Source organism: Corticimicrobacter sp. (assembly GCF_040137905.1).
Taxonomy (GTDB): domain Bacteria; phylum Pseudomonadota; class Gammaproteobacteria; order Burkholderiales; family Burkholderiaceae_B; genus Corticimicrobacter.
Map to the genome: position 1 here is coordinate 1 of NZ_JBEFDG010000044.1, position 115,343 is coordinate 115,343.

Genomic DNA, 115,343 nt, shown 5'->3' on the forward strand with positions numbered 1-115,343 from the left:
CGAGGCTGGAGCTGCCGGCATCCCCACCCACTTGCTGAGCTGGCACTATCGCAGCCGGGATGAAGCGCTGATCGCATTCTCGAATTACCACTACTATGATGGCAGCCTGGTCACTTTCCCATCGCCCAACGCTGACGGCAGCGCGGTACGCCTGCACAAAATCAAGGGTGCCTACATGCGCGGCCAAGGGCGCACAAACCCCGACGAAGCTCGCGCCGTCGTCGCCATGATTCGTGCACGACTCACTTCATGGCTGACCTTACCCGTAACTGAACGTCCTACGCTGGGAGTCATCACCTTCAACGTACAGCAACAGGGTCTGATCCTGGATTTGCTGGATGCCGAGCGACAAGCGAATCCTGAATTCGAATGGTTTTTCTCGGATGACAGGGAAGAAGCACTCATCGTCAAGAATCTGGAAAACATCCAGGGAGATGAACGCGATGTCATGCTATTTTCGATTACCTTCGGTCCGGATCACGCAGGCAAGCTTTCCATGAATTTTGGTGCTCTGAATAACGATGGTGGCGAAAAGCGGCTCAATGTTGCCGTGACACGTGCGCGCGCTGAATTGCATGTTTTCAGCTCCCTATCTGCCGACCAGATCGACCTTAACCGCACTGCTGCCCGAGGCGTCAAAGATCTCAAGGCTTTTCTTGATTTTGCCAACCGGGGTGCGATTGCACTGGCAGCACAAGACGCAGGATCGGTGGGCGGCATAGACTCTCCCTTCGAACAGGCTGTTTATAACGCACTGACGCACAGGGGATGGGAGGTGCATACCCAGATCGGTGTATCCGGTTTTCGTATCGATCTGGGTATCCGCCATCCGGACCATGCCGGCGCATGGCTTGCTGGCGTTGAATGTGATGGTGCCACTTACCACCGCTCAGCGACCGCTCGTGATCGAGATCGGATTCGACAGGCAGTACTTGAAGGACTAGGCTGGCGCATACTGCGCATTTGGTCTACCGATTGGTTCCGGCACCCCTCCGCCACAGCAGAGCGTATTGATGCAGCGCTGCAAGCAGCATTGGCAGAAGACCGCGCCCGCCGAGAAGCAGAAGCAGCCAATGCGCAAATAGCATCTCCTATCCTATCCGCAAATGACATCCAGGAAGCACCAGACACACAATCACAGCCGCAACAAAGCGATCCGATTACTCCCGATACGGCAGAGTCTGACACGACGATAAGTACCAACACAGCAGACGTCACTTCCCCACCCCTCCAGAAATACGCATCAGCACTCGGCCTGACCTCACCCTCCTCCACTACCAGAGGCAGCCTGGATCCTGAACGTTTCTTCGATCACGATTACACCCCAGTGCTGGCAACCCTGGTCCAGGAAATTGTCGCCCGCGAAGCACCGATTTCCGCCCCGGCACTGGCTCGACGTATTGCCCAGGAGCATGGCTGGCAACGCACTGGCAGTCGAATTCAGAAACGCCTTGCCGAACAGCACCCTTTACTGGACAACACAACTGAAAACATGACCCTTTTCCTGTGGAGTGCAGGTCAAGCCGCAAATCGTATCGCCTTCAGAGGATTGAAAGGCCGAACGATACGTGAAATATCACGCACAGAAATCGCATCAGTCGAAGATCAGCATGCAGTACAGATAGCAGATGCGGCAGACCCCGTACTCGAACTGTCACGCCTGCTGGGGATTGCGCGCCTGACTCAGGATACTCGTCACTATCTTGAAGCATGCCGTGCATGGCGTAGCCTGAACTCATAAAGTGATGCTCTAGGCATGTTGATCACCAGCCTCAGCCAGATGAATATCAGTCAACCCGATTGTCTGGCCGCCTGTGCGGTCGATGTCCTGACCACCGCAGACCCTGCACAGAAGACAGCCCGCTCACGTGCCTACGCCCGCGCCTGGCTAAACGCCCGCGCCAGTGGCACTCCCATGCCAATCGGTCAAGCTGCCGCCCCGGACCACCCGGCCCGCCCCGCGGATCCGGAACTCCTGTCGCCAACCCAGGTACCGCGCCGCAATCCCGGCAGCCCACGCGGGCGTATCGCCCTGCTGCACGCCGTGGCCCACATTGAGTTCAACGCCATCGACCTGCACTGGGACATCATCGCCCGCTTTACCGATACCCCCATGCCCCTGGGTTTCTACGACGACTGGGTTCGAGCCGCCGATGACGAATCACGACACTTCCATCTGGTCAACGACTGCCTGATCGCACAGGACAGTGGCTATGGCATGCTTCCTGCCCATGCCGGCATGTGGCGATCTGCCGAGAACACGGCCCATGACCTGATGGGTCGGCTGGCCATCGTGCCCATGGTGCTGGAGGCACGCGGGCTGGACGTGACACCCGCCATGATCGAGATTTTCCGCAAGGCTGGGCAGACCGACGCGCTTGCCGCACTGGAAACCATCTACGCCGAAGAGGTTGCACACGTTGCCTATGGTTCGAAGTGGTTCCATTTTCTGTGCGGACGATATGACCGGGATCCCAAGGAAGCCTTCCATGACAAGGTGCGGCAGTACTTCCGGGGCTCACTCAAGCCGCCTTTCAACGACGAAAAACGGGCGGAGGCCGGATTGCCGCCAGACTTCTATTGGCCGCTGGCCTAAACTGATGCTGTACAAGCATCCACGGTATTCCGTACAAGGGCAACAACATGACAGTCTTCAATCATCGGGACGGCGAGCATCTTCAAATCAACGACGCGCGCATCTACTACGAACAGCAGGGCCATCAGGACGGCCCTGCACTGATCTTCCTGCATGGTGGCCTCGGCGATGTGGAAAGCTTCAACACGCTTGCAGCACACCTGGGCAAGACCTATCGATTGGTAGGCATCGACAGTCGAGGGCAGGGAAAATCTACGCTCGGCTCTTCATCTCTAACCTATAAGCGCATTCAAGAGGATGTAGAAGCCGTGGTCCGGCATCTGGCATTGGCCAATGCCAGCATCATCGGCCACAGCGATGGCGGCATCGCAGCCCTGCGCTTGGCCGCAAGCGGCACTCCATGGATCGACAAGCTCATTACGATTGGCGCGCACTGGGCGTTGTCGGCAAACGACCCGACCCGCGAGATGTACGCGGGCATCACCGCCGCAGATTGGCGCGAGATGTTTCCTGAAGAGGTCGATCGCTACCTGGCATTGAACCCGGAACCTGATTTCGAAAGGCTGATGACGGCGGTGCGCACACTTTGGCTGGACGACAGCGAAGAGAGCTACCCCGGCGAAACCGTGCGTACCATCAGCGCCAGCCTGCTGGTCGTGCGGGGCGATGACGACCCGCTCGTCTCCCGCACCAATGCCGTCGAACTGGCAGACCGTGTGGCAGGGGCCAAGCTTCTGAATCTGCCATTCGCTGATCACTCTGCGCAGGAAAGCCAGTCACAGTGGCTACTGCCGGTGCTGAATGCGTTTCTACAGGCGCAGTAGCAGGTGCGGAACCGCTTCGGCCAGCGATACCGAGACGATACTGATCCAGACGACAATAAGCCCTGCAAACTGCTGGTACTGGCGTCATCGCAAAACAAAAAACCCGGCACCTTTCCAGGCACCGGGTTTTGGATGGCATCCACACCATACCAGGCCTCAAAGGCCCGGCACAGCCTGGAGAACGATCAGTTCTTGGTCTGGTCAACCATCTTGTTGGCAGCGATCCACGGCATCATTGCACGCAGCTTGGCACCGACCTGTTCGATCTGCGAGTCGGCGTTGATGCGACGACGCGAAGTCAGCGTGGGCGCACCGGCAGCGTGTTCGAGGATGAATTTCTTGGCGTATTCGCCAGTCTGGATATCCTTGAGCGCCTGGCGCATGGCCTTGCGGGTTTCTTCGGTCACGACCTTGGGGCCGGTCTCGTACTCGCCGAATTCGGCGTTGTTCGAGATCGAGTAGTTCATGTTGGCGATACCGCCTTCATAGATCAGGTCGACGATCAGCTTGAGTTCGTGCAGGCACTCGAAATAGGCCATTTCGGGTGCGTAGCCGGCTTCCACCAGCGTGTCGAAACCGGCCTTGATCAGTTCGACGGTACCGCCGCACAGCACGGCCTGTTCGCCGAACAGATCGGTTTCAGTCTCTTCACGGAAGTTGGTCTCGATGATGCCGGCACGGCCACCGCCGTTGGCGCTGGCATACGACAGGGCGATATCACGGGCCGCGCCGGACTTGTCCTGGTAGACGGCGATCAGGTGAGGCACGCCGCCGCCCTGGGTATAGGTGGCACGCACGGTGTGGCCGGGGGCCTTGGGCGCAACCATGATCACGTCGATGTCATCGCGCGGCACGACCTGACCATAATGCACGTTGAAACCGTGGGCGAAGGCCAGTGCGGCACCTGCCTTGATGTTGGGAGCTACCTGGTCGCGATACACGGCGGCGATGTTCTCGTCGGGCAGCAGCATCATGACGATGTCGGCAGCCTTGACGGCCTCGGCCACTTCCTTGACTTCCAGGCCGGCGTTGGCGGCCTTGTTCCACGATGCACCGCCCTGGCGCAGGCCAACGATGACCTTGACACCCGAATTGTGCAGGTTCAGCGCATGGGCGTGGCCCTGCGAACCATAACCGATGATGGCGACGGTGCGGCCCTTGATGAGGGACAGATCGCAATCCTTGTCGTAGAAAACCTTCATGTGTGCTCTCCTGTGTATTCAGTCAGATTCAGAAATGGAATATGCATTGCTGCAGAACCGGCCATACAGGGCAACCCACCCTGCATACCGGCGCTGCGTCAGACTTTCAGTACCCGTTCACCCCGGCCGATGCCGGATGCGCCCGTACGGACCGTTTCGAGAATGGCGCTGCGGTCAAGTGCATCGATGAACGCCTGCAGCTTGTCCTGCGCGCCGGTCAGCTCGATGGTATAGGACTTGTCGGTCACGTCGATGATGCTGCCGCGGAAGATATCGGCCATGCGCTTGACCTCTTCACGCTCCTTGCCCACGGCACGGACCTTGATCAGCATCAGCTCACGCTCGATATGCGGACCTTCGGTCAGATCCACCACCTTGACCACGTCGATCAGGCGGTTGAGATGCTTGGTGATCTGCTCGATCACGGCATCCGAACCGGTCGTCACCACCGTCAGGCGCGACAGCGTGGCATCCTCGGTCGGTGCCACGGTCAAGGTCTCGATGTTGTAGCCACGGGCTGAAAACAGCCCCACCACCCGCGACAGCGCGCCGGGTTCGTTCTCCATGAGAACAGAAATCACGTGTCTCATGTCGTCTCCTCAAAGCTCTTGCGAGCCCATCATCATCTCGGTCAGGCCGCGGCCTGCCTTGACCATGGGCCAGACGTTCTCGGTGCGGTCGGTCAGGAAGTCCAGGAACACCAGCCTGTCCTTCAGGGCGAAGGCCTCGCGCAACGCGCCCTCGACATCACCCGGCTTCTCGACGCGCACACCGACATGCCCGAAGCTCTCGACCAGCTTGACGAAATCGGGCAGTGAATCCATGTACGACTCGGAATAGCGCGAACCGTATTCAATTTGCTGCCACTGGCGCACCATGCCCAGGAAACGATTGTTGAGACAGATAATCTTGGGATGAATCCGATACTGCCGGCAGGTTGCCAGTTCCTGGATGTTCATCTGGATCGAGGCCTCGCCGGTGATCACGGCCACCTCGGCATCGGGGTGTGCCATCTTCACGCCCATGGCGTACGGCAGGCCCACGCCCATGGTGCCCAGGCCACCCGAATTGATCCAGCGGCGCGGCTTGTCAAAGCCATAGTATTGCGCCGCCCACATCTGGTGCTGGCCCACGTCGGAAGTGACATAGGCATCGCCACCGGTCACTTCCCAGAGCTTTTGCACCACGAACTGCGGCTTGATGACTTCATCTGAGGATTCGTAGGCCAGGCACTGCTTGCCGCGCCAGGTTTCGATCTGCTGCCACCACTTCTCGAAGCGGCCAGCCTTGGGTGCCTCGGGTGCCGTGCGCATCTGCTCGATCATCTCCTGCAGCACGTCACGGACGTTGCCGACGATGGGCACGTCGACCTTGACGCGCTTGGAGATCGACGACGGATCAACATCGATATGGATGATCTTGCGTGGATTCTGCGCAAAATGACGCGGGTTGCCGATCACACGATCATCGAAGCGCGCGCCGATGGCCAGCAGCACGTCGCAGTGCTGCATCGCCATGTTGGCCTCGTAGGTGCCATGCATGCCGGGCATGCCCACAAAATGCCGATCACTGGCCGGGAACGCACCCAGACCCATCAGGGTATTGGTGCAGGGTGCACCCATCAGGTCAACCAGTTGTCGCAGCTCTTCGGAAGCATTGGACAGGATCACGCCACCACCGGTATAGATCACCGGCCGCTCGGCCTGGCGCAGCATCTGCACGGCCTTCTTGATCTGTCCCTGGTGACCCTTGGTGACAGGCATGTAGGAGCGCAGGTGGATTTCCTCGCGCGACGGCGAGTACTTGCACTGCGCCACCGTGATGTCTTTGGGGATGTCCACCAGCACAGGACCGGGACGGCCGGTACGGGCAATATAGAATGCCTTGCGCATTACATCGGCCAGGTCCTTGACGTCGCGCACCAGGAAATTGTGCTTGACGCAGGGGCGGGTGATACCAACGGTATCGCACTCCTGGAAGGCATCCTCGCCAATCGCTGCCGTGGGAACCTGACCACTGATGATGACCATCGGGATCGAGTCCATGTAGGCCGTAGCAATACCGGTCACGGCATTGGTCAGGCCCGGGCCGCTGGTGACCAGCGCCACGCCGACCTTTTCGGTCGAGCGCGAATAGGCATCGGCCGCGTGCACGGCAGCCTGCTCGTGTCGCACCAGGATGTGTTCGAATTGCTCTTGCTTGTAAATCGCGTCGTAGATGTAGAGCACCGCGCCGCCAGGGTATCCGAAGACGTGCGTCACGCCCTCTTCGGCCAGACAGCGCACGACGATTTCGGCGCCATTGATTTCCATGTTGTATTCCTTTCAAAACCGGCTTTGCGACATCGAGTCTTGCCTGCCAGGGTAAGGCGGCAACATGGTTTGCGCTGATCGGAACAGCACATCAAGGCTTGACGGTTCACGGAACCGGGCTACCTGGATGCCCTGCCGACCCGGCGCGCACCACCCGGGGCGCATCGCAACATTCCGGAGAATGCCTGAGGTCGAAACGGAAGCTGTGGCATCACACGCTTGTGGCGCGGCTCGCAGCAGGTTGTATTAGCGCGTCGTTCCCGGATGATGGCCGGGTTCTTGTCTGCCAATGCATGTGCGACTGATGAATAAGCACATACAAGAAAACGAATTTACCGCGTTGCAGGGGAATGCGCAAACGCTACGCACCCGATCGGTGCGCAAAGTCCCCCGTCAGTAGCGGTACAGCAACGATCAGCCGGTCAGTTGCGACGCCACCATGCGCTTGAAAGGTGCCAGTGCATCGGCCACGCGCAGCACGGCGCTGCGCAACACGCGCGCCGGTGCACGGTCATTGGTGTACAGCGACACCACCAGGTTGGTGGCCGTGTACAGCGGCAGGCTGGTGCGACGATGTGCCCAGGTATAGCTCTCGAGCAGCGAGGCCGCCGCCATGTCCTGGCCGGCACGATGTGCCGCAAGCATCCGCTCGGACAGCAGCTTGACGCTGGTCAGTCCCAGGTTGAAACCATGCGCGGTCACCGGATGCATGCCGACGGCCGCATCACCGATCAGCGCAAAGCGCCTTGCGTGGAACCGCGAGGAATACACGCCGACCAGCGGGTACACCGTACTGACGCTGATGCGTTTCATCGTACCCAGGCGGTGTTCGAAACGGCGCTGGATATCGATATTGAAAGCATCTTCGTCGAGCGCCTGCAACTGCTGCATCTGGCTGTGCGGCAGGGTCAGCACCACCGACGCCTGGTTGCCGTTGAGCGGCAGCAGCGCGCGGGTCTGGCCATAGCCGAACCATTCCCAGGCCACGTGTCCGTGCGGCACATCGTGCTGGGCACGGAACACCATCATGCTCTTGCCATAATCTTTCATGTGGGCAGGAATGCCAAGCGCCCGCCGTGTTTCGGAAAAACGGCTGTCGGCGGCGATCAGCAGCTTGCCGCCGATCACGCGGCCATCCGCCAGGCTGACCGTGCAGCCTTGCTCGTCGGTCGATACGCGCTCGACCTTGACCTCGTCGAGCAACTGGATGCGCTCATTGCCCAGGATATTGGCATACGCCGCCTGGCGAATCAGGTGATTGGGCACCAGCCAGCCCAGTTGGGCCTCGCTGCCTGCCTCTGCCTGGACATGCATGCCATGGCGCGAAGACCCGTCCATCACCTGGGCGTGCTTGAGATCCGAAATTTCTTCGGCTGGAATGCGGTCCCACATCCCCCAGGCCTGCATCAAGCGACGCGACTCGTGTGTCAGGGCGATCTCGCGCCCGTCGAAGGCGGCATCGGCCAGCGCTGCGCGCGACTGACGCTCAAGGAGCGCCACCGAAATGCCTGCCTGCGCAAGTACATGGGCCATGCTCAGGCCGGTCGGGCCGGCCCCGACGATGACTACGTCCACATTCATTTCGCACACGCTCCAGTGTCATGTCAATGGGCTGAATTCTACCGCTTTGTTTCTGCAGGCGGTTTTGATTTCAGACAATGCCATCTTCCATATCCGTCTAAAATAAGCGCCAATCAAAATACGGATACGCTGGCGGCACATGCCGTCCTCCCCAACCCCGACCCGGACTGCCACGACGCCATGACCGATACCCCCGAGCCCGATACCTACTCAGCCCTCGATGCGCCCGAATTCGCGCCGGCTCAGTTCGTTCGATGGTTTCGAGAGGTGGCCCCCTACGTCCACGCCTTTCGCGGCAAGACCTTCGTGGTCGCCTTCGGCGGCGAACTGGTGCAGGCCGGTGCCCTCAATGCGCTGGTACAGGATATCTCGCTGCTATCGTCGCTGGGCATCCGCCTGCTGCTGATTCACGGCTCGGAGCCCCAGGTCAACGAGCAATTGCGCCTCAAGGGCTATTCGCAGCAACTCACGCGCGGCCTCAATATCGTCGATGCCGCCATGCTCGAATGCGCCAAGGAAGCTGCTGGCGAAATCCGCCTCGATATCGAGGCCGCCTTCAGCCAGGGCCTGCCCAATACCCCCATGTCGCATTCCCATGTGCGCGTCGTCTCCGGCAATTTCGTCACCGCACGCCCGCTTGGCGTGATCGGTGGCGTCGACTACCGGCACGCCGGCGTCGCCCGCAAGCTCGACCAGGACGCACTCAAGTTTGCACTGTCGCATGACTCCATCGTGCTCATGTCACCGCTGGGCTTCTCGCCTACCGGCGAGGCCTTCACGCTCGACATGGCCGACCTGGCGACGGCCGCCGCCATCGCGCTGCGCGCAGAGAAGCTCATTTTCCTGACGGGTTCCAGTGGCGTACAGGAAGAAGGCGGTGGCATCGACACCGAGCTGGCGCGCGCCGATGCCGACGCCCTGCTGGCAGGCAGCACGCTTGATGAGGAAACCGCTTTCTACCTGGGGTTTGCCTCGAAGGCGGTCAAGCGCGGCGTGGCACGCGCCCACCTGCTGCCCTACGATCTCGACGGCAGCGTGCTGCTGGAAGTCTTCACCCACGACGGCGTGGGCACCATGGTCGTCGAAGATACGCTTGATGACCTGCGCCCCGCCACCATGGACGACGTCGGTGCCATCATCCGCCTGATCGAACCCCTGGAGGCAGACGGCACGCTGGTCCCTCGCGCCCGCGGCGAAATCGAGCGCGACGTCGAGAAATACACAGTCCTGGAACACGACAGCGTCATTTACGGCTGCGCGGCGCTGTATTTGCATCCCGACGAGAAAATGGCCGAAATGGCCTGCCTGATCGTGCATCCCGACTGGCAGGGCGAAGGCGAAGGCGAGATCCTGCTGCGCCACATCGAGGGCCGTGCCCGTGCGGCAGGCGTCAAGCGCCTGTTCGTGCTGACCACGCGCACCTCGCACTGGTTCATCAAGCGCGGCTTCACTCCCGGCGGCATCAGTGACCTGCCCAGGAGCAAGCAGACCACCTACAATCCGTCGCGCAACAGCTTGATTTTCATCAAACGGCTCTGACAGGCCCGCTTGGGTACAATCAGGCATCGACACCGATTCAATTTTCACATGGGAGCCTGTACGCCATGGCACGTATGATTCAATGCGTCAAACTCAAACGCGAAGCCGAAGGGCTGGACTACCCCCCCTATCCCGGCGAACTGGGCAAACGCATCTGGCAAGAGATTTCCAAGGAAGCCTGGATAGAGTGGACCGGCATCCAGACCCGGCTGGTCAACGAAAACCGCCTCAATCTGGCCGATGCCCGTGCCCGCAAATACATTGCCGAGCAAATGGTGCGCTTCCTGTTCGAAGATCACGACGTCGAGGCGCAGGGTTTCGTACCACCGTCGGCCTGACAAGGGCCTGATGCACGCCCGGCTGATTTTCGCAATTAGACTTAAGGCCATGAAAATCAGCCAAAATCACGCATCTTCACACAAAACCGTACTTACGGCGTAGAATAAGAAAACTTACAAAATCCTATGCCTGCTGGCGCCCAGACATCCTGGCATGCCCGAACGCCTGCGACATGATTTCCGTTGTGCAACCGACTGACTGCAAGCGCAGTCAGTCGTTTTCGTTATCGGCTTCATCATGCGTACATCCTCTTCTCCCCGGAAAGCTTCTGCCTTCCACCTGGCTCGCTTCCGGCCAGAACTGCTCAAGATCATCGGCCATTACAGCCGTGACCGGCTGGGACGCGATATCGGTGCCGGCATCACGGTCGGCGTCGTCGCCCTGCCGCTGGCCATGGCCTTTGCGATTGCCAGCGGCGTCAATCCGGAAGCCGGCCTGTTCACCGCCGTGCTGGGTGGACTGCTGGTCTCGCTGCTGGGGGGCTCGCGGGTGCAGATTGGCGGCCCGGCCGGTGCCTTCATCGTGGTCGTATACGGCATCATCGAGCAATACGGCCTGGCCAACCTGCTGATCAGCACCATACTGGCCGGTATCCTGCTGTTCCTGCTGGGCCTGTTCAAGCTCGGCACACTGGTGCGTTTCGTGCCGTTGCCCATCGTAGTCGGCTTCACCAACGGCATCGCCATCCTGATCGGACTGACCCAGGTCAAGGATTTTCTCGGGCTGAATATCGCCAAGGTGCCAGCGGATTTCTTTTCCCAATTGCATGCCATCGGTACACACATCCAGACCGTATCGCTCTTTTCGGTCGGACTGGGAGCCGCCTGCCTGCTGTTGCTGGCCCTCTGGCCGCGTCCCGGCAACCCATTGCGACCAGGCCGCCTGGCGCAGGCCACGCGCCGCATGCTGCCAAAGGCATTTCCGGCACAGGGGCTGCACAATACGCTCCAGCGCATTCCTGGCACCGTCGTGGTGCTGGTGCTGGCCACGCTCGCCACCTGGCTGTTCACACTGCCCGTCGATACCATAGGCAACCGTTTCGGCGGCATTCCGCAGAGCCTGCCGCCCTTCGAACTGCCCGAGTTTTCCTGGCTCACGGTCAAGCAGTTGTTCGGGCCCACCATTACCATTGCCGTGCTGTGCGCCATCGAATCCCTGCTGTGCGCACGCGTGGCCGACGTCATGACAGGCGACCGTCACGACCCCAACCAGGAACTGATGGCTCAGGGCGTCGCCAATGCCGTCGTGCCCTTCTTCGGCGGCATCCCGGTCACCGGCACCATTGCCCGTACCGTCACCAACATTCGCGCCGGCGCAACAAGCCCGGTTGCCGGCTGCGTGCACGCCCTGACACTGCTGGTCATCATGCTGGTCGCAGCACCACTCGCCGTGCATGTGCCGATGGCAGCGCTGGCCGCCATCCTGATGATGGTCGCCTGGAACATGGGTGAATGGCGTGCCTTTGCCAGTCTGAAACGCTTCCCGCTGTCGCATCGCATCATCATGCTGGGGACGTTCCTGCTGACGGTGGTCTTTGATCTGACCGTCGCCATACAGGTCGGCCTCGGACTGGCATGCGTATTCTTTATCGTACACATGGCGGCGACCACACACGTACGACGCATCGCTCTGGATCAGGAGGCTCCGGACCTCGCCGAGCAGGTGCACGTCTGGGCGCTGTACGGCACATTATTCTTTGGTTCGACCGACAAGATCGAGCCGCTCGAAGCCGCCACACAGCCACCGCCAGCCATCACGATCCTGGACCTGACTTCATTGGTCAAGCTGGACTCCAGCGGACTGGATGCGCTCGATCACCTGCGTCAGCACCTGCAGCAGAAAGGCAGCCAACTGATGGTATGCGGACTGGCAGCGCAGCCCGAAATAGAAATGAAGCGTTATGGCTTTCTGGACAAGCTGGGTGCCAGCCACGTTGCCTGGGACCTGAAGGACGCGCTCGAACGCAGCCGCCATCTGCTCCAGTCCGCACCGACTGCCTGACAACAGACAGCCCGCGGCGGGCCAGCATCGCTACCGAAGGCGGGAACGGCTTCTGATCCCGCCGTCCACCTTCCTTGGCACCCTTCCTGTGCCTACTTGAGCAGACCGGACAAGGCCCCCAGCAAACCGCCGGAATTCAGGGCCTGTTCGTCAGGCTGCCCAGCCGGTGTGGCCTTGTCCACCACTTGCGGCAACAGCGATGTGAGCAGGCTCAGCACCGAACCATTGTCCTGGCCCGAGGCCTGACTCAGTGCGCCAATCATGCTGTCGGGCAACACAGCGCGCAACTGATCGGCACTGACCGGCAGATTCTGGCCGGAACCGATCCACGACGTCACGATTTCGCCCAGTCCCCCTTTACGGAAACTCTCGATCAGACCAGTCAGACCGCCGGGATATTTCTTGATCTGTTCGATCAGAGCAGGCAGCAGGCTCGCCGCCGACAGAGGGGACTGGCCACCGCCCAGAGCCGAAGCAAGGGATCCGAGGATATTCATGAGACGCTCCTGTATGCGTAGATAAGAAGCGCCAGTCTAGCGCAGGCGGTTCAGCCCTGGTACTCGAATGCCACCCGCTTGACATTGCATAGCAATTCATAGGAGATTGTGCCCACGGCTGCGGCAATCTCACCAACGGGAATGTGCGGCCCCCAGAACTCGGCCCAATCGCCCGAACCCGCCTCCGGCAGATCAGTCAGATCGACCATCAGCATGTCCATGCAGACACGCCCGACCAATCGTGTACGCTGCCCCCGGACCCAGACTGCCGTGCCTGTGGGCGCACTGCGCGGATAGCCATCTGCATAGCCCAGCGCCACCAATCCGATACGCGTACGACGCTCGGCCACAAAAGTAGCGCCATAACTGAGCGCATCCCCCGGCTCCAGCCAGCGTTCGGCAAAGATGCCGGCCTCCAGCGTCATCACGGCACGCAAGTCAGGATGCGACCGGGTCTGTTCGACCGGATCCACCCCATACAGCGAAATTCCCTGCCGTCCCCAATCGCCATAAGCCGTCGGCCAGGCCTGTATGGCAGCAGAGTTGCTCAGGCTGCGCCCGCCTTCGAGCCCGGCCGTGGCCTGGTTGAATCGTTCGATCTGGCGCTGGGTGGCCTCGATGGCAAGGTCATCGGCCTGCGCAAAGTGGGTCATGAAAGTGATATGCCCGACCTTGCCGCTCTCGAGCAGGCGTCGATGGATGGCAGCCACCGCGTCGGGCGCAAAGCCCACGCGGTGCATGCCGGTATCGATTTTCAGCCAGACATGCAGTGACCGGTCCGCAGGTAGGTCGAGACGTTCGATCTGCTCGACCTGCGCCAGTTGGTGCACGACAGGCCAGATATCCAGGACAACGCATTGCTGCAGTTCATCCATGTCGAAACAGCCCTCAAGGCTGAGCAAGGGCCCCTGGATGCCGGCCTCGCGCAAGGCCACGCCTTCGGCCACGAAAGCCACGGCAAAACCATCGGCCGTCTGCTGCAAGGCCTGTGCACAGGGAATGGCACCGTGCCCGTAGCCATTGGCCTTGAGTACCGCCATGACCTGGCCGCCATGCGTCTGCCGGGCCACGCCGTAATTGTGTCTGAGAGCCGATAGATCAATCCGGGCGCGTGCGGGTCGCATGAAAAATCCTGATTAACGGGAAAATCGAAAGTCTAGCCCATTCAGGGCAGTGCCAATCACTGTTTTTTTGACTGGATACAGACAGTTCCACTACCATAACGCTACCCTCATCCTGGATACAAGTGAAATGCGCCAACTCGACCGCACCGACCGCAAGATCCTCGATATCCTGCAGCGCCAGGGTCGCATTTCCATCACCGAACTGGCCGACAAGGTCAATCTTTCTGCCACACCCTGCGCAGAACGGGTCAAGCGCCTGGAGCGGGAAAACGTGATCACCGGCTACCATGCCCGGGTCAATCCGCTCGCTCTGGAAAAATCCCTGCTGGTCTTCCTGGAGATCAAGCTTTCCGCCAAGTCCGGCAACGTCTTCGACAAGGTCCGCGAGGCACTGCGCGACGTGCCTGAAGTCATGGAGTGCCATCTGGTATCGGGAGACTTCGACTATCTGGTCAAGGCACGGCTGCACGCCATGAGCGACTATCGCCAGTTGCTGGGCGACATCCTCAAGCGCCTGCCCGCAGCGGCCGAATCCCGCAGCAGCATCGTGATGGAAGAAATCAAGGAAAGTACGTATCTGTCGACGGCGGATTGAATATGATGCAGCAAAGGCTGCCTAAACCATCCCCTATAGCAGGCAGGATCTCATCATGAAAGGCAACATCGGCGCAGTGCAGGAACACGATTTCGATACGCTCACAGGGCTATGGGAGGCCTCCGTCAGAGCAACCCATACCTTCCTCAAAGAAACTGACATCGTCTGGCTCCGCCCCCGCATCCGCAACCACTATCTCATTCATGTCGAACTACACGCCTTCAGGGACGAGCATCACGCGATTCTCGGTTTCGTAGGAGTTGCCAACGCGAAGATTGAAATGCTGTTCATCGCGCCACAGGCACAGGGCAAAGGCATCGGCAAGCAGTTGCTGCAATATGCGATCCATCACATGAAAGCTGTAGAGCTGGATGTCAATGAACAGAACCCTGATGCCGTGGGGTTTTATCAGCATCAGGGGTTTGAAATCGTGGGGCGATCACCTCGCGATGGACAGGGACAACCATTTCCGCTGTTGCATATGCGACTGAAATAAAAACCGCCGCAAATGCGGCGGTTCATCCTTCAACTCACGACAAACCCAGCACTCAGCGGCGCTGCATCACCGAGTTGGCCTGCGAGGCTGCCTGGCTCAATGCCAGCGAAGGCGGGACGCCATCCTGCAACGCAGCGTTGAGTTCACGATCCAGCAACACCCGGGCCTGCGCATAGTGCGGCAGGCGGAAGCTGCGGCTGACCTGGGCACCACGCCCGCTCAGGCTGTTCACAACGCTTTGCGCACCCGGGATGCGATCGTAGTACGACACATCGGAGGCCCGGAAAGCAGCTTCGGTCAGCGGCAGGAAACCGGTTTGCTGATGCCAGCGTGCCGCGTTGACCGGCTTGGCCAGCCAGCCCAGGAAATCGACGACGGCGCGTTCCTGGTCGCGACCATGGCCGGCCACGGCCCAGAATGCCGAACCGCTGACGAAAGGTGCGCCGGGATTGCTGGTTGCCTGCGGATAATATGGCAGCGGTGCCACGCCAAATGACAACCCAGGCGCAGCAAGAAATGCGCCAACCGCACCGGAGCCACTGGTCAGGACGCCGCACTGGCCGCTGGCGAACAGGTCATCCGGTTGCTGGTCATTGCTGTGCATGGTCAGCAGCATCGACTTGGTCCAGCTCGACATCAGGGCAAGGTGGCGGGCGTACAGTACGTTGAACTGCAGCGCAGGCACACCGTTGCCAAAACCATTGTTGTTGGCCGAATAAAGCTGATTGTTGACCGGCGCAAGATTCTCGAGGTGAACCGATACCTGCTTGCTGGTGGCATACGGACACATCACGCCGCTGTCGCGCAGGGCCAGCAACTGGGCCTGCAATTCAGACCAGGTACGGGCCGGAACGTTGGGATCCAGGCCGGCCTTGACGAACAGGTCGCGGTTGTAGAACATGAGCGGCACTTCGGCCATCCAGGGAAAGGCCAGCAGGCGGCCCTGACGGTCACGGGTAAAACCGGCCGTCTGCGACAGGAACCAGTCGCTGTCAGGCAGCGGATTGCGCGACAACAGCGTATGCAACGGCAGGATGGCGCGATGCTGGGCAGTCACCTCGGGCGAATGTTCGTCATCGAGCTGGATCAGGTTGGGCGTCTGCTTGGCCGCCACCGCCGCCCCGGCCTCGCCCTGCAATGCAGCCTGCGTCTCAAAGCCCTTGAGGCTGACGTGAACGCTGTCCTGTTCCTTGTTGTACTGCTTGACCAGTTCCTCGAACTCGGCACGATTGGCACTGGAAAGTGAATGCCAGACCTGGATATCCACGGGTGCAGCCTGTACGACCGCGCAGCTGAACAGCCCGGCGCAGGCCACGCTGATCTGCCGCCACAGGCGAACCGCGTGCGGCAGACGATGGAGTTTGGAATGATTATTCATGTATGACGCCAGAGAGACGTTGATGACGCGAGAACGGATGGCTGGAACTCAGCCACCCAGGAAAGGAAACTCGGGTTCGGGCTGCCGGCCGCTGAGCAAATCGGCCAGGGCACGCCCCGATCCGACCCCCATGGTCCAGCCCAGTGTACCGTGGCCGGTATTCAGGTAGAGATTATTGATGCGCGTACGCCCGATGAGCGGGATGTTGGACGGTGTGGACGGACGCAGGCCGCTCCAGAAACTGACATCGTCGAAATCCAGGGCATGCGGGAAATACTCGCGGGCCAGTTGCTTCATGGCCTCGCAACGCGCCGTGTTGAGCGTGCGGCTGTAGCCCGCAAGCTCGGCGGTACCCGCCATGCGCAAGCGATCACCCAGCCGCGAATAGACGATCTTGTGGGCACTGTCGGTCAGGCTGACCGTGGGAGCCTGCTCGGGATTGACGACACGGAAGGTCGCCGAATAGCCCTTGGTCGGGTAGACCATGCAGGACACCCCCAGCGGGCGTACCAGGGCTGGCGTATGGCTGCCCAATGCCGCCACGAAGGCATCTGCCCGCAGCGTGCGGTAGGCCCCCTCGGCGTCGATCAATTCGGCCCCGGCGATACGACCGGCTTCGGGCAGCAGGCGCGTGACCTGCGTGTCGTACAGGAACTGCACGCCTGCCTGCTCGGCCTTGCGGGCCAATGCCACGGTAAACAGGTGCACATCGCCGCTTTCATCCTCGGCAGTGTAGTCGCCACCGACGATGCGGCTGCGATTGGGTGCCAGCGCCGGCTCGATCGAGATAACCTCGTCAGCGGACACAATGCGCCTGTCGACGCCGAAATCGCGCATCACGCTGGCCGATTTCTGCGAGGCATCGAATTCTTCGTGGGAAGTATAGAAATTGAGAATGCCACGCTCCAGGTGATCGTATTCGATCCCCAGCGCCGAGCGCATCTGCTGCAGCGTGCCGCGACTGTACTCTGCCATCCTTACCATGGCACGGATATTGCGATTCAGACGCCCGGGCAGGCACTCGCGCATGAAAGCCAGCCCCCATTGCCATTGCCGCCAGTCGAGCTGTGGGCGGAACAGCAGGGGAGCATCATCGCGCAGCATCCACTTGAGCAGTTTGAGAGGTGCCTGTGGATTGGCCCAGGGCTCGGCGTAGGACACCGAGATCTGCGATCCATTGGCAAAGCTGGTTTCCTGTGCCGGGCCATGGCTGCGATCCACGACCACCACTTCATGTCCGGCCTGACGGAGCCACCAGGCGGTCGATACGCCGATGATCCCGCTACCCAATACTGCGACTTTCATGTGTGCGATTCCTCTCGAACAAGACGCGCTGGCAAAGTTTAACCTGCCTGCACGGCGGTGTCTGCCAAAGAGGTAAAAGCATCAGCATAAAATGCATCGGCAGGCAACCCGCACTGGGTCATGAAGTCGCGGCGGGCCGCCTCCACCATGGCCGGCGCGCCACAGGCGTAAACCTCGCTGCCGGACAGATCGGGCATATCCTGCATGACCGCCTGGTGCACGAAGCCGGTACGCCCCTGCCAACCGTCGTCGGGCTGCGCATTGGAGATCACCGGGACATAGCGGAAACCCGGCAGCGCCTGCGCCCACTCACGGGCCAGCGCATCCAGGTACAGGTCGGACGGACGACGTCCGCCCCAATAGAGAACGACCGGGCGCGATATGCCGACATGGATCATGTGCTCTACCATGGCCTTGACCGGCGCGAATCCGGTGCCGCTGGCCAGCAGCACGACGGGCCGCCGGCTGTCCTCGCGCAGGTGGAAGGATCCGAAAGGCCCTTCCAGGCGCAGGATCTCGCGATCCTTCATCTGGGTGGCCCCGGCACCGAACACATGATCTGTGAACAGGCCACCCGGCATGTGCCGGATATGCAGTTCGAGCGGCCCATCGACATGAGGCGCACGTGCCATGGAGTAGCTGCGGCGACTGCCATCTCGCAGGATCACGTCGACATATTGGCCGGCATGGAAGCGGAATGGATCACCTGCCGGCAATTGCAATGTCAGACGCATGACATCGGCGGCCAGCGGTTCCCGCTGGATCACCCGTACCGGCAATTTGCGGATCTGGATATCTGTCGCCAGCCTGACCTCGCTCACCTCGATCTGCATGTCGGACAGGGGTCTGGCCTGGCAGAACAGGGTGTAGCCCGCCCCCAGCTCATCGATCGTCAGCGTCTGGGCAGGCGCAGGACCGGCATCATATTCACCGGCCAGCACGCGTCCCTTGCAGCTCGAACAGCCGCCGGTACGACAACCATAGGGAATCACCAGGCCGGCAGCCAGGGCCCCATCAAGAACCGTCTGGCCTGCGGCAACGGCAAAGACATGCCCGGAAGGCTGCACTGCTACTTGAAAACTCATATATCTCACATGACCCAGCACAATATTGCGGGCATTATAAATCCGTCCCGGTAGCTGCGCCGGAACGGAAACACGACCGCATGACCCTGCCTGGACAGGACATGTGGTCGTGTTGTCGGGCCGGGCTTACAGTGGTTCGAATGCCTCGCGCGTGGCAACGTGCTCGGGACGCGGGGCCAGCCCGTAGCGGGGTGCGGCCAGCCGGTTCTCGACGCTGTTGTAGACCGTGAACAGGTTGGCACGAGGCCAGGGAGAGAGGTTGCCTGCCGAGGCATGCATGGTATTGCAATCGAAAAATACCACCGTGCCCGGCCGACCGGTCACGGCCCTGATGCCCCCCTGCTCTGCCAGCAGTTGCAGGCTGATCGGATCCGGTACGCCGTACTCCTGACGCCGCAGGGAATCCTTGTAGTGCGCATCGGGCGTACGTCCCACGCATGACACGAATTGCCGGTGCGAGCCGGGAATCAGCATCAGCGGACCATTGCAGACCGTGTTTTCAGTCAGCAGGATGGAGCAACTGACGGCACGCATGGCCGGCATGCCGTCTTCGATATGCCAGGTCTCGAAGTCCGAATGCCAGTAGAACTCCTTGCCCTTGAAGCCCGGCTTGAGATTGGCTCGCGACTGGTGGATATAGACTTCGGATCCCAGCAGTTGCCGGGCAATATCGGCGATGCGCGGGTCACGCATCACCCTGCCCAGCATGGGGCTGAGGTCATGCACACGAAAGATCGAGCGCACGGCATCACTGCCTTTCTCACGGATGGCCTCTTCGCGCACCCGGATATCCGGCGCATGCATCAGGCGTTCGATTTCGCCCAGCCAGCGCTCCGCTTCGCGGTTCTCGAACAGCCCATCCAGCACCAGGAAACCATCCTGCTCATAGGTTTGCAATTGCGCCTGGGCCAGTGCATCGACGTAGTGTCCGTCGCCATGGACGACCGGCTCCTGGCGCATGACAATGGCCGAATCGCGTTGAGTGCGAGAGGCATAGGGGTCTGTGGCAGCAAGGATCATGATGGTGTCTCCTCCGTCAGCAACGGATAGACCCCCTGCGCGTCATGCGTTTCGCGCCCGGTCAGCGGCGGATTGAAGACGCAGATCACCCGCAGCGGCTGGGTTCCCCCGCGCAGCCAATGCTCATCGTGCTGATCAAGTGCGTAGACCACACCCGGCCCCAGCGCATACTTGCGGCCATCGGCAATGGTTTCGATCTCGCCATCCCCTTCTATGCACCAGACCGCCTCAAGGTGGTTCTGATAGTGAATGTGCGTTTCGGTACCCGGGAAGATTGTGGTTTCGTGAAACGAGAACCCCATACCATCCTTGCCCAGCAACACGCGCTTGCTGACCCAGTTGTCTGCCCGGATCTCGTCGGCGGTACCGGTAATGTCATCGATATGCTTGACGATCATCGCTTGCCTCCCGCAAATTTGAGCACCTTGCCGGACACCTGTTGTTCGGCAAGCGCCTCGGCCACGCTGCGCTCGATGATTTCAAGCCCGCGAGTCAGCAGTTCGGACTCGATGGTGAGGGCAGGCAGCAACTTGAGCACCTCGTCTTCCGCTCCGGAGGTCTCGATCACCACGCCATGGCTGAATGCCTTTGCAGCGATGCGATTGGCCAAACCCGGCTGTCCCTGGCAGACCAGCCCCTGGATCAGCCCGCGGCCACGAGCCACCAGTCCGACTTCGGGGTAGCTGTGCACGACATTTTCCAGCCAGTCGCGCACATGGCGTTCCTTGACCTGGATTTCTGCCGTGAACAGATCGTCTGCCCAATATTGGCGCAGTGCTTCGGTCGCCGTGACGAATGCCAGATTGTTGCCCCGGAAAGTGCCACTGTGCGCACCGGGCTTCCAGACATCGAGTTCCGGCTTGAAGAGCACCAGCGACATCGGCAGGCCAAACCCCGACAGCGACTTGGACAGGGTAATGATGTCGGGCCGGATCCCGGCCGCCTCGAAGCTGAAGAAGCTGCCTGTCCGTCCGCAACCGACCTGGATATCGTCGACAATGAGCAACATGTCATGGCGTCGGCAGACCCGCTCCAGTTCCTTGAGCCAGCGCAGTGTCGCCACGTTGACGCCGCCTTCGCCCTGTACGGTCTCGACGATCACGGCAGCCGGATGGTCCAGCCCGCTGGAGGGATCTTCCAGCATGCGCTCCAGATAGCTGATGGTATCGACATCAGGGCCGAAATAGCCGTCATAGGGCATGAATACGGTGTTGTCGAGCGCGACACCGGCAGCCCGCCGGAACTTGGCATTGGCCGTTGCCGCCAGCGAACCGGCGCTGACGCCATGGAAGCCGTGTGTGAAGGACACGATGCCGGGACGGCCCTTGACTTGCCGGGCCAGCTTGAGCGCCGCCTCGACCGCATTGGTGCCGGTGGGTCCGGTGAACTGCAGGGTATAGCGCCAGTTGCGTGGCTTGAGCAGTACCCTGTCTACCGTTTCAAGGAAATGCTTCTTGGCGCTGGTTGCCATGTCCAGCCCGTGTACCACCCCGTCCGAAGCGAGGTATTCAAGAAGTTTTTCCTTGAAAATGGGATTGTTGTGTCCATAATTCAGGGTCCCCGCCCCACTGAAAAAATCGATGTATTCATTTTTTTCTTCATCGATCAGCAGGGAACCCCGCGCCTGACTGAAAATGACCGGAAAGGACCGGATGTAGCCCCTGACCTCCGACTCCATCCGGTCGAATATTTTCAAGTCCATGATTTCCTCCTTGCGTCTATCTGGAACTGGTACGCATCAGAACGGACCGATGCGCAATAAGCACTCCTCTTCATGAAAGTCACCACCGAAGTCGGCGGCACGAAACAACACTTGTTCATTCAACGCAGCGCCCTGTGCTGCGGCCAGTTTTTCAAACATGCGGCGCGACGCCCGGTTGTCGGGCGACACGGTGGTCTCCAATGCCTGCACCTGCAGGTCGGGACGCTCCAGCAAAGACTGCAACATGCGCCCGCCCAGGCCTGTGCCACGCGCGCGTTCATGCACGGCTACCTGCCAGATGAACAGCGTATCGGGTTGGGCGGGTGGCACATAGGCCGAGATGAAACCCGCCAGGCCGTGCGCATCTTCCGCCACCACACAGGTGGCAGAAAAATGCTCGCACAGCAGCAGATAGGCGTAGGTCGAATTGAGATCCAGCGGCGGACAATCAGCCACCAGGCGCTGAATGGCCGCGCCATCGGCGCGCCCAGGAGAACGAAGGATAGGGTCGTCCCCCGTCATACCACCAGTCCGGACTCGGGTGCCGTCCCATCGGTCGGCACCTCGAGAATGGGCGAGCCGGCAGCATGGCCGGCATCACCGCTGGCCACCGACTCGGGATCCATCAGATCGACGATCTTCTCCAGTGACAGCGTGATGGTGGCCTGCTCCAGTTCCGGCAACGCATTGAGCGCATCGGCCAGCTTTTTCTGCAATGGCGACGGTGCCTCTGCCGCCAGCGTGCGACCAGCCTCTGTCACGCTGACAAAGACGATGCGGCGATCTTCGCGACCACGTTCACGCCGGACCAGCCCCTTGTCCTCAAGGCGATCGAGGATGCCGACCACCGTGCTGGGGCTGACGTGGATTTCCTTGCTGATGGCAGTGGCCGTGAGCGGATGCCCGGCTGCAACCAGTGCACGCAGGCAGACCAGTTGCGGTGCCGTGATATGGCTGCAAGCCGACAGTTGGCGCGAATACAGCGCCACCGACCGCGTGATGCGGCGCAAGGCACGCAGGATGCGAACGTCATAGCTTTGCAGGGGCATACCAATGGTTTCGGGCATGGCGGCAGGTTTCGTTTGAGGTGGCTGCATAATTAATTTCAGTTCAAATGATATTGGCACTAAAAATTCGTGTCAACCCTATCTCATCGATCAACCTGATGTTCTGCCTGGCTGCATAGGCTGCCGCACTCTCGCTGGGCTGGCCCAGGGCGATATACCAGCGTTCATTGGCCTCGAGCTGTTCGCCAGCCTGCAACAGGCGAGTCAGCGGTTCGAGGCCGGTATGCGCCGATTTCCAGCGTCGGGCAGACACGGCGATGCGTCGATTTTCAATCCGCAGCAGCCAGTCTGCGCCTTCCTGGCGCGAAACCTCCACCTGATAGCCGGCCGCACGCCAGGACTGTTCAAGACGAGCGGAAAAGGCTTTCCAGTTCATGGCGGCGACTTCGTCGCGCACGGCCACGAGCTGCGCCGGACGAGGCGCACGCATCTGCTTCCAACCGGCAATCGCGGCGATCACGACAAATGGAAAAGCACCGATCGCGCCCACCGGGGCATATTCCGGCGGCAGCACGGCAAAGGCGACGCCCACGAAGACCAGTGCCACACAGGCACTGATCCACCAGGGGTTGCGCAACAGGATCGCAAACAGCGAATTCTTGGCCATTTTCAGTTTCATGCCACACCCTCCTGGCCTGCCTCGGCCTCATCCGGCCACAGGGCCACCAACTCAGGTTGCTTGGGACGCACCTCCAGCAACCTGCCCTTGCGTGCCCGTTTGCCGATATAGGGCTCCAGCGCCTCACCAGCAAGGACATCCTCGGTGGCCCGATTGCGGTACAGACCACTGGCACGCAGGCCAGCCGCACCGATGGCGATGATGCGACCAAGCTTCTCTCCGGCATCCAGTCCCATCAGGATGGTGCCGCGTCCACCGCCGGCCAGCGCCTTGATCTCGTCCAGCGCCACCACCAGCAGGCGATTCTTGGCCGAGACCAGCGCCAGGTGCGTGGCATCGTCCGGCACCGATTCCGGACGCATCAGCTTCTCACCCTTTTCGAGGTTGAAAAACTGCTTGCCGGCCTTCATGCGGCCACTCATGTCGCCCAGCCGCGCCAGGAAACCCAGCCCCTGTTCGACAGCCAGCAGCCAGCGCGATGCCGGATCGCCGGCAAACATATGCAGGATCCGCGAGCCCGCTTCGACATCCGCCAGCGTGGTGATCGGCGCTCCGTCGCCACGCGCGGAAGGCAGTGCCGATACCGGCACCGAATAGGCCCGGCCATTGTCTCCCAGGGCGATCAGCGTATCCGTGGTACGGCACTCGAAGGCACCATACAGCGCATCTCCCGCCTTGAAGCCGAATTGCGCAGCATCGTGGCCATGCCCGTGGCGGGCACGCAGCCAGCCTTTCTGGGACACGATCACGGTCACCGGCTCGTCCACCACCTTGACCTCGACCACGGCACGCTCGGCCACTTCGATCAGGGTTCGCCGCTCGTCGCCAAACTGCTTGGCATCGGCCTCGATTTCCTTGATCATCAGGCGTCGCATGGCTGCCGGGCTGTCGAGCAGATCACGCAGCTTCTGCGCCTCATCACGACGCTCGGACAATTCCTGCTCGATCTTGAAACCCTCGAGCCGTGCCAGCTGGCGCAGGCGCATTTCGAGAATGTCCTCGGCCTGCCGCTCGCTCAGGTTGAAACGCTGTATCAATGCTGCCTTCGGCTCGTCAGACTCGCGAATGGTAGCGATCACCTCATCGACATTGAGGTAGACCACCATGCGCCCTTCCAGCACATGAATACGGTCGGTAACCTTGTCCAGACGGTACTGTGAGCGCCGCGTCACGGTCTGGTTGCGGAATGCCAGCCATTCCTGGAGGATGTCGCGCAGGCTTTTCTGGCAAGGCCGGCCATCATTGCCGACCATCACCAGGTTGATCGGCGCGCTCGATTCCATACTGGTCTGGGCCAGCAATACATTGACGAACTCGTCGCGGTCGATACGCGAACTCTTGGGTTCGAACACCAGCCGCACGGCCGCATCCTTGCCCGACTCATCGCGTACCGTATCAAGCAGCGACAGCAGCTTGGCCTTGGTCTGCTGCTGATCCTGGCTCAGGCTTTTCTTGCCGGCCTTGATCTTGGGATTGGTGAGATCCTCGATTTCTTCCAGTACTTTCTGGCAGGAAGCACCCGGCGGCAGTTCCTGCACCACCAGTTGCCACTGGCCGCGCGCCAGTTCTTCGAAGGTCCAGCGCGCCCGTACCTTGAGGGAGCCGCGACCGGTGCGGTAAATGTGGGCAATGTCTTCAGGTGATGTGATGATTTGCCCACCACCGGCAAAATCCGGGCCCGGCACCAGCGTCTGCAAGGCGACATCATCCAGATCGGGCGTCTTGAGCAGGGCCACGCAGGCCGTGGCCACTTCACGCAGGTTGTGCGACGGTACCTCGGTCGCCATGCCGACTGCGATCCCCGAAGCTCCGTTGAGCAGTACCATGGGCAGGCGCGCCGGCAATTGCACCGGCTCTTTCTGACTGCCATCGTAATTGGGCGTGAAATCGACCGTACCCTCGCCCAGTTCTTCAAGCAGCAGGCGCGCCACCGGCGTGAGGCGGGCTTCGGTATAGCGCATGGCAGCGGCGTTGTCACCGTCGCGCGAGCCAAAATTGCCCTGCCCGTCAATCAGCGGATAGCGCAGTACGAAATCCTGCGCCATGCGCACCAGTGCATCATAGGCAGCCTGGTCACCGTGCGGATGGTATTTGCCCAGAACGTCGCCGACCACGCGGGCCGACTTGACGGGCTTGCTGCCCGCCGACAGGCCCATCAGTTCCATCGCATACAGAATGCGCCGTTGTACGGGCTTCTGGCCGTCTCCCACATCGGGCAGGGCACGGCCCTTGACCACCGACACGGCGTAATCGAGGTAGGCACGTTCAGCGTAGTGGCCCAGCGTAATGCTGTCGTTCGGCCCGGTAGCCGGCTCGAACAGCTCGGGTTGCAAGGTATCAGTCATGCATGCGTCTCTTGTGTGTCTTTATGGGGTCAGATATCGACTTCGGCCAGGTTGCCCTTGCTTTCGAGCCAGGCACGGCGCGAGGCCGACTCGCCCTTGCCCATCAGCATGGTGAACATGCCATGGGTCTGACTGCGGTCGAGCGCGCCGTAGCCAACCGGCTGCAGGCGGCGCGTATCGGGATTCATGGTGGTTTCCCAGAGTTGCTCGGCGCTCATTTCACCCAGCCCCTTGAAGCGGCTGATGCTCCAGCTGCCATCGCGCACGTTTTCCTTGCGCAGCTTATCTTCGACAATCTGCAACTCACGCGCGTCCAGACAGTACAGCTTGCGCGACGGACGCTTGCCCTGGGCCGGCACGTCCACGCGAAACAGCGGCGGGCGGGCAATATGGATATGGCCGAGTTCGACCAGCCGCGGGAAATGCCGACAGAACAAGGTCAGCAACAACACCTGGATGTGCGAGCCATCAACATCGGCATCGGACAGGATACAGATCTTGCCGTAGCGCAGGCCGCTCAGATCGGGCGTATCGTCGGGGCCATGCGGATCGACGCCGACGGCCACCGAGATATCGTGAATCTCGTTATTGGCGAACAGCCGATCACGGTCGACCTCCCAGGCGTTGAGCACCTTGCCGCGCAACGGCAATACCGCCTGGAAATTCTTGTCGCGGCCCATTTTGGCCGAACCGCCGGCCGAGTCGCCTTCGACCAGGAAGATCTCGGTACGGGACGGATCGCTGGACTCGCAATCAGTCAACTTGCCGGGCAGCACGGCCACGCCCGAACTCTTGCGCTTTTCGACCTTCTGGCTGGAACGGGTGCGTGCCTGGGCCTGGCGGATCGCCAGTTCGGCCAGCTTCTTGCCATATTCGACATTACTGTGCAGCCAGAGGTCCAACGCCGAGCGCACGAACCCGCCGACCAGCCGCACTGCGTCTCGGCTGGTCAGGCGCTCCTTGATCTGCCCCTGGAATTGCGGATCGAGCACCTTGGCCGACAGCACGAAACTGGCACGGGCAAATACATCTTCGGGCAACAGCTTGACCCCTTTGGGCAACAGACTGTGCAATTCGACGAACCCCTTGACTGCACCGAACAACCCTTCGCGCAGACCTGCCTCGTGCGTACCGCCTGCCGGCGTCGGGATGAGGTTGACATAGGACTCGCGTACAGCCGCCCCTTCTTCCGACCAGGCCACGATCCATTGCGCGCCTTCGCCCTGGGCAAACTGTTCGTCGTGCTTGCCGGCAAACTGGGCCCCCTCGAACAGCGGAATCAGCAATTCAGTACCGGCCAAGGCCTCTTCGAGATAGCCGCGCAGGCCATTTTCGTAGTGCCAGCGATGGGTTTCGCCGGTTTTCTCGACACTCAGCGAGACCTTGACGCCAGGCAGCAGCACGGCCTTGCTGCGCAGCAGGTGGATCAGTTCGCCCAGCGGGATATTGGGGCTGTCGAAATAACGCGGATCGGGGCGAGCCACCACGCGGGTACCGGATTTCTTGCGCTTGGCCCCCTCGACCGGTGCCAGCGGCTGCACCACCTCGCCACCGGCAAAGGCCATGCAATGCACACCGCCATCACGCCAGACCGTCACTTCCAGCCGAGTCGACAGCGCATTGGTCACGGAGACGCCCACGCCGTGCAGACCGCCCGAGAAGGCATAGGCACCTTCGCCGGCATGCTTGTCGAACTTGCCGCCGGCATGCAGGCGAGTAAACACCAGTTCGACTACCGGCGCGCCTTCCTCGGGATGCAGGCCGACCGGAATGCCGCGACCATCGTCCTCGACCGCGACCGCGCCATCGGCCTGCAGGGTGACCTGGATATGCTTGCCATGGCCGGCCAGCGCCTCGTCGGCAGCATTGTCGATGATTTCCTGGATGATATGCAGCGGATTCTCGGTGCGGGTATACATACCGGGGCGCTGCCGCACGGGCTCCAGCCCCTTGAGCACCTGGATCGACTCTTCGGTATAGCGCGATGGACTCGTCAAACTGATCCCCAAAACTGTGGACGGAAACGCCCTATTTTAAGGACAGTTGCCAAGGCTACGCGGCATGGTGGCAAAAATGCGCACCGGGCCGGCCACATTTTGTGGCACAATGCAGTTCGTACAGCCGATTCTGATTGCCGTACGGGTTCCGTGCACCGCATGCGATGCGGTCTTTTCGGACACACATTCCTTGCTCCAGACGCCGCCAGACAGGCGGGCCCGACAGGGCAGGCGTATTTTCCGCCTGCTGCTCATGGGGCAGCATACGTATCTGACTCAACAAACAGAACATTATGAGCACATTGATCAAACACGTCAGCGATGCCAGCTTCGAGGCAGACGTCCTGCAGGCCCAAGGTCCCGTCCTGGTCGATTTCTGGGCTGCCTGGTGTGGTCCCTGCAAGATGATCGCCCCGATCCTCGACGAAGTGTCCGAGGAATACAAGGATCGCCTGACCATCGCCAAGCTCAACGTCGACGAAAACCCCGAAGCCCCCGTCAAGTACGGTGTGCGCGGCATCCCGACGCTGCTGCTGTTCAAGAACGGCGAACTGGCCGCCACCAAGGTCGGAGCCCTGTCCAAGTCGCAGCTCAAGGCGTTTCTCGACGGCGCCCTGTAAGGCTCACGACCACAGTCTGCGCAGGCCCGCTCGCGGCCTGCCGGCACTTTCCCGCACTGATCACTCTCTCTTTTCTCTTCTTCTCTCATGCACCTGAATGAATTGAAGGCGCTGCACGTTTCGCAGTTGCTGGAAATGGCCGCTGGCCTGGAAATCGAAAACGCCAACCGCCTGCGCAAGCAGGAACTGATGTTCGCCATCATGCGTCGCCGCGCCAAGCAGGGCGAGCAGATCTTCGGCGACGGCGTACTCGAAGTGCTGCCCGATGGCTTTGGTTTCCTGCGCTCGCCCGAAACCTCCTATCTGGCCAGCACCGACGACATCTACATCTCACCGTCGCAGATCCGCCGCTTCAACCTGCATACCGGCGACTCGATCGAAGGTGAAGTCCGCACGCCCAAGGATGGCGAGCGCTATTTCGCCCTGGTCAAGGTGGACAAGGTCAACGGCGCAGCCCCCGAGGCCATCAAGCACCGGATCATGTTCGAGAACCTGACGCCGCTGCATCCCAACCGCCCGATGCGGCTGGAGCGCGACATCAAGAGCGAGGAAAACTTCACCGGTCGCATCCTCGACATCTTCGCGCCGCTGGGCCACGGCCAGCGTGCCCTGATCGTCGCCAGCCCCAAGTCGGGCAAGACGGTGATGATGCAGCACATCGCACACGCCATCAGCACCAACAATCCGGATGCCTACCTGATCGTGCTTCTGGTCGACGAGCGTCCCGAGGAAGTCACGGAAATGCAGCGCACGGTGCGCGGCGAAGTGGTGGCATCGACCTTTGACGAACCGGCCACCCGCCACGTGCAAGTCGCCGAAATGGTGATCGAGAAGGCCAAGCGCCTGGTCGAACTCAAGAAAGACGTGGTCATCCTGCTGGATTCGATCACCCGCCTGGCACGCGCCTACAACACCGTGGTACCGGCCTCCGGCAAGGTGCTGACCGGCGGCGTGGATGCCAACGCCCTGCAACGTCCCAAGCGCTTCTTCGGCGCAGCGCGCAATATCGAGGAAGGCGGCTCGCTGACCATCATCGGTACAGCCCTGATCGAGACCGGCAGCCGCATGGACGAAGTGATCTACGAAGAATTCAAGGGCACCGGCAACTCCGAAGTCCACCTCGAGCGTCGCCTGGCCGAGAAGCGTGTCTACCCGGCCATCAACCTCAACAAGTCCGGTACCCGCCGCGAAGAGCTGCTGATCGCACCGGACCTGCTGCAGAAAGTCTGGGTGCTGCGCAAGTTCATCCACGACATGGACGAGATCGAATCCATGGAATTCATCATGGACAAGATGCGCTCCACCAAGACCAATGCCGAATTCTTCGACATGATGAAGAAGAAATAAAGCATGTCTTCCGGCGCATGCATGCCCTGCATGCGCCAATGCATCGCAGTCTCAGCCGGGGGCAGTTCAGCCCCCGGCCCCATCCTCCTCGCTCCCCTTCATTCTGCCTCGGTCACCCGGCCTGATTCGTGCAGCCATTCGCACGCAGCGCGCATCACGCACCGCGTCAGCCTCTCGAGACTGGCCTGTGCCGTACGAGGATACGCCCAGTACAGCGGCACATGCAACGGCATGTCCGGGGCCATCTGCACCAGGGTCCCTTCCGCCAGTTGTCGTCCTATCAGTACGGTCGGATGCATCCCCCAGCCCATGCCCGCCTCGCATGCGCGCTCGTAGCCCGACACCGTAGGGATGAAATGCCGTGGCGGCTGACGCCGCGAGGCCAATCCGTAATGCGCCAGCCAGCCATCCTGCAGGCGATCCTTGCGACTGAATACGAGCACCGGTGCCCGCGACATGGCTTCCTGGGTCACGCCGTCAGCGCAATAACGCGCCATATAGGCCGGGCTGGCCGCCGCCACATATCGCATCTCACCCAGCGGCATGACGTTGCAGCCGGCAATGCTGCCGCTGCTGGCCGTCACGGCAGCCAGTACCTCGCCTTCGCGCAGGCGCTGCGCAGTATGGTTTTCGTCATCGATGCTGATGTCCAGCAGTTCGTTGCCTGCACCACTGAATGCCTCCATGGCTGTCATGAACCATGTCGCCAGCGAATCTGCATTGACCGCCAGCTTGAGCGACGGTGCGGGAGCTTCCGTATCCGGCATGAGTGCGGGGTTGCTGCGACGCAATTCGTTTTCCAGCAGGGCCACCTGCTCCAGGTGCAGGCAGAGGCGTCTGCCTGCCTCGGTTCCCGCGCATGGCTTGCCGCGCTGTACCAGCACCTGCCCTGTGGCCTCTTCCAGTTGCTTGACGCGCTGCGACACGGCAGAAGGGGTGATGTGCAGCCGGCGAGCTGCACGCTCGAAACTTCCCTCCCTCACGACAGCGGCAAGGGCTTCCAGTCCGTGGTAGTCCAACATTCAGATTTTCTTAATATTACTTAGGATAATTAATTTTACTTAAATATCGACAATATCCATAATGCCGGCCATGTGGACCTCTGCCCTTACCCTTTCCTCTACCTGGCTGGCCGGCTTTACGGTCTGCTTTACCCTCATCGCCACACTGGGCGCACAGAACCTGTATGTGCTGCGCCAGGTGGTCAAAGGCAGCCATGTGCGTGCCTGTGTACTGTGGTGCGTGGTGAGCGATATCCTGCTCATCGGCCTGGGCGTAGCCGGCATGGCAAAGTTGTTGAGCCACGCCCCTGAACTGACCTGGTACATGGCCGTAGGCGGTGCCAGTTTCCTGGTGGCATATGGCCTGTTTGCCTGGCGACGGGCGCTCTATGGCGGTGATGCCGCGCTGGTCACAGCCGGCCGCAGCGAACACAGTCTGCTGCGTGTACTGGGCACCCTGGCTGCCCTGACCCTGCTCAACCCGCACGTCTATCTCGATACAGTCATCCTGATCGGCTCGATCGGTGCCCGCCAGGAAGGCGGTTTGAAATGGATCTTCGTGACGGGTGCGGCCAGCGCCAGTCTGGTCTGGTTCCTGCTGCTGGCACTGGCAGGGAAGCGGCTGCAGGGGGTATTCGCACATCCCCGGGCGTGGCGACTGCTGGATGCCGTCACCGGTGGCATCATGCTGCTGCTGGCCTGGTGGATATGGCGTGACATGATCGCGGGCTGAAACACGCAGCACAAGGCGCGCACCCAACCCATAAGACTTTCATGAAGATGCCAGGACAAGCATGACTACTTGGCCTCTTCGATCTGCGGATCATCCCAACTGCCATCCACACGGTATTCCGTGGTCATGGCCCGTGCCAGAGGATCCTTGAAGAGCCACTGTGTCAGCAAGGCACCGATGCCGACCACTGGATTGACCGCCAGTGCCGTCGCCACCGCCGCACCACTGACGTCCAGCACCGGAGCCACCACGGCCTGCAGGTTCCATTGCTGTTCGACCAGATTGGCACTGCCTGCCAGCAGAATCGTAGCGGCCGGCCCGGCCACGCGCAAATCATCGGTGAGCCCCAGACCGTTGGCAAAAGTGACCTGGCCCTTGATCGTATCCCACGGAAATCCGGACTGCAGCACCCCCAGCGAGGGGGTTTCGCCCTTGCCCAGGCGGGTGATCGACTGGACCGACAGCAGCGCCAGCAAACGGGCGCTGCGCGAATTGACGCCGATGAAACGTCCTTGCTCCAGGGCAATCGAAAGCTTGCCGTCGATTTTGTCGAGATCATAGTGCCAAGGCAAGTCACGCCACTGCAACCGCCCTTCGACCACACCCCTGCCACTGCCGACCAGATCCGGCCAGCCCATGTGGTCCAGCCAGCCGCCCAGGTCGCTGGTCGCCAGCTTCAGATCCACGGTCAGGCCACGTGCATCTTCGCCCTCGGCATCCTGCGCCAGATGCCAGACACCGCTGGCATCCAGGCTGCCTGACTCATTCCAGACACGCAATTCATCGAGCTGCCACACGGCCCGCCGTTGCAGGCTACGCCCCTTGAGCCGCAGCGCCCCCAGTTCGCGCCCCCACAACGCGAAGGACTCTACCTGCAGATCGATACCCGGCAGGTCCGAAAACTCGGTGCTCAGGCTCTCCTTGTCGTCATCTTCCATGGGCTCCAGCGACAACCGTTGCAAGCGCGCCACCACCTCACCCGAGACCGCGCCGGCAGATTCCTTCCAGTGGGCCGTACCGGTCATCTGGCGCGACGCGATCTGGGCCTCCCAGACACCTTGCTGCGGCATGCGAGCCCTGGCCTGGACATCCTGCAGATTCAGGCCGCTGAGATGCATGCTGGGTGTCTCGACGCTCACCGCATCCAGCACGGGCCACAAGGGCTGCCGGGTTGATCCTTTCACTGGCGGCAGCGTGGTTTCATCCAGCCATTGCTCCCAGGCATCCACATCCACATGAGTGGCCTTGACGGCCAGTGCCAGGCCACTGCCCGGCAGATCGGCCGGACGCGCAAAGCTGATGATGCCGCGTCGGAAATAGGTCGGCCCCGGTGTGCGCACATTGCGCTCCAGAACCAGACGAAGATCGTCGCCTGCCTGCACGGTCAGCCAGCGCAGATCCGGATTGGCTGTTGCCGCTTTCTGGGCAGTGGCATCCGGTGTAGACCAGCGCACCTCCAGCGGCCATGCTTCCTGTGCCGTCTTCGCAAGCGGTGCGGGCATGTCGGCTTCCAGTCCCTGCAGACTGCTCGACAATGACAGCGTCCAGTCATCACCACGCTGCAGGATACGGCCCTGCCAATCGAACCCGCCTTTCAACCGCTTGAGCGCGGGCATGGGCATGAAATCGCGCAGGCCCGCAGCGCTTGCCTGCCCCTCGAACAGAAGTCCGGGATCGCGAGGCCCAAGCTTGCCGCTGATTCTTACAGGCCCGCCCAGCGTCTGGCCAGCCACCTGTTCCATGGCAATGCCCGTTTCGGTAAACAGCACGCGTCCCGAGAGTGCCGTCATCTCGGGCGTATCATCCATATAGCGGAAGCTGCCCCCTTGCGGATCGATTTCACCCTTGACCGTGGTATCGACCGAATGCAGCAACGGCATGTCGAAGGCCAGCCCCAGCTTCCAGCGCCCCGCACCCACCGCTTCCGAGAGCGCTTCGCCCGTCATGTGATTGAGCGGGGAACTACGTACCAGTGCCAGATAGGTCGCAGCGGCCCCTTCGGTCTGACCATCGAGCAGCAGCGTGGCGTGATGCTCCATGTTCGGAATACGGGCCGAGACTGGCCCCAGGACAATCTCATCGCCAGCCAGTGGCATGCGTCCGGCTTCCACCTGCAACGACAGGGCCGCACGCGCCAGACCGAATGTCCCGCGCAAATCGTGCAATGCCGGCCAGCGGGTACCGTCCTGAGGCTCCGGCATGTAGTCGATCACAGCATCCTGGAATTGCCCTTTCAAATTGAAATCGCCGGCATCGGCGCGCTCCTGGAAGGGGAAATAGGCCAGGTCACCACGCACATCGAAATCCGCTTCGCGAATCTCACCCTGCAGCAGGCCCTCCCGCAGCCACAGTCTGGCATCGGCATTGACGGTCAGTGGCAGATAACGGTGAATGGCCGGCATCGATGCGCGCAAGATACGCCCCTGCAGAGCGGCCATGCCTGCCTCGCCCGAGCCGGAACGCCAGTTGCCGCGCAGGGTAATGTGCGCATCAGCGTTCTGAAACGCAGCCTCTTCGACCGTCAGTGTCCAGCCTTCGCCGGTGCGCTGCAACGCCAGCGCTGCCTGAGCATGATTGAGGTGCAAATCGGGATGTTCGAAAACTTCGGGCAGATGCAGGTCGGCCTGACTGGCACGCACCCTGGCCTGCCAGTCATATCCAGACAGGCGGGCCTCGATGGCCCGCATCAAGGTCAGCCCATCCTTGCCGCTCTGTGCTACGGTGTCTTGCTTCGTCCCCTGGCGGCCATCCAGTTCGAATTGCAGCAAGCCTGCCGCAAAACGGTCGGACTCCACCTCGCCGGCCAGGTTCTGAAACGCAGCCCCCAGTGTCAGGCGCGTCGGCAGACTGCCGTCGAAATCCAGCCAGACCTGCGCCTGCCCACGACCCTGGCTCACCGGCAATGTCAGCCAGGGCTGCCATGAGGCCAGATCCATATCGTTCAGGCTCGCGTAGAGCGTCCCTTTCCAGCTATCCGGGTCATGTTCGTCGAAGGCAAACAGCCTGCGTGTAAAGTCGCCCCGGATATCCAGCAGGCTTCCCATGCCCTGCGGCGGTTGTGCACGCAAGGCAAAACGGTGCCTCAAACCCCGGTTGTAGACCTGAAAGGTCGCCTGCGATATACGCAGGGCAGGCAGCTTGCCCTGTGCATCAGTCCATTCGATGCTGGCCTGCTCGACCACCATGGCACGCTGTGCCAGCAACCATTGCAAACCCGCAGGCAGGCCCGAATGCCCCGTATCCTGACTGCCAGCCTCCAGCGTGAAGCCTGCCACCCTCAGACGCCCATCCGCCAGGCGTCGGATCTGGATATCCGGCCGCTCGATACGCAGACTCAACAGGCGTGGCGACAGAGCCAGGACACTGCGCCAGGCGAAAACGGCATCAGCCTGCGGGATATCCAGCATCGTGGCGTTATCTGCCCCGGCAATCCGGACACCGCTCAAGGACAATTGAGGATGCAGCCCCCGCCAGTCAGCCTCGATCTTCTCGATGGTCAGCGGCACGCCCAGTACCCGACTGCTCATCTGCTCGATCTGCGGCTTCCAGCGTCCGATATCGGGCAGTACCCAATAGCGCAGCACCAGGATGGCCGCGGCCAGGGCCAGGTAAACGGCAAGCACGGCCACAAGCAGCCAGCGAAGGGATTTAAGCAGGATCGGCACAAAAAAACGGGGCAGAATGGAAACGATTCCGAGGTGTCTCCTTATACCCTGAAAACATCGCCAGACCCGGAAAATTCACACAAATTTCCATATACGAACAACCGTATGCGACTGCACCATGCTGGGATATGATGTTCTCCTTTCAGCCTCTTTTTTCCCTAAACGCCATGCCCCACTGCATCGTTCATTATTCCCGCCCGCTTGCCAGCCGGATTCCACCCGCACAACTGATCCAGACTGTCTACGCAAGCGCACTGGCCTCCGGCCTTTTCCAGGGAAAGGACATCAAGACGCGGGCCCTGGCCTTCGAGGATTATCAGACAGGCGAGCAACAGCAGGATTTCATTCATGTGGAAGTCCGCCTGTTGTCCGGTCGCACCCTGGAACAACGTACGGCTCTGTCCCGCCATGTCATGGATGCCTTGCTGGCACTTGGTCAGCAGGATATCTCGCTGACCGTCCAGATCAGCGAGATGGAACGCGATAGCTACTCAAAGCATGTGAGCTGACACAGCATGTCCGCTCTGCCTGATCGTATGCGCGTATGGCTGCCGGTCATCGCGCTGGCCTTTGCCGCCTTCATTTTCAACACCACCGAATTCGTCCCGGTTGCCCTGCTGACCGATATCGCCACCAGTTTCGACATGCCTGTCGCCCAGGTCGGCTGGATGCTGACGATCTATGCCTGGGTCGTGGCCCTGGCCTCCCTGCCGTTCATGCTGCTGACCGGCAAGATGGAACGCAGAAAACTGCTGGTCGGCATTTTCCTTCTGTTCATTGCCAGCCATATCGTCTCCGGCATCGCCAACAGCTTTGCCATGCTGGTCGCCAGCCGCATCGGCATTGCGCTGGCACACGCCGTATTCTGGTCGATCACAGCCTCGCTGGCGGTGCGGCTGGCTCCTGAGGGCAAGCGCACTCAGGCCCTGAGCATCCTGGCGACCGGTACCGTGCTGGCCATGGTGCTGGGCATCCCGCTCGGACGGATGCTGGGTGAGGCACTGGGCTGGCGCATGACCTTCCTGGGCATCGCGGTGCTGGCCCTGATCGTCCTGATCGCACTGGTACGGCTGCTGCCCATCCTGCCAAGCCTGCGGGCCGGCACACTGCAGAGCCTGCCCGAACTGATGCGACGCCCGGCACTGATGAGTCTCTATCTGCTGACTGCCGTCGTGGTCACTGCGCACTTCACGGCCTACAGCTATATCGAACCGTTTGCCCAGCGTGTCGCCGCCCTCGACAGCCAGACCACCACGCTGTTGCTGTTGCTGTTCGGCGGTGCCGGCATCATCGGCAGCGTCCTGTTCGGCCGCTACAGCAGCAGGCATCCGGCCGTGTTCACCCAGGTATCCGTCGCCCTGCTGGCCACCTGCCTGCTGCTGCTCTACCCGCTGGCACACCATCCTCTGCAATTGCTGGCGCTATGCGCGATCTGGGGCATGGTCATCCTCTGCGTCACCCTGAGCATGCAGGTCAAGGTACTGGCACTGGCACCGGACGCCACCGACGTGGCCATGTCGATTTTTTCCGGCATTTTCAACGTCGGCATCGGTGCGGGTGCCCTGCTGGGTGGCCAGGTCAGCCAGCACAGCGGGCTGGCCGATATCGGCATTGCCGGCGGCATACTGGCATTGGCCGCACTGCTGTGGTGCGCGATGATGTTCCGCCGCTACGGAGCACAGTTGAAAGCATAGCCACGGCTGCCACCCATCTGCCGGAACTGCTACAGTCAGCGAACATCCTTTTCCTTTCATAGCGCCTCATGAGCAGCCTGCCCGCCGAACTCACTCCCGCCCTCGCCTGGTCCGGGTACTTCAATCGTCGCCTGCAGGCGCGCCCGGAACTGGCTGACTGGCTGACCACGCATCTGCATGTACCCATCGATGGGGCATGCCTGACAAACTGGTACGACACCCTGCGCCAGCAGCAGCCACATGAAAACGCCGCCGTCTGGCTGCGGCGATTGCGTGAGCAGACCTTCCTCGCCATCATGGCACGCGACCTGGGAGGACAGGCCTCTCTCGAGGAAGTCACCGGTGCCATGACGGCACTGGCGGATCTTGCCGTGAATGCCGCCTACCGGCAGGTGGTCGAGGAAATGCGACCGACCCACGGCATGCCACGCGCGCCGGGCAGCAACCTGCCCCAGGAAATGATGATCGTCGGCATGGGCAAGCTGGGCGGCTGCGAGCTGAATGTTTCGTCCGACATCGACCTGATCATGCTTTACGACGAAGAAGGCGAAACGGACGGACCACGCCGCATCAGCCATCATGAATATTATGGTCGGCTGACGCGGCGCATGATGCCCATTCTCTCCGAAAACACAGCTTGGGGCCATGTGTTCCGGACCGACCTGCGGCTACGGCCGGATGGCGATTCGGGGCCACTGGCCTGGAGCCTGGGCGCGCTCGAGCGCTATCTCGTCACCCAGGGCCGTGAATGGGAACGCTATGCCTGGCTCAAGGCCCGGCTGATGCCCTGCAAGGCGTTTGACGACAGTCAGCCCCAGGTACAGGAGCAACAGCTCGAAAGCCTGCGTCGCCCCTTCGTGTATCGCAAGTACTTCGATTTTGATGCTCTGTCGGCATTGCGCGACCTGCGCGAGCGCATCCGCCAGGACTGGCAACTGCGTGCCCTGCGCCGCAGCGGTCTGGAAACCGGCGACAACGTCAAGCTGGGTGCCGGCGGTATCCGGGAGATCGAATTCATCGCCCAGCTTTTCCAGCTGGTGCGCGGCGGACGCATGCCCACCTTGCAGACCCGCAATCTGCTGCAGTCGCTGCACGCCGAACGCGAGGCCGGCCTGCTGCAACACGACACGGCGGATGCGCTGGAACAGGCCTACCGCTTTCTGCGACGCACCGAACATGCCCTGCAATACCGCGAAGACGAACAGACCCACCTGCTGCCGGCCGAAGCCGCCCAGCGGGCACGCCTGGCCGAGGCGCTGGGCCTGTCGCACGATGACTTCGAACACACACTGCGACAGCATCGCACGGTGGTCGAGACCGCCTTTCGCGATGTCTTCAGACTGGCTGGCATGGAATCCGGCGAGCCGGCACCTTGCCTGAGCCTGCCGACACACAGCAGCCTGCCTGCTGACAAGGCACGTACCGACAACGATCTGGCCAGCCTGATACAGACACATTTTCCTGACCAGACAGAAGCCGTCATCGAACGCACCGAAGCGCTGCTGGGCAGTTCCCGCATCCGCCGCCTGCCGGAAACCAGCCGCCGCCGCCTGGAAGCCCTGCTGCCGGAGCTGGTCCAGGCAGCCGCCCAGACCGATGCACCCTGGGAGGCGCTCACGCGTCTGTTCGACCTGGTGGAACACATCGCCCAGCGCAGCGTCTACCTGACCCTGATGACCGAATATCCGGGTACGCTGGTACGCATTGCCCGCCTGATGTCGGCCAGCCCCTGGGCCGCCAAGAGCCTGATGCAATACCCCCTGCTGCTCGACGGCCTGCTCGACTGGCACTCCCTGATGGCACCGATCGACATGACGCAGGTCGGCCAGCAACTGCGGGCCGGACTCGATGCCTGCCGGCTGCCCGACGGACAGCCGGATGTCGAGCACCAGATGGATCTGCTGCGTGACAGCAAACACCAGATCAGCTTCCAGTTGCTGGCCCAGGACCTGGAAAACCTGCTCAGCGTCGAGGCACTGGCCGACCAGCTTTCGGCGCTGGCCGACATGCTGCTGGCGGAAATCCTCTATCGCAACTGGCCCTACCCCGAAACGCCCCATTTCGCCGTGATTGCCTATGGTCGCCTGGGCGGCAAGGAGCTGGGCTACGCCTCCGACCTGGACCTGGTCTTTCTCTACGACGACGCGCATGAACTGGCCGGCCAGCGCTACGCCAAGCTCGGCCAGCGCCTCAGCCTGTGGCTCTCGACCATGACCCCTTCCGGCCGGCTCTACGAAATCGATCTGCGCCTGCGTCCCGACGGCAATGCCGGCCTGCTGGCGCTGCCGCTGGACGCTTTCGAGCAGTACCAGCGCAACCATGCCTGGGTCTGGGAACACCAGGCACTCAGCCGGGCACGCTTCGCAGCCGGCGACGCCGACGTGGGAGCCCGCTTCGAGCAGATCCGACGCGAGATCCTGCTGCTGCCACGCGACCCCGCCAATCTGGCCGACGAAATCCGCGCCATGCGGGTCAAGATCGACGAAGGCCATCCCAATCGCAGCGAACTGTTCGACCTCAAGCACGACAGCGGTGGCATGGTCGATATCGAATTCATCGTGCAATACCTGGTCCTGCTGCACAGCCGGGTGCACCCGGAACTATTGGACAACCTGGGCAACATTACGCTCCTGCGGCTGGCGGGCGAAGCCGATCTGATCCCGCTCGAATTGGCACAGCGTGTGGCCGATGCCTACCGGGCCTATCGTGCCATGCAACACCGGATGCGCCTGCAGGGTGCCGAGAAGGCGCGCATCGATCCGGGCCGCTTCGATACGGAACGACAACAGGTCAGGACGCTCTGGCAACATGTGCTGGGCTGAGAATGCGATAATGGAGGATTGTCCATCAGCCCAGGCCGGCCCGTTGCGCCGGACAGAGCCATGACCGATTTCAAACGTACCAAACTCGAGCTGCCCGAAGGCCGCAGCAAAGTGCTGATGCACTCCTGTTGCGCGCCCTGTTCCGGCGAAGTCATGGAAGCCATGACGGCCTCGGGCATCGACTACAGCATTTTCTTCTACAACCCCAACATCCATCCGGTGCGCGAATACGAAATCCGCAAGGAAGAAAACATCCGATTCGCGCAGAAGCACAACATTCCCTTCATCGATGCCGACTACGACATGGACAACTGGTTCGACCGTGTCAAGGGCCTTGAAGACGCCCCCGAGCGTGGCGAACGCTGCACCGTCTGCTTCGACATGCGTTTCGAGCGTGCTGCGCTCTATGCACACGAGCATGGATTCGATACCCTGACCAGCGCCCTCGGCATCTCGCGCTGGAAAGACATGAACCAGATCAACGGCTGCGGCGAACGTGCCGCTGCCCGCTACCCCGACCTGGTCTACTGGGCCTACAACTGGCGCAAGGGCGGCGGTTCTCAGCGCATGATCCAGATCAGCAAGCGCGAAGAGTTCTACCAGCAGGAATACTGCGGCTGCGTGTACTCGCTGCGCGACACCAACCGCTGGCGTCGCGAGCATGGCCGCGAGCGCATCAAGATCGGCGTCAAGTACTACGGGCAAGAAGAAACGCTGGGCGAGGACACGCCGCGATAGACTGTTCGGCAGGGATCAAGGCATGCTCCCCTGCCAGTAACGCCGCCGCCGTTGCCGCTCGGCCTGCACCGCCAGACCGGTCGCATCGGAGCGTACCATCACGGCCCCCTCCAGATCCGTACGCCAGAATCTCGCGCCAGCCTGCTGCCAGCGCTGCTCGACATCGGGATGCGGATGTCCGAACCGATTGAAGCGTCCGCTTTGGGCTATAACGTGGCGCGCCGCCGTCGCACGGACGAACAGATTGCCGGACGATGTCCGCGCCCCATGATGGCCTGCCAGCACCACCTCGCTGCGCAGTTGTTGCCCCTCGGTTTCAACCAGCAGACGTTCTTCCTGCACACCGATATCGCCCGTCAGCAATGCACGGTGATACTGCCCCTCGACCTGCAGCACGCAACTCTGGGCATTGCCTGAGCGAATGGGCAGCGCGTCCGTGCCCTGCGGATGCAGAAAGCGAAATCGGACACCATCCAGTTCCCAGTGCATCCCTGCCCGACAAGGCAATCTGTGCGATGGCAACCCGGCATCCGCCGGCAAGCGCTGTGCGGCCAGATCAAACGAGGCAAAACCGTAGCGCACGGGGACATGCCGCAGCAGCCCTGGCAAGCCGCCCGAATGATCGCTGTCGGCATGGGAAACCACCAGCACATCCAGACCCGTGATACCACTTGCCCGCAAATAGGGATACACCACCCGTTCACCTGCATCACTCCCTGGGCCATAGGGCAGCCCCGTATCGAACAGCAGCGCATGCCGCGCTGTTGCCACGACAATGGCCGATCCCTGCCCCACGTCCAGCGCCGTCAGGCTCCAGCTCCCAGGGGTCATCGTTTCCGGCCGCCAGAACAGGGCCGGCATCAGCAGGGTCACTCCGCACAGTTTTCCGAACACCCCCGCAGGCAGCAGCAGGATGATGGCTCCCATCACCCCCAGCAAAGTCAGCCACCACGGGGCTGCAGCCGTATCCAGCAGCCCCGTCTCGAAGCTCGACAACCAGTCTATCCACAACATCAACGCCACGAAGATAGCCTGCCCCAGATCCAGCGCATGCGCCGCCATTCCCTGTCCCCACGCGGGCAACATGCCCAGGGCCGCCCCGATCAATGCCAGCGGTGTCACGAGAAAACTGACCAGCGGAATCGCCAACGCATTGGCCAGTGGCGACAGCAGAGGCACCTGCTGGAACATGGCCGCCAACACAGGCACCAGCGCCATGCTGATGGCCAGTTGCAGCCGGGTACCCTGCCACAAGCTGCTGACCTGCTGCCGGGCGACATGGCGGCATGCCACATTCCAGCGCTCGGCACGGGATACGGCAATCGCTGGCGGGCTGAACAACTCAACGTATTCCTGCCAGGCCCGGTCCGCTTCCGTACCGGGTACCTCGCCTGAAGCATCTCGTCCGGAGTGTAGTGTTCGTTGGCTGACCTGCGCGGCATCACGAGACAGCCAGCGCCCCTGGGACGCCAGCATCAGCACGCCAACGGCACCGAAAGACAGCCAGAACCCTTGCGCCAGCACCGCCCACGGATCAAACAGCAGCACGATGACTGCAGCCAGGGCCAATACCCGCGACAGGCTGAGTGGCAGTTGCAGCAAGGCGCACACAGCCACCACCGCCAGCATGAAAAATGTCCGCTGGGCCGGCACGCCCCAGCCTGCCAGCAGGCAATACAGCCAGGCTACCCACAAGGCGCAGCAGGCTGCCGGTATCTGCGCAGGGCAGCGTGCAGCCAGCGGCACCCCACGCCAGGACAGCCTTTTCCAGAGATAAAGCGCCAGCCCGCCACCCAGCGCGGCCACCATGGTGACATGCAGTCCACTGATGGAGACCAGATGGGTAATACCGCTGCGATTGAAGGTCGCCCAATCTTGTGCCGACACGCCGGCCTGATCCCCCAGTGCCAGGGCAACCAGCACTGCGCCGTAGCGTGACCCGGCCAGATGATGCTGCATGCCCGCACGCACCGCATGCCGCACCTGCTGCACCCGGATCGACCACGAAGGCACCACATGACTATCCTGCATAACCGGGGTACCACGCACCGTGCCCACCGCACGGATCGCCTTCTGGAACATCCAGCCTTCGTAATCGAACCCATGTGGATTGCGGCTGCCATACGGGCTGCGCATGTTCAACGCCATGCTCCAGACCTGCCCAGGCACCACCTCTGGCAACGACGACTCGGCCCCAGCCTGCCCATCCCTGTCGGTTGCCCCCCCGCCCTCAGGAGCACCTCGTTCGACCGACCGGTATCCAGGCGCATACCAGACAACCTGGATACGTCCAGGCAAGCCCGCAGGCCGGCTGTCCAGCACCTCGGCCTCGAACCGGACCTGCCCTGCATCGGCATCGGGCAGGCTGACCACGCGCAGTGCCACCCGAAAGACCTGATCCTGTTCACTGGCAGGCAGGGACTGCGCCATGCGATCAAGTGCCTGCAGATGCGCCAGCCCGATTGCCAGCCCCCATGCTGCGCCCCACAGTCCGGCAACTTGCCAGAGTCGCCGCCGGTGGCAGCCAGCGCGGTCGCGACGCTGGAGACAGGCAGCCCGGCACCAGCAACCCAGGCTCCAGAGCCCGGCAAGCAACAGGCATCCCCAGGCCAGCGGTCGAGGCGGCAAGGCCGACCAATGCTGTACCCAGGCCGTGCCCAGCACGAACACGACTGCCGCTCCTCGACCTGTCATTGGATCTCCCACCGTCTGCCGGCATGCTAGCCGGGAAGATGGGAGATGAAGTGTTCAGTGCGTCATTTGGGCGCGGCTGTTCTTGCGGCTACAGGAAGCCAGTACCCATGACTTCGCATACCCTTTCAACATAGTGCGCCATGTTGGTCCGATATGACCCGCTCCTGCGAGACAGACTGCGTCACTGCCCCAGCCAATCTCGGCAACACCCTGCAAGCAGCTGCAGTCGTCGCCACCCGGATCGTCTCCACCGGCACCTGCCGCAGCGCTGCCAGCGCTTGGGCAATGCCGGCCAGCTCGGCTGGCGTATTGCGCTGCAATCCAGCGGTCACAGCACCCGCCTGATCCCGCCCCAGCCAGGCTGGCGGGATATCCGGTGCATCGGTTTCCAGCACCAGGTGTGCCAGATCGATCTGGGCGGCATGACGGCGGATGCGCAAAGCCCGCTCAAAAGTCATCGCCCCGCCTATCCCCAGAGCACAGCCCTGTTCGATAAAGGCACGGGCCTGCTGCTCGCTGCCGTTGAAGGCATGGGCAATGCCGCCACGCAGCCCCGTCGTCTGCCGCAGGTACTTGAGCACACTGTCCTGGGAACGGCGTACATGCAACAGGACCGGCAGGCCGAACTCGGCGGCCATTTTCAATTGGGCTTTCAGGAAATGTTCCTGACGCGCGCGTGCCGCCCCAACAGCAATGTCCGCCACGAAAAAATCCAGCCCGATTTCGCCAATCGCCACGAAGCGGGGATCGTCCATGGCCTGCATGATGGCCTGACGCAATACTATCAGGTCGGCATCTTCGCTGCGATGCACATATAGCGGGTGAATGCCCAGCGCATAGGCACCACCGGGCCACGCATGGGCCACATTGCGCACTGTCTCGAAATTGAAGCGGGCCACGGCAGGAATCACGATGCGATCAACACCTGCCTGCAGGCTCTGCTGGATCAGCACCGCACGGTCCGTATCGAACTCCGGTGCATCGAGGTGGCAGTGCGTATCTATCAGCATCCGTACAGTCCAGTCATGGCGGGGCAGAGCGCCTGTGCAAGCGAATCCACCCCTTTGCCAGGTCTGTATTTCAGACCTGCTCTGCCTCGAGACGCCCCTCGCTCATGACCAGGCGACGACCGGCACGCGACGCCAGCTCCGGGTCGTGGGTCACGATGATGAACGCCGTGCCCGATTCCCGGTTGAGGCGTTCCAGCAGATCGAACATGGCATGGGCCGTATGACGGTCCAGATTGCCGGTCGGCTCGTCGGCCAGCACACAGGCGGGTCGCGTCACCAGCGCCCGTGCCAGCGCCACACGCTGACGTTCCCCCCCCGACAACTGGCCCGGATAGTGTTCGGCACGCGCTGCCAGCCCGACCTGCTCCAGTACCGCCAGCGCCTGTGCCCGCGCCTCATGGCGCGGCATGCGGCGCACGATCAGCGGCATCGCAACGTTCTCGACGGCAGAGAATTCATTGAGCAGGTGATGGAACTGGTAGACGAAACCCAGGCTGCGGTTGCGCAAGGCGCTGCGCTGCGACTCGGACAGCCCCATGCCCGCCACCCCGGCAACCTCGACACGGCCACTGTCGGCCGCATCAAGCAACCCCAGGATATGCAGCAGCGTGCTCTTGCCGGACCCGGAGGCACCGATGATCGCAACCATTTCACCGGCAGCGACACTGAGATTAACGTGATCCAGCACCTGGATGCGGACCGGCCCCTCATCGTAGGCCTTGCAGACATCGACGGCACGCAGGGCCACGGGTAACTGTCCGCCCGCCTGGCTGGACGCGGCAATGGAAACGGAACGATCAGTCATGGCGCAGCACGCTCGCAGGTTGCAGACGCGAGGCGCGCCAGCTCGGATACAGGGTTGCCACGAAAGACAGCAGCAGAGACACGCCACCGATCATCAGGATATCGGGCGCTCTCGGATCGGACGGCAACTGATTGATGAAATAGATCTGCTGCGGAATGAAATGCACACCCAGCAGCCGCTCTATGGCAGGCACGATAACATCGACATTGAGAGCCACCAGCGTACCGCCGGCCACGCCCAGCACGGTACCGACAATGCCGATCAGCGCCCCCTGCACCAGGAAGATGCGCGCCACCGATGCCGGGCTGGCACCCAGGGTACGCAGGATGGCAATATCCGAACGCTTGTCCTTGACCGTCATGACCAGCGAGGAAAGCAGATTGAAGGCAGCCACGGCCACAATCAGCGCCAGGATCAGGAACATCATGCGCTTTTCGGTCTGGACTGCTGCGAACCAGGCCCGGTTGTTCTGCGACCAGTCCAGCGCAAGCACGTCCGGCGGCAGGACAGCCGGCAGTTGCGCCGCCACGCGTGGTGCCTGCTGCATGTCCGAGATGCGCAGCCGCGCCCCGGCCACCGCCCCCTGGCGAAACACCCGCGCCGCATCCTCAACCTGCACGAAGGCAAAGGTCGAGTCGTATTCGTAATGTCCACTGGCGAACAGGCCCACCACGGTGAATTGACGCATGCGCGGCGTCATGCCGGCCGGACTGATGCTGCCTTCCGGTGCCATCAGCAGCAGCGTGTCGCCCACACCGACGCCGATGGAACCTGCCAGTTCTTGCCCCAGCACAATCCCGAAGCCACCCGGCTTGAGGTTGGACAACTGTCCCTGCACCATCTGGCCGGGCAGATCGGATACGCCGCCCTCATACTCTGCATCCACGCCGCGCACCTGCACGCCGCGCAGCGCCTGGCCCCGGGCCAGCATGGCCTGCGCAGCCACGAAGGGAGCCCCCTCCAGCACGGCAGGGTTGCGTTCGGCATCAGTCACCAACTCACGCCAGCGCGGCAGCGTCACGGCAGGACTGGCACCCGGCACGAACAGTTCGATATGGGGCAGCACCGACAGCATCCGGTCGCGCACTTCTTTCTGGAAGCCATTCATCACCGACAGCACCACGATCAGCGCCGCCACGCCCAGGCCGATGCCTGCCATGGAGCTGACCGCGATGAACGACACAAAACGGTCGCGGCCGGCTGAACCGCGCCGTTTGAAGCGGCGCAGCCAGGCCATGCCCGAGTAGCGCGCACCTATCCAGAATTCATACATCGTCGATTCCAACCGTGTCCATGAACGTGTTTGACAATTGGTAGCGGGTCTAGCCGCCTGATTGCCTGCATCATAATCTACAATCCCCCCATGCTGATCGTTCTGCCCGGCGCTTTGCCGTCCTCCCCTGTCTCCGCCTCCCTGGCTGCGCGACTGCCTTCCATCGCGCCCACGCTGGTTGCCTGGATGGCGCAATCGCGTCGCGAAATCCGGCCCTTCGATATCCGCCGCAATGGCTGCACGCCCTACGAGGGCTGGCTGCTCGAGCAGGCCGGCTATGCTGCGCAGCCTGGGCAGCCCCTGGGCGCAGCCCTCGGCCCCTGGCGTCTGTCGCAAGCCCTGTCAGCCCTGCCCGAGAACCCGCCCGCCGACCGTCCGGTTTGGCTGGTCGATCTGGTGCATCTGGCGCTGGGCAGCGAAGGTGCCTCCCTGCTGCCGCCCTCTGCCCTTGATCCCGGCCGCGAAGAAAGCGCTGCGTTGTTCGATGCCATCCACCCTCTGCTGGAGGGCGACGGTATCGAAGCACACATGCTGACACCGCAGACATGGCAGATCCAGGTGCCCAAGGCCTGGAACTGCCAGCACCTGGGCACGCCCGACATGCTGGCAGGTCAGCGCATGGACATTCTGTGTCCCCCGCGCCAATTGCCTCAGCCCTGGCGACGCCTGCTCAATGAAATCCAGATGACCTGGCACGAGCATCCCGTTAACCTGGCACGTGCCGAACGTGGCCAGACCGCACTCAACAGCCTGTGGCTGTATGGCGGCACCCGTTACCAGGCAGGCAATACGCCGCCCCAGTCCGTACCGACCCTGCTCGAGGATCTGCTGCCCGCCTATACCCAGGGCGACTGGAATACCTGGATCGGGCAGTTGGAACAACTCGACCACCGACTGGCCCCCTTGAGCCAGGAGCTGGATGCCGCACCCGGCCAGCCGCTGACCCTGATCCTGACCGGCAGTGACCGTATCGTCACCCTGAACCGCCCGGCCCGCCATGGCTGGCGCCGCTGGCTTCCCAAACCGAAACACGACTGGATTACCTGGTGGTCTCTCCCCGCTTGACGCTTCGCCCCGGCGATGACACTGCCTCCCGACAACTCGAAGCCGAAGGTATTCACCCCCTGCTGGCCCGCCTGTGGGCCGCGCGCGGCATCACCCGTGCGGAACAGGCGCGACTCGGCTGGGACCGGCTGCACCCACCCGCCCAACTGACCCACAACCAGCAGGCAGCCAGCCTGCTGGCCGACGCACTGGCGGCCGGCCAACGCATCCTGATCGTCGCCGACTACGACTGCGACGGAGCCACGGCCTGTGCAGTTGCCCTGCGGGCACTGCGCGCCATGGGTGGGCAGGTTGATTTTCTGGTACCAAACCGTTTCGAAACCGGCTATGGGCTATCCCCTGCAGTCGTCGAACTGGCCTGCCGACACCATGCCGGCAAACCGGACCTGATCCTGACCGTAGACAACGGCATCGCCAGCATCGATGGCGTCGAGGCGGCGCGTGTGGCCGGTATCGAGGTCATCGTCAGCGACCACCACCTGCCTGGCGACACGCTGCCGGACGCACTGGCCATCGTCAATCCCAACCAGCCAGGCTGCGGCTTTCCGTCCAAGAATCTGGCAGGGGTCGGCGTCGCCTTCTACCTGATGCTGGCCTTGCGCGCAGAATTGCGCCAGCGTGGTGTCTATCCCGCCAACGGCGGCCCACGGCTCGATGAACTGGCCGATCTGGTCGCGCTCGGTACCGTGGCCGATGTCGTCCGCCTCGACGACAACAATCGCCTGCTCGTTTCACAGGGGCTGGCACGCATCCGCAAGGGCCGCATGCAACCCGGCGTGCGTGCGCTCTTTGCCGTGGCGGCGCGCGATCCACGCAGCGCCAGCGCCTTCGATATGGGCTTTGCCGTAGGTCCGCGCCTCAACGCAGCGGGTCGTCTGGCCGACATGAGTCTGGGTATCACCTGTCTGATCACCGACGACGACGCCCTGGCCGAAAAAATCGCCCATGAGCTCGATGCCATCAATCGCGAGCGACGCAGCATCGAAACCGTCATGCGCGACGAAGCCATGCAGGCCATGGAAAATACCGAGGCCAGCCAGAGCGCCTGTGTCTGCGTCTTCAATCCCAACTGGCACCAGGGTGTGGTCGGGCTGGTCGCCGCCCGCCTGAAAGAACGCTTCTGGAAGCCTACGCTGGCCTTCGCGCCGGCCGACGACGACGAAATCAGGGGCTCGGGCCGCTCCATTCCCGATGTGCACCTGCGCGATGCCCTTGACCTCGTCTCCAAGCGCCATCCGCAGTTGATCCGCAAATTCGGCGGCCATGCCATGGCTGCCGGCCTGACACTGGGCCGCGAGGACCTGCCTTTTTTCCGCGATGCGTTCGACCAAGCCGTCCAGACCCTGACCGGTCGCAGCCAGTTCGATCCCCAGATCGAAACCGATGGCTCGCTCGAAAGTGCCTTTGCCAACGCAGATGTGGCATTGATGCTGCAGGCCCAGGTTTGGGGGGCAGGCTTCCCAGCCCCCTCCTTCCTAGATCGCTTCGTGGTACGCGATCAGCGATTGCTCAAGGGCAAGCACCTCAAGCTGTCGCTGGAACGAGACCATCAGCGCTTCGATGCCATCTGGTTCGGCCAGTCCGAACTGCTGCCCGAATACATCGAGGCTGCCTACCGGCTGGAACCCAATACCTGGCGAGGCGTCGTTTCGGCACAGTTGGTCATCGAGCACGCCCAGGCCGCGCACTGAGCCGCTTGCTGCATTTTTTCTCGTTTTGCATCAACGTATTGCAGCGTGGCTGCAGGCCCACCTGTGCCCGTTACAATCCTGCCGGCCCTACATTTCAAAAAGTTGTCACACACAGGAGAAGAAGCATGAAGTTCAAATTGATTGCCAGCGCCGTACTGGTGGCAGGCCTGTCTGCAGGCTGCATGGAGACCGCCAACATGGGCGGCCTGATGGACTCCGGCAGCAAGCTGATGCAGGCCTACAACCTGAGCGACCAGGAAGTCATCGACCTGTCCAACCAGGCATGCGCCCAGATGGACCAGGAAAACCGCGTCGCCGGCAAGAACTCCAAGTACAACCAGCGCCTGCAGCGCATCGTGCGCCCGCTCGCCAAGGACCTCAACGGCCAGACGCCTGAATTCAAGGTCTACCTGACCGACGACGTCAACGCCTGGGCCATGGCCAATGGCTGCATCCGCGTATACACCGGCCTGATGGACAAGATGAACGACGACGAACTGCGTGGCGTGATCGGCCACGAGATGGGTCACGTTGAACTGGGTCACAGCAAGCGTGCCATGCAGACGGCCTACACCCTGTCGGCCGCACGCGATGCCGTAGGTGCATCGGGCAGTGCCGCCGCCGTGGCGCTGAGCAGTTCGCAACTGGGTGATCTGACTGAAGCCCTGCTCAATGCACAGTTCTCGCAATCGCAGGAAACCGCTGCCGATGATTATTCGTTCGAACTGCTGACCGAACGCAAGCTCAACACTCAGGGACTGGTCACGGCCTTCCAGAAGCTGGCCGAACTGGGTGGCGGCGAAAGCAGCATCATGAGTTCGCACCCCGGCTCCAACGAGCGTGCCGCCCGCATGCAGGCGAAGATCGACGCCGCCAAGTAAACATCCCCCGGAGGCAGTCGGCAATCAGTTGCCGATGCCTCCCTGCAGGCGTCCACGCGCCTGCGCATATTCTGCGGCCAGGCGCTCGACCAGGCTGGCAGCCGGCACCACGCCGTGTACTGCAGCAATCCCCTGACCACTCCCCCAGATGTCTCGCCATGCCTTGGCAGCATGATCGCCACCGAAGTCCATGCTGGTCAGGTCGCCTGCCGGCAGATTGGCCGGATCCAATCCGGCCGCCACGACACTGGCCTTCAGATAGTTGCCCGCCACGCCCGTGAAAAAACTGCTGTAGACAATATCGTCCGACGAGCCGTCCACCACGGCCTGTTTGTAGGCCTCACTGGCACGCGCCTCATCGGTGGCGATGAAAGCCGAACCGATATAGGCAAAATCCGCCCCCATGGCCTGCGCAGCCAGTATGGCCCCACCGTTGGCAATCGCCCCCGACAGGGCCAGTGGCCCATCGAACCACTGCCGGATCTCCTGGACCAGCGCAAAGGGGCTCTTCACCCCGGCATGGCCCCCGGCACCGGCTGCCACGGCAATCAGCCCATCAGCTCCTTTTTCGATGGCTTTGCGGGCATGGATATTGTTGATCACATCGTGCAGCACGTGTCCCCCGTAGGCATGCACGGCCTGATTGACCTCGGGCCGCGCGCCCAGGGAAGTGATCACCAGCGGCACACGATATTTTTCGAGCAATGCCATGTCCTGCTCCAGGCGGGCATTGCTTGGATGCACGATCTGGTTGATGGCGAATGCAGCTGCCGGGCGCTCGGGATGCCGTGCATCATGCGCAGCCAAACCTTCGCAGATTTCGGCCAGCCATTCGTCGAGCTGCGAAGCCGGACGGGCATTGAGTGCCGGCATGCTGCCGACGATGCCGGCCTTGCACTGCGCCAGCACCAGTTGTGGCGTGCTGACGATGAACATGGGGGCAGCAATGACAGGGATACGCAACGCAGACAACGTACTGGGCAGCCTGGACATGACATGTCTCCTTATCGGTTTGTTGTCTGCCTACTATAACCGTGTCTCGTCATGCACAAAACATGCTAAGATAAAAAGCTATTTGATTTTCAAATCAAGCAGCTAAGAACACGAAAGCAACAAAAAATCAAATCAAAAAAAACCGGTCGCCCTTTCTGGGTCGATACTGCCTTCATACAGCGCAGCTTTTCATCGGACCGGCCTTTCTCGCCGTAGTTAAATGGATATAACTTCCCCCTCCTAAGGGGAGATTACAGGTTCGATTCCTGTCGGCGAGGCCATGAACAGCCTCCTCACTACGTCTGCGACTGCCCGGGGCACTACAAGACGGCTCAGTCGACCAGCGCCACCTGAACGGGACGGGCGTCCAGCAATCGACCCAGCACAGCAGGGTCCAGCCCCAGAAGATAACCCCGGCGACCACCATTGATATAGATGCCGGGCAAATCCAGGATCGTGGACTCCACCCAGACCGGCATGCGCTTGCGGGTTGCAAACGGCGACGTCCCCCCCACCTGGTAACCAGAATGCCGCTGTGCAGTCTCAGGGGCACAGGGTTCGATGCGCTTGACGCCCACCTGCCTTGCCAGGTTGCGCGTGGACACTTCGCAATCACCATGCATCAGGATGATCAGTGGCTGCTTGCGCTCGTCTTCCATCACCAGCGTCTTGACGACGCTATGCGGGTCCAGGCCCAGTTGGCGCGACGCTTCGGAGGTCCCGCCATGATCGACATATTCGTAGACATATTCCTCGAAAGCCACCTTCTGCTGCTTCAACAGACGTGTGGCAGGTGTTTCGGAGACATGTGCGGACTTGCTCATTGGAGAATTCAACCTCTTGGATGATGAGCGGCATGCAAGGTCTTCAGCCGCTCCCGGGCCACGTGAGTATAGATCTGCGTCGTAGAGATGTCGGCATGACCCAGCAGCATCTGTACCACGCGCAGATCGGCACCATGATTGAGCAGATGCGTGGCGAAGGCATGCCTGAGCACATGCGGCGACAGCGGGGCATGAATATCGGCCAGCACCGCATACTTGCGCACCAGCACCCAGAACATCTGCCGCGTCATGCCGGCACTGCGGTTGGTCAGGAACAGCGCATCGCTGCGCGCCTGGCCCAGCATGAATGGCCGGCCATGCGCCAGATACTGTGTCAGCCAGTGGCAGGCCTCCGCCCCCAGCGGCACCAGCCGGTCCTTGCCCCCCTTGCCCATGCGTACCCGCAGCACGCCTTCATCCAGGCTGACATCCAGCACATTCAGCCCCACCAGTTCGGAGACCCGCAAGCCGGTGGCATACAGCGTCTCCAGCATGGCACGATCACGCAGCCCCATCGGGTTTTCCGTCACGGGCGCGGCCAGCAACGCCTCGACCTGCCGCTCCGACAGCGTCTTGGGCAGGCGGGCCGGCTGCCGGGCACTCTGGATAGTCTGGCAGGGATCAAGCGCGGCCCGTCCGGTTCGCAACGCCCAGGCATAGTAGCGCCGCAAGGTCGCCAGACGGCGGTTGGCCGTGCTGGCGCGTGTCTGCGCATGACAGGCTGCAAACCAGCCCTGGATATCGTGTGGCTGCACTGCATTCAGGTCAGGCGAGGCCTTTCCTGCCTGCGCCAGCCAGCCCGAGAATGCCCGCAGGTCACGGCGGTACGCCTGCAACGTGTTGTTCGACAGGCCATCTTCCAGCCATAGCGCATCGATGAATGCATCCACGTCCGACATCAGGACGACTCCATAAATATGACGCTCCGGCAACAAAAAACACTCCGGGGCGATCTTAAGACGTTTGCCGGATCAGGTCGAGCCGGCGAACCAAACAATCAGGCGTCCAGGCTTCTGGCATATGCTTATGCGATACAGTCATCATCCATACAGATCTCACGACTCCATACGACCGCTGCACCATGTCTACCTTCCTGCTCGTCCTGCCTGATTTCATGCTGATCCTGCTCGGCTGGCTGCTGCGGCACCGCCTGGGCTTCGAACGCAGTTTCTTCATGCCGCTGGAGCGGTTGATCTATTACGTCCTGTTTCCTGCCCTGCTGTTCCAGGCCACGCTGCGCGCGCCCATCGTGCTGAGCGATGCCATCAACCTGATCGGTGCCACCCTGGCGCTGCTGGCAACCGGCATCCTGCTGGCGCAACTGGCCCGGCCACTGCTGCGTCTGCCGGCTTTCGAACATGCCTGCGTGGCGCAATGCGGATACCGTTTCAACACCTATCTGGGACTGGCCATCGCGTTCAGTCTGGCCGGCACGCGTGGTCAGAGCATCATGGCCATCATCATCGGCCTGGCCGTGCCGGTCGTCAATGCGGCCGCCGTCTTCGGACTGGCACGCACCAACGGCGGCAGTGTCGGCCGTGAACTGCTGCGCAATCCCCTGCTGCTGGCAACCGTGCTCGGGCTGGCAGGCAATATGCTGGGGCTGCACCTGCCCGGACCTATCGAGATTTTTGCCAGCAAGCTCGGGGCGGCGGCCATTGCACTGGGTATTGTCTGCGTGGGGGCCAACCTGTCCTGGGAAGGCGGCAAGGGACAGGTCGGCACCATGACCTGGATGCTGGCGGTCAAGCTGATCGCCATGCCTGCCCTGGCCTGGCCAATCGGTCTGGCATTCGGCCTGCCTGCAGTGGAACAGGCCATGCTGCTGCTGTTCGCCACACTACCCACCGCATCGAGCGCCTACATTCTGGCCATTCGCATGGGAGGCGATGGACGCGCCGTTGCACTGCTGATTTCAACAGGCACACTGCTGTCGGCGCTGACCATCCCGCTTTGGCTGCTGATGCTGCCGGCCGCTATCCAGGTGCAATGAGCGCGCATGGGATGCACCGTCAAAAAGTACTGCCGGTACGGGGCCGGCAGTACCTTGCACCTCAACGCGAGTTGGTCATGTCCTGGGGCACGACCCACTGCACAAACTGCGCCTCGGTCACATAGCCCAGCGCCAGGGCCGACTCCTTGAGGGAGAGGTTTTCCTTGTGTGCCTTCTTGGCGATCTGGGCGGCCTTGTCGTAGCCGATATGCGGATTGAGGGCCGTGACCAGCATCAGCGAACGATTCACCAGTTCCTCGATGCGCTCGCGGTTGGGCTCGATACCCCGTGCGCAGTGCTCGTCGAAACTATGCATGCCATCGGCCAGCAGGCGCACCGACTGCAGGAAATTGTGGATCAGCAGCGGCTTGAATACGTTCAACTCGAAATTGCCGCTGGCCCCGCCCATATTGATCGCCACATCGTTGCCCAGCACCTGCGCCGCCAGCATGGTCAGCGCCTCGCACTGCGTGGGATTGACCTTGCCCGGCATGATGGAACTGCCCGGCTCATTCTCGGGAATGCTGATTTCACCCAGCCCCGAACGCGGGCCGCTGGCCAGCCAGCGCACATCATTGGCGATCTTGATCAGGCCGGCCGCCAGCGTCTTGAGGGCACCATGCGTGAACAGCAGCGCCTCATGCGAGGCCAGGGCCTGGAATTTGTTGGGGGCCGATACAAAGGGCACGCCCGTGTCGCGCGCCAGTTCGGCCGACACGCGGACGCTGAACTCCGGATGTGCGTTCAGGCCGGTTCCGACAGCCGTGCCGCCGATCGCCAGTTGATGCAGGCCGGGCAACGTCGCCCGGATCTGCTGTTCGGCCAGTTCGAGCTGGGCCACATGGCCCGACAGCTCCTGGCCCAGCGTCAGCGGCGTGGCATCCTGCAGGTGCGTACGGCCGATCTTGACGATATCGGCAAAAGCCTCGCTTTTGGCCTGCAGCGTCTTGCGCAACGCCACCAGGGCCGGCAAGAGGACCTGCTCGACCTGCACCGCTGCCGCCACATGCATGGCCGTCGGGAAGACGTCATTGGAAGACTGGCCACGATTGACGTGATCATTGGGGTGTACCTTGCGCCCCTCGCCGCGTTCGCCACCCAGGATTTCCGAAGCCCGGTTGGCCAGGACCTCGTTCATGTTCATGTTGCTCTGCGTACCAGACCCTGTCTGCCAGACCGACAGCGGGAATTCATTCGGCCACTTGCCGGCCACGACCTCGTCGGCAGCGGCGATGACGGCCTTGGCAATGCCGCCATCGATCTGGCCCAGTTCTGCATTGACATGCGCGGCGGCGCGCTTGAGCCTGGCCAGCGCGTCGATCAGTTGCGCCGGCATTTTCTCGGTCGAGATGGCGAAGTGATGCAGGGAACGCTGCGTCTGTGCGCCCCACAGATGATCGGACGGCACCTCGATCGGGCCGAAGGTGTCTTTTTCGATACGAATGCTCATACTGCGCTCCACCACAAATGAAAACGGTTATGGATAGTAAAATCGTTAGCTTAGCAGATGCGGGAACTCTGCTGCCCAGGTCCCAGCCTGCGCGGGATCGGAAGACATTTATACGGTATTCTTTCGGCTTGCCGCCATTGCCACCGCATATCCTCTGCCGACGATACGCCCGATTGCCCAATCTCGCCACCCCAGCCACCACCATCATGCCCGCCCATGCCCCCCTGCCCGCGCCCGAGCAGCGCGAACTGACTCTGCCCGACAGCGAGGCAACCGAACAGTTGGCCCAGAAGCTGGCCACCTTCATCCTGGCCGATGCAGTTCCCCAGGCGACCGCAGCCGGGCATGGCCGGCCTGCCTATCCAGTGGCACATATCCACCTGCAGGGCGACCTGGGTGCGGGCAAGACGTGCTTTGCCCGTGCGCTGTTGCGCGCATGCGGCGTTCAGGGCCGGATCAAGAGCCCAAGCTATGCTTTGCTTGAATCTTATAAAATTTCTAGCTTATACTTGCATCATCTTGATTTCTATAGATTTAGCAATTCTGACGAATGGCTGGATGCAGGATTCGACGAACTGCTGCTCGAACCGGCCCTGGTTTTGATCGAATGGCCGGAGCGCGCAGCAGGACGGTTGCCCCGCCCCGACCTGCTGATTGGGCTGGATTATGCAACCGATCCTGACCCCGCTGCCGGACGTATCGCCAGACTGACTGCCTACACGATGCGAGGGCGAACATGGCTGACTCATCTCTGATTCCCCGCAGCGGCACCCGCCGCCGCCTGCTCGGCGCAGCAGCCACACTGGCTCTGCTGCCCGTCTGGCCGCGCACGGCCCAGGCTGCCAGCATCCTGGCCGTGCGTACCTGGCCGGCCGACGACTACACCCGCGTCACCCTGGAGATCGACACCGAACTCAAGGCCGAGCACTTCACCCTGGACAATCCCCATCGACTGGTCGTCGATATCGAAGGGCTGACCATGGCGCAGGCGCTCAACGAACTGGTTTCCAAGGTCAAGCCCGACGATCCCTATATTGCCGGTTTGCGTGTCGCGCAGAACCGCCCCAATGTCGTGCGCCTGGTGTTCGACCTGAAGCAGGCCATCGCACCGCAGGTCTTCACGCTCAAGCCGGTGGCCGACTACCAATACCGTCTGGTGCTCGACCTCTATCCGCACGCGACCCAGGATTCGCTCACCGCCCTGCTCAAGGATATCTCCCAGCAGGACGACGATCCACTGGCCCGCATCCTGGAAGACATTTCCCGCAGCCCGGCCGGATCGCAGCCGGCTCCCGCCGAAACCCCGGTGCGCCCGACCACGCCGCCGGCCGTGGCGACAGCCCCGCCCCAGCCGGCGCGATCCACCCAGCAGCCGGTACGGCCACCCGCAACCAGCGGTGGCCGCACCCGCACACTTATCGTGGCCATCGATCCGGGCCATGGGGGCGAGGATCCTGGCGCAGTTGGCCCGGGCGGCACCCACGAGAAAACCGTGGTGCTTCAGATCGCCAAGCGTCTGCAGCGCCTCATCGACGCCACACCCGGCATGCGTGCCTACATGACCCGCGACAGCGACTTCTTCGTGCCGCTGAACGTACGCGTCCTGAAGGCGCGCCGGGTCAAGGCCGATCTGTTCATTTCCATCCATGCCGATGCCTGGACCCGGCCCAGTGCCAACGGCTCGTCGGTTTTCGCGCTGTCGCAACGCGGAGCCAGCAGTACCGCCGCACGCATGATGGCCGCCCGCGAAAATGCGGCCGACCTGATCGGTGGCGTCAACCTAGGCAGCCAGGACCGCCAGGTCGCCAGCGTCCTGCTGGACCTGTCCACGACGGCACAGATCAGCAATTCGCTGCAAGTGGGCGGCAACGTCCTCGACCAGATCGGACAGTTTCACCGCCTGCACAAGCCTCGCGTCGAACAGGCCGGATTTGCCGTGCTGCGTGCCCCGGACATCCCCTCCATCCTGGTGGAGACCGCTTTCATCAGCAACCCTCGCGAAGAACAGCTGCTGAAAACGGCAGCCCACCAGGACAAGCTGGCCAATGCCATCCTGGGTGGCGTGCGCAGCTATTTTGCGGCCAATCCGCATATTGCGCAGGCCACTGGCTGATCCGGGGCTGAGAATATAATGGCGGGATGACCCAACCCGCTCAGACTCCGCGCCGTTCCATCACGGCGCTGCCCGATTTGCTCGTCAGCCAGATTGCCGCTGGCGAAGTCATTGAACGCCCCGCTTCCGTACTCAAGGAACTGGTCGAGAACGCCCTCGACGCGGGCGCGCGCACCATTGACATCCGCCTGGAAGGCGGCGGCATTCGCCGCCTTGCCATCACCGACGATGGCTTTGGCATCCCCCCCGAAGAGCTGGCGCTGGCGCTGACGCGCCACGCCACCAGCAAGATACGCTCCCTGGCCGAACTCGAATCGGTAAACTCCATGGGCTTTCGCGGCGAGGCCCTGGCCTCAATCGCTTCGGTCGCCCAGGTCACCCTGATCTCGCGCACCCGCGACGGCGCCCATGCCTGGCAGTTGCAACCGCCTTCCCTCGAACCGGAGCCGGCATCCGGCCCGCCCGGCACGACCGTGGATGTCAGGCAGTTGTTCGACCGCGTGCCGGCACGCCGCAAGTTCCTGCGCTCGGAGACCACGGAGCAGTCGCACTGTGTTGCCGCCGCCGAGCGGATCGCACTGGCGCATCCTGGTATCGCGTTTCGCATCTTCGTCAATGACAAGGCCTATCGACAGTGGCTGCCCGCCACGCCACTGCAGCGCATCCGCGATGTGCTGGGCCTCGAATTCGGGCAGGAATGCCTGGAAGTCGAGGCTGCCAATGGCCTGATCAGCCTGGGCGGCATGGTGATACGACCCACTGCGGCACGGGCCCGCACCGACCGCCAGTACCTGTACGTCAATGGCCGTTTCGTGCGTGACCGTACCGTCTCGCATGCACTGCGCAGTGCCTATGCCGACGTGCTGCATGGCGACCGTCAGCCCGCCTTCGTCCTGTTTCTGGACATCGATCCGGCCACGGTCGATGTCAACGTCCACCCGGCCAAGCATGAGGTCCGGTTCCGCGACAGCGGTGCCGTACACCGTTTTGTCGCCCATACGGTGGGGCAGACGCTGGCCTCGGCCACTTCGGCACAGGGACAGCAGGATGCCGCCGCACAGGCCACCATTGCCGTGGATGATGCGCAGGCTGAACGTGTCGCCAGCCATCCGACACCGGCGCAACGTGCACCGCATGTCCAGATGCCATTGAGCGCACGCCCTGTGCCGTTCAACGCCAGCCAGGCGCAAGAATGGAGCCGCTTTTACCAGCCCCTGTCGAATGCCGGTACAGCCTCTGTGAGCAGCCAGCCATCCGGCGCGCCTCAGCCGGCCCCCGCGCCCCTTTCCCAGACAGCCGCTCCCTCGCCCTTCCTGCGCGAACCAGCACCAGCCTATGCACCGCTTCCAGCCTCGTCCATGCCGGCAACACCCTCCCTGTCACCGCCCGCGACGCAGGCTGCGCTCGACACCTTGCCACTGGGATTGGCGCTGGGTCAATTGCATGGCATCTATATCCTTGCGCAGAACGCTCGAGGACTGGTTCTGGTGGACATGCATGCGGCACACGAGCGCATTGTGTACGAGCGCCTCAAGCAGGCACACGACGCCCAGGACATGCCTGTCCAGGCTCTGCTGGTGCCGGTCGTGTTCCATGCGCCGGAATCCGATATCGCCCTGGTCGAAGAACACCAGGAAGCCTTGTCCGGTCTGGGCTTCGAGATGCGTCCGGCGGGACCCGGCAGCATCGCGGTACGTGCCGTTCCGGCCCCGCTGACCCAGGCCGACATCGAAACACTGGCCCGTGCCGTCCTGCGCGATCTTGCCGATGTCGGCGTTTCTCGCAAGTTGACCGAACAACGCAATGAACTGCTCTCGACCATGGCCTGCCATGGTTCGGTGCGTGCCAATCGCCAGCTGACACTGCCGGAGATGAATGCACTGCTGCGCCAGATGGAGGCCACCGAGCGTTCGGATCAGTGCAACCATGGCCGCCCGACCTGGATACAGTGGTCCCTCGGCGAGCTGGACAAGCTGTTTCTTCGCGGCCAGTAGACACCATGCCAGCCTGTTCACGCCCCCAGACCTTTACAGCATGCGCATGACCCACTCCCAGGATGCCCACGGTCCCTTACCCATACTCTGCCTTGCCGGCCCCACGGCTGCCGGCAAGAGCGCCTCGGTGCGTGCGCTGGCATCACGCTGGCCCATCGACATCATCAACGTCGATTCCGCGACGATCTATACCGGCATGGATATCGGCACGGCCAAGCCGGACCAGGAAGAACGCAGCCAGCTCCGGCATCACCTGCTCGATATACGCGACCCGGCCCAGGCCTATTCGGCAGCCGAATTTCGCCAGGATGCCCTGACGCTGGTCGAACGCACCCGGGCAGCCGGCCGCATTCCCGTACTGGCAGGTGGCACCATGCTGTATTTCAAGGCATTGCGCGAAGGCCTCGACGATCTGCCTCAGGCGGATCCGGCGTTGCGCGCAGACCTGGATCGCCAGGCCGCCGAACGCGGCTGGCCGGCCCTGCATGCAGACCTGCGCCAGCTTGACCCGACCACCGCCGAACGGCTCGCGCCGAACGACAGCCAGCGCATCCAGCGCGCCCTCGAAATCTGCCTGCTGGCCGGTCGCCCCATGTCCGATCTACTCACCGACCCGGCACAGCGCCCTGCGGCAGATACCCGCTGGCAATTCGTGACCATCAGCCTGGAGCCATCCGACCGTCTGGTACTGCACCGACGCATCGCACAACGCTTCGGCAGCATGCTGACCAACGGGCTGATAGACGAGGTAGCCCAACTCAGGCAGCGGCCGGACCTCCACCCGGGCCTGCCCTCCATCCGCTGCGTGGGCTATCGGCAAATCTGGTCATACCTGGCAGGCGAGGTCAGCCTGCATACTGCCGAGGAACAGGCCGTGGCAGCCACCCGACAGCTCGCCAAGCGCCAGATTACCTGGCTGCGGGCACTGCCCGACCGCACGATCATTGACTGCCTGGATCCCCAGGCAGTCGCCAGACTGATCGATGCCGCGGCACCCATACTGGACAGCAGCGCGTAGTATCCTCGCGAGAGAGAGAGCAACCCGCACGCCAAGGAGCGGAAAACCGCATGATCGATCACCTGGACCATCTCGTACTCACCACCACCGATGAGCCAGCCTGCGTGCACTTCTACGTCGATATGCTCGGCATGCAGCTCGAAACATTCGGTCAGGGCCGCAAGGCATTCCGCTTCGGCAACCAGAAAATCAATCTGCACGTCAGGGGCCATGAGTTCGAGCCCAAGGCGCATTTGCCTGTCCCCGGCGCGCTGGATCTCTGCTTTATCGCAGCGATTCCCCTGGATGACGTTATTGCCAGGCTTGGCGGACGCGGTGCACACATCACTGAAGGCCCCGTCAACCGGACCGGAGCCACTGGCCCCATCCGCTCGATCTACCTGCGTGATCCGGACCTGAACCTGATCGAAATATCAGAACGGCTGCCCCTGCCCTGAGTCACAGTCATGCATGATCTGGCGATACGCGTACGGCCTTCCTGCAAATAAACGTACAAGCCGCGGCAGCCACACATCCGGGTACACCAAAGATGATGAGTACCCACATCCCCTCCGAGCCAGCCCAAACCACTTTACCGAACATGGCGGATGACATCAGCCCCACCAGTCCCATGCAGACATAGGGCAGCCAGCCCGCAGCGTGAGGTTTAAAAAAACCAGCCACCAGTCCCGTCAGGAAGGCTGGAACGATTCCAACAACATAGGCAAATATCGTTGTCAGCATCCAGCCGGAAATCACGGAGTCAAAACTGAAACCATGCTCTACGGCATCGCTAAGGATGAGAAACGGCGTCATGAGCAATGCGCCAATCGCCGGTGCCATCAGGGCGAACAAGGCCCCACAAACGATGGTTTGCCTGAACTTCGATTGAGTGTTCAGTGCCATCAGATATGGGCAGCCTTATGGCGTTCGCAGCTTTTATGATGATCCGCGCACAGTTCCAGAACAATCTTACTCGACCGTGGTCTGCGCAACACCGTCTGCGCGCTCGACGATCTCGCCCAGCGCCCAGACCGTTTCACCCTGCTCGCGCAGCGTGGCGGCAATGGCGTCGGCCTGTTGTGCATCCACCACAACGACCATGCCGATACCGCAGTTGAATACACGGTGCATTTCCTGGTCGGCAATGCCACCTTCGCGCTGCATCCAGTCAAACAACACCGGACGCGTCCAGGCGTCGCGATGCAGGCGGGCGCTGAGCGAAGACTCAAGGATACGCGGTACGTTTTCGAGCAGACCGCCGCCGGTAATGTGGGCCAGGCCCTTGATGGCCGTGCCATGCTGCGCCAGCGCCTGCAGCACCGACTTGACGTAGATGCGGGTGGGTGCCATGACCACGTCGGACAGACGCTGCCCGTGGAAGTCCTGGTCCGGTTTGGCCTGGGTGCGTTCAACCACCTTGCGCAGCAGCGAATAGCCGTTGGAGTGTGCACCACTGGAGGCCAGGCCGAGCACGACATCGCCCGGACGGATGGACTTGCCATTGATCATGGCCGATTTTTCGACCGCGCCGACGGCAAAGCCGGCCAGATCGTACTCGCCCTCGGGATACATGCCGGGCATTTCGGCCGTTTCACCACCGATCAGGGCGCAGCCTGCCAGCTCGCAACCCTTGGCGATGCCGCCCACCACACGGGCGGCCGTATCTACCGACAGCTTGCCGCAGGCGAAATAATCGAGGAAGAACAGCGGCTCGGCACCCTGCACCAGAATATCGTTGACGCTCATGGCCACCAGATCGATACCCACGGTGTCATGGCAGTTCCAGTCAAAGGCCAGGCGCAGCTTGGTGCCGACACCGTCGGTGCCCGACACCAGCACCGGTTCGCGGTATTTCTGCGGCACTTCGAACAGGGCACCGAACCCACCGATGCCGGCCAGCACGCCCGGACGCATCGTCCGCGCAGCCAGGGGCTTGATACGGTCGACCAGCGCGTCGCCCGCATCGATGTCAACACCGGCATCGCGGTAGGTCAGGGGAGCATTGTTTTGAGATGTCATGAGAAAAGTCGCCAAGTATGTGACAATTGCGTATTTACACGCACAGTCTTCTATTTTACCCGGATGCGCGAAACTGTAATGCCCTGTCGCCGCACATGAACCGTCAACTCGTCCTGGATGTCCTGCCGGCACCCGGTGCCACCCTCGAAAACTACATCGCTGGCGACAATGCCGAAGCGCTGTCTGCCCTGCAGAACCTGCTGACCGGCCGGGCCGTCTATCTCTGGGGTGCCGACGGCTGTGGTCGTACGCACTTGCTGACCGCACTGTGCCAGCAGGAAGCCGGCCTGCTGCTGACGCTGGACGCTTCTGCCGAACACATCCGCACCATCGCCGACACCGATGCAACGACCCACCTGCCAAGACTGCTGGCCGTGGACGACCTGCACCGCATGGATGCAGACCAGCAGGCCGCCGTGTTCGCGCTCTACAACCGCTGGCGTGCCTCGGCCGCCTCGCCGCAGGGTTTTGCCCTGGCCGTGGCCGGCAACCAGGCACCGATGGCCATGCCATTGCGCGAAGACCTGCGCACCCGCCTCGGCTGGGACCTGGTCTTCCGGCTGACGCCGCTGTCCGACGCCGACAAGCGCCATGCCCTCGAAACCCAGGCAGCAGCACGCGGCCTGCAACTCTCGCCCGAAGTGCTGAACTGGATCCTGACCCACTACGAACGCGACATGCGCCGCCTGAGCGCCCTGCTTGATGCGCTTGATCGTTACTCCCTGGCCACCCGGCGCGCCATTACTGTGCCTTTGCTGCGCGCCATGCTGGCCGACCCCAATACCACCGTCGCATGAACACTACGCTCTCCCTCTCGCCCGGCACCCGGCTGGCGCTGTTCGACCTGGACCATACGCTGCTGCCGCTCGACAGTGATTACCAGTGGGCCGATTTCCTGGCCGGCAGCGGCCATGCCGGCGACCCTGCCACAGCGCGTCGCCGCAACGATGAGCTGATGGACCGCTACAACCAGGGCAACCTGACGGCAGCCGAATCCGCCGAGTTCATGCTTGGCCTGCTGGCCGGGCATCGCCCCAGCGACCTGGCGGCATGGCATGAAACCTTCATGCGCGACATCATCCGCCCGGCCATTCAGCCGCAGGCACTGGCACTGGTGGAGTCACACCTTGCCGCCGGAGACCTGTGCCTGATCGTGACAGCCACCAACACCTTTGTCACCGAGCCCATCGCCCGTGCGTTCGGTATTCCTCACCTGATCGGTGCCACGCCCGAATATCGCAACGGCCGCTATACCGGCCGCCTGCTCGGCACCCCCAGTTTCCGCGAAGGCAAAATCGTGCGCGTAGAGCAATGGCTGACTGCCCACGACCTGTCCTTCGACCAGTTCGAAAAGACTTTCTTCTACAGCGATTCGATCAACGACCTGCCACTGCTGGAGCGCGTCAGCGATCCCGTGGCAGCCAACCCCAGCCCGGCACTGCGCGCCATCGCGCAGGAACATGGCTGGCGCATCCTGGATCTGTTCGATCATCACGAAGACCAAAAATCATGAGCACCCTGAAACGCATCGTCCGCAAGATCCTCACCCTGGGCAAGGCAGACAAGCCACGCATCATTTCGCGCCAGGAGCACGGCATCGACCGGCGGCTGGTGTCGCGTCATGCCATCAAGGTCTGCGAAGTGCTGCAGCAGGCCGGTTACGAAGCCTATGTCGTCGGTGGTGCGGTACGCGACCTGATCTCGGGACTGGAACCCAAGGATTTCGACGTGGCCACCAATGCCACGCCGGAGCAGGTTCGCCCGCTGTTTCGCCGCGCTCTGATCATTGGTCGCCGCTTCAAGCTGGTACACGTCGTGTTTGGCCGTGAAATCATCGAGACATCGACATTCCGCGCACCGGCTGCGCAGGAAGGCGAGAATACGGACGAGCATGGCCGCATTCTGCGCGACAACGTCTTCGGCACCAAGGAAGAGGACGCCGCCCGGCGCGATTTCACCCTCAATGCGCTGTTCTACGACCCGCTCACCGAGAACGTGATCGACTATCACGATGGCGTGGCCGACCTCAAGAGCAAGGTCGTGCGCATCATCGGTGATGCCGCCACGCGCTATCGCGAGGACCCCGTTCGGATGCTGCGTGCCGTGCGCTTCTCGGCCAAGCTCAACGCCACGATCGATCCGGCCACCCGTGCACCCATCAGCGAACTGGCGCACCTGATCGGCAATGTGCCGTCATCGCGCCTGTTCGATGAAATGCTCAAGCTGCTGACCTGCGGCCATGCCCTGGACTGCCTCAAGCAATTGCGCGATGAAGGTCTGCACCAGGGTCTGCTGCCGTTGCTCGATGTCGTTCTGGAGCAGCCGGGGGGGGCCCGTTTCGTACAGATCGCCCTGGAACGCACCGATGCCCGCGTGCGCAGCGGCAAGACAATCAGTCCCAGTTTCCTGTTTGCCGCCCTGCTCTGGCAGCAGGTCGAGACACGCTGGCATCGCCTGCGCGCATTGGGCGAGCACAGCATTCCTGCACTGTCGCAGGCAGCCGACTCGGTGCTGGAAGAACAGACCAGCAAGCTCGCCATCCAGAAACGCTATATTTCCGATATGCGCGAAATCTGGTTCATGCAGCCTCGCTTCGAACGGCGGGGCGGCAAGGGTATGGGCCGCATGCTGGAACAGCCGCGCTTCCGGGCCGCCTGCGACTTCCTGCAACTGCGTGCCGCCAGCGGCGAATTCGACAGCGTGCAGGCGCAATGGTGGATGGACCTGGCCAATGGCGATGACATCACGCGTGGCGAAATGATCGAGGCACTGGCCAGCCTGCCCGACGCTGAACAGGCACCTGTCAGCAGTCGCAAGCGCCGTCGTCGGCCACGCCGCCAGCCGGCAGCCGCCGGTGCGGCCACGCCCCAGACCCCTGACGCATAACACCTGCAACCATGTCAGCGGAACGCACCACGGGTTCTAGGCCTGTCGCCACGCCCTCCACCGGAACCCGGACACGCTCAGTTGCCTCGGTTCCCGACGAACATCCTGTCGGACATATCCAAGCCTGGATCGGCCTGGGTGCCAACCTCGGCAATCCGCTGGTCACCCTGCAGATGGCGCTGCGTGAACTCGCGCAGGCCGGTGATGTGATCGTGCAGGCCACATCACCGTTCTACCGCACCGCTCCCGTCGATTCCTCCGGCCCGGACTACGTCAATGCCGTGACGCGCATTGTCACGTCCCTGGCACCCCATGTGCTGCTGGCACTGTTGCAGCGCATCGAACAGCAGCATGGCCGCCAGCGCCCCTACCAGAATGCCCCGCGCACGCTGGACCTGGATCTGCTGCTTTACGGAAAGCTCAGGATTGATGACGATACGCTGGTCGTGCCCCATCCTCGCATGCACCTGCGCGCCTTCGTGCTGCGGCCGCTGCTGGATATCGAGGAGACAGACATGATGATTGAAGGCCAGCCACTGCAGCAATGGCTGGCACGCCTCGGCGACACCCAGCCACTGCAGAAGCTTCCTGCCTGACACCCTGAGTCAGGACACGTACCTGAGCCGCTTGCGTCGTTGCTTGACCTGATACATCTGGTGATCTGCCAGGCGGACGGCCTCTTCCGGTGAAACCGTATCCGCAGCCAAGGCCACCACACCGACACTGGCCCCTGCATACTGCACTTCGCCATAGCCAGAACCCAGTTCATACAGACCTACACCTGACTCGGCAAGCCGCAGTTGCAGCGCCAGGACGGCCTGCTGCCGTTCCCCGATCATTTCATCACCGGAAGACAGGTTGCCCAGCGAGAGCACCACGAACTCATCTCCGCCCGTACGTGCCAGGAAATCCCCTGCCCGCAGGCTGCTCTTCATGCGTCCCGCAATCTGGGACAGGAAAAGGTCCCCCGCCTCATGCCCCAGCGAATCGTTGATCGCCTTGAAATCATCCAGGTCGACCACGCCCACGATCACGCAGGCCTTTTCCCGTCGGGCCAGCGCTATCATGCGTGATAGCGCATCGAACATGGCACGGAGATTGGGCAGGCCGGTCAATGCATCCGTCATCGCCTGACTGGAGAGTTCATCGTTGGCACTCTGCAATTGCGCCAGCAGTTGCTCGCGTTCCATCGAGAAAGCCAACAAGCCGGAGAGCAGCAGCAAAATCGGTTCGGCCTCGCTCGACCAGCCCATGCGAGAAGCACTGGCACCGCATACAGTCCCCAGCACCCGCCCGTCATGAGCCTTGATGGGCGCGCTGACGTAGGTCTGGATCCCCAGGGCCTTCGCTGCATCGGAGTCGCCCCAGCATTCCGCCACATTGTCGGTATAGGGCCGATCTTCTTCCAGCGCCCGCTTGCATAGCGTATCTGCCCAAGGCACTGCCAGCCCCTCGGGAATGGTCATCTCTCCGGCATTCCGGGCAAACTCAACCCTCTGGATATCTTTATCCGTATCGATCACCGTCAGGTAGGTCGACTCCAGTCCCGTCACACGTCCCAGCAGCGCCAGCAAGGGTCGCGCCAGTTGCTCCAGGGACTGGGCCCTGTGCACGGTATCAGTCAGAACAGAAAGGACGGGATCCATGACATGCCCTTGAAAACAGGCAGCAGGAGAAAGCGATCTGCGCTGCTGCCCTGGCCACTCAATCCATGTTTTTCTTGGTGGCAACAATATCGCGTTCTTCAACATTCACGCCATAGAACGTATAGCTCTTGTCGTTTTCGTCCACCAGCTTGATGTCGAATATGGGGTTATCGTAATTGGTCAGGGTAATTCGGATCTCCTCACCGCTTTCGAGAATGTCCTCTTCCATGACATCTTCTTCCCAATCGGTGGTCGATTGCGGACTGACGTAGACAAAATAGATATCGACACCGGTCTTGTTCTTGATGTCGACGTAATATTCCGCGGCAGTGGCGACAGCCGACAGACAGAACATCATGCAGGCGACCGACAGTTGCTTCAAACGCATAAGGTTTTCCTCGTTCCCATTTCAAAAAAAGAAATAGTATTACGATTCAACGCAGAATGGGCGACAAAAAGCATCAGATCACGTGTATTGACAGTCTGAAGCGAGCCGCCCACTCCCACGCGGACTGATCCTGCTGCCGCGCATGGGAGTGAGCAGGCCAGTGCTTCGATGTCAGGCCGGAGCCGTCTCCGCAGGTGCCTGTGCAATCAGCGCCTGCCATTTTTTCGGGCCGGTCGTATGCACGGACTCGCCCTTGGCATCGACCGCCACCGTCACCGGCATATCCTTGACGTCGAACTCGTAGATGGCTTCCATGCCGAGATCTGCGAAGGCCAGTACCCTGGCGTGCTTGATTGCCTTGGAAACCAGATAGGCCGCTCCCCCGACTGCCATCAGGTAAGCAGACTGGTGCTTGCGAATGGCCTCGATGGCAACCGGGCCGCGCTCGGACTTGCCGATCATCGAGATCAGGCCGGTGTTGGCCAGCATCATCTCGGTGAACTTGTCCATGCGGGTCGCCGTCGTCGGGCCGGCCGGACCAACCACCTCGTCACGCACCGGATCAACCGGACCGACGTAATAGATCACACGGTTGGTGAAGTCCACCGGCAGTTTCTCGCCCTTGGCCAGCATGTCCTGGATGCGTTTGTGGGCAGCGTCGCGCCCCGTCAGCATCTTGCCTGACAGCAACAGGGTCTCGCCCGGCTGCCAGCTTGCGACCTCTTCGCGGGTCAGCGTGTCGAGGTTGACCTGGCGCGACTTGTTGTAGTCGGGTGCCCAGTGCACATCGGGCCACTCCGAGAGCGAGGGCGGCGTCAGTGCTGCCGGGCCGGAACCATCGAGCACGAAATGGGCGTGGCGGGTCGCAGCACAGTTCGGAATCATGGCGACCGGCTTGGAAGCCGCATGCGTCGGGAAGGTATGGATCTTGACGTCGAGCACTGTGGTCAGGCCACCCAGGCCCTGTGCACCGATCCCCAGAGCATTGACCTTTTCGTACAGTTCGATGCGCAGTTCTTCCAGCTTGTTCTGCGGTCCGCGCTCCAGCAGTTCGAACATGTCGATATCGTCCATCAGCGACTGCTTGGCCATGAGCATGGCACGCTCGGCCGTACCGCCCACGCCAATGCCGAGAATGCCTGGTGGGCACCAGCCGGCCCCCATGGTCGGTACGGTCTTGAGCACCCAATCGACCACTGAGTCACTGGGATTGAGCATCACGAACTTGGACTTGTTTTCGGAGCCGCCGCCCTTGGCAGCCAGTTGCACGTCGACGGTGTTACCAGGCACCAGCTCGACGTGCAGGATACAGGGCGTATTGTCGCGGGTATTGCGACGCGCAAACAGCGGATCGTCCAGCACCGAGGCGCGCAAGGGGTTGTCCGGATGCGTATAGCCACGCCGCACGCCTTCGTCGCACAGTTCCTGCAAGCTCCGACAGGATTCGAAGCGCACGTCCATGCCGACCTTCAGGAAGACATTGACGATACCCGTATCCTGGCACAGCGGACGGCGACCTTCGGCACACATACGCGAATTGGTCAGGATCTGGGCCATGGCGTCGCGCGCCGCCGGGCTCTGCTCGCGCTCGTAGGCACGCGCCAGGTGGCGAATGTAGTCTACCGGATGGTAGTAGCTCATGAACTGGATGCCATCCGCGATTGACTGGATGAAATCCTCTTCTTTGATGATGACGGACATTAGGTTCTCCACACCCGTTTATAAAGACTGCCAGTTTACTGTAGTGCCTCGCTGCGGATGCGCCAGTCCCGCAATGCCAGCCCGGCACGCTCGCGCTGCCAGAGCAGCACCAGTTCAGGCGAAGGCTGTATGGTGGGTTTCAGTTGCCCAGTCGCATCCCATTCGTAATAAGTCGGCCGCACGAAACCGGTCACGGCCCCTTGAGCGCTGATCAGGATACCCATGCCGCCCTGCCCGTCCTCGCTGATAAAAGACACAGCGGCGGGATCGGTACTGTCTGCATAGATATCGCGACCGATGCGCGGCACCCGCACGCCGGACAGGGAATGCGCCCACAGCGTGGGAAAGATATCCTGGTGGCTGACCCATTCGCCGGTATGCGCAGTCCCGCCCAGCCGATAGGCTTCGGGGATCCGCATCACGATGGGAACGCCATATTTGTAGAACAGTTGGCGGCTGTCCGGATAGGCAAAGATCGTGCGCGTATTGTGATCCCCTGTCGCGGCAAACAGCGTGTGCTCCAGCAGACCATCGCCTTCCAGGCCATCCAGGAATTCACCCAGCGCATCGCTGCTGTACTGGTAGGTTTCGAGAATCGAACGTCCGGTATCCGCATCGGTTGCCAGGGCTGCACCGAGACGCCCGGTATCGAGCCGGCCCGCCTTGTAGTGTTCCGGAATCCGGTAGGGTGGATGATTGGTCACCGACAGCATCACCAGCATGACAGGCTGCCCCTGTGCATCGGCCTGCGCCAGCAGTTCGCGACCGTAGCGGAACATCCACTCATCATCCAGTCCCCAGGTATTGGCCGTCGCCTCGGGAAAGCGCTCGCGGATTGCGCTCTCGCCCAGCACCTCGTCAAAGCCCTGCTGACGCAGCGCCACATCCAGCCGACGCCAGCTTGCCGAACCCGCAGTCAAGAAAACCGTACGGTAGCCCGCCTGACGGTATGGCAACGCCACTGCAGTGGAATAGGCATGGTAGCCATAACGGCTCTGTGTCAGCGGGGTAATCGGCGTATCCAGCAACAGCCCTTCAAGACTCGGATGGGTGCCATGCTGATACGACAGCGCCTTGCCGAAATAATCAAGCCGACCACTGTTGATCCAGGGACGCAAATGCCCCAGAACATCATTGCTTTCAGGATCGTCAAAGGTCTGCATATGCCGGCCCCAGCTTTCCATCACGGCCACCACAACATGCGGTTTGCGTGCCTGCTGCAAGGCAGCTTGCTGTGGCAGATTACGCCACAGCAAAGAGTCCGGCGAGATCCCCCTCACGGCTGCTGCACCCCCACCAGCAACATCCTCATTCTGCCCAGCAGCCAGGCCTGGCTGGCTGGCCAGCACCTGGAACACCTCATCAATGCTGCCGAAACCGTATTGCCTGAGTCCTGCGGCAGGGTCATCACCCAGGTCGGAGATCTGTCGCTCTTTCCAGGCTTGCTGCAAAGCCAATACACCACTGGGTACCAGATTGTTGGTAAACGTATCGCTGGACACTGCCATATGCATGGTCCGCAACGGAAACTTGCCCAGGCTGCCCCGGGCCAGACCAACTGTCAGTATCAGACTGCCCAGTACGATCACTGTAATCTTCCAGCCAGCCACCGGAGAGGCAGACCTCCTGCGCGCCCACCAGTACGAAACCTTCAACTGAGCAACCGTCAGCAGGATCACCCCCAGTAGCACCCGTACAACCGGAAAATCGCTCCACAGCGTCTTCAGCACTGCGCCGGTATCATCCTCAGCAAAACCGAACACCAGGCTGTTGATCGGTCCCTGATAGAACTGGAAATAGTAATAATTGACGACCATCAGCAGATTGACCAACAGCATGCTCAGCCACAGCCAGCCTTGCAACACACCATGCCAGGTGCGCTGGATACGTGTCGGCAACACGCACGCCACCATCCCCAGCAGCACGGGTATCCCCAGGAGTATGGCTAGATTCTTCAGGTCGAAACGCGCCCCTATCCAGAATGCCTGTCTCAATTCTGCAGCATCGGCCTGCCAATCCGTCGGTGCCTGCCACCACATCAGGCAGGCCCGCCCCAAGGTCAGCACCAGCGCACCAAGCACCATCAGCATCCAGTATTGCCGATTGTCCCGCAACCAGGCAGCCCAACCTGTCACGGCATCGCGCAAGGGCATGTTATTTCGTGTCATCGCTCGGTCATCAATATCCAGTCAACAGCGCGTGATTCTACCCCTTCCCATGCCGGGGCAACCCGCCCAAAGCCAACACACCCGTATAATCGCGGCGTTTCCCTATTCACTCCCTCCTGCCCATGAAAGACCCCACCAACACCGGCCTGATTCGCATCTGGCGCGCCTGCGGCAACTCCCTCAAGGGCATGCGTGCGGCCATACGGTACGAGTCCGCATTCCGGCAGGAAGCCGCCCTGTGCCTGGTCCTGATCCCCGTGGCCTGCTGGCTGGGGCGCAACGTGGTCGAGATCATCCTGCTCGTCGGCTCCTGTCTGCTGGTGCTCGCCACCGAACTGATGAACTCGGCCGTGGAAGCCGCCATCGATCGCATCGGGCTGGAACGCCACGAACTCTCCGGACGTGCCAAGGATCTGGGCTCGGCAGCGGTATTCGTCATGCTCGGCCTGGCATTGCTGACCTGGGGGCTGATTGCCTGGAGCCGCTTCGTGGGCTGAGCGGTCCCTGCTATGGCATAATCAAAGGTTCACCCTACCCTGTAGTTTCCGGCATTTGTGCCGCGAGTGATACCGCCATGGCAAGAACCCTGTACGACAAGCTCTGGGACGCCCACGTCGTCCACCAGGAACCCGATGGTACCTGTCTCCTTTATATCGACCGCCAGCTGCTGCATGAAGTGACCAGCCCGCAGGCGTTCGAGGGGCTATCCATCGCCGGCCGCAAGCCGTGGCGACTGAGCGCCAACCTGGCGGTGGCCGATCACAATGTACCCACCCAGGGCCGTGCCGAAGGCATCAGTGATCCGGTTTCGCGCCTGCAGGTCGATACGCTCGATGCCAACTGCCGCAAGTTCGGCATCACCGAATTCGACATGAGCGACCTGCGCCAGGGTATCGTCCACGTGATCGGCCCCGAACAGGGTGCGACCCTGCCTGGCATGACCGTGGTCTGCGGCGACTCGCACACCAGCACCCACGGTGCCGTCGGCGCACTGGCCTTTGGCATCGGTACTTCCGAGGTGGAGCACGTGCTGGCCACCCAGACGCTGCTCATGAAAAAGGCCCGCAACATGCTGGTCAAGGTCGAGGGCGAACTGCCCTTCGGCTGCTCGGCCAAGGACCTGATCCTGCATGTCATCGGCATCATCGGCACAGCCGGTGGTACCGGCCATGCCATCGAGTTTGCCGGCAGCACCATCCGCGCCCTGTCGGTGGAAGGTCGCATGACCGTCTGTAACATGGCCATCGAAGCCGGCGCACGCTCCGGCATGGTGGCCGTCGACGACACGACCATCGACTACTTCCGCGGCCGTCCCTTTGCACCCAGCGGTGCCATGTGGGATGCTGCCGCCGTCGAGTGGCGTACCCTGCACAGCGATCCCGGCGCGCATTTCGACCGGGTGGTGGAAGTCAACGCCCGCGACATCAAACCGCAGGTCAGCTGGGGCACCTCACCCGAAATGGTCCTGCCGGTCGATGCGCGCGTACCCGATCCCGAGCAGGAAAAAGACGACGTCAAGCGCAGCGGCATCGAACGTGCCCTCGAATACATGGGCCTCACGCCCAACACGCCACTGACCGACATCCGCATCGACAAGGTATTCATCGGCTCCTGCACCAACTCGCGCATCGAGGATCTGCGGGCCGCCGCAGCCGTGGCACGCGGCCGCAAGGTCGCGGCCAATGTCCGCCAGGCCATGGTGGTGCCGGGCTCCGGTCTGGTCAAACTGCAGGCAGAGCGTGAAGGACTGGACAAGATTTTCCTGGCAGCCGGCTTCGAGTGGCGCGAACCGGGCTGTTCGATGTGCCTGGCCATGAATGCCGACCGGCTGGAGCCGGGCGAGCGCTGTGCCTCCACCTCGAACCGCAATTTCGAAGGCCGCCAGGGCCAGGGTGGCCGCACCCACCTGGTCAGCCCCGCCATGGCGGCAGCCGCTGCCATTGCCGGTCATTTCGTCGATATCCGCACCCTGCGCTGAGGTTCAACATGGAAGCATTCACCACGCACGAAGGACTGGTCGCCCCGCTGGATCGCGAGAACGTCGATACCGATCTGATCATTCCCAAGCAGTTCCTCAAGTCGATCCAGCGCACCGGCTTCGGCCCCAACCTGTTCGACGAACTGCGCTACCTGGATCATGGCGAACCGGGCATGGACAACAGCAAGCGTCCGCTCAACCCCGAGTTCGTCCTCAACCAGCCGCGCTACCAGGGTGCAACCGTTCTCCTGGCACGCCAGAACTTCGGCTGCGGCTCCAGCCGCGAACACGCGCCCTGGGCGCTGACGCAATACGGTTTCCGGGCCATCATCGCGCCGTCCTTCGCAGACATTTTCTTCAACAACAGCTTCAAGAACGGTCTGCTGCCCATCATCCTGTCCGAGCTGGAGGTGGCCCGGCTGTTCGATGAGGTCCGGGCGTTCAACGGCTACAAGCTGCGCATCGACCTGGGCGAGCAACGCATCATCACCCCCGAGGGCCGCGCCATCGGCTTCGACGTGGATGAGTTCCGGAAATACTGCCTGCTCAACGGCTTCGACGACATCGGCCTGACCCTGCGCCAGTCCGACAAGATCCGCGCCTACGAAGCCGAGCGCCTGGCCCGCCAGCCCTGGCTCGACGCCCAGCCCATCAACATCGCGCCACAGCGCGGCTGACCCCGACCCGATCGCCGCCTGCGCAAGGATTTCTTTTTCATACCCAGGAAACACCATGAGTCATAGAATCGCAGTCCTGCCTGGTGACGGTATCGGCCCCGAAATCGTCGCCCAGGCCGTGCGCGTGCTGCAGGCACTGGACCTGCCACTGCAACTGGAAGAAGCCCCCGTGGGCGGTGCCGCCTACGAGGCGGCCGGCCATCCGTTGCCCCCCGCCACGCTGGCGCTGGCCAAAGGGGCCGATGCCGTGCTGTTCGGTGCCGTCGGCGACTGGAAATACGACTCCCTGCCCCGCGAACTGCGTCCTGAGCAGGCCATTCTTGGCCTGCGCAAGTCGCTGGGCCTGTTTGCCAACCTGCGACCGGCCGTGCTCTATCCCGAACTGGCACATGCCTCCACGCTCAAGCCCGAAGTGGTCTCGGGCCTGGACATCCTGATCCTGCGCGAACTGACCGGCGACATCTACTTCGGCACACCCCGCGGTGTGCGCGAGGCTCCCGATGGCGCATTCGCCGGCCAGCGCGAAGGCTTCGACACCATGCGCTACGCAGAGCCCGAGATCCGCCGCATCGCCCACATCGGCTTTCAGTCCGCCCGCAAGCGCAACAAGCGCCTGTGCAGCGTGGACAAGGCCAATGTGCTCGAGACCTCGCAACTGTGGCGCGATATCGTCATCGACGTGGCACGCGAATACCCCGATGTCGAGTTGTCGCACATGTACGTCGACAATGCCGCCATGCAACTGGTGCGGGCACCGCGTGAATTCGACGTGATTGTCACCGGCAACCTGTTCGGCGACATCCTGTCGGATGAGGCCGCGATGCTCACCGGCTCGATCGGCATGCTGCCCTCGGCCTCGCTCAACGAGCAAGGCCAGGGCCTGTACGAACCCAGCCACGGCTCGGCACCCGATATCGCCAACCAGGACAAGGCCAACCCGCTGGCTACCATCCTGTCGGCCGCCATGCTGCTGCGCTATTCGCTGAACCTGCCGGCCCAGGCCGACCGGATCGAGCAGGCCGTGCGCACCGTACTGGCTCAGGGATTGCGAACCGCTGATATTTATCAACCCGGTGACACCCTGGTCGGTACCCGCGCCATAGGCGATGCAGTGATTCAGGCCCTAAAATAGGCAGATCCGGCAACGACGAAGGCAACGGCTGCCCAGGGTGCCGTTGCCTGCGCCGCTAGGCGCAGCGACACACAGGTTTCTCAACTTCGACAAGCGATATTGATTATGACGCAAGCAGTGGGTCTGGTCGGCTGGCGTGGCATGGTGGGTTCTGTCCTCATGCAGCGCATGCGCGACGAAAATGATTTCTCCCTGATCGAACCGGTCTTTTTCTCCACCAGCAATGTGGGCGGTGCTGCCCCCTCCTGGGCCGATGGCGCTCCTGCCCTGCAGGATGCCTACGATATCGAGGCACTCAAGAAGCTGCCCATCATCGTGACGGCCCAGGGTGGCGACTACACCACTGCCGTATATGGCAAGCTGCGCGCAGCAGGCTGGACCGGTATCTGGATCGATGCGGCCAGCACACTGCGCATGAAAGACGATGCCATCATCGTGCTCGACCCTGTCAACCGTCCCGTGATCGACGCTGCGCTCGCGCGTGGCGTGCGCGATTTTGTCGGCGGCAACTGCACGGTCAGCTGCATGCTGATGGGCCTGGGCGGCCTGTTCCGCAACGGTCTGGTCGAATGGGGCACCAGCATGACCTACCAGGCCGCATCGGGCGGCGGTGCGCAACACATGCGCGAACTGCTCACCCAGTTCGGCCTGCTGTCGGGCGAAGTGGCCGGTGAACTGGCCGATCCCGCTGCTGCCATCCTCGACATTGATCGCAAGGTCCTGGCCAGGCAGAAGGATGCCGCCCTGCCCCACGAGCATTTTGGCGTACCGCTGGCCGGCAGCCTGATCCCCTGGATCGACAAGGATCTTGACAACGGCATGTCCCGCGAAGAATGGAAGGGCGGAGCCGAAACCAACAAGATCCTCGGGCGTGGTCCGGGCTTTGACGCCCCGGCCATTCCGTTCGATGGCCTGTGCGTGCGTATCGGTGCGATGCGCTGCCACAGCCAGGCACTCACGCTGAAGCTGACCCGCGACATTCCGCTCGACGAGATCGAAGACCTGCTGCGCAACGACAACCCCTGGGCCAAGGTCGTTCCCAATACGCGCGAGGCCACCATGCAGGACCTCACACCTGTTGCCGTAACCGGTACGCTGACCATTCCGGTCGGTCGCCTGCGCAAGCTGGCCATGGGCCCGCAATACCTGTCCGCCTTCACCGTCGGCGACCAACTGCTGTGGGGTGCAGCCGAGCCGCTGCGCCGCATGCTGCGCATCGCCCTCGGCCAGGCCTGACCCGGAGACTATCGTGACGACATCATCGACCCGCAGCACCCGCCGTTTCGTTCCCACCCTGCTGGCCCTGGCGCTGGCCTCCGCCGCGCTGGTCCAGGCCACGACTGCCGAGGCGGCGCGCATCGGCCACTCGCGGGTGGTATCGCCGCAGGGCGCGCCACTGCAGGTCGATGTGTCCGTCAACGATATCCTGCCCGGCGAAGCGGCAGGCCTGCGCATCGGCATCGCGCCCGAAAGTGCCTGGCACCAGGCTGGACTGACGCCGCCGGTGGCGCTCGACAGCCTGACCCTTGCGGCAGAGCCGGGACGCAATGCCGAAAGCCGCACTGTCCATATCCGCTCGACCCAGGCACCCACCACGCAGGCGCTGGATCTGCTGCTGGAACTCGACGCCGAGAACAACCGCCAGTATGTGCAGGTCAGTGTCCTGGTACCCGATGGTGCCCCCGTGGCACCCCGTCTCGCGACACCCGCACCGGCCACCACACCGGCCAGCCAGAATGGCCAGGGCACGGCAGGCAGCGTGCAGGTCAGGCAGGGTGATACGCTGTTCGCCATGGCTCGCCGCTACGGCCAGCCAGGTGCCAGTGAACTGCAGATGCTGGCCGCCTTCTGGCGGGCCAACCCGGATGCCTTCATCCAGAACAACATGAACCTGCTGCGCGCAGGTTCCACGCTCCGCATTCCCGATGCGGCCGAGGCACAGGCCATTTCGGCTGCCGAAGCCACCCGTCTCTACCGCGAGCAGGCCCAGGCCTTTGCGCAATATCGCGGCGACGTCGCCCGGGGCGTACGCGGCGGACAGGCCGCACTTGGTGGTCAGGCGGGCCAGGGCGCACTGTCGGGTGCCTCGGTGCGCGGTGCACAATCCGCGCCCGTCGACCAGGACCGCCTGCAACTCTCGGCCGACACGGTCACGCCGCAATCGCTGGCCGCCGCACGACAGGCACTTGAGGATGCCCGTGCCGACGCCCGCTCTGCCACCGGCGAAGCCACCCGTCAGGCGCAGGACAAGGTTGCGGAACTGGAGCGCAACATTCTCGAAATGCAGTCCCTGCTGGCCAGTCGTGGCACTGCCGATGGCAACGCCAATGCATCCGGCCAGTCTGGCAACAGCCAGACAGAATCGGCACAGGATACGGCTGCAGCCAACAACCAGACTGCCGACACAACCAGCAGCGCATCCAGCGCCATAGGCTCGACAGCCGCCAGCACCTCGCAGGCGCTGACCGGCACGGTGGCCCCCACGCCTGCTACTCCAGGTATGCTCGGCTGGCTGCTGGACAATGTCTGGCTGGCCATCGGCATCCTGCTGGCGCTGATCGCTGCCGTGGTCCTGTGGCTGATCCGTCTCGACAGCCGTAGCCGCACGCCGGCATCGCCGTATGCGTCCGAGCAGGTTCAGAGCCAGCTCAACGACATCAATCTGGATCTCGATCCCGTACCCGGCCAGAACCGTCACGATCCATCGGCGCGCTAAGGTCTGCACACAGCATGCGCATCGCATTGGGTATCGCCTATGACGGCAGGCCGTGGCAAGGCTGGCAGACACAGCCTCACGGCCGCACAGTCCAGGATACCCTGCTGAGCGCACTGCAGGCTTTCGCGCACCATCCTGTCGAACTGATCTGCGCCGGCCGGACCGATACCGGCGTACATGCCGTCGGTCAGGTCGTGCACCTGGATACACCACTCGACAGGCGCATGGAATCCTGGGTACGCGGCCTCAATGCCCATCTGCCCGACAGTGTGGCCGTGCTATGGGCACAGGTTGTTGCGCCCGATTTCCATGCCCGCTTCTCGGCCCAGTCGCGTACCTATCATTATGTACTGCACCAGTCCCGGGTGCGTTCGCCGCTCTGGGCCGGCCGGGCCGGCTGGGCCTTCCGCCCGCTCGATATCGAGGCCATGCGCACAGCGGCCCAGGTGCTGCTGGGCACACACGACTTCAGCAGCTTTCGCTCATCCCAATGCCAGGCGGCACACCCGGTGCGCACCATGCATCAGCTCGACATCGAGTCGCGCGGCGAGCGCGACCAGTGGGTCGTGCTGACGTTCCGGGCCAATGCCTTCCTGCATCACATGGTGCGCAATATCGTCGGTGCCCTGGTCCTGATCGGCCAGGGACGCCAGCAGATGGACATGGCTGAATTACTGGCCGCCCGCGACCGGACCCGCGCCGCCCCCACCTTCGCAGCCGACGGACTGTACCTGGCTGCCGCAGAATACCCCCGTGAATTCGGCCTGCCCGAACAAGACGCAGATGCCTCGCTGCTGCCCCTGATTGGCTGCTGAAAAATACTGCAGAGCGTATCTGACTGGCGTTTTCTAGGGAAAACGATAGCGCTGAATTTTCTCATTTTCTCCGTAGAATTACGTACGAGGCTTGCAAACACCTCGATAACAATACTTACTATTCGCGGAGATATTCCATGCAACGACGCTCGTTCCTCAAGCAGGCGGTCATCGGTGGGGCCGCCGCCGGCAGCGCCACACTCGCAGCTCCCGTATTTGCACAGGACAGTCCGGCCCTCAACTGGCGCCTGGCCTCCAGCTTTCCCCGCAGTGCCGATGCCATCTACAACGGCAGCGTCAACTTCGCCAAATACGTGGCCGAAGCCACCGATGGCAAATTCAATATCCGCGTCTTCCCTGCCGGCGAGATCCTGCCGGCCCTGCAGGTCCTGGACGGCGTCCAGAATGGCACCATCGAGTGCGGCCATACCGCCTCCTATTATTACTACGGCAAGGATCCCATTCTGTGCTTCGACGGTGCCGTGCCATTCGGGCTGAACACCCGCCAGATGAATGCCTGGATGCGCCACGGCGATGGCCTGAAACTGCTGCGCGCCGTCTTCGACAAGTACAACATCGTCAACTTCCCCTGCGGTGCCACGGGTGCGCAGATGGGCGGCTGGTTTCGCAAGGAAATCAATTCCGTCGCTGACCTGCAGGGGCTCAAGTTCCGCTCCAGCGCATTCGCCGGCGCGGTGCTCTCACGGCTCGGCGTCGTCCCGCAGCAGATCGCCGGCGGCGATATCTACCCCGCGCTGGAAAAAGGCACCATCGATGCGGCCGAATGGATCGGTCCCTACGACGATGAAAAACTCGGCTTCAACCGGGTGGCCCCCTACTACTACTTTCCGGGCTGGTGGGAAGGCACGCTGCAAGTCTCGCTGTACGTCAACAAGGATGCCTACGCCACGCTGCCCAAGCGCTACCAGGACATCATCAACCAGGCCACGGCCACGGCCACGCTCGACATGCTGGCCACCTACGACGCCGAGAACCCGGCCGCCCTGCGCCGCCTGATTGCCCAGGGTGCCAAGCTCAAGTCATTCCCGCGCGACGTGATGGACGCCTGCTATCGCGAAGCGAATGCACTCTATGCGGAACTGGCGGCCAAGGACCCCGCCTTCAAGGAAATCCTCGATAACTACACCACCTTCCGCGACGAACTGGTGCCCTGGTTCCGCGTATCGGAAGGCAGCTTCGACCAGTTCATGGCCGCCGTCACACGGCGTTGAGCACATCAGCTAAAATAACGCCCCTGCCTGCTGGCCGCACTGCGGCAGGCCTGGGCGCCTGAAGCTGTGGCCGCCCCGCCATCCTTCCATCCGAACGGACCCTCGCCATGCAAGCCTTACTTGCCCTTTCCCGGCTGATCGACGGAATCAACCTGCGTGTCGGCCGTGCCGTCATCTGGCTGACCCTGCTCATGGCCATCGTCAGCGCATCCAATGCCGTCGTGCGCAAGACACTGCACATCAGCTCCAACGCCTGGCTGGAGCTGCAATGGTATATGTTCGGTGCCATCTTCCTGCTGGCAGCCGGCTACACCCTGCTCAAGAATGAACACGTGCGCGTGGATGTCCTGGCCCAGCGGCTGAGCCGCCGCACCCAGATCAAGATCGAGATCTTCGGCGTCCTGTTCTTCCTGCTGCCAGCCTGCCTGCTGGTACTGTGGCTGTCGTGGCCCATGTTCATCGAATCCTTAATCAAACACGAGCAGTCATCCAACACGGGAGGCCTGATCCGCTGGCCAGTCAAACTGCTGATCCCGGTCGGTTTCCTGCTGCTGGTCCTGGCAGGCATCTCACACCTGATCAAGTGCATAGGCTACCTGCAAGGCCTGTGCGCTGATCCGTTGGCGCGCGAACAGGCCAAAACGGCAGAAGAAGCGCTGGCCGATGAAATCGCCCGCGAGGCGCTCGAGCGCGACGGCACCCCGGCCTCTTCGGCAGTCGAAGCCCAGTCGGGCCGCCCCCAGCAGTAACATCACGGGACAACGACCATCATGGAATTCCTGATCGCCAATCTCGCACCCGTCATGTTCCTGACGCTGGTGTTTTTCCTGCTGCTCGGCTTTCCAGTCGCTTTTGCGCTGGCGGCCAACGGTATCCTCTACGGCCTGGTCGGCATCGAACTGGGCCTGCTGACCCCGGCCCTGTTCCAGGCCTTGCCACAACGCATTTTCGGCATCGTTGCCAACGACACCCTGCTGGCCGTGCCCTTCTTTACACTGATGGGCCTGATCCTCGAACGCTCGGGCATGGCCGAAGACCTGCTCGAAACCATCGGCCAACTGTTCGGCTCGATCCGGGGCGGCCTGGCCGTGGCCGTGGTCGTGGTCGGCACCATGCTGGCCGCCACCACGGGCGTGGTATCGGCCTCGGTGATTTCGATGGGTCTGATCTCGCTGCCCATCATGTTGCGATACGGCTATGACCGCAAGCTGGCAACCGGTGTCATTGCCGCATCCGGCACGCTGTCGCAGATCATCCCGCCGTCGCTGGTCCTGATCATCCTGGCTGACCAGCTCGGCCGCTCGGTGGGCGACATGTACCGAGGCGCGATCATTCCGGGCTTCCTGCTGGCAGGCAGCTACATCGTCTACGTCCTCATCGTCGCCTGGCTGCGTCCACAGAACGCACCGGCCATGCCACCTGAAGCACGAGATTTCCACGAACCCAACGGTCACAGCGGCATCCGTTCACTGGTCGTGCTGATGCTGTTTTCGGTCGCCGTCTCCTGGTTCATCAGCGGTCATCTCAACGACGAAACCTCGCCCATCGACGAAAAAATCGTGATCGGCATCCTGATCTGGGGCGTCACGGCACTCATCGTCGCAGTACTCAACAAGATCCTGCGCCTGGGCATGCTCTCCAAAATCGCCGAACGGGTCACTTTCGTGATGATCCCGCCCCTGGCGCTGATCTTCCTCGTGCTGGGCACCATCTTCATCGGCGTGGCGACCCCCACCGAAGGTGGAGCCATGGGCGCGGTCGGTGCGCTGATCATGGCACTGCTGCGTCGACGCATGAGTCTGTCGCTGCTCAAGCAGGCCATGGACACCACGACCAAGCTGTCGTGCTTCGTGCTCTTCATCCTGATCGGTTCCACAATTTTCGGCCTGACCTTCCGCGCCGTGGATGGCGACCTGTGGGTCGAACATCTGCTGATCGATCTGCCGGGCGGCGAATGGGGCTTCCTGATCGTGGTCAGCATCATGGTGTTCCTGCTGGCCTTCTTCCTGGACTTCTTCGAACTGGCCTTCATCATCGTCCCCCTGCTGGGCCCGGTGGCCGACAAGATGGGGATCGACCTGATCTGGTTTGGCGTACTGATCGCGGTCAACATGCAGACTTCGTTCATGCATCCGCCATTCGGATTCGCACTGTTCTACCTGCGCTCGGTGGCACCACGTGACGACTATCGGGACAGGGTCACGGGACAGATGATTCCCAAGGTCACCACAGGCCAGATCTACTGGGGCTCCGTACCTTTCATCGGCATCCAGTTGCTGATGGTCATCGCCGTCATGGTCTTCCCCGGCATGGTCATGCACTACAAGGCCGAACTGACGGACGTAGATCCCTCGACGGTGCAGATCGATGTAGGCACGGCCTATGGCGACGACGACATCTACGGCTACGGCAGCGATGACAATGCCGATCCCGGCGCAGGTTTCCAGTAATGTCACCAGGCTCGCCGTCCGCCACGCAACCCGCCCTCTCTGCGACCGCAGGAGGGCAACGCACCCGCATCAAAATATGCGGGCTGACACGCGAAGCGGATATCGACACCGCAGTACAGGCGGGTGCCGATGCCCTCGGCTTCGTCTTCTTCGCAGCCAGCCAGCGCTACGTTTCGCCGGATCGGGCCGCACAATTGCGACGCCGGATACCGGCCTTCGTGGATGTCGTGGCCCTGTTCGTCAACGCCGACACGGCACTGGTACGCGAAGTGCAGGACAAGGTAGCGCCCGAACTGCTGCAATTTCATGGCGACGAAACGCCCGAGGCATGCCAGCGCCATAACCAGCGTTTCCTGCGAGCCTTTCGCATTGGCGGGCCGGCCCTGCCGGATGCGGCTGCCGTAGTAGCCACCTGCCAGCATTGGGAAGCAGCCAGCGCCTGGCTGTTCGACAGCGACAGCAGGGGGTACGGTGGCAGCGGCCATGGCTTTGATCACAGTCTGCTGGATACTGTCATCACCCTGCCTGCTGCACGCCCCATCATTCTGGCGGGTGGCCTGAACCCGGGCAACGTCAGCCAGGCCATCGCACGCACGCGGCCCTGGGCCGTGGATGTCAGCAGTGGTGTGGAATCCGCACCGGGCGAGAAATCAGCAGCCAGTATTCAGGCATTCTGCCAGGCAGTCCGGGCTGCAGACAGCCTGACTGACTGATCCTCAGGGCGCACCGACCCTCATTTTTCAGTGAACGAGCCGCAGAGCCAGGCAATGCCTGGCTCCCTGAGAATCAACGCCTGGCCGCGTCGTACAGCGGCATCACCTGGGCGGCAGCCTGCTGCAGGTCTGCCGAACGGCTGGCCGGCGACGGATGGGTGGAGAGGAACTCGGGCTGCCCACCGCCCCCGGCCTGGGCCATTTTCTGCCACAGCGTGACGGCCGCACGCGGATCATAGCCGGCACGTGCAGCCAACTCCACCCCCATGCGATCGGCCTCGGTCTCATGCTCCCGGCTGTTGGGCAGGGCAAACATCACGTTGGTCAGCGAACTGCCGAGATCGGCCGTCGCCTTTGAGCCCGTCACGGCCGCCAGGATGGTCAGGCCGACGTTGGTGACCATCTGCTGCGAGACCCGCTCGCGCGCATGCTCGCGCAGCGCATGGGCAATCTCATGACCCAGCACGGCCGCCAATTCGGCATCGGTCGGCTTGATCTTGTCCAGCAACCCTGTATAGACGGCAATCTTGCCGCCCGGCATGCACCAGGCATTGATTTCGTCCGAGGAAATGACATGCACCTCCCAGGGCCAGTTGACAGACTCCGGACGGAAAACACCGGCCTGCGCCACCAGCTTGTTGGTGATGGCCTGGACCCGCTTTAGCTGGCTGGCATTGCGATCAAGCTTGCCCTGCGTACGGGCCTGAGCGATCACCTGCTCGTATTGCGTCTCCGCCTCCTGCCGCAACTGTGACTCGGGCACCATGCTCGACATGTATTGCGTGCGATTGATGCCGATGGCACCCGATTGGGTCGTCTGCACACCCGCGCACGCCGTCAGGGCCAGCACGCCTACAACCCCGGCCCCGCGCAACAGCATGGCAAGCCGGCTACGCATCTTCGCGCTCCCCGCACTGCCCGCGATGCAGCAGGGCATGGTCGGCCAGCACCAGCGCCAGCAGGGATTCTGCAATGGGTGCCGCACGGATGCCCACGCAGGGATCATGGCGCCCCAGCGTCTGCACCACGGCAGGTTCGCCGGCCCGATTGACCGAACGTCGCTCGACCCGGATGCTGGACGTCGGCTTGATGGCCAGCGACACGGTGATCGGCTGCCCACTCGAAATGCCGCCCAGGATGCCGCCTGCATGATTGCTCAGGAAGCCTTCCGGCGTGATCTCGTCGCCATGCTCGCTGCCGCGCTGGGCAATGCTCTCGAAGCCGGCCCCGATCGACACGCCCTTGACCGCATTCAGGCCCATCATGGCATAGGCGATATCGGCATCCAGGCGATCATAGATGGGCTCGCCCAGTCCTACCGGGATCTGCTCGGCCACGACCTCGATGCGCGCCCCGATGGAATCACCATCCCTGCGCAAGGCATCCATGTAGTCTTCCAGTTCGGGGATCACATCGGCATTGGGCGCATAGAACGGATTCTGCTCGACAAAATCCCACGACTGGAAAGGAATGCGGATCGGTCCGAGCTGGCTCATGTAGGCACGGATCACCGTGCCGTACCGCAGGGCCAGCCACTTGCGGGCAATCGCGCCAGCGGCGACCGTCGGTGCCGTCAGGCGTGCCGAAGAACGGCCACCACCGCGCGGATCGCGCACACCGAACTTGTGCCAGTAGGTGTAGTCGGCGTGCCCGGGGCGAAAACTATCGGCAATCGAGGCATAGTCCTTGCTGCGCGCATCGGTATTGCGGATCAGCAGGCCAATCGGCGTACCCGTGGTCACGCCTTCGAACACGCCGGAGAGAATTTCGACCTGATCCGCTTCCTGGCGCTGCGTAACGTGGCGGGAAGTACCCGGACGACGGCGGTCGAGCTGTGCCTGGATATCCTCGACCGTCAGCGGCATGCCCGGAGGACAGCCGTCCACCACGCAGCCAATGGCCGGGCCATGGGATTCGCCAAAGTTGCTTACACGGAACAAGGTACCGAACGTACTGCCAGCCATACGGGAACACCCCAGCAAGAAGCGGCCTGAGGCCGAGAGTCAGATCAATCGAAAAAGGATGGAGAGATTATATCTACTCATGACGAACAACTGACCGACAGTCCCCCTGCCCAGTCCGGTGGCGGCCCGGCATACTGTTCATGGCCAGGCAGGGCGTCAAACGGATGGGCCAGCAGTCGCATCAGCCGGTCGATTTCACTCGTATCTCCGGCCTGGGCCTGTCGGATCGCCTGCTCTGCCATGTAGTTGCGCAGCACATAGAGCGGATTGACCCGATTCATGGCCACAGCCCGCTCGGCATCCGGCCTGCCGTCCCGGGCCAGGCGCTGGCGGTAGCGTGCCAGCCAGTGCCGGGCGGGCTCACGGTCGGCAAAATGGTCATCCCAGGGCTGCCCAGCATCACTGGTCAGAAGCGGTTTGTTGCCCGGTTCGCCTGCCGCGACATCGGCCAGCCGCCGGAAGGTCAGTGTAAAGTCGGCCTGCTGGCGGTGCATCAGCTTCCACAGATCATCGAGCAGCGCATCGTCGCCAGCCTCGCCATCCCAGTCCTGCAGGCCGAGCTTGGCTGCCATGCGCTGCTGGAATGCCGACATGAAGGCGGTTTCGTATGTGCCCAACGCGTCGCGCAGCGCGGCCTCGTCTTCCACCAGCGGAAACAGTGCATTGGCCAGCCGCAGCAGGTTCCATTGCGCCACTGCAGGCTGGGCATGCCAGGCATAGCGTCCCTGAGTATCTGAATGATTGCAGACATGCCGGATATCGAAGCCATCCATGAAGCCATAGGGACCATAGTCCAGCGTCAGGCCCAGGATGGACATGTTGTCCGTGTTCATCACACCATGACAGAACCCGACTGATTGCCAGGCAGCCATCAGTTCACCGGTGCGTCGTGATACCTGTCGCAGCAGGGCCAGTACAGGCCCGGCCCGACCCGCCTCGTCGCGGCATGATGGATAGAAGCGATCGATCACATAATCCGTCAGCGTCGCCAGCAGATCGGGACGCCGTTGTGCAGCCCAGTGTTCGAACGATCCAAAGCGGATGAAACTGGGTGCCAACCGCAACACGATCGCCGCCGTCTCGGGCGTTTCCCGCTGCACAGTATTGCTGCCACCCACCAGTGCCAGCGCACGCGTCGTCGGAATACCCAGCCCGTGCATGGCCTCGGACGCCAGATACTCGCGCACCGACGAACGCAACACGGCACGGCCATCGCCCATGCGGGAATACGGCGTGCGCCCGGCCCCCTTGAGCTGCAATTCGCAGCCCCCGTCAGGACCATCGACCTCACCCAGAAGATGGGCCCGACCATCCCCCAGTTGCCCGGCCCAGACACCGAACTGATGGCCGCTGTAGACTGCCGCCAGGCAATCGCCGCCCGGCCAGGGCGCTGCGCCCGACACGGCATCCAGGAAAGCCGGCGTCTGCAATGCCGCAGGAGACAGCCCCAGGCAGCTCCGGGCCGCAGCGGCATTGGCATGCAGCAGGACGGGATCGGTCAGCGGCTGTGGCGGCAGACGTGTATAGAACGCATCCGGCAGACCCGCAAAGCTGTTGACCATGTGCAGGTCCTGCAACGAAGTCGCCAGGGAAACAGCGCTCATACGCCCTCCTCTTTCTGCATCCGCTGTCGTGCCCGCGCCGCCTTCTTGGCTGGCCGGACGTAGAAAATCGCGCAGAAGAAAAATCCGACCGACAGTGCCAGTTCGATCCAGGCCAGTGCAATCGACGGTCCTGGCGGATCGCTCATGACCCGCACCACGGCCTCCATGACATACAACAGAATCAGCATCGACGCCCACTGATAGGTATAGAGGTTGCCACGCGCCACGCCGCGCAGCGGGAAAGCCAGCGGCAGGGCCTTGAGGAACAGCCACGAGCCGCCCGGCCGAATCGGGGCCAGCACGGTTTCCCAGAGCACGCACAGCACGATCAGCGCCAGCAGGCAGAAGGTCGCGCCCTGGCGCAGACGGGGATTGAGACGAGGGTTGAGTTCATGATCCATAGTCTCTATTATCGCCTGCATGACGACCACAAAAACAGACGCCCCTGCTTCGCACCGCACGGCCCACCGATTGGCGCACCTGCGCCAGGGGTTGCGGTTCGCCCTGGCGCGCATCGACGAAGCCCGCCTGACCCAGGTGGCCTCCAGCCTGACCTTCACGACCGTGCTGGCGATCGTGCCGCTGCTGGCCGTGGTGCTGTCGCTGTTTACGGCCTTTCCGCTGTTCCAGCAGTTCCAGGTGGCGCTAGAGGAATTCCTGACGCACAACCTGATGCCCGAGATCGTCTCGGGCAATATCATGGCCTACCTCAACCAGTTCGCCCAGCAGGCTTCGCGCCTGACGGCGATCGGGGGTATTTTCCTGATGGTCACGTCCGTGATGCTGATGATGACCATCGATACGGTCCTCAACGATATCTGGCACGTGCGTCGGCAGCGGCCCTTGACCCAGCGGATACTGGTCTACTGGGCCATCCTGTCGCTGGGCCCGGTACTGCTCGGTGCCAGCCTGTGGGTCACGGCGGTACTGGCACGCGAATCGCTCGGTCTGGTCGGCGAACTGCCGTTCGGCACCGAGATCGCCCTCAAGGCCATTCCTCTGCTGCTGGCCGGCTTTGCCTTTGCGGCGCTGTTCGTGGTCGTGCCCAACCGTACCGTCAGCTGGCGCGACGGCCTGATGGGCGGCTTCGGCACCGCCATCGTGCTCGAACTGATGAAAACCGGCTTTGCCGCCTACCTGACGCGCTTCCCCTCCTATACCGTCATCTACGGTGCCTTCGCCATCGTGCCGATCTTCCTGCTGTGGATCTATCTTTCCTGGCTGACGGTCCTGTTCGGTGCGCTGATCACCGCCAACATTCCCGCCGTGCGCACCGGCCGCTGGCGTCACCAGCACCAGATCGGCGCAGCCATGGTGCAATCGGTTGCCGTTCTGCGGGCGCTGATGCAGGCCCGCCAGGCCCCCGAAGTCGGCCTGACCCTGGCCTCGCTGAGCCAGTCCCTGCAACTGTATCCGGTCGATGTGCAGGAGCGGCTGGAACAGTTGGCAGCGCTGAACTACGTGACGCATATCCAGGAAGATGGCAAGGATCGCTGGGCGCTGGTCTGCGACCCGGGCACGACCACGCTGGGACCGCTGTTCGACCGCCTGCTGCTGGCACGTCACCAGCCGGCGCTCGCCCGCGACCCGGCACTCCGAAACGCCCTGGCCGGCTATCTTGCAGATCCGCCACACGAGCCGCCACTGGACGAGATTATGCGGTCCGGCACACACACGGTCACGTAAAAACTGACATAATGTAAGCTGGTTCGTCGTACGCAGTCTTGCCGGAAGGGCATCATCATGTTGAAAGTCAGCGAAATTCTCAGAGTCAAGGGTGACATCCTCTTCACCGCCCACCCGGATGCGCCGGTGCAGCAGGCCGTCATCACCATGAGCGAAAACGACGTCGGCTCCCTGGTCATCATGGAGTCGGGCCAACTGGTGGGTCTGCTGACATTCCGCGAAGTCATCCGCTACCTGCATACCAGCGGCGGCGAGATCGGCAGCACGACCATCCGCAGCATCATGGACGACGCGCCGGTCAGCGTCACGCCCAATACCTCGGTAGAAGAAGTACAGCGGATCATGCTCGAAATGCGGGCCCGCTACGTTCCCGTGCTCGACGGCCCCACGCTGCTGGGCGTCATCTCGTTCTACGACATGGCACAGGCGCTGGCCAAGGCCGACAAGTTCGAAAACAAGATGCTCAAGGCCTATATCCGCGCCTGGCCCAACGACAGCGCCCCGAACGCCTGACGCAGCAATTCCGGCTCATTGCGCGACAGCAGAGCTGCATCCGACAGCATCTGGCGCCAGCGGCGTGCACCCGGCACGCCCGACATCATATCCAGCATCGGCCGGGCCACGAAGCGCAAGGGCACGCCCCGCGCAACCTGGCGACCGGCATAGGCCATCATGGCCTCGATCACGGCTTCATCATCCGGCACCGGCACGGACGGATCCAATACCTGCTGCAATGCCGACAGGATGCGCGGCTGGTGCCAGGCGGCCCGCCCCAGCATGATGCCATCGAAAGCCGCCAAGTGTGCCGTGGCTGCGTCGACCTCCACAATCCCGCCATTGAGCACAATGGTGCAATCGGGAAAGTCGGCCTTGAGCTGCAGCGCCACGTCATAGCGCAATGGCGGGATGTCGCGGTTTTCCTTGGGTGACAATCCTTTCAGAACGGCATTGCGCGCATGCACGATGAACACCCGGCAGCCGACATCATGCAGCGTCCCGACGAAGTCGCGGACAAAGCCATACGCCACGCCATCGTCCAGGCCGATCCGGTGCTTGACCGTGACCGGCACCGAGACGGCGTCCTGCATGGCCCGCACACAGTCGGCCACCAGTTTCGGCTCTGCCATGAGGCAGGCCCCGAATGCCCCCTTCTGCACACGCTCCGATGGGCAGCCGCAGTTCAGGTTGATTTCATCGTACCCCCAGCGCTCGCCCAGCTTCGCTGCCTTGGCCAGGTCCGCCGGCTCACTGCCCCCCAGTTGCAGGGCCACGGGATGCTCTTCTTCGCTGAAATCGAGATGACGGGCCGCATCGCCGTACAGCAGCGCCCCCGTGGTCACCATTTCGGTATAGACCCGCGCCGCAGGAGCCAGCAGGCGATGAAAAAAGCGGCAATGCCGGTCGGTCACATCCAGCAAGGGTGCTACGCACAGCGCCCAGGGACGCATGGCGGGCAACGGGGAATGTCCGTGATGCGAGCCGACGGTTTCCAGGGAAGCCGGCACGCTGGCGGCAGATGTTTCAGGGTGGGAATCTTGCATGGTCATGACGTGCAAATGGTTCAGCCAACGAGGCTGGAACCGAAAAACAGAAGTCGCCGGCAAACCGACACTGCGCATTATGGCGTATTTGACTGCCATCCGCCCGCTTGCCATTCCCCCAAACCGGCTAGAATGTGAAGTTTCCCAGCCACGGGCCATGCCTGTCCGCACGGCTGCCACTCCGACAGTCTCACGATTCACCACGACCTGAGCCATGGCCGTATTCACCACCATTACCGACGACGATGCCCGCCAGTTGCTGGCCGATTACGACATCGGGAGTCTGGTCTCCCTGCGCGGCATTACCGCCGGCATCGAAAACACCAACTATTTCCTGAATACGACGCGCGGTGAATACGTCCTGACCATTTTCGAGGTCCTGACGCACCAGCAGTTGCCTTTCTACATCGAACTGATGCATCACCTGGCACAACGCGGCATTCCGGTGCCCTCGCCCCAGACCCGCCTCGATGGTGCCCGCATCGGTACGCTGCACGGCAAGCCCAGCGCCATCGTCTCGCGCCTGCCCGGTGGCTACGAACCCGAGCCTGGCATCGACCATTGCCGACTGATCGGTGCCACGCTCGCTCGGGCACACATGGCCTCAGCCGATTTCGAGCTGAGCCAGCCCAACCTGCGTGGTCTGGCGTGGTGGACACACACGGTACCCAGCGTCCTGCTCTTTCTGACACCGGATCAGTCCGCCATGCTGCAGGATGAACTGGCCCATCAGCAACAGCTTGATGCCAGCCCGGCATGGCAGTCACTGCCACTGGGGCCAGCCCATTGCGACCTGTTCCGGGACAATGTACTGTTCGCCGGCACGAACGAAGACCCGCACATGGGCGGCATCATCGATTTCTATTTTGCCGGCTGTGATCGCTGGCTGTTTGATGTCGCCGTCGCCGTCAACGACTGGTGCATTCATCGCAACAATGGCCAGCTCAAACCCGAACTGGTCCAGGCCTGGCTGCAGGCCTATGCCAGCGTACGGCCCTTCACGGCCGCCGAGCGCGAAGCCTGGCCGCACATGCTGCGCGCCGCTGCCCTGCGTTTCTGGATCTCGCGGCTGTACGATTTTTACTTGCCGCGTCCCGCGCAGACGCTCAAGCCCCACGACCCGCGCCACTTCGAACGCGTGCTGCAACTGCGGCGCAGCGAAGTCGTCCCGGCCCTGCCCTGAACCTGTGTGAACAGACCCTAGCCCATCATATGCAAGCTGCTTCTCTTCCCGCACGCTACGGCTGGCACTGGATCCGTACCGGTTACGCACTGGTCATGCGCCAGCCCATGCCCATGCTCAGTCTGTCGGTGCTGATCAGCCTGATGCTGCTGCTCGCCCAGCTCACGCCACCGTTCGGGCCGGCCATCTTCATTATCCTGATTCCCGCCATCACCGCCGTCACGCTCGGTGCCTGCCGGCGCATTGCCCAGGGCGAGGGCATGGCGCTCTCCGATTGGAATCTACCTCTCAAGGAACCCGGTGTCCTCAAGCGACTGCTGATGATGGGCATCCTCTACATTGCACTGGGCCTGGCGGGTGGTGTGCTGATTTTCCTGCCTTTCATGGATAACCTGGCGACAGTGGTCGATTCGCTGGCACCCGATTCCGACATCACGCCCTTGCTGCAGGCGCTGCGTACCCCCGTCCTGCTGTTTGCCGGCTATTACCTGCTGTTATCGGCACTGTTCTGGCAGGCCCCTGCACTGGTGCTCTGGCACAGGGTTGCCCTGCTGCAGTCGCTCTTCTTTTCGTGGATCGCCTGCTGGCGCAACAAGCTGCCGCTGTTCCTGTATGGCCTGTGCTGGGCCGCCCTGTTCCTGGGCGTGGACCTGCTGCTGTCGCTGCTGCTGGGAGCGGGCATTCCGGTCCAGATCCTCGGCATGCTGCAGGCGCCGCTGATGGTATTCCTGAGCGCTGTGCTGTACTGCAGTTTTTATGCGATCTATACGGACATCTTTGAACGGCCCGTCAGCGAGGACGCCGCCGCGTAACTCCAGCACGCCATATGCGCCCCGGCATCCGCGTATCCGCCCAGGCAGAACGCGGATGTCGATCCGCAATATCCGACCATCACGGTCCAGGAAAACCAGATCAAGCCGATAACGCATACCCCAGGTGTGCACGGCCTGACAAGGCTGCAGCCAGAGCATTTCATCTCGCCTCAGCGGCTTGCGCCCCAACAGGCCGCATAGCCGCTCATGCCAGCGCCATGCCTTGCGTATCTGCCATGGTCGCTCCAATTGCCCAGCCTGCTCAACCATACGCCTGCATCAAACGCACCGCCACCGGAAACCCCAGTACCAGAAAGGTACATGGAAAAATGCACAGCACCAGCGGCAACAGCATCTTGACCGGCGCTTCAAGAGCCTGCTGCTCGGCAGCCAGAAAACGCTCCTGCCTGCGCTGGGTGGCCTGCGCCTCCAGGACGGGCCCCAGTCCCGACCCCATGGTTTCTGCCTGCAACAGTGCCGCCACCAGCGCCTGTATCCCCGGTGTGCCCGTGCGATCGGCCATGGCCTGCAAGGCCTGCTGGCGTGACATGCCGGCCCGCATGTCCCCCAGGGCGTGCTTGAGTTCCTCCTTCAAAGGTCCCGCCAGCCCACGTTGAGCCGCCTGCTGCAACGCACCCGCCAGATTCAATCCGGCCGTGACGCACAGCACCGTCATATCCAGCATGAACGGCAACTGCCTCGCCATCAGGCGCTGCCGCCGCACCACCTGATCCCGCAACCATAGCCAGGGATAGGCCGCAGCCAACAACATGGCCAGTACTGCCAGAACGACGTGCATTGCCGTCTCCAATCCCGGCCACAGGAGACAGGCCAGCCACACATAGCCTGCGCCCCCGAGAACCCCGACCATGCATTGCACACCCACCAGCCACTCGGCATCAATCCGGTCCTGCAGTCCGGCCCGCAGCAACAGCCGAGCCAGGCGACGTCGTGTCTGCCAGGACAGCAGCGGGTAGACGACACGGCTGCAGGTGTGTATCCAGGGCAGCAACCAGCGACCCCTTCTGTGGCCCCCCGAGCCTTGGGAAAAACGCTTTCCTGTCGCACCCGTCTCCGGCTGCCTGTGCCATACCGGCCCCAGCAACAGGCGGACAATGGCGCAGACCGAGACCAGCGCCGCCCCCGTTCCAATGACAGCCCACATCACCATCCTCCCATGTCAAACTCGTCTTTCTTCACCACACACGTCATTCGCACGCTTGTACAGAGGCTGGACGACTCAGACATCAATCCGGACAATCCTGAGCACCAGGAGCATCCCGACCGTCTCCAGTACGGCCAGCACCCCCAGCACCAGCCACCCCATGGGGGTGTGCCAGAGCACCGCCATGATATCCGGCTCCATGTGGTCCAGGACCCAGAGCAGCAAGAGCGGCAGGCTACCGACGATCCACGCCTGCATCCGTCCCTGAGCCGTCAGCGCACGAATACGTCCTTGCAGATACAGGCGGGCCCGCAAGGTCGCCGCCATCTGCTCCAGGATGCCTGCCAGATTGCCGCCTGTCTGTCCCGCCACACGCAGGGCGGCCACCACCAGTCCGGTCGATTCGGTGGGCATGCGCTGTTCCAGTTGCGCCAGGGCCTCGTCAAACCCTGTGCCCAGACGCTGCTGACGCAGCAGCAAGCCCAGTTCCTGAGCCAAAGGTACAGGTGCCTGCATGGCAATATGACGCAGTGCCAGCGGCACACTGGCCCCGGCACGCAAGGCACCCGCCAATGACAGCAGCGCATCGGGCCACTGCGCATCGAACCGCAGCAGGCGGCGCTGACGCATTTTGTGCAGCAGCAGCGTCGGCAGTGCCAGCCCGACCGCGCCCGACAGGCACAGCAACCACAGAGATCCACTCAGCAACCATGCGGCCACGCAAAGCAGGCCGGTCACCGCCAATGTCAGATGCCATAGTTGCGCAGGCTCCAGGAAAAGGAAAAAATCAGTCAGTCGTGTCTGGCTATAACGGGCCAGCATCGCCTGATAGCGCCAGGCCGCCTGCCGGACCAGATACGCCAGCAACCAGGCCATCAGCGCCACCGCGCAGACCGTCAACACCATGGCGCTCAGCATGCGTGTCCCGCCTCCGGACTGGCTGACTGCTGTGTGAACCATTCAGGCTGTACCTCAATGCCGCGCTGCCGCCAGGACTCCATGAAAACAGGCATCAGACCGCACCCCTGAAATACACCACCCCGTACGGCAGGACGATAGGCAAACAGCTCCTGCAACTGCACGGTGCCACTCTCCAGCCCGCAGACTTCAACAATCGACGTAATGCAGCGCTGTCCGCCCGGCAAACGACTCTGCTGGATGATCAGATCGATACTGGCGGCGATGTGCTCCCGGATGGCCTGCAGGGGCAGGTCCATGCCGGCCATCAGGATCATCGTCTCCAGCCGGGCCAATGCATCGCGTGGCGTATTCGCATGCAGGGTGGTCATCGATCCTTCGTGACCGGTATTCATGGCCGCCAGCATATCGAAGGCCTCTGCGCCCCGACATTCCCCGACGACAATGCGATCCGGGCGCATCCGCAGCGCATTGCGCACCAGTTCGCGGATGGAAATCTGCCCGTTGCCCTCCTGGTTGGGAGGACGCGCCTCCAGGGACACCAGATGGCTGTGAGCCAGCCGCAGTTCTGCCGCATCCTCGATGGTCACGATCCGTTCCGCTTCGGGAATGGCCCCCGCCAGTACATTGAGCAGGGTGGTCTTGCCCGACCCGGTGCCACCGGCAATGAGAATATTGGTGCGCTGACACACACAACTCTCAAGAAAGCGCGCCATCCAGCCATCCAGAGAGCCCCCCGCGACCAGATCGGCCATGGCGGGACGGCGCAGCGGAAACTTCCGTATTGTCAGGCAGGCACCACGCAATGCCACCGGAGCCACGATGGCATGCACACGCGAACCATCCGGCAAGCGGGCATCGACCATCGGAGAACTCTCATCGATACGCCTGCCCAACGGCGACACGATACGCTCGATCACTCCCAGCACCGCCTGCTCGCTGCTGAAGCAGGCCGCATCGCGCATGAGACGCCCCTGTCTTTCGACATAGATTTCATCATGCCGGTTGACCATGATTTCACTGACGCCTGGATCCTGCAGCAATGCCTCCAGCACGCCCAGACCCACGGCTTCATCCACGACCGCACGACAAAGCCCTTCCCGGTCGAGCCCCGGCGGCAGATCGTCCACTGCCGCCACGATATCGTGCATCAGCAGCAGCGCCTCGGCGCGCAACCGCTCATCGCTCATCCCGGTCACATCACGTCGCCTGGGATCCAGGCCGTCCAGCAATGCGGCATGCAGACGCCTGCGCAAGGCCGCATCAGGTCTGATTTGCAACGCAGAAGAAGATGCTGATGCTGATGGTGAAAATGATGATGCAGTGTCTGCAGTCGTTGCAAAGCCCGCTGTGGGCTGCACCTGTGACACGCACGCAGGCATTTCAGGACGGCCAGACACACCCTCTGCATGCACACCTCCAGCCCCTCGCCCTGCAACCTTTGTTGTCGGTACAGCACTGGAGGTCGAATCGACTTCATGCCCATCCACCACATGCCCGGACTCATGCACCTTGGCCGACATATCGCCGGGCAGATCAACGCCGAGATTGTCCAGGTCAGCCCCACGAGCACGACGCACCGTCATCAGGCATGGTCCAACAATGATTTCATCATCGGGTTCTAGGGGCCCATAGCGCACCATGCGCTGGCCATTGACCTGCGTTCCGGCCAGCGAACCGAGATCCTCCAGCACGATCTCGCCGTCATCCAGCACCAGCCGGGCATGCTGCCGGGCCATGCGCCAGTGGCGAATCCGGACATGGCACGCCTGGCTGCGCCCGATCAACAACGGTGGCCGCAGCCGCATCACCTGGCGGTGGCCATTCTCGAACTGCATTTGGAGTTCCAGTTCTTCAGCCATGCTCAGCTCCTTCCTGTTGCCATTGCGAGCCTCGACCCTCATAGGGCTGCCAGCGCAAAGGGTCGGCCCCTTCCTGTGTCGCATCTGATTCCCGATGCCGTACCGGTGTGTTCAGGCGCAAAGGAGCCGGAAAGGCGCTATCCAGAATTTCACGCCCCTGCCGCACTCTGGCCTGCATGTCGGGATGCGCCTGATCCACCACCACCGGCGTGACAAAGATCGCCAGCTCGGTTTCGCGGCGTTGCACACGATTGGCGCGGAACAGGTTGCCCAACAGAGGGACATTGCCCAGACCCGGCACCTGATCCCGATCAGAAGCATGTTCCCTGGACACGAATCCACCCAGTACCAGGGTCTGCCCGGAACGGACATTGAACTCGGTCGCGGCACGTCGCATTTTCATGGCAGGCCCTCCTGCCAGCGTCAGGCTGGCATCGACGGAACTGACTTCGACCTCGATCTGTGACCGTACTGCGCCGTTGCGATCCACACGCGGCGTAATGGCCAGCGATACGCCATATGGCTTGAAAATCGTCGTCGTATTGCCATTGGAATCGACCGAGGCATAAGGCACTTCACCGCCAGCCAGGAAGCTGGCAGTCGTGCCACTACGGGCCAGCAGTTGCGGCTGAGCCAGCACCACTGCTTCGCCTTGCTGTGCCAGCGCATGCAATCTGGCCGAGAGCAGCGCATTCATGCCGAAATAACCTGCCACGCCGCGCACCGGATAAGGTGCCTGGACAACCGCCTCACCCGGTCGCTCATGCAGTTGGCCGGATGCCAGTGGATCCCACGCCATGCCGGCCTGCAGGCCGCCCTCGGTATTGGCATCCCAGCGTACACCCAGATCCCTGAGTGCCGAGCGCGGCACCTCGATGACCTGGACATCCAGCAGGACCATCTGATCCCAGCCGACTGTCGCCGTCAGATCGAGAATCTGCGGATAGCGCCGTCCGAGCAGATCGATACGCGCCTGGTCGGCATCGGACAGGTTGTCTCCTTCGACGACCAGCTTGTCACCCACGGAACGTGTCCGGACATTCGGCATACCCTCCAGCAAGGCGGCCAGCTCATGCTGGATCTCGCGGGTATCGGCTGGCAATACCCGGATCCGATAGCCTTGCAATGTACCGCCCTCCGTCCAGAGATGCAGGGAAGAACTGCCGGGTCGCTTGCCGAACAGCAGGACTTCCCTGCGATCGGCGGCCATGGCATGCACGACTTCGCCATCGCCGACCGCGACACGACCAATATCGGTCGCCGGCAAGACTCGCGTCTCACCTACCTGGATCACGATTTCCGTCCCCTGCTGACCAGACGTTGCAGCCTGTGCCACGGCAGCAGGCAGCACCGCCCCCCCAAGACTGCACAGCATCAATTGCGCGAGCCAGCGCATCCACCGTCCCGCCACCTGCTGATCCACCCGAGCTCTTGTTCGGTCCGCACTATTGCTGATTGCTTTCATCGTCTTGCTGCTCCTCATCGTTCCATGCCGGTTCTGCCGCTGCATCGAGCAAGGCATCGCGTACTTCCTGCCAGGCACTGGCCACCTGATCGGGCAGCGGTGCCTCGAAAGCCCCACTGCGCTGGGATACGCCGTTTTCCACGGATTGCACGGCCCCTGCTGCGGTAGTGCTCTGTCGCCTGCTGCTGTTGCCATAGATCACATCCACCTGCCGACTGCGCTGCGGCACGGGTGCCTGTATCCCCAGAAGTGCGGCCAGGCTGCCCCGTGCTGCAGCGGGCGATAACGTCCGATCAGACGGATGGCGCAACACGGCTGTCAGGCGTCCTGCCTGGCGCGCCGCCACCAGCCTGACCGCATCCTCGGGCGCGACATCCAGCGTGACGGTCGAATAGGCTGACTCGTGCCCATCCGCTCCTGCCTCGACAGCAGAAGCGCTCCCGGCCTCCTGACGCCCGGTCGCCATGATCGACACGCCCTGCAGCAAAGGGGCGGTGACTGGCCGACGCTGATACTCGAAGGACACATACAGGTCGATCAGATCCCCGGCAGCCAGCATGCCAGACATGGAATTGAGCTGATCAACCGCCATCGTGATCGCCCGCCGACCGGTCGCCACCCGTCCGGACAGCGACACAGCCGATACCGGCTTCACATGCAATGCCATGACGGGATCGCCCCGGCGCACAGGATGTGCCAATAGCTGGCCTTCTAGACGGCCAAAGTCCTGCGCAGCCAGTGCCTCGGTCGTTCGCCATGCTGCAGGCACCTGACGCACGGCCAGATGATCCGCCGCCAGCCGCAGACCCGGCGCAAGATCGTGTGCCGCCACGATGATGCCGACATGTGGCACCTGTGCCGCGGCTTCCAATTGCATGACCCGCTCGCCGATATGCTCGCGCACCGCCCAGGCTGCCCCCAGGCCGCACAGCACGGCCATCAGCCACAGCCACACGCTGCGGTTCAGATACCAGCGTGATACATGCCCAGTACTCATTCCGGCCTCCGTATCCAGTGCACCATCCAGCCACTGCCGGCCTCGAAAGGCACCATCAGCACGGCCAGTCCGGTCTCGCCACGTCGCCAGCGGCCCAGACTATCCGACATTCCTTCCTCGACCTGCCAGCCCCGGCCCTCCAGAAGCCCCGCCAGATGCACCATGGCCGCCCCAGGAGGCAAATCATGCCGGTAAACCTGCTGGGCCATCTCCTGGCTGCCCATATCGAACAGCAACTGTCCACCCGCCTGCCTGAGCGTTTCCACTTCGGTAGAAACCTGCCGGGCAGGCGGACCGGCATCGGTTTTTGGCCACTGCCATAACGACGCCATGCCACGCGTCCGCTCGCCTTGCCCCGGCAACAGGCTGATCAATCGCTGCGCGCCCTTTGTGACACCCGACAGGCTGACCTCATCCGGCGCAACTCTGACCATGGGTGTATGACCCGGCCAATGCTGCGCCATATAGGCTACCGTGGCAGGCAGATCCAGCGGTGCCTCGAACAGTACGACCGTCAAGGGCATCCCGAACACCGGCGCATCACGCACAATTTCCTGCCGTACCGAACCCGGCGGGAATGGCCAGTTCGTCGCCCCCACGGCAACAGGCCAGCCTACCGCACCAACCAGGCAAAATCGGGAAAACCATGTCACAGCACCAGCTCGCCAGTCACGCGTGTGATCAGTGTTTTTCATGGCCTTTCTCCCGCCTTGCTGCCTGGCGACAGAAACACCGAAGGCACCTGTCCGGCCCACGGCGTCAGCCAATCAAAATCCGGCAGACTTCGCCCCCAAGCGGCATCCACCTGCTGCAGGCGTGCAGTCCAGTCCTGCCCTGCCATCCGGCTACGCCCATAGGCGTCCCCCCAGGCACTGCCTGACTCGGCGATTCGGCGTTGTGCATGCATATCATCGGCGGCATGCCCAGCACCGGCCAGAATCGCCGTCCGTCGCAGCAGGACAGCCTCATGCCCCTGCCAGGCCTGGCGCAGCGGTCGGGCCCGTACTTCTGCCATCACCAGACTGGCCTGATCCAGAGACCACTCACGCCTGAGACGCTCGGCCGCCACCAACCCATCTCCCGGTTGCTGCCATGCCCGTCCCGCTTGCGGTGCCTCGATGGCAAAACGTGCCGACGCACGGGCCGGCAGCGGGCCGGTATCTGATGAAAAATCGCTATGCTGCATGGGCCTGGCCGTAGCCATGAAGGCACCATGGCGACCAGCCTGATCTGCCTGCAAAGCCTGATCCTGCCACTCCCCCAGCAGCGCCACCGCCATCAAGACACCCCATATGGCCGGCACCACCACCAGCATCTCCGTCATCGCCTGTCCACGTTGCATCGTCTGCCCAGCCCCCTGCCGCTGACATACCGCTTCCCGGTTCATTGCAAACTCCTCCCCCCTTGCCCCGGCTCGGCCGGCGCACCTGAGGCATGACCGGACTGCCGTCGCCACTCAGTCTCAGACACCGCCCTCAAACGCGCCTGCCAATACGGGTGAAACAGATTTGCGCCTTCCAGACGGCCATCCCGTCTGGCGACGGGGCGCGCAAAATACGTTTCGGCAGCAGCATGAACCGTCATGCCTTCATGTTCCTGGAAAGCAGTGAATGCCAGTTCACCCGGTCCGATGCGCACGTGGCTGCTGCCTTTCGGTGTCGTTGGCAAGTCGCTCGCCCGTTGACGCAGGGCAAAGGCGATCCGGATGCCTTCGGCACGTTCGGGATTCAAAGTACTCAGAACCGGGAGTCCACGCCCGCCCAGACGCAATGGCGTACCGATGGCATAGGAATTGGCCAGCGCGTTGTCACGGCCTTCGAGAATGTCCCAGTCTGCCTGCCGGGCTGCCCACCGCCAGAAATCCTCGGCACTGAAATCCTCAGGCGCGTCATCGCTATGCTGAGGCAAGTCATCTGCCTGTTTACCCGCAGGCTGGACGCGCCCCCATCCCATGGGATATTCGCGGTAATAGCATCCTATCCAGCGATTGCTGCGCAGCGCGTGATAGGACTGCGTATCGTGAGCCTGCCAGCGTCCTGTCTCATCCAGTTGGGTACGACCACGACGACGCAATTCATGCCGTTTCATCGGGCAGCGGCGCTGCACGGCCCAGGTGTTGCGCGCCGTATGATCACGCGGATGCAGGAATCCATACCGGCGCTGCATGTCGCCCAGCAGGCCCAAAACACCCGAATCACGCAGGGCAGAAAATGGTCGTGCGGCATCCTGCCAATCATCGGTCAGCCACTGCACAGCGGGCAGTTCTCCCGGCCAGCGCTGTTCGACATTGACGGGATGGTTGGCTGCCAGCACCGCCTGCAAGGCACTGTCGCGGCTGGATCGTGCCGTGGCCAGCAACTGCTGCCTGCTGCGCGACAGTATTTCGTGCACGGCCCGCTCATGGGCCCCATAGGCCTGTGCCAGATCGGCAGGCGCATCGTCTCCGGTTCCGCCTGCCGTCGCAGCCCGGCTGCTGCGATAAGCCACCGCATGGGCTGGGCCGAACATCATGCCGATCAACGTCGCAGGGGGATTGCCGCGTCCGACCTGCCGGGCTTGCGTACTGCCCAGGCGTGCCCAGGCTGCCAGGGTGACAACGTGTGCCATCGCCACCTGATGCGCCAGTTGCGTGCGATTGATATAGGCATGGAAATTGAGCGTGCGCGCCTGCACCAGTGCCGCGCTGTAGGCCATGGCATCGGCCGTGTGCGTCAGGCGCCCTCGTGCTGCGATGACCTGGCTGCCATTGTAGAAATACACCCAGACCAGTACGCCCGCCGCCAACAGCAGCATGCCCGGGACCAGTGCCTGGCCGGACTGGCGCATGCCGGGCGGCCTCATTGGGCACCACCCGCAGTAACGTTGCCGGTAAAGGACTTGAGTGAACGCGCCTGGGTCTGGCCGGCGGCGGCCTCGGCTGCAGACTGCGCGGCCTGCGACTCGGCACTGCCATCCTCGCCGGCCAGTTCCCTGGCCATGGCAGCCGTCTGTGAACGAACCACCTGCCCGAACAACTGGTAGACCGCGATGGCTGCAATGGCAACCAGGGCGACCACAATAATGTACTCGACCATCCCTTGGCCGCGCTGGCGCTGCCTGCGCAAACCCGCCCTGTACCCTGCTCCTGCCGATGTTTTCATAGCCGCCTCCGACAGCGATTGAAAACACCAGTGTCGTTGCGGATCGGCATGGAGCCAATTCGGACTATCCGAGTTGGCTCAAAGTGTCACATGGGTATTGACGGCGTCAGCCATGACCGCCCATCCCGTCTTCCATCATTCGTAGGGGATGCGTGCAACACTCTCGCGTGCCTGCCGGGAAGGCTCCTTGATCGAAACAAAGACAGTCCCGGTATCCGGATCCAGGGTCAGGCTGTTCGGATGCGAAGGCAATGCCACATCGCGAATCACCGTATAGTCATTGGCATCCAGTATCGTGAGGGTGCCGGCATCACGGTTGGTGACATACACTCGGCCCCGACGCTCATCGACCAGCGGCGCGATGGGTGATTGCCCGGTGGGAATGCTCGCTACAGTATGCCCATCGGCCGTATCGAAGACAACCACACGGTGCCCTTCCCCTCGTTTCTCATAGTCGACCAGCCCGGCCTTCTGGCGACGCGCCTCGTCCAGTCGTGGCGACCCCAGGTCCGTCGCAATCAGGTGTTGACGACTGCGGTCAAGATCAAGATTCAGCAGTTGATCGGCCCGCACTTCCCATTGCTTCTCGATCGCCAGGGTTTGTGCATTCAAGGCAAAAACCTGGCCTTGCAGATTCGAAACATAAAGCATGCCTCCCATCTCGTCCAGCACGATACCTGCTGCGCCCGCACCCAGACCGGGCACGACCCGTTCCAGCGCCAGCGTACGTGTATCGATGACGTACAGCACGCTGCCCTGCGCGCTCAGTCCCGGTGCATAAAGACGATGCCGCTTCGCATCGACAACCAACGTGCGCAACAGATGGGGATAGATGGGCTTGTCACCATCCTGTCGCACGGGATCGGCCAATTGCACCACACCGATGACCTCGTCAGTGCCAAGATCCACCACCGTCACCGATGCATCCAGCACATTGCCAACGTACAAGCGATTGTCAGCATCGTCCAGCGCCACCCCGAACCCTCTGCGTGCCAGTGGAATCCGCGCCTGCACCGACAGATCCGTCGGGTCCAGGCGCAGCACCTGGGACGGATCATGCACGGCATCCTCGCCTCCGGCCGATACCACGAATACAGCCTGGTGCCGGGGAGAAAACGCCAGTTCGTAAAGCCGCACCCCAATCTCCTGCCGCTGCAACTCAGACAATCTGGAGCCGATGGCCTGCTCCGCAACAGGTGCCGTTGCTGCGCCATGTACGCCCAAGTGTGCCGTATCTGCACACCCGGCCAGTATTCCCGCGCACAGCAGCAGACTGCCCATTCCCCACGGTTTCATTCGCATTTACCTATCCTTTGATTGCCTAGAAATCGACACTTGCGGACAGCATGACCGTACGCGGTGCCCCCAGCCACAGCTTGCCGCTGCCCCCACCTGACCAATACGCCTTGTTGGCCACGTTGAGCACATCCGCGCGCAGCGTCACTGCACGTCCATCGATGGCGGTCTGATATCGCAGACCGGCATCAAAAAGCGTCCTGCCGGCTGTCTTCAGAGTATTGTCACGGCTGAAATATTGTCCCGAGGCAGACTGGACATTGCCCGTCAGGGTCAAACCCGTCACACCCGGCAGGTCCCACTCCACACCCAGCTTGCCCTGCCATTTCGGACGTGCCATGACGAAACTGCCCTCATCCACGCCACCCGCTGTCTTGGTCAGCGTGGCATCCAGATAGGCGATGCCCCCCATCAGGCGAAAACCGTCAATGGGCTCCCCAAAGAAACCCAGCTCCACGCCTCGGTTGCGCTGTTCGCCCTCGAAGGAAAAAAGGTTGCTGGCCGGGTCGATATAGCTGTTGGGCATGCGGATCTGATAACCGCTCAACGTCGCCGCGAAACTGCCAAGATCGACTTTCACACCTACCTCGTGTTGCTTGGTCTTGTAGGGTGCGAACAGCTCCCCGGCATTGTTGGTGCCAGTCGGCGCGATAGCCCCTTCTTTCAGGCCTTCGATGTAGTTGCCATAGAGGGACACTTCATCCGTCACTCTCACCAATAGCGCCACGCTCGGCGTTGTCGCCGAGGCGTCATAGCGTGCCGTACGTTTCCCCGTGGCGGCACTGAAGGTATCACTGACAACGTTCTGCCGTCTCACCCCCAGCGTCAGCATCACACGATCGTCGGCAACCGACATCGTGTTGGCGATACCTACGCTGCTCAAGCGTGACTCGGCGGTCTTGGGAATATCGGACTTGCGGATCACCGTCTCGGGGGCTGCGCCCCAGGAAGGATCGTAAATATTGGTGTACCAATCCTGCGGCAGCAGGCCCACTACCGTCCTGGAACGCACTTCCTGCTCATAGAACGAACCGCTCAATGCCAATTCGTGGCGGATCTCCCCCGTGCGCAAACGAGCCATGATGCCGACATCGCCCGCCTTTCTGTCCAGAACCTGGCGCTGCTGGCCGAAATTGGTGCGGTATCTTCCCTGCGCATCCATGACGGCAAACGTCACGCCCAGCAAACCGTTGTAATGCGTCATGCCCTGACCGTAGTTCGCATATACGGTCACGTCCTCTGTCACGTCTGCCTCACCCCGCAACACGAACGCCGAATCTTCCGCGCTGGAAAATGTCCAGTCGGGCATCAGCGAACGGCGCGGATCGGGTACATCCGGCACACCCAGCCCCGGCGCAATCGTAACGCCACGTGTCACGCCACTGACCTTGTCCCTGTTGCTGTACATATCCGCAGCAAGCCTGACTCGCTCAGAACGCCAATCCAGACCCAGTGCGCCCAGTTGCGCACGCTTTGACTGTCCATCTGCGGCCATGTTGCCGTCCTGGTACAGGCCATTGAACCGTATCCCGAATTGCTGTGCATCACCAAACCGGCGCCCCATATCGAGGTGAGCGCCATACTGGCCGTCGGACACGAACATCCCGGTCAGTCGGGTCAAGGGGGTTTCGGTCGCACGCTTGGGCACCAGGTTGATACTGCCGCCAACCGATCCGCCTGGTGGCATGCCGTTGAGCATTGCAGAAGGCCCCTTGAGCACTTCGACCCGTTCGACCAGTTCCAGTGGCACACGGTTGTAGGGCAGCAAACCGTACAGCCCGCCAAACGCCACGTCGCCCGAACCCACATCGAATCCGCGCACCACGAAAGCCTCGCGCACGGTACCGCGCATGCCCATGTCGTATACCGACGCATCGGTCACCCCGACGACACGGGCCAGGTCCTGTGCCTGCTGTATCGCGTCCTGCGTATAGCTGATGGTACTGAACGGTGTCTCCATGAAATCCTGGTAGCCCAGCATGCCGATCCGACTGCCTGTCGCAACCTTGCCGCCCGCATACACCGGCGTCAGATCGGCACGATAGAGGCCCGTCACATTGACCGGAGCCAGTTGCGTCGTCTCGGCTACCTTCCACAGATTGATCGTATTGCCCGTACGTGAATACTCAATACCCGTTCCTGCCAGCAGACGCTTCAACGCCTCCTCTGCCGTCATCTGCCCACTGACCTCCTGGGCAGGCAACCCGCGTACCAGCTCAGAGGTATAGATGAACTGCAGTGCTGTCTGCTGTCCAAGCTGCAACAGCGCATCACTGAGAGACGACTGCTGGATACTGATCTGGGTAACGGCATCCTGTGCATGCACGACCTGTGGCGCAGCAGCCAATGCAACAGAGAAGGCAACGACCAGAGTGGCCGATGACACGGCAGAGATGGCCGCAGTGTGGCATCGTTTGCCACCAGCCTTGTGTATTGCGGGAATGGTCCGGTCAATCACGAGAGTTTCCTGATACTAGAATTTAGCCAAAGAATCCTTGCGAAGTGACGCCTCCCGGCGGGAAACACGCCCCCTCATTAAGTACGACGAGCGACGCGTCAAAACCCTGAATGAAATTCAAATAAAAGTTGTAACAACAACAATTATTTTTAAGAATGAATAGCAAGCGCGCACATCAGTGCGCCCTTGGCCAAGCCAAGGACTCAAGAACGCAGTCGTGAATGTGTACCGCTTGTGCCTGATGCGTCAGCGCAGCAACGAAAGATCGACACCGCCGTCCGGACGATGCACGACGATGACCGGCATCTGGTTCTGCAAGGCCTGCAGAAAGCCTTCCGCATCCTTGATACTGAAAACGCCCGCCATGCTCAGGCGTTTCAGTCTGCTGTCCGTAAGATGGATGGGCTGGGCCAGGTAGCGGTTCATCTCATGTACCACGCTTTCCAGTGGCTGGTCCCGGAAAACCACCTTGCCCTGACGCCAGGCGGTAAGCGCAGCGACATCCGCTGACGCGACATGCAGTTGCGCATCGCCACGCACGCTTGCCGTCAGGCCTGCCGTCAGCAGAGCCTGGTCACGTGCCCACCAGCGTCCGGATGTCACCTCGACTGTCCCCGACTCAACGGCCACCGAAATCCGGTCCTGTTGTTTCCGCACGGTGAAAACCGTTCCTGTGACCCGAACATTGACCTCACCTGCCGTCACTAAAAACGGGCGAGCGGTATTGCTGCGCACGTCGAATGCCGCCTCGCCCTCAAGCAGTTCGACGTCGCGGCGATCCCCGTAATAGCGCACCACCAACCGCGTGGCGACATTCATCTCGATGACCGAGCCATCGGGCAAGGTCTCCGCTCGTTGTTCTCCATGCACCGTTGCGTAGCGCAAGACCTGTTCCGGATACTCCAGCAGACGGCTGTAGCCAAACACGCCTACCGCGACCGCCACGGCACAGCTTGCGCCCGCCCCCACCAGCCAGCGCCGACGGGTGCGTTGCCGACACGCTTCTGCTGGCTCTGGTGCCATCAGCAATTCCCGCAGCGTATCTTCCGGCACCAAACTGGTAGCCTGCCAGATCTCATCCAGCGCCCGGTATTCGTGTTCATTGCGCGGATCGGCCTGACGCCACTGCCGAAAATGAGCCTGCTCGGCAACAGTGAAATGACCGGAATGCACGCGGGCAAACCAGTAGGCGGCAGCATCGCGTGGATCGTCAGGAAGTGTTGGGCTGTCTGTGCTCATTGCTGAATACCTGGGTCCAGACTCAGTGCGGGGCATGGTTCTGCAACCGTTCCCTGAGATATCTGGCGGCCCGGATCATGTATTTCTCGACCATATTGACGGAAATGCCCAACTGCTGAGCGATCTCCTGCTGACTGTATCCCTCGAGCTTGTGCAGCAGAAAGACCTGCCGGCACTTGAGTGGCAATTCCTGCAATGCGTCTTTCAGGGAACACACCAACTCGGTCGTCCGTACATGCGCATCAGGATCACCCAGCAGGGGATGCTCATCCTCGCCGAGCTCATGCAGCGGCACGACATCCAGCAACCGTGCCTGGCGGTGCTTGTCGATCAGGCGGTTGCGCACGCTGCGATGCAGATAGGCTCCGGGATTGACCAGTGCAGCGGCATCATGCTCCAGCACTTTGACGATCGTATCGTGCGTGGCATCCTCGGCATCGGCCCGGCTGTCAGCCCGTCGCACCCACGTCCCGACCAGCTCGCCGTAATGGCTGAGCCAACCTTTTCTGGACACAGGTGAGCGTGACATGGATGACAGAAACAACGGCAGGTGTATCGAACTCGATATAGTAGCAATGATTCTTATTGTCCAGCATGGGAAACTTGAATCTGCCATCTCCTGATAGCCATCAGGATCTGCTCAGCAACCTCGCAGCCAAGAAAAAAGGCGACCCTGACCGGCGTCGCCTATTTCACCTGCAACCGCCCGTCCTCACGGACAGGCCGATAAATCACGCGTCGTTCTGCAGACGCCAGGCCTCGGCGCTCTTCAGGATTTCGGCACGGGCGGCTTCCGGGCCTTGCCAGCCGGTCAGCTTGACCCACTTGCCTTTCTCGAGATCCTTGTAGTGCTCGAAAAAGTGGCGGATACGCTCGATTTCCTCGATCGGCAGATCGTCGATGGACTGGATCTTGCGATAGACCGGATACAGCTTGTCGATGGGCAGCGCCAGCAGCTTGGCATCGCCACCGCCTTCGTCTTCCATGTTGAGCACGCCAATGGCGCGGCAGCGGATCACGGCACCGGCCTGGATCGGGAACGGAGTGATCACCAGTACGTCGGCGGGGTCACCATCATCGGAGATCGTCTGCGGAATGTAGCCATAGTTGCACGGATAGTGCATGGCGGCCAGCATGAAACGGTCGACGAACAGCGCGCCCGAATCCTTGTCCACCTCGTACTTGATCGGGTCGGCATTCATCGGAATTTCGATGACGACATTGAAATCATCCGGCAGGTTCTTGCCTGCTCCGACATTCAAAAGACTCATTTTCTACCTTGTATGTAAAAAGTGGAAATCAGTAGCCAGCGGGCTTGTCGCTGTCCGTGCGTGCCGCCTCTGACGATGCGGCAGGCTCTTCGGTACCCAGTGAAGCGGCAGGGATCGGCGCACTGTCGAAATACTCATGGAAGGCATCATCACGATCGCTGCTGGCGACCACGGCTTCGTGGCGCGACGGTAGCACACCGCCGTGCACATCGTAGTCGCTGATGCCATCACGCTGGTGCAGGATATCCGGAGAATCAGCCGTCTGGGGATCGGGCAGGACAAAATCCTCGGGATTGTCGGCCACCAGGTGATGCGGATCGGCCTGCACGTCTGCAGCAGGCAATGCCGCAGACGCGGCCAGGTCGGGCAGACCCACGCTGGCCGCGGTGGCCTGGCGTAGGTAGGACAGCGCATCATCGCGCCGTCCCAGGCGATCGCTCAGGCTGCCCAGCAGCGCATAGGTGCCGGCTGTCGGCTGTACGGCGAGACTGCGACGCAAATAACGCTCTGCCTGCCCCCAGATCTGCCCATGCAGGCACAGCACGCCCATGGCACGCAGCAGGTCGGGATGATCGGGATGATCCTTGAGCCAGCGCACAGCCTTGCTCAGGCGGCGCTGTACATCGGCAGGGGCGCAGCGTGCATAGGCAGCCAGCAATTCGGGATCAAGCTGCACATCGAGCGCGGACTCCAGCACCTTGCTGGCCTCGCTGCCCTGCTCCTGCGCATCGAACAAGCGGGCCGCAGCCAAGGCAACCGGCGGCAAGGTGCGCTCCGTGGACTTGAGGGACTTCCAGACCGTGCGCCAATCGTCGCCAGCTTCGAGCAGACGACCAGCGGCCGCGACACCGATAATGCGTTCCGCCTCGGCCGGCTCCAGCGCCTTGCGCTTGAAAAGCGCACGGGCCAACAGGTAGGCCTGTTCGTGATGCGCCAGATCGACATGGGCACGCAGCAGCAGACGAGTAATGTTGACGTAGCGCGCGCCTTCTTCGTAAGGCAGCGTCTGCAGTTTTTCCAGCGCAGCCTGTGGTTGCCCCTGTTCCAGCAGCAGCTCGGCCCACAGAGCACCGACGGCATCGACCAGAGCCTTCTCGCCAGCGAACTCCTGGGCCTGCCGCAGCAACTCATCGCGGCGGGTATAGGCCGCCTGAGCATGAGCCGCCCGTGCCGCCGACAGGGCCGCCAGGACCTTGCGATTGTGGTTGCGCGTCTGCCCAAGCAGCTTGGTCAGGTCTTTTTCGGATTGGGCATAACGCCCTGCCAGCAAACCAATCCAGCCACGCTCGAGGCGATTGTCGTCACGATGCTGCGCACGCCGGCCACGCCAGCCACGCCAGCGCCCCGGCACCGACAGCAGCCAGCTCAGAAAGCGCAGGCCGACATACAGCAGGATGAACGAACCGACGATCAGGGCCACAGCCAGCATGATCGACAATTCGATGCGATACGGCGGCACCAGGATGACGACATTGCCGGCATGCTGTCGCAGAAACACTGCCGCCGCCACTGCGACGACCGCCAGGAGCAGAGTCCAGAACCAGGCTCTCATGGCATTATTCCTGTGCGCCGGACTCGGCCGGCAGTGCTGCCTTGGCACGCGCAGCCTCCAGCGCATGCAGGCTGTTGCCGATATCCGGGATGTCAGCCTTGATCGGTGCCTGGGCCAGGGCTTCGACCTGGGCGAAGGCACGGGCAACATCGACATTCTGCATGTCGAAATACTGCGACAGCGCACGCGCCACGATATCAAGCTCGCTCTTCCAGACATCAGGCTGGCGGGCCAGCAAGGCCACCTGTGCCGTCAGCAGTCGCTGGCGCAGGTTGCTGCGCAACTGGCTGGCCTGGTCGGGCGACAGCAACAGGGCATCCGGCGCATCGATGCGCTGGACCTTGACCAGATTGGAAAATTCGCCGGCAATCGCATGACCCAGGCGACCAGGCCAGGTTTCCATCTCGGCGCGCCAACGTACCCACCACGAGGCATCAGGATCCACCACCGGCGCAGCCGGCAATGCGACGGTGTCATCGGCAGCCGCTACAGGCTGGGCAACAGGCGCGGTATCGATCACGGCATTCACGCCCGGTGCCAGCAAAGGCAGTGTATCGATCTGGCGAACCAGGGCATCGACACGCCGCGACAGCGCCGGGATATCAACCTGAGGCGTCATGCGCAGACGTTCGAGATCGCCATTGACGGCCTGCAGAACCATTGCGAAACCAGGCCGGTCGGCGCTTGCCAGGCGGGCCTGTGCCGTTTCCAGTGCCACGATGGCGTTGCCGACCTGTCCGGCCAGGCGCAATTGCTGGCTGGCCAGGGTCAGGATGCGATCAAGGTCATTGGAGAGAACGACATCACCGCCCTCGTCCGTCAGATTTTGCCAAGCCTGCTCCAGCACCTGGTAGCGGCTGCTGAGATCGGTCAGTTTTTCTTCGAGTGCCTGCACCTTGGCCTGCTGGCCCTGGGCAATGTCACGCGCCTCGTCAGCCTGTCGCTGAGTCTGCTGCAACTGCGTCTCGACCGTGCTTAGACGGCCGGCCAGTTCACGACCGCCCTGCTGGAACTCCTGGCGCTGGTACCACAGCGCGCTCAACAGCGCGGCAATCACCAGCACAGCCAGCAACAGTATGGTCAGCCAGCCTCCCTTGCCGCCACGCCGGGCAGATTCGGGCTGGGTCTCGGCGGCAGCCTGCCGGGCAGGTGCCTCAATCTCGGATGTGATGTCGGTCATAGCCTGGATTGTAATATGTTGTCGGTTCCTGCCTGCCGCACGGTCAGAAAAGCGTGTAACAAACTCTCGTCCAGCGGCTGGCTCGTGACAACCCGGCGGCAATCGCGAGCACCAGCATACAGGGTTTCAAGGCAGGATTGGGTGATGCGCGGATGCGTTGTGATGAAACAACAGGTGCGCCACCAATCCTCCCATCCCTGCTCCGCCACACGGGCATGCAACGCCCGGAAGCTCTCAATGCTGCTCAGCAGCCAGTTGGCTGTCAGTCCCTGTCGCTGCCAGGCCTGCAAAATATCGGCAGCCGTCGCGGTCCAGGCAGCCGGAACTCGCCGATAGACCGGCAGCAGATCAACCTGGATGCCGGCCTGATGCAACTGCTCGGCCAGCCAGTCGCGTCCTTGCTCGCCTCGTACGATCAGGACGCGACGCAACTGCCCCAGTTCAGGCTGCAGCAAGCGCCACAGCGCCTCGGAATCCAGGCCCTCGCGGGTATCGCTGGGATACAGCAGGCGCACCTCGGATGGCAGGACACCAGTGGCACGCAAGGCATCGGCACTGCCCGGCCCGACCATGGCCGCCAAGGTGGCAGAGGGCCAACGCCAGTCATGGCCGCCCTGCTGCCGCATGCCGTCGACATAGAGGCGAGCGGCATTTCCGCTGACGAACATCACCAGGTCATAATCGGCCGGGTCACGCCAGGACACATGATCCAGAGGTTCGATGGTCATGGCGGGCAGCATCAGCACCTGCCAGCCCTGTTGCACCAGATGCGCCGCCAGCGTCTCGTTGCGCCCCTGGGGCCGGGTCAGAACGGCGCGTCGCACCACGTCAGCCCTGCCTGGAAGGCACCTCGATACCGAGTCCTTCCAGGATGGCGGCGGCGCCATCCTGCAACAAGGCGGCAGCAACTTCGGTCCCCAGTACCTCGGCATCTGCAATCACACCACGTTGCTCGGCACGCAGCACGGTACGCCCGTCGGGCGTGGCCACCAGTGCACGCAGCCATAGCGTATCGGCACCATCGATTTCGGCATAGGCGGCCAGGGGTACCTGGCAGGAACCGCCCAGTGCCCGCGATACGGCCCGCTCGGCAGCCACGCGGGCCGTGGTGGCCGGGCAGACCAGCGGTGCCAGCCAACCGGCCACGTCAGTCCGGTCGGCGCGAATTTCGATCCCCAGGGCTCCCTGTCCGGCAGCCGGCAGGCTGAGGTCGGCAGGCAGCACGGCCCGGATGCGCTCGGCCATGCCCAGTCGCTGCAGGCCTGTGGCCGCCAATACGATGGCATCGTACTCGCCCGCATCGAGCTTGCCCAGGCGGGTATCGAGGTTGCCACGCAACGGCTTGATGTCGAGATGCGGCCAGCGTGCCCGGATCTGCGCCTCGCGCCGCAGGCTGGAAGTGCCCACGACGGCCCCTTCGGGCAACGCATCGAGAGACGCGTAACGCGACGACACCAGCGCATCATGCACGTCGCCGCGCGGCAGCACGGCTGCCAGCGAGAAACCTTCGGGAAGCTCCATCGGCACATCCTTGAGCGAATGTACCGCCAGATCGGCACGGCCATCGTGCAGCGCCGTCTCCAGTTCCTTGACGAACAGTCCCTTGCCACCCACCTTGGACAGCGTGCGGTCGAGGATCTGATCGCCGCGCGTCGTCATCTCGAGCAGCTCGACCTCACATCCTGGATAGCGATTGCGCAGCAGATCTGCCACGTGATGAGCCTGCCACAGCGCAAGACGGCTGGCGCGGGTCGCGATGACCAGTTTCCGGGGAAAGGATGTCTTGCTCACAGCCACCTCGACGCCACGATGGACAGCACCAGTCCGAGCACGCCGACCAGCAGCAGGGTCTGCAGGATGCTCAGCCCCTGGCAGCGATTCTTGTTGGATGTGTCCACACTCATGGTCACGCAGCTCCTTTCATTGCAATCATCAGGCCTGACGGGCCTTGCGGTTGCGGCGCTCACCGAGCACACGCCCGACACCGACCACCAGCAGAGCGCCCGCGATCTCAAAGCCCAATTTGACCACGGTCACAGGCTCGCCCCATTGATTTGTGACAAGCACATCTGTCACCAGCATGCCGCCTGCGATCCAGCCCAGCAGCGCAGCCCCGAAGGTCACCACTACCGGGTAGCGGTCGATCAGCTTGAGCACCAGCGTACTGCCCCAGATGATGATCGGCACACTGACCAGCAGACCGAAGATAACCAGCGCCAACTGGTGATCGGCATGGGCCCCCTGCGCGGCACCGGCAATGGCGATGACATTGTCCAGGCTCATGATGAAATCTGCCACGATAATGGTTTTGATCGCAGCCAGGATCGAGGCACTGCCCTGGATATTGGCATGTTCATCCTCGTCGGGCAGCATCAGCTTGATGCCGATCCAGACCAGCATGAGCGCACCGGCGATCTTGAGGAACGGTACGGCCAGCAGCGTCAGGGCAAAGAAGATCAGGATCACCCGCAGGACGATGGCACCAGCCGTGCCCCAGAGAATGCCCTTGAGCCGCTGCGCAGGGGCCAGGTTGCGGCAGGCCAGGGCAATGACGACCGCGTTGTCTCCTCCCAGCAGGATATCGATCAGGATGATCTGGAATACGGCGGCCCAACTGACCGTCTGCAAAAATTCCATCATGTTGTGGGTGTCCTGTCTGCGGAGGTAAGGTCGTAAAGGGGGCTATTGTAATCCAGGCAGCCGCCACCCTCGCGCCGACAGCGCAACCAGAAATCCATGCAGACAAAGCGCTGGAATGTGCACTACCATCCGGTCGAAATCGCCACGATGGATAAATGTGCTACAGCGCCGGCACCGCACTTACTTCGGCCACTCGCTGCGCAGCAGCATGAATGCGCTTGCGGCTGTCACCCAGTACATCGCGCATGTTTTCCATGAATGCAGCACTGATATGCGCAGGTGCCGTCTCTGGCCTGCCAGCCTCGAAAGGAGGAGCGGGTGCGTACTCCAGCATCAACTGAATATATTGTGCGATATCCGTGCCACACACCTCTGCAACCAGAGTCAGGGCAAAATCGATGCCGGCAGTAATGCCACTACCCGTCATGATATTGCCATCGCGCACCACCCGGTCATCACCAACAACCGCACCGAACTCGACCAGCATATGCCGCCACGCCCAGTGCGTGGTCGCACGTCGCCCTTTCAGAAGACCTGCGGCCCCGAGAATCAGCGAGCCGGTACAGACTGATGTCACATAGTCGGCCTTTGCTGCCAAACGCTGAATCGCAGCAATGAACACCGGGTTTTCCATCGCCTGGAAACACCCCAGACCGCCGGGCACGCATAACACCTGACACGACTGAATCGCCTCGAGATCGACAAGATTGCTGAAGGTCAGCCCATCGGCACAGATCGGCAGTCCACCGAGCGAAGCAACCCGCACATCGACTTCGGGCAGGCTGCTCAGAACCTGATGGGGCCCCGTAAAATCGAGGTGTGTCACCCCTTTGTAAAGCGGAATCACGACCGTAATCATCAATGCATCCTAGTCATAGCACCGAGTACATTCTTGGCCTCAGCTTGCCCATTTTATGAGTGATAGAATCCGTCCGAAATGACATCTATCCCTCAATAAAAGACAAATGCACCATATTGGGTTTTTTATCTACCCGGGACACCAGATGCTCGATCTGGCAGGACCACTCTGTGCTTTCGAGTTCACACGGCACACTTTGGGTTACCAGCATTACGCGCTCAGCACACTGTCTGTATCTGGAGGCACCATCGTCAGCAGCGGTGGTGTTGGCATTGACAGTTCGCGTGCCGACGACGCATTACTGGACACCCTGATCATCGTGGGCGGCGAGATCGATCAAATGCTGGACCGTGTGCAAATACAGGCCGTCACCGCACTGACACAACAGGCCCCACGCATCGCCAGCATCTGCACAGGCGCATTTTTACTTGCGGCTGCAGGGCTGCTTGACGGTCATCGCGCCACGACACACTGGGCTTTTGCACGTCAACTGCAACACCAGCATCCAAACATCAAGATAGAAGCAGACCAGATTTTTGTGGAAGACAACGCGATCTGGACCTCGGCTGGCGTGACTGCCGGCATCGACCTGGCGCTGGCCTTGATTGAAAAGGACCATGGCAGCGACATCGCCCACAAGACTGCACAAGAACTTGTCGTTTATCATCGACGCCCTGGCGGGCAATCACAATTCTCGCCGTTGTCCATCATGGCCCCCGAATCGGACCGCATTCGAATCGCGCTGACATTTATACGCAATCATCTACACGAACCCTTGCCGGTGTCTCGTCTCGCCGAAGCAGTACACCTGAGCGCAAGACAATTCAGTCGGTTGTTTCTGCACGAAACAGGAGACACGCCCGCCAAGGCAGTGGAGCGACTGCGGGCCGAAGCAGCAAGACTGCGCTTGCAGGACGGCTCTGAACCCGTTGAGCAGATTGCCCAAGCCGTTGGTTTCAGCGATCCCGAGCGCATGCGACGGGCTTTTACAAGAATCTATGGCATGCCTCCTCAAGCCATTCGTCGCCAACGCAATGCTACGCTGGCGACAGCATAGTATCCCCGCCGAATTTCTTGAGACCCAGGGAAAAAAGCCCCCACGCTTGTCGCTACGCGCCGGCGCTGCCTCCCGAGGGGACTTTTTGTCTTGGGTCGGCCCGGCGACAAAAAAAACCGCCGGGCAAAGAACCCGGCGGTTTTGGCATGCAGACTGACAGCGCTTACAGCACGGTCTTCAGCAGCTTGCCCATTTCAGACGGGTTGCGCGTGGTACGGATACCGCACTCTTCCATCACGGCCAGCTTGGCATCTGCCGTATCGGCACCGCCGGAGATCAGCGCACCGGCGTGGCCCATGCGCTTTCCGGGAGGCGCAGTTACGCCGGCGATGAAGCCAACCACCGGCTTTTTCATGTTGTCCTTGGCCCAGCGCGCAGCCTCGACTTCGTCCGGGCCGCCGATTTCGCCAATCATGATGACGGCATCGGTCTCGGGATCGTCATTGAACAGCTTGAGGATGTCGATGTGCTTGAGACCATTGATGGGGTCGCCACCAATGCCAACTGCGCTCGACTGACCCAGGCCCAGCTCGGTGACTTGCGCCACGGCTTCGTAGGTCAGCGTACCGGAGCGGCTGACCACGCCGATACGACCCTTGCGGTGGATGTGGCCAGGCATGATGCCGATCTTGATTTCATCGGGCGTGATCAGGCCGGGGCAGTTCGGGCCCAGCAGCAGGGTCTTCTTGCCACCGGCGGCTTCCTTGGCCTTCATCTTGTTGCGCACTTCCAGCATATCGCGCACGGGAATGCCTTCGGTAATGCAGACCACCAGATCCAGGTCGGCCTCGACGGCTTCCCAGATTGCAGCCGCAGCGCCTGCGGGCGGCACGTAGATCACCGAGACGTCGGCACCGGTTTCGGCCTTGGCATCCTTGACCGTAGCGAAGATGGGCACGCCTT

General features: G+C 62.2%; 103 protein-coding genes, 1 tRNA gene and 1 pseudogene (1 of these 105 running past the window's edge). 45 read left to right on the forward strand and 60 right to left on the reverse strand.

The genetic code is table 11. The annotated features are described in order from the left end of the window. From ABN482_RS07440 to ABN482_RS07450, 3 genes are all read left to right on the forward strand, one after another. Positions 1 to 1,741 (forward strand): DUF3320 domain-containing protein (locus tag ABN482_RS07440; RefSeq protein ID WP_349503391.1); only part of this gene is annotated, 1,741 nt, incomplete at its 5' end. A 15-nt stretch (positions 1,742 to 1,756) separates the two neighbouring features. After that, positions 1,757 to 2,596 carry a ferritin-like domain-containing protein gene (locus tag ABN482_RS07445; RefSeq protein ID WP_349503392.1) on the forward strand — a complete coding sequence of 280 codons (840 nt, stop codon included), beginning with the start codon at positions 1,757 to 1,759 and terminating at the stop codon, positions 2,594 to 2,596. A gap of 47 nt (positions 2,597 to 2,643) precedes the next feature. After that, positions 2,644 to 3,420 carry an alpha/beta fold hydrolase gene (locus ABN482_RS07450; RefSeq protein WP_349503393.1) on the forward strand — a complete coding sequence of 259 codons (777 nt, stop codon included), beginning with the start codon at positions 2,644 to 2,646 and terminating at the stop codon, positions 3,418 to 3,420. 185 nt (positions 3,421 to 3,605) lie between these two features. On the opposite strand, the gene ilvC is transcribed toward ABN482_RS07450, so the two are convergent. The 4 genes from ilvC to ubiM all read right to left on the reverse strand — a co-directional run bounded on the left by ilvC (position 3,606) and on the right by ubiM (position 8,515). Continuing rightward, a complete protein-coding gene (gene ilvC / locus ABN482_RS07455) occupies positions 3,606 to 4,622 on the reverse strand; it encodes a ketol-acid reductoisomerase (RefSeq protein ID WP_109061746.1) in 1,017 nt (338 codons plus the stop codon). Between the two features lie 98 nt (positions 4,623 to 4,720). After that, on the reverse strand, positions 4,721 to 5,212 hold the full coding sequence (gene ilvN / locus ABN482_RS07460; RefSeq protein WP_109061747.1) for an acetolactate synthase small subunit: 492 nt from the start codon (positions 5,210 to 5,212) through the stop codon (positions 4,721 to 4,723). Positions 5,213 to 5,221: 9 nt separating this feature from the next. Further along, positions 5,222 to 6,934, reverse strand: coding sequence for an acetolactate synthase 3 catalytic subunit (locus ABN482_RS07465; protein ID WP_349503394.1), 1,713 nt, complete (start codon positions 6,932 to 6,934; stop codon positions 5,222 to 5,224). A gap of 414 nt (positions 6,935 to 7,348) precedes the next feature. Further along, positions 7,349 to 8,515 carry a 5-demethoxyubiquinol-8 5-hydroxylase UbiM gene (ubiM, locus tag ABN482_RS07470; RefSeq protein ID WP_349503395.1) on the reverse strand — a complete coding sequence of 389 codons (1,167 nt, stop codon included), beginning with the start codon at positions 8,513 to 8,515 and terminating at the stop codon, positions 7,349 to 7,351. Between the two features lie 180 nt (positions 8,516 to 8,695). On the opposite strand from ubiM, the gene argA reads away from it, so the two are divergent. The 3 genes from argA (at position 8,696) to ABN482_RS07485 (ending at position 12,394) form a co-directional block, all read left to right on the forward strand. Further along, complete coding sequence (argA, locus tag ABN482_RS07475) at positions 8,696 to 10,054, forward strand: amino-acid N-acetyltransferase (protein ID WP_349503396.1); 1,359 nt, start codon at positions 8,696 to 8,698, stop codon at positions 10,052 to 10,054. A gap of 65 nt (positions 10,055 to 10,119) precedes the next feature. Then, positions 10,120 to 10,392 (forward strand): oxidative damage protection protein, encoded by a 273-nt coding sequence (locus tag ABN482_RS07480; RefSeq protein WP_349503397.1) that lies wholly within the window; start codon positions 10,120 to 10,122, stop codon positions 10,390 to 10,392. 238 nt (positions 10,393 to 10,630) lie between these two features. Further along, positions 10,631 to 12,394, forward strand: a complete 1,764-nt coding sequence (locus ABN482_RS07485) for a SulP family inorganic anion transporter (protein ID WP_349503398.1) — start codon at positions 10,631 to 10,633, stop codon at positions 12,392 to 12,394. Between the two features lie 92 nt (positions 12,395 to 12,486). On the opposite strand, the gene ABN482_RS07490 is transcribed toward ABN482_RS07485, so the two are convergent. Together ABN482_RS07490 and alr are read right to left on the reverse strand one after the other, a co-directional pair. Further along, positions 12,487 to 12,891, reverse strand: a complete 405-nt coding sequence (locus tag ABN482_RS07490; protein WP_109061753.1) for a YidB family protein — start codon at positions 12,889 to 12,891, stop codon at positions 12,487 to 12,489. 50 nt (positions 12,892 to 12,941) lie between these two features. Further along, positions 12,942 to 14,015, reverse strand: coding sequence for an alanine racemase (gene alr, locus ABN482_RS07495; protein WP_349503399.1), 1,074 nt, complete (start codon positions 14,013 to 14,015; stop codon positions 12,942 to 12,944). Positions 14,016 to 14,142: 127 nt separating this feature from the next. Here alr and ABN482_RS07500 point away from each other — a divergent pair, with 127 nt between their 5' ends. Together ABN482_RS07500 and ABN482_RS07505 are read left to right on the forward strand one after the other, a co-directional pair. Then, positions 14,143 to 14,610: an Lrp/AsnC ligand binding domain-containing protein gene (locus ABN482_RS07500; RefSeq protein WP_109061755.1), complete on the forward strand. Its 468-nt coding sequence runs from the start codon at positions 14,143 to 14,145 to the stop codon at positions 14,608 to 14,610. A gap of 55 nt (positions 14,611 to 14,665) precedes the next feature. Beyond that, entirely contained in the window at positions 14,666 to 15,106 is a 441-nt protein-coding gene (locus ABN482_RS07505) for a GNAT family N-acetyltransferase (protein WP_349503400.1), read from the forward strand. Between the two features lie 52 nt (positions 15,107 to 15,158). On the opposite strand, the gene ABN482_RS07510 is transcribed toward ABN482_RS07505, so the two are convergent. The 11 genes from ABN482_RS07510 to ABN482_RS07560 all read right to left on the reverse strand — a co-directional run bounded on the left by ABN482_RS07510 (position 15,159) and on the right by ABN482_RS07560 (position 27,630). Further along, positions 15,159 to 16,484 (reverse strand): extracellular solute-binding protein, encoded by a 1,326-nt coding sequence (locus ABN482_RS07510; RefSeq protein ID WP_349503401.1) that lies wholly within the window; start codon positions 16,482 to 16,484, stop codon positions 15,159 to 15,161. Positions 16,485 to 16,532: 48 nt separating this feature from the next. Further along, positions 16,533 to 17,789 carry a D-amino acid dehydrogenase gene (locus ABN482_RS07515; protein WP_349503402.1) on the reverse strand — a complete coding sequence of 419 codons (1,257 nt, stop codon included), beginning with the start codon at positions 17,787 to 17,789 and terminating at the stop codon, positions 16,533 to 16,535. A gap of 38 nt (positions 17,790 to 17,827) precedes the next feature. Further along, on the reverse strand, positions 17,828 to 18,874 hold the full coding sequence (locus ABN482_RS07520; RefSeq protein WP_349503403.1) for a CDP-6-deoxy-delta-3,4-glucoseen reductase: 1,047 nt from the start codon (positions 18,872 to 18,874) through the stop codon (positions 17,828 to 17,830). A gap of 126 nt (positions 18,875 to 19,000) precedes the next feature. Further along, positions 19,001 to 19,894 (reverse strand): ectoine hydroxylase, encoded by an 894-nt coding sequence (gene thpD, locus ABN482_RS07525; RefSeq protein WP_349503404.1) that lies wholly within the window; start codon positions 19,892 to 19,894, stop codon positions 19,001 to 19,003. Beyond that, positions 19,891 to 20,292 carry an ectoine synthase gene (locus tag ABN482_RS07530; protein WP_349503405.1) on the reverse strand — a complete coding sequence of 134 codons (402 nt, stop codon included), beginning with the start codon at positions 20,290 to 20,292 and terminating at the stop codon, positions 19,891 to 19,893. Before ABN482_RS07530 ends, thpD begins: the two co-directional genes overlap by 4 nt. Then, entirely contained in the window at positions 20,289 to 21,596 is a 1,308-nt protein-coding gene (gene ectB / locus ABN482_RS07535) for a diaminobutyrate--2-oxoglutarate transaminase (RefSeq protein ID WP_349503406.1), read from the reverse strand. Before ectB ends, ABN482_RS07530 begins: the two co-directional genes overlap by 4 nt. Before the next feature lie 36 nt (positions 21,597 to 21,632). Then, complete coding sequence (gene ectA / locus ABN482_RS07540; RefSeq protein WP_349503407.1) at positions 21,633 to 22,118, reverse strand: diaminobutyrate acetyltransferase; 486 nt, start codon at positions 22,116 to 22,118, stop codon at positions 21,633 to 21,635. Next, positions 22,115 to 22,663, reverse strand: a complete 549-nt coding sequence (locus ABN482_RS07545; RefSeq protein ID WP_349503408.1) for a MarR family winged helix-turn-helix transcriptional regulator — start codon at positions 22,661 to 22,663, stop codon at positions 22,115 to 22,117. Before ABN482_RS07545 ends, ectA begins: the two co-directional genes overlap by 4 nt. 43 nt (positions 22,664 to 22,706) lie before the next feature. After that, entirely contained in the window at positions 22,707 to 23,282 is a 576-nt protein-coding gene (locus ABN482_RS07550; RefSeq protein ID WP_349503409.1) for a restriction endonuclease, read from the reverse strand. Beyond that, the gene (parC, locus tag ABN482_RS07555) at positions 23,279 to 25,627 is read right to left on the reverse strand and encodes a DNA topoisomerase IV subunit A (protein ID WP_349503410.1); all 2,349 of its coding nucleotides are present in this window, start codon (positions 25,625 to 25,627) and stop codon (positions 23,279 to 23,281) included. Before parC ends, ABN482_RS07550 begins: the two co-directional genes overlap by 4 nt. Positions 25,628 to 25,656: 29 nt before the next feature. After that, a complete protein-coding gene (locus ABN482_RS07560) occupies positions 25,657 to 27,630 on the reverse strand; it encodes a DNA topoisomerase IV subunit B (protein WP_502877261.1) in 1,974 nt (657 codons plus the stop codon). Positions 27,631 to 27,917: 287 nt separating this feature from the next. Between ABN482_RS07560 and trxA the strand changes: the two genes are divergently transcribed. Continuing rightward, positions 27,918 to 28,244 (forward strand): thioredoxin TrxA, encoded by a 327-nt coding sequence (gene trxA, locus ABN482_RS07565; RefSeq protein WP_109061766.1) that lies wholly within the window; start codon positions 27,918 to 27,920, stop codon positions 28,242 to 28,244. An 87-nt stretch (positions 28,245 to 28,331) separates the two neighbouring features. After that, positions 28,332 to 29,591, forward strand: coding sequence for a transcription termination factor Rho (rho, locus tag ABN482_RS07570; protein ID WP_349503412.1), 1,260 nt, complete (start codon positions 28,332 to 28,334; stop codon positions 29,589 to 29,591). Positions 29,592 to 29,689: 98 nt separating this feature from the next. Here the strand turns inward: rho and ABN482_RS07575 are convergent, their stop codons facing one another. Continuing rightward, the gene (locus tag ABN482_RS07575; RefSeq protein WP_349503413.1) at positions 29,690 to 30,613 is read right to left on the reverse strand and encodes an HTH-type transcriptional regulator ArgP; all 924 of its coding nucleotides are present in this window, start codon (positions 30,611 to 30,613) and stop codon (positions 29,690 to 29,692) included. Between the two features lie 70 nt (positions 30,614 to 30,683). Between ABN482_RS07575 and ABN482_RS07580 the strand changes: the two genes are divergently transcribed. After that, positions 30,684 to 31,325, forward strand: a complete 642-nt coding sequence (locus tag ABN482_RS07580; RefSeq protein WP_349503414.1) for a LysE/ArgO family amino acid transporter — start codon at positions 30,684 to 30,686, stop codon at positions 31,323 to 31,325. A 65-nt stretch (positions 31,326 to 31,390) separates the two neighbouring features. Here the strand turns inward: ABN482_RS07580 and ABN482_RS07585 are convergent, their stop codons facing one another. After that, complete coding sequence (locus ABN482_RS07585; protein WP_502877258.1) at positions 31,391 to 34,990, reverse strand: YhdP family protein; 3,600 nt, start codon at positions 34,988 to 34,990, stop codon at positions 31,391 to 31,393. 167 nt (positions 34,991 to 35,157) lie between these two features. Here ABN482_RS07585 and ABN482_RS07590 point away from each other — a divergent pair, with 167 nt between their 5' ends. From ABN482_RS07590 to ABN482_RS07605, 4 genes are all read left to right on the forward strand, one after another. Then, on the forward strand, positions 35,158 to 35,499 hold the full coding sequence (locus ABN482_RS07590; protein ID WP_349503416.1) for a 5-carboxymethyl-2-hydroxymuconate Delta-isomerase: 342 nt from the start codon (positions 35,158 to 35,160) through the stop codon (positions 35,497 to 35,499). A 6-nt stretch (positions 35,500 to 35,505) separates the two neighbouring features. Beyond that, complete coding sequence (locus tag ABN482_RS07595) at positions 35,506 to 36,684, forward strand: sugar transporter (protein WP_349503417.1); 1,179 nt, start codon at positions 35,506 to 35,508, stop codon at positions 36,682 to 36,684. Between the two features lie 68 nt (positions 36,685 to 36,752). Continuing rightward, positions 36,753 to 39,506: a bifunctional [glutamate--ammonia ligase]-adenylyl-L-tyrosine phosphorylase/[glutamate--ammonia-ligase] adenylyltransferase gene (glnE, locus tag ABN482_RS07600; RefSeq protein WP_349503418.1), complete on the forward strand. Its 2,754-nt coding sequence runs from the start codon at positions 36,753 to 36,755 to the stop codon at positions 39,504 to 39,506. A 60-nt stretch (positions 39,507 to 39,566) separates the two neighbouring features. Continuing rightward, positions 39,567 to 40,244 (forward strand): epoxyqueuosine reductase QueH, encoded by a 678-nt coding sequence (locus tag ABN482_RS07605; RefSeq protein WP_349503419.1) that lies wholly within the window; start codon positions 39,567 to 39,569, stop codon positions 40,242 to 40,244. Between the two features lie 15 nt (positions 40,245 to 40,259). Here ABN482_RS07605 and ABN482_RS07610 read toward each other — a convergent pair whose 3' ends face one another. The 4 genes from ABN482_RS07610 to ABN482_RS07625 all read right to left on the reverse strand — a co-directional run bounded on the left by ABN482_RS07610 (position 40,260) and on the right by ABN482_RS07625 (position 46,026). Beyond that, complete coding sequence (locus ABN482_RS07610) at positions 40,260 to 42,938, reverse strand: DNA internalization-related competence protein ComEC/Rec2 (protein WP_349503420.1); 2,679 nt, start codon at positions 42,936 to 42,938, stop codon at positions 40,260 to 40,262. A gap of 125 nt (positions 42,939 to 43,063) precedes the next feature. Next, entirely contained in the window at positions 43,064 to 43,948 is an 885-nt protein-coding gene (locus tag ABN482_RS07615) for a TatD family hydrolase (RefSeq protein ID WP_349503421.1), read from the reverse strand. A 70-nt stretch (positions 43,949 to 44,018) separates the two neighbouring features. Further along, a complete protein-coding gene (locus ABN482_RS07620; RefSeq protein WP_349503422.1) occupies positions 44,019 to 44,753 on the reverse strand; it encodes an ABC transporter ATP-binding protein in 735 nt (244 codons plus the stop codon). After that, a complete protein-coding gene (locus ABN482_RS07625) occupies positions 44,746 to 46,026 on the reverse strand; it encodes a lipoprotein-releasing ABC transporter permease subunit (RefSeq protein ID WP_502877259.1) in 1,281 nt (426 codons plus the stop codon). The genes ABN482_RS07620 and ABN482_RS07625 overlap by 8 nt, the downstream gene beginning before the upstream one ends. A 90-nt stretch (positions 46,027 to 46,116) precedes the next feature. On the opposite strand from ABN482_RS07625, the gene ABN482_RS07630 reads away from it, so the two are divergent. The 3 genes from ABN482_RS07630 to ABN482_RS07640 all read left to right on the forward strand — a co-directional run bounded on the left by ABN482_RS07630 (position 46,117) and on the right by ABN482_RS07640 (position 49,663). Then, a complete protein-coding gene (locus ABN482_RS07630) occupies positions 46,117 to 47,091 on the forward strand; it encodes a hypothetical protein (protein WP_349503423.1) in 975 nt (324 codons plus the stop codon). Continuing rightward, complete coding sequence (gene recJ / locus ABN482_RS07635) at positions 47,073 to 48,782, forward strand: single-stranded-DNA-specific exonuclease RecJ (RefSeq protein ID WP_349503424.1); 1,710 nt, start codon at positions 47,073 to 47,075, stop codon at positions 48,780 to 48,782. Before ABN482_RS07630 ends, recJ begins: the two co-directional genes overlap by 19 nt. Positions 48,783 to 48,907: 125 nt before the next feature. Continuing rightward, positions 48,908 to 49,663 carry a M48 family metalloprotease gene (locus ABN482_RS07640; RefSeq protein WP_349503425.1) on the forward strand — a complete coding sequence of 252 codons (756 nt, stop codon included), beginning with the start codon at positions 48,908 to 48,910 and terminating at the stop codon, positions 49,661 to 49,663. 24 nt (positions 49,664 to 49,687) lie between these two features. On the opposite strand, the gene ABN482_RS07645 is transcribed toward ABN482_RS07640, so the two are convergent. After that, positions 49,688 to 50,656 carry an NAD(P)H-dependent flavin oxidoreductase gene (locus ABN482_RS07645; RefSeq protein ID WP_349503426.1) on the reverse strand — a complete coding sequence of 323 codons (969 nt, stop codon included), beginning with the start codon at positions 50,654 to 50,656 and terminating at the stop codon, positions 49,688 to 49,690. A gap of 206 nt (positions 50,657 to 50,862) precedes the next feature. Here ABN482_RS07645 and ABN482_RS07650 point away from each other — a divergent pair. Beyond that, positions 50,863 to 50,937, forward strand: a tRNA-Arg gene (locus ABN482_RS07650). A gap of 51 nt (positions 50,938 to 50,988) precedes the next feature. On the opposite strand, the gene ABN482_RS07655 is transcribed toward ABN482_RS07650, so the two are convergent. Next, positions 50,989 to 51,480 carry an aminoacyl-tRNA deacylase gene (locus tag ABN482_RS07655; RefSeq protein WP_349503427.1) on the reverse strand — a complete coding sequence of 164 codons (492 nt, stop codon included), beginning with the start codon at positions 51,478 to 51,480 and terminating at the stop codon, positions 50,989 to 50,991. Positions 51,481 to 51,488: 8 nt separating this feature from the next. Next, the gene (xerD, locus tag ABN482_RS07660) at positions 51,489 to 52,379 is read right to left on the reverse strand and encodes a site-specific tyrosine recombinase XerD (RefSeq protein WP_349503428.1); all 891 of its coding nucleotides are present in this window, start codon (positions 52,377 to 52,379) and stop codon (positions 51,489 to 51,491) included. Positions 52,380 to 52,561: 182 nt separating this feature from the next. On the opposite strand from xerD, the gene ABN482_RS07665 reads away from it, so the two are divergent. Continuing rightward, complete coding sequence (locus ABN482_RS07665) at positions 52,562 to 53,473, forward strand: AEC family transporter (RefSeq protein ID WP_349503429.1); 912 nt, start codon at positions 52,562 to 52,564, stop codon at positions 53,471 to 53,473. A 61-nt stretch (positions 53,474 to 53,534) separates the two neighbouring features. On the opposite strand, the gene fumC is transcribed toward ABN482_RS07665, so the two are convergent. Beyond that, positions 53,535 to 54,923 carry a class II fumarate hydratase gene (fumC, locus tag ABN482_RS07670; RefSeq protein ID WP_349503430.1) on the reverse strand — a complete coding sequence of 463 codons (1,389 nt, stop codon included), beginning with the start codon at positions 54,921 to 54,923 and terminating at the stop codon, positions 53,535 to 53,537. A 224-nt stretch (positions 54,924 to 55,147) separates the two neighbouring features. Here fumC and tsaE point away from each other — a divergent pair, with 224 nt between their 5' ends. The 5 genes from tsaE to ABN482_RS07695 are packed head-to-tail and all read left to right on the forward strand — an operon-like array spanning position 55,148 to position 60,485. Beyond that, a complete protein-coding gene (gene tsaE / locus ABN482_RS07675; protein WP_502877262.1) occupies positions 55,148 to 55,678 on the forward strand; it encodes a tRNA (adenosine(37)-N6)-threonylcarbamoyltransferase complex ATPase subunit type 1 TsaE in 531 nt (176 codons plus the stop codon). Further along, positions 55,660 to 57,036, forward strand: coding sequence for an N-acetylmuramoyl-L-alanine amidase (locus ABN482_RS07680; protein ID WP_349503431.1), 1,377 nt, complete (start codon positions 55,660 to 55,662; stop codon positions 57,034 to 57,036). Before tsaE ends, ABN482_RS07680 begins: the two co-directional genes overlap by 19 nt. 26 nt (positions 57,037 to 57,062) lie before the next feature. Continuing rightward, on the forward strand, positions 57,063 to 59,030 hold the full coding sequence (mutL, locus tag ABN482_RS07685) for a DNA mismatch repair endonuclease MutL (RefSeq protein ID WP_349503432.1): 1,968 nt from the start codon (positions 57,063 to 57,065) through the stop codon (positions 59,028 to 59,030). A gap of 46 nt (positions 59,031 to 59,076) precedes the next feature. After that, positions 59,077 to 60,048, forward strand: a complete 972-nt coding sequence (miaA, locus tag ABN482_RS07690; protein ID WP_349503433.1) for a tRNA (adenosine(37)-N6)-dimethylallyltransferase MiaA — start codon at positions 59,077 to 59,079, stop codon at positions 60,046 to 60,048. A 50-nt stretch (positions 60,049 to 60,098) separates the two neighbouring features. Beyond that, positions 60,099 to 60,485 (forward strand): VOC family protein, encoded by a 387-nt coding sequence (locus ABN482_RS07695; protein ID WP_349503434.1) that lies wholly within the window; start codon positions 60,099 to 60,101, stop codon positions 60,483 to 60,485. Between the two features lie 7 nt (positions 60,486 to 60,492). On the opposite strand, the gene ABN482_RS07700 is transcribed toward ABN482_RS07695, so the two are convergent. Next, positions 60,493 to 60,933, reverse strand: a complete 441-nt coding sequence (locus tag ABN482_RS07700) for a hypothetical protein (protein ID WP_349503435.1) — start codon at positions 60,931 to 60,933, stop codon at positions 60,493 to 60,495. A gap of 66 nt (positions 60,934 to 60,999) precedes the next feature. Beyond that, the gene (gene purM, locus ABN482_RS07705; RefSeq protein ID WP_349503436.1) at positions 61,000 to 62,049 is read right to left on the reverse strand and encodes a phosphoribosylformylglycinamidine cyclo-ligase; all 1,050 of its coding nucleotides are present in this window, start codon (positions 62,047 to 62,049) and stop codon (positions 61,000 to 61,002) included. Between the two features lie 95 nt (positions 62,050 to 62,144). Here purM and hda point away from each other — a divergent pair, with 95 nt between their 5' ends. Genes hda through folK form a run of 4 tightly spaced genes read left to right on the forward strand, consistent with a single transcriptional unit; the run spans position 62,145 to position 65,531 of the window. Continuing rightward, positions 62,145 to 62,846: a DnaA regulatory inactivator Hda gene (gene hda, locus ABN482_RS07710; RefSeq protein WP_349503437.1), complete on the forward strand. Its 702-nt coding sequence runs from the start codon at positions 62,145 to 62,147 to the stop codon at positions 62,844 to 62,846. Beyond that, positions 62,843 to 63,562, forward strand: a complete 720-nt coding sequence (locus tag ABN482_RS07715; protein ID WP_349503438.1) for an HAD family hydrolase — start codon at positions 62,843 to 62,845, stop codon at positions 63,560 to 63,562. The genes hda and ABN482_RS07715 overlap by 4 nt, the downstream gene beginning before the upstream one ends. Beyond that, entirely contained in the window at positions 63,559 to 64,935 is a 1,377-nt protein-coding gene (pcnB, locus tag ABN482_RS07720; protein ID WP_349503439.1) for a polynucleotide adenylyltransferase PcnB, read from the forward strand. Before ABN482_RS07715 ends, pcnB begins: the two co-directional genes overlap by 4 nt. A gap of 11 nt (positions 64,936 to 64,946) precedes the next feature. Beyond that, the gene (gene folK / locus ABN482_RS07725; RefSeq protein ID WP_349503440.1) at positions 64,947 to 65,531 is read left to right on the forward strand and encodes a 2-amino-4-hydroxy-6-hydroxymethyldihydropteridine diphosphokinase; all 585 of its coding nucleotides are present in this window, start codon (positions 64,947 to 64,949) and stop codon (positions 65,529 to 65,531) included. Positions 65,532 to 65,540: 9 nt separating this feature from the next. On the opposite strand, the gene ABN482_RS07730 is transcribed toward folK, so the two are convergent. The 4 genes from ABN482_RS07730 to ABN482_RS07745 form a co-directional block, all read right to left on the reverse strand. After that, positions 65,541 to 66,581, reverse strand: a complete 1,041-nt coding sequence (locus tag ABN482_RS07730; protein WP_349503441.1) for a sensor domain-containing diguanylate cyclase — start codon at positions 66,579 to 66,581, stop codon at positions 65,541 to 65,543. 58 nt (positions 66,582 to 66,639) lie between these two features. Beyond that, entirely contained in the window at positions 66,640 to 66,969 is a 330-nt protein-coding gene (locus ABN482_RS07735; RefSeq protein WP_349503442.1) for a hypothetical protein, read from the reverse strand. 171 nt (positions 66,970 to 67,140) lie between these two features. Continuing rightward, a complete protein-coding gene (locus tag ABN482_RS07740; RefSeq protein WP_349503443.1) occupies positions 67,141 to 68,670 on the reverse strand; it encodes a fumarate hydratase in 1,530 nt (509 codons plus the stop codon). 35 nt (positions 68,671 to 68,705) lie between these two features. Further along, positions 68,706 to 70,838: an LTA synthase family protein gene (locus ABN482_RS07745; RefSeq protein ID WP_349503444.1), complete on the reverse strand. Its 2,133-nt coding sequence runs from the start codon at positions 70,836 to 70,838 to the stop codon at positions 68,706 to 68,708. Between the two features lie 122 nt (positions 70,839 to 70,960). Here ABN482_RS07745 and ABN482_RS07750 point away from each other — a divergent pair, with 122 nt between their 5' ends. The 11 genes from ABN482_RS07750 (at position 70,961) to ABN482_RS07800 (ending at position 82,551) form a co-directional block, all read left to right on the forward strand. Beyond that, complete coding sequence (locus ABN482_RS07750) at positions 70,961 to 71,335, forward strand: diacylglycerol kinase (protein WP_349503445.1); 375 nt, start codon at positions 70,961 to 70,963, stop codon at positions 71,333 to 71,335. A 77-nt stretch (positions 71,336 to 71,412) separates the two neighbouring features. Continuing rightward, positions 71,413 to 72,816, forward strand: coding sequence for a 3-isopropylmalate dehydratase large subunit (gene leuC, locus ABN482_RS07755; protein ID WP_349503446.1), 1,404 nt, complete (start codon positions 71,413 to 71,415; stop codon positions 72,814 to 72,816). Positions 72,817 to 72,824: 8 nt separating this feature from the next. Then, positions 72,825 to 73,493 carry a 3-isopropylmalate dehydratase small subunit gene (leuD, locus tag ABN482_RS07760; protein WP_109061807.1) on the forward strand — a complete coding sequence of 223 codons (669 nt, stop codon included), beginning with the start codon at positions 72,825 to 72,827 and terminating at the stop codon, positions 73,491 to 73,493. Between the two features lie 55 nt (positions 73,494 to 73,548). Then, the gene (gene leuB, locus ABN482_RS07765; RefSeq protein ID WP_349503447.1) at positions 73,549 to 74,625 is read left to right on the forward strand and encodes a 3-isopropylmalate dehydrogenase; all 1,077 of its coding nucleotides are present in this window, start codon (positions 73,549 to 73,551) and stop codon (positions 74,623 to 74,625) included. Positions 74,626 to 74,730: 105 nt separating this feature from the next. Further along, positions 74,731 to 75,861: an aspartate-semialdehyde dehydrogenase gene (gene asd / locus ABN482_RS07770; protein ID WP_349503448.1), complete on the forward strand. Its 1,131-nt coding sequence runs from the start codon at positions 74,731 to 74,733 to the stop codon at positions 75,859 to 75,861. A 13-nt stretch (positions 75,862 to 75,874) separates the two neighbouring features. Continuing rightward, positions 75,875 to 77,341 (forward strand): type IV pilus assembly protein FimV, encoded by a 1,467-nt coding sequence (locus tag ABN482_RS07775; protein ID WP_349503449.1) that lies wholly within the window; start codon positions 75,875 to 75,877, stop codon positions 77,339 to 77,341. A gap of 14 nt (positions 77,342 to 77,355) precedes the next feature. Next, positions 77,356 to 78,156 carry a tRNA pseudouridine(38-40) synthase TruA gene (truA, locus tag ABN482_RS07780; RefSeq protein WP_349503450.1) on the forward strand — a complete coding sequence of 267 codons (801 nt, stop codon included), beginning with the start codon at positions 77,356 to 77,358 and terminating at the stop codon, positions 78,154 to 78,156. 137 nt (positions 78,157 to 78,293) lie between these two features. Next, positions 78,294 to 79,388, forward strand: a complete 1,095-nt coding sequence (locus ABN482_RS07785) for a TRAP transporter substrate-binding protein (RefSeq protein WP_349503451.1) — start codon at positions 78,294 to 78,296, stop codon at positions 79,386 to 79,388. Between the two features lie 107 nt (positions 79,389 to 79,495). After that, entirely contained in the window at positions 79,496 to 80,137 is a 642-nt protein-coding gene (locus tag ABN482_RS07790; RefSeq protein ID WP_349503452.1) for a TRAP transporter small permease subunit, read from the forward strand. A 21-nt stretch (positions 80,138 to 80,158) separates the two neighbouring features. After that, on the forward strand, positions 80,159 to 81,838 hold the full coding sequence (locus ABN482_RS07795) for a TRAP transporter large permease (protein WP_349503453.1): 1,680 nt from the start codon (positions 80,159 to 80,161) through the stop codon (positions 81,836 to 81,838). After that, positions 81,838 to 82,551 (forward strand): phosphoribosylanthranilate isomerase, encoded by a 714-nt coding sequence (locus tag ABN482_RS07800; RefSeq protein WP_349503454.1) that lies wholly within the window; start codon positions 81,838 to 81,840, stop codon positions 82,549 to 82,551. Before ABN482_RS07795 ends, ABN482_RS07800 begins: the two co-directional genes overlap by 1 nt. Before the next feature lie 73 nt (positions 82,552 to 82,624). On the opposite strand, the gene ABN482_RS07805 is transcribed toward ABN482_RS07800, so the two are convergent. The 4 genes from ABN482_RS07805 to ABN482_RS07820 form a co-directional block, all read right to left on the reverse strand. Beyond that, positions 82,625 to 83,449 (reverse strand): M48 family metallopeptidase, encoded by an 825-nt coding sequence (locus tag ABN482_RS07805; protein ID WP_349503455.1) that lies wholly within the window; start codon positions 83,447 to 83,449, stop codon positions 82,625 to 82,627. Then, on the reverse strand, positions 83,442 to 84,515 hold the full coding sequence (gene aroC, locus ABN482_RS07810) for a chorismate synthase (RefSeq protein WP_349503456.1): 1,074 nt from the start codon (positions 84,513 to 84,515) through the stop codon (positions 83,442 to 83,444). Before aroC ends, ABN482_RS07805 begins: the two co-directional genes overlap by 8 nt. A gap of 77 nt (positions 84,516 to 84,592) precedes the next feature. After that, positions 84,593 to 86,119, reverse strand: a complete 1,527-nt coding sequence (locus ABN482_RS07815) for a protein adenylyltransferase SelO (protein ID WP_349503457.1) — start codon at positions 86,117 to 86,119, stop codon at positions 84,593 to 84,595. Continuing rightward, positions 86,116 to 86,520 (reverse strand): DUF2069 domain-containing protein, encoded by a 405-nt coding sequence (locus tag ABN482_RS07820; RefSeq protein WP_349503458.1) that lies wholly within the window; start codon positions 86,518 to 86,520, stop codon positions 86,116 to 86,118. Before ABN482_RS07820 ends, ABN482_RS07815 begins: the two co-directional genes overlap by 4 nt. Before the next feature lie 19 nt (positions 86,521 to 86,539). Here ABN482_RS07820 and ABN482_RS07825 point away from each other — a divergent pair, with 19 nt between their 5' ends. Both ABN482_RS07825 and ABN482_RS07830 read left to right on the forward strand, forming a co-directional pair. Then, positions 86,540 to 87,805 (forward strand): YihY family inner membrane protein, encoded by a 1,266-nt coding sequence (locus ABN482_RS07825; RefSeq protein ID WP_349503459.1) that lies wholly within the window; start codon positions 86,540 to 86,542, stop codon positions 87,803 to 87,805. Positions 87,806 to 87,862: 57 nt separating this feature from the next. Beyond that, the gene (locus tag ABN482_RS07830; protein ID WP_109061821.1) at positions 87,863 to 88,318 is read left to right on the forward strand and encodes a CBS domain-containing protein; all 456 of its coding nucleotides are present in this window, start codon (positions 87,863 to 87,865) and stop codon (positions 88,316 to 88,318) included. Here the strand turns inward: ABN482_RS07830 and dusA are convergent. Continuing rightward, the gene (gene dusA, locus ABN482_RS07835; RefSeq protein WP_349503496.1) at positions 88,276 to 89,253 is read right to left on the reverse strand and encodes a tRNA dihydrouridine(20/20a) synthase DusA; all 978 of its coding nucleotides are present in this window, start codon (positions 89,251 to 89,253) and stop codon (positions 88,276 to 88,278) included. The genes ABN482_RS07830 and dusA overlap by 43 nt on opposite strands. 307 nt (positions 89,254 to 89,560) lie before the next feature. Here dusA and ABN482_RS07840 point away from each other — a divergent pair, with 307 nt between their 5' ends. Then, positions 89,561 to 90,529 (forward strand): homoserine kinase, encoded by a 969-nt coding sequence (locus ABN482_RS07840; protein WP_349503460.1) that lies wholly within the window; start codon positions 89,561 to 89,563, stop codon positions 90,527 to 90,529. A gap of 29 nt (positions 90,530 to 90,558) precedes the next feature. Next, on the forward strand, positions 90,559 to 91,341 hold the full coding sequence (locus ABN482_RS07845; protein WP_349503461.1) for a BPSS1780 family membrane protein: 783 nt from the start codon (positions 90,559 to 90,561) through the stop codon (positions 91,339 to 91,341). Between the two features lie 39 nt (positions 91,342 to 91,380). On the opposite strand, the pseudogene ABN482_RS16475 reads toward ABN482_RS07845, so the two are convergent. From ABN482_RS16475 to ABN482_RS07945, 21 genes and pseudogenes are all read right to left on the reverse strand, one after another. Further along, positions 91,381 to 91,611 (reverse strand): annotated as a pseudogene (locus ABN482_RS16475) (DUF192 domain-containing protein); the annotation flags it as partial. Next, the gene (locus ABN482_RS07850; RefSeq protein WP_349503462.1) at positions 91,604 to 92,506 is read right to left on the reverse strand and encodes a type II secretion system F family protein; all 903 of its coding nucleotides are present in this window, start codon (positions 92,504 to 92,506) and stop codon (positions 91,604 to 91,606) included. The pseudogene ABN482_RS16475 and the gene ABN482_RS07850, both read right to left, overlap by 8 nt. A 75-nt stretch (positions 92,507 to 92,581) precedes the next feature. Next, the gene (locus tag ABN482_RS07855) at positions 92,582 to 93,466 is read right to left on the reverse strand and encodes a type II secretion system F family protein (protein WP_349503463.1); all 885 of its coding nucleotides are present in this window, start codon (positions 93,464 to 93,466) and stop codon (positions 92,582 to 92,584) included. Further along, entirely contained in the window at positions 93,418 to 95,286 is a 1,869-nt protein-coding gene (locus ABN482_RS07860) for a TadA family conjugal transfer-associated ATPase (RefSeq protein ID WP_349503464.1), read from the reverse strand. The genes ABN482_RS07855 and ABN482_RS07860 overlap by 49 nt, the downstream gene beginning before the upstream one ends. Further along, positions 95,279 to 96,751 carry a type II and III secretion system protein family protein gene (locus ABN482_RS07865; protein WP_349503465.1) on the reverse strand — a complete coding sequence of 491 codons (1,473 nt, stop codon included), beginning with the start codon at positions 96,749 to 96,751 and terminating at the stop codon, positions 95,279 to 95,281. The genes ABN482_RS07860 and ABN482_RS07865 overlap by 8 nt, the downstream gene beginning before the upstream one ends. Further along, positions 96,732 to 97,748: a Flp pilus assembly protein CpaB gene (gene cpaB, locus ABN482_RS07870; protein ID WP_349503466.1), complete on the reverse strand. Its 1,017-nt coding sequence runs from the start codon at positions 97,746 to 97,748 to the stop codon at positions 96,732 to 96,734. Before cpaB ends, ABN482_RS07865 begins: the two co-directional genes overlap by 20 nt. Beyond that, positions 97,745 to 98,443, reverse strand: coding sequence for a hypothetical protein (locus ABN482_RS07875; RefSeq protein ID WP_349503467.1), 699 nt, complete (start codon positions 98,441 to 98,443; stop codon positions 97,745 to 97,747). Before ABN482_RS07875 ends, cpaB begins: the two co-directional genes overlap by 4 nt. Further along, positions 98,440 to 99,072 carry a hypothetical protein gene (locus ABN482_RS07880; RefSeq protein ID WP_349503468.1) on the reverse strand — a complete coding sequence of 211 codons (633 nt, stop codon included), beginning with the start codon at positions 99,070 to 99,072 and terminating at the stop codon, positions 98,440 to 98,442. Before ABN482_RS07880 ends, ABN482_RS07875 begins: the two co-directional genes overlap by 4 nt. A gap of 59 nt (positions 99,073 to 99,131) precedes the next feature. Then, the gene (locus ABN482_RS07885; protein WP_349503469.1) at positions 99,132 to 100,574 is read right to left on the reverse strand and encodes a hypothetical protein; all 1,443 of its coding nucleotides are present in this window, start codon (positions 100,572 to 100,574) and stop codon (positions 99,132 to 99,134) included. Between the two features lie 11 nt (positions 100,575 to 100,585). Beyond that, the gene (locus ABN482_RS07890) at positions 100,586 to 100,888 is read right to left on the reverse strand and encodes a hypothetical protein (protein ID WP_349503470.1); all 303 of its coding nucleotides are present in this window, start codon (positions 100,886 to 100,888) and stop codon (positions 100,586 to 100,588) included. Positions 100,889 to 101,023: 135 nt separating this feature from the next. Then, positions 101,024 to 102,190: a YncE family protein gene (locus tag ABN482_RS07895; protein WP_349503471.1), complete on the reverse strand. Its 1,167-nt coding sequence runs from the start codon at positions 102,188 to 102,190 to the stop codon at positions 101,024 to 101,026. Between the two features lie 19 nt (positions 102,191 to 102,209). Then, a complete protein-coding gene (locus ABN482_RS07900) occupies positions 102,210 to 104,570 on the reverse strand; it encodes a TonB-dependent siderophore receptor (RefSeq protein WP_349503472.1) in 2,361 nt (786 codons plus the stop codon). Between the two features lie 318 nt (positions 104,571 to 104,888). After that, positions 104,889 to 105,881, reverse strand: a complete 993-nt coding sequence (locus ABN482_RS07905) for a FecR family protein (protein WP_349503473.1) — start codon at positions 105,879 to 105,881, stop codon at positions 104,889 to 104,891. A 22-nt stretch (positions 105,882 to 105,903) separates the two neighbouring features. After that, positions 105,904 to 106,410, reverse strand: a complete 507-nt coding sequence (locus ABN482_RS07910) for an RNA polymerase sigma factor (protein WP_109061839.1) — start codon at positions 106,408 to 106,410, stop codon at positions 105,904 to 105,906. Between the two features lie 202 nt (positions 106,411 to 106,612). Then, complete coding sequence (ppa, locus tag ABN482_RS07915; protein ID WP_109061840.1) at positions 106,613 to 107,152, reverse strand: inorganic diphosphatase; 540 nt, start codon at positions 107,150 to 107,152, stop codon at positions 106,613 to 106,615. Between the two features lie 28 nt (positions 107,153 to 107,180). Beyond that, positions 107,181 to 108,704, reverse strand: a complete 1,524-nt coding sequence (locus ABN482_RS07920; protein ID WP_349503474.1) for a heme biosynthesis HemY N-terminal domain-containing protein — start codon at positions 108,702 to 108,704, stop codon at positions 107,181 to 107,183. Between the two features lie 4 nt (positions 108,705 to 108,708). Further along, a complete protein-coding gene (locus tag ABN482_RS07925) occupies positions 108,709 to 109,884 on the reverse strand; it encodes a uroporphyrinogen-III C-methyltransferase (protein WP_349503475.1) in 1,176 nt (391 codons plus the stop codon). Further along, positions 109,881 to 110,708 (reverse strand): uroporphyrinogen-III synthase, encoded by an 828-nt coding sequence (locus ABN482_RS07930; RefSeq protein ID WP_349503476.1) that lies wholly within the window; start codon positions 110,706 to 110,708, stop codon positions 109,881 to 109,883. The genes ABN482_RS07925 and ABN482_RS07930 overlap by 4 nt, the downstream gene beginning before the upstream one ends. 4 nt (positions 110,709 to 110,712) lie before the next feature. Beyond that, positions 110,713 to 111,675 carry a hydroxymethylbilane synthase gene (gene hemC / locus ABN482_RS07935; protein ID WP_349503477.1) on the reverse strand — a complete coding sequence of 321 codons (963 nt, stop codon included), beginning with the start codon at positions 111,673 to 111,675 and terminating at the stop codon, positions 110,713 to 110,715. Positions 111,676 to 111,816: 141 nt separating this feature from the next. Then, on the reverse strand, positions 111,817 to 112,524 hold the full coding sequence (locus ABN482_RS07940) for a TerC family protein (RefSeq protein WP_349503478.1): 708 nt from the start codon (positions 112,522 to 112,524) through the stop codon (positions 111,817 to 111,819). A gap of 160 nt (positions 112,525 to 112,684) precedes the next feature. Next, a complete protein-coding gene (locus ABN482_RS07945) occupies positions 112,685 to 113,386 on the reverse strand; it encodes a DJ-1/PfpI family protein (protein WP_502877260.1) in 702 nt (233 codons plus the stop codon). 103 nt (positions 113,387 to 113,489) lie between these two features. On the opposite strand from ABN482_RS07945, the gene ABN482_RS07950 reads away from it, so the two are divergent. Further along, entirely contained in the window at positions 113,490 to 114,440 is a 951-nt protein-coding gene (locus ABN482_RS07950; protein ID WP_349503480.1) for a GlxA family transcriptional regulator, read from the forward strand. Between the two features lie 163 nt (positions 114,441 to 114,603). On the opposite strand, the gene sucD is transcribed toward ABN482_RS07950, so the two are convergent. Beyond that, positions 114,604 to 115,343 carry the 3' portion of a succinate--CoA ligase subunit alpha gene (gene sucD, locus ABN482_RS07955; protein ID WP_109061846.1) on the reverse strand. Its footprint extends 154 nt past the window's final position, so 740 of the gene's 894 nt are visible here — the last part of the coding sequence; its start codon lies off the right edge, out of view — the gene reads right to left on this strand; the stop codon is at positions 114,604 to 114,606.

Coding starts and splice junctions, on each gene's coding strand:
- ABN482_RS07445 (WP_349503392.1), top strand. CDS start 1,757: ATGTTGATCACCAGCCTCAGCCAGATGAATATCAGTCAACCCGATTGT.
- ABN482_RS07450 (WP_349503393.1), top strand. CDS start 2,644: ATGACAGTCTTCAATCATCGGGACGGCGAGCATCTTCAAATCAACGAC.
- ilvC (WP_109061746.1), bottom strand. CDS start 4,622: ATGAAGGTTTTCTACGACAAGGATTGCGATCTGTCCCTCATCAAGGGC.
- ilvN (WP_109061747.1), bottom strand. CDS start 5,212: ATGAGACACGTGATTTCTGTTCTCATGGAGAACGAACCCGGCGCGCTG.
- ABN482_RS07465 (WP_349503394.1), bottom strand. CDS start 6,934: ATGGAAATCAATGGCGCCGAAATCGTCGTGCGCTGTCTGGCCGAAGAG.
- ubiM (WP_349503395.1), bottom strand. CDS start 8,515: ATGAATGTGGACGTAGTCATCGTCGGGGCCGGCCCGACCGGCCTGAGC.
- argA (WP_349503396.1), top strand. CDS start 8,696: ATGACCGATACCCCCGAGCCCGATACCTACTCAGCCCTCGATGCGCCC.
- ABN482_RS07480 (WP_349503397.1), top strand. CDS start 10,120: ATGGCACGTATGATTCAATGCGTCAAACTCAAACGCGAAGCCGAAGGG.
- ABN482_RS07485 (WP_349503398.1), top strand. CDS start 10,631: ATGCGTACATCCTCTTCTCCCCGGAAAGCTTCTGCCTTCCACCTGGCT.
- ABN482_RS07490 (WP_109061753.1), bottom strand. CDS start 12,891: ATGAATATCCTCGGATCCCTTGCTTCGGCTCTGGGCGGTGGCCAGTCC.
- alr (WP_349503399.1), bottom strand. CDS start 14,015: ATGCGACCCGCACGCGCCCGGATTGATCTATCGGCTCTCAGACACAAT.
- ABN482_RS07500 (WP_109061755.1), top strand. CDS start 14,143: ATGCGCCAACTCGACCGCACCGACCGCAAGATCCTCGATATCCTGCAG.
- ABN482_RS07505 (WP_349503400.1), top strand. CDS start 14,666: ATGAAAGGCAACATCGGCGCAGTGCAGGAACACGATTTCGATACGCTC.
- ABN482_RS07510 (WP_349503401.1), bottom strand. CDS start 16,484: ATGAATAATCATTCCAAACTCCATCGTCTGCCGCACGCGGTTCGCCTG.
- ABN482_RS07515 (WP_349503402.1), bottom strand. CDS start 17,789: ATGAAAGTCGCAGTATTGGGTAGCGGGATCATCGGCGTATCGACCGCC.
- ABN482_RS07520 (WP_349503403.1), bottom strand. CDS start 18,874: ATGAGTTTTCAAGTAGCAGTGCAGCCTTCCGGGCATGTCTTTGCCGTT.
- thpD (WP_349503404.1), bottom strand. CDS start 19,894: ATGATCCTTGCTGCCACAGACCCCTATGCCTCTCGCACTCAACGCGAT.
- ABN482_RS07530 (WP_349503405.1), bottom strand. CDS start 20,292: ATGATCGTCAAGCATATCGATGACATTACCGGTACCGCCGACGAGATC.
- ectB (WP_349503406.1), bottom strand. CDS start 21,596: ATGGACTTGAAAATATTCGACCGGATGGAGTCGGAGGTCAGGGGCTAC.
- ectA (WP_349503407.1), bottom strand. CDS start 22,118: ATGACGGGGGACGACCCTATCCTTCGTTCTCCTGGGCGCGCCGATGGC.
- ABN482_RS07545 (WP_349503408.1), bottom strand. CDS start 22,663: ATGCCCGAAACCATTGGTATGCCCCTGCAAAGCTATGACGTTCGCATC.
- ABN482_RS07550 (WP_349503409.1), bottom strand. CDS start 23,282: ATGAAACTGAAAATGGCCAAGAATTCGCTGTTTGCGATCCTGTTGCGC.
- parC (WP_349503410.1), bottom strand. CDS start 25,627: ATGACTGATACCTTGCAACCCGAGCTGTTCGAGCCGGCTACCGGGCCG.
- trxA (WP_109061766.1), top strand. CDS start 27,918: ATGAGCACATTGATCAAACACGTCAGCGATGCCAGCTTCGAGGCAGAC.
- rho (WP_349503412.1), top strand. CDS start 28,332: ATGCACCTGAATGAATTGAAGGCGCTGCACGTTTCGCAGTTGCTGGAA.
- ABN482_RS07575 (WP_349503413.1), bottom strand. CDS start 30,613: ATGTTGGACTACCACGGACTGGAAGCCCTTGCCGCTGTCGTGAGGGAG.
- ABN482_RS07580 (WP_349503414.1), top strand. CDS start 30,684: ATGTGGACCTCTGCCCTTACCCTTTCCTCTACCTGGCTGGCCGGCTTT.
- ABN482_RS07590 (WP_349503416.1), top strand. CDS start 35,158: ATGCCCCACTGCATCGTTCATTATTCCCGCCCGCTTGCCAGCCGGATT.
- ABN482_RS07595 (WP_349503417.1), top strand. CDS start 35,506: ATGTCCGCTCTGCCTGATCGTATGCGCGTATGGCTGCCGGTCATCGCG.
- glnE (WP_349503418.1), top strand. CDS start 36,753: ATGAGCAGCCTGCCCGCCGAACTCACTCCCGCCCTCGCCTGGTCCGGG.
- ABN482_RS07605 (WP_349503419.1), top strand. CDS start 39,567: ATGACCGATTTCAAACGTACCAAACTCGAGCTGCCCGAAGGCCGCAGC.
- ABN482_RS07610 (WP_349503420.1), bottom strand. CDS start 42,938: ATGACAGGTCGAGGAGCGGCAGTCGTGTTCGTGCTGGGCACGGCCTGG.
- ABN482_RS07615 (WP_349503421.1), bottom strand. CDS start 43,948: ATGCTGATAGATACGCACTGCCACCTCGATGCACCGGAGTTCGATACG.
- ABN482_RS07620 (WP_349503422.1), bottom strand. CDS start 44,753: ATGACTGATCGTTCCGTTTCCATTGCCGCGTCCAGCCAGGCGGGCGGA.
- ABN482_RS07625 (WP_502877259.1), bottom strand. CDS start 46,026: ATGTATGAATTCTGGATAGGTGCGCGCTACTCGGGCATGGCCTGGCTG.
- ABN482_RS07630 (WP_349503423.1), top strand. CDS start 46,117: ATGCTGATCGTTCTGCCCGGCGCTTTGCCGTCCTCCCCTGTCTCCGCC.
- ABN482_RS07640 (WP_349503425.1), top strand. CDS start 48,908: ATGAAGTTCAAATTGATTGCCAGCGCCGTACTGGTGGCAGGCCTGTCT.
- ABN482_RS07645 (WP_349503426.1), bottom strand. CDS start 50,656: ATGTCCAGGCTGCCCAGTACGTTGTCTGCGTTGCGTATCCCTGTCATT.
- ABN482_RS07655 (WP_349503427.1), bottom strand. CDS start 51,480: ATGAGCAAGTCCGCACATGTCTCCGAAACACCTGCCACACGTCTGTTG.
- xerD (WP_349503428.1), bottom strand. CDS start 52,379: ATGTCGGACGTGGATGCATTCATCGATGCGCTATGGCTGGAAGATGGC.
- ABN482_RS07665 (WP_349503429.1), top strand. CDS start 52,562: ATGTCTACCTTCCTGCTCGTCCTGCCTGATTTCATGCTGATCCTGCTC.
- fumC (WP_349503430.1), bottom strand. CDS start 54,923: ATGAGCATTCGTATCGAAAAAGACACCTTCGGCCCGATCGAGGTGCCG.
- ABN482_RS07680 (WP_349503431.1), top strand. CDS start 55,660: ATGGCTGACTCATCTCTGATTCCCCGCAGCGGCACCCGCCGCCGCCTG.
- mutL (WP_349503432.1), top strand. CDS start 57,063: ATGACCCAACCCGCTCAGACTCCGCGCCGTTCCATCACGGCGCTGCCC.
- miaA (WP_349503433.1), top strand. CDS start 59,077: ATGACCCACTCCCAGGATGCCCACGGTCCCTTACCCATACTCTGCCTT.
- ABN482_RS07695 (WP_349503434.1), top strand. CDS start 60,099: ATGATCGATCACCTGGACCATCTCGTACTCACCACCACCGATGAGCCA.
- ABN482_RS07700 (WP_349503435.1), bottom strand. CDS start 60,933: ATGGCACTGAACACTCAATCGAAGTTCAGGCAAACCATCGTTTGTGGG.
- purM (WP_349503436.1), bottom strand. CDS start 62,049: ATGACATCTCAAAACAATGCTCCCCTGACCTACCGCGATGCCGGTGTT.
- hda (WP_349503437.1), top strand. CDS start 62,145: ATGAACCGTCAACTCGTCCTGGATGTCCTGCCGGCACCCGGTGCCACC.
- ABN482_RS07715 (WP_349503438.1), top strand. CDS start 62,843: ATGAACACTACGCTCTCCCTCTCGCCCGGCACCCGGCTGGCGCTGTTC.
- pcnB (WP_349503439.1), top strand. CDS start 63,559: ATGAGCACCCTGAAACGCATCGTCCGCAAGATCCTCACCCTGGGCAAG.
- folK (WP_349503440.1), top strand. CDS start 64,947: ATGTCAGCGGAACGCACCACGGGTTCTAGGCCTGTCGCCACGCCCTCC.
- ABN482_RS07730 (WP_349503441.1), bottom strand. CDS start 66,581: ATGGATCCCGTCCTTTCTGTTCTGACTGATACCGTGCACAGGGCCCAG.
- ABN482_RS07735 (WP_349503442.1), bottom strand. CDS start 66,969: ATGCGTTTGAAGCAACTGTCGGTCGCCTGCATGATGTTCTGTCTGTCG.
- ABN482_RS07740 (WP_349503443.1), bottom strand. CDS start 68,670: ATGTCCGTCATCATCAAAGAAGAGGATTTCATCCAGTCAATCGCGGAT.
- ABN482_RS07745 (WP_349503444.1), bottom strand. CDS start 70,838: ATGACACGAAATAACATGCCCTTGCGCGATGCCGTGACAGGTTGGGCT.
- ABN482_RS07750 (WP_349503445.1), top strand. CDS start 70,961: ATGAAAGACCCCACCAACACCGGCCTGATTCGCATCTGGCGCGCCTGC.
- leuC (WP_349503446.1), top strand. CDS start 71,413: ATGGCAAGAACCCTGTACGACAAGCTCTGGGACGCCCACGTCGTCCAC.
- leuD (WP_109061807.1), top strand. CDS start 72,825: ATGGAAGCATTCACCACGCACGAAGGACTGGTCGCCCCGCTGGATCGC.
- leuB (WP_349503447.1), top strand. CDS start 73,549: ATGAGTCATAGAATCGCAGTCCTGCCTGGTGACGGTATCGGCCCCGAA.
- asd (WP_349503448.1), top strand. CDS start 74,731: ATGACGCAAGCAGTGGGTCTGGTCGGCTGGCGTGGCATGGTGGGTTCT.
- truA (WP_349503450.1), top strand. CDS start 77,356: ATGCGCATCGCATTGGGTATCGCCTATGACGGCAGGCCGTGGCAAGGC.
- ABN482_RS07785 (WP_349503451.1), top strand. CDS start 78,294: ATGCAACGACGCTCGTTCCTCAAGCAGGCGGTCATCGGTGGGGCCGCC.
- ABN482_RS07790 (WP_349503452.1), top strand. CDS start 79,496: ATGCAAGCCTTACTTGCCCTTTCCCGGCTGATCGACGGAATCAACCTG.
- ABN482_RS07795 (WP_349503453.1), top strand. CDS start 80,159: ATGGAATTCCTGATCGCCAATCTCGCACCCGTCATGTTCCTGACGCTG.
- ABN482_RS07800 (WP_349503454.1), top strand. CDS start 81,838: ATGTCACCAGGCTCGCCGTCCGCCACGCAACCCGCCCTCTCTGCGACC.
- ABN482_RS07805 (WP_349503455.1), bottom strand. CDS start 83,449: ATGCGTAGCCGGCTTGCCATGCTGTTGCGCGGGGCCGGGGTTGTAGGC.
- aroC (WP_349503456.1), bottom strand. CDS start 84,515: ATGGCTGGCAGTACGTTCGGTACCTTGTTCCGTGTAAGCAACTTTGGC.
- ABN482_RS07815 (WP_349503457.1), bottom strand. CDS start 86,119: ATGAGCGCTGTTTCCCTGGCGACTTCGTTGCAGGACCTGCACATGGTC.
- ABN482_RS07820 (WP_349503458.1), bottom strand. CDS start 86,520: ATGGATCATGAACTCAACCCTCGTCTCAATCCCCGTCTGCGCCAGGGC.
- ABN482_RS07825 (WP_349503459.1), top strand. CDS start 86,540: ATGACGACCACAAAAACAGACGCCCCTGCTTCGCACCGCACGGCCCAC.
- ABN482_RS07830 (WP_109061821.1), top strand. CDS start 87,863: ATGTTGAAAGTCAGCGAAATTCTCAGAGTCAAGGGTGACATCCTCTTC.
- dusA (WP_349503496.1), bottom strand. CDS start 89,253: ATGCGTCCCTGGGCGCTGTGCGTAGCACCCTTGCTGGATGTGACCGAC.
- ABN482_RS07840 (WP_349503460.1), top strand. CDS start 89,561: ATGGCCGTATTCACCACCATTACCGACGACGATGCCCGCCAGTTGCTG.
- ABN482_RS07845 (WP_349503461.1), top strand. CDS start 90,559: ATGCAAGCTGCTTCTCTTCCCGCACGCTACGGCTGGCACTGGATCCGT.
- ABN482_RS07850 (WP_349503462.1), bottom strand. CDS start 92,506: ATGTGGGCTGTCATTGGAACGGGGGCGGCGCTGGTCTCGGTCTGCGCC.
- ABN482_RS07855 (WP_349503463.1), bottom strand. CDS start 93,466: ATGGTTCACACAGCAGTCAGCCAGTCCGGAGGCGGGACACGCATGCTG.
- ABN482_RS07860 (WP_349503464.1), bottom strand. CDS start 95,286: ATGGCTGAAGAACTGGAACTCCAAATGCAGTTCGAGAATGGCCACCGC.
- ABN482_RS07865 (WP_349503465.1), bottom strand. CDS start 96,751: ATGAAAGCAATCAGCAATAGTGCGGACCGAACAAGAGCTCGGGTGGAT.
- cpaB (WP_349503466.1), bottom strand. CDS start 97,748: ATGAGTACTGGGCATGTATCACGCTGGTATCTGAACCGCAGCGTGTGG.
- ABN482_RS07875 (WP_349503467.1), bottom strand. CDS start 98,443: ATGAAAAACACTGATCACACGCGTGACTGGCGAGCTGGTGCTGTGACA.
- ABN482_RS07880 (WP_349503468.1), bottom strand. CDS start 99,072: ATGACGGAGATGCTGGTGGTGGTGCCGGCCATATGGGGTGTCTTGATG.
- ABN482_RS07885 (WP_349503469.1), bottom strand. CDS start 100,574: ATGCGCCAGTCCGGCCAGGCACTGGTCCCGGGCATGCTGCTGTTGGCG.
- ABN482_RS07890 (WP_349503470.1), bottom strand. CDS start 100,888: ATGAAAACATCGGCAGGAGCAGGGTACAGGGCGGGTTTGCGCAGGCAG.
- ABN482_RS07895 (WP_349503471.1), bottom strand. CDS start 102,190: ATGCGAATGAAACCGTGGGGAATGGGCAGTCTGCTGCTGTGCGCGGGA.
- ABN482_RS07905 (WP_349503473.1), bottom strand. CDS start 105,881: ATGAGCACAGACAGCCCAACACTTCCTGACGATCCACGCGATGCTGCC.
- ABN482_RS07910 (WP_109061839.1), bottom strand. CDS start 106,410: ATGTCACGCTCACCTGTGTCCAGAAAAGGTTGGCTCAGCCATTACGGC.
- ppa (WP_109061840.1), bottom strand. CDS start 107,152: ATGAGTCTTTTGAATGTCGGAGCAGGCAAGAACCTGCCGGATGATTTC.
- ABN482_RS07920 (WP_349503474.1), bottom strand. CDS start 108,704: ATGAGAGCCTGGTTCTGGACTCTGCTCCTGGCGGTCGTCGCAGTGGCG.
- ABN482_RS07925 (WP_349503475.1), bottom strand. CDS start 109,884: ATGACCGACATCACATCCGAGATTGAGGCACCTGCCCGGCAGGCTGCC.
- ABN482_RS07940 (WP_349503478.1), bottom strand. CDS start 112,524: ATGATGGAATTTTTGCAGACGGTCAGTTGGGCCGCCGTATTCCAGATC.
- ABN482_RS07950 (WP_349503480.1), top strand. CDS start 113,490: ATGCACCATATTGGGTTTTTTATCTACCCGGGACACCAGATGCTCGAT.